This window comes from Streptomyces daghestanicus, assembly GCF_020521275.1.
Classification (GTDB): domain Bacteria; phylum Actinomycetota; class Actinomycetes; order Streptomycetales; family Streptomycetaceae; genus Streptomyces; species Streptomyces griseoviridis.
This window is the reverse complement of record NZ_BNDX01000003.1, coordinates 1-94,828: the sequence shown is the minus strand read 5'-3', so window position 1 is coordinate 94,828 and position 94,828 is coordinate 1. Positions and strand designations below refer to the sequence as shown.

86 protein-coding genes, 3 tRNA genes and 2 pseudogenes are annotated in these 94,828 nt (G+C 73.4%); 48 read left to right on the top strand and 43 right to left on the bottom strand.

Going from position 1 to position 94,828, the window contains the following annotated elements; all coding sequences use genetic code 11:
• Positions 1–272 (top strand): annotated as a pseudogene (locus tag Sdagh_RS07035) (MFS transporter); the annotation flags it as partial.
• Here the strand turns inward: Sdagh_RS07035 and Sdagh_RS07030 are convergent.
• Positions 177–1,199 (bottom strand): GlxA family transcriptional regulator, encoded by a 1,023-nt coding sequence (locus Sdagh_RS07030; protein WP_190076626.1) that lies wholly within the window; start codon positions 1,197–1,199, stop codon positions 177–179. The pseudogene Sdagh_RS07035 and the gene Sdagh_RS07030 sit on opposite strands and share 96 nt — an antisense overlap.
• Positions 1,200–1,271: 72 nt before the next feature.
• Here Sdagh_RS07030 and Sdagh_RS07025 point away from each other — a divergent pair, with 72 nt between their 5' ends.
• Positions 1,272–2,564 carry an MFS transporter gene (locus Sdagh_RS07025; protein ID WP_190076625.1) on the top strand — a complete coding sequence of 431 codons (1,293 nt, stop codon included), beginning with the start codon at positions 1,272–1,274 and terminating at the stop codon, positions 2,562–2,564.
• Positions 2,565–2,587: 23 nt separating this feature from the next.
• The gene (locus Sdagh_RS07020) at positions 2,588–3,556 is read left to right on the top strand and encodes a hypothetical protein (RefSeq protein WP_226534774.1); all 969 of its coding nucleotides are present in this window, start codon (positions 2,588–2,590) and stop codon (positions 3,554–3,556) included.
• Here the strand turns inward: Sdagh_RS07020 and Sdagh_RS07015 are convergent.
• Positions 3,526–4,713 carry a flavin-containing monooxygenase gene (locus tag Sdagh_RS07015; RefSeq protein WP_189414525.1) on the bottom strand — a complete coding sequence of 396 codons (1,188 nt, stop codon included), beginning with the start codon at positions 4,711–4,713 and terminating at the stop codon, positions 3,526–3,528. The genes Sdagh_RS07020 and Sdagh_RS07015 overlap by 31 nt on opposite strands.
• Positions 4,714–4,752: 39 nt before the next feature.
• Entirely contained in the window at positions 4,753–6,396 is a 1,644-nt protein-coding gene (locus tag Sdagh_RS07010) for a subtype B tannase (protein ID WP_226534772.1), read from the bottom strand.
• A gap of 198 nt (positions 6,397–6,594) precedes the next feature.
• Here Sdagh_RS07010 and Sdagh_RS07005 point away from each other — a divergent pair, with 198 nt between their 5' ends.
• Entirely contained in the window at positions 6,595–7,251 is a 657-nt protein-coding gene (locus Sdagh_RS07005; protein WP_190008979.1) for a GNAT family N-acetyltransferase, read from the top strand.
• Between the two features lie 1,217 nt (positions 7,252–8,468).
• Here the strand turns inward: Sdagh_RS07005 and Sdagh_RS07000 are convergent.
• The 3 genes from Sdagh_RS07000 to Sdagh_RS06990 form a co-directional block, all read right to left on the bottom strand.
• Positions 8,469–9,140, bottom strand: coding sequence for a pyridoxine/pyridoxamine 5'-phosphate oxidase (locus Sdagh_RS07000; protein WP_189414528.1), 672 nt, complete (start codon positions 9,138–9,140; stop codon positions 8,469–8,471).
• A complete protein-coding gene (locus tag Sdagh_RS06995; RefSeq protein ID WP_189414529.1) occupies positions 9,141–9,566 on the bottom strand; it encodes a pyridoxamine 5'-phosphate oxidase family protein in 426 nt (141 codons plus the stop codon). It lies immediately after the preceding gene.
• Positions 9,567–9,751: 185 nt separating this feature from the next.
• On the bottom strand, positions 9,752–10,399 hold the full coding sequence (locus tag Sdagh_RS06990) for a TetR family transcriptional regulator (RefSeq protein WP_189414530.1): 648 nt from the start codon (positions 10,397–10,399) through the stop codon (positions 9,752–9,754).
• A 123-nt stretch (positions 10,400–10,522) separates the two neighbouring features.
• Here Sdagh_RS06990 and kbpA point away from each other — a divergent pair, with 123 nt between their 5' ends.
• Both kbpA and afsK read left to right on the top strand, forming a co-directional pair.
• A complete protein-coding gene (kbpA, locus tag Sdagh_RS06985; protein WP_189414531.1) occupies positions 10,523–11,272 on the top strand; it encodes an AfsK-binding protein KbpA in 750 nt (249 codons plus the stop codon).
• Between the two features lie 182 nt (positions 11,273–11,454).
• A complete protein-coding gene (gene afsK, locus Sdagh_RS06980; RefSeq protein WP_189414532.1) occupies positions 11,455–13,836 on the top strand; it encodes a protein serine/threonine kinase AfsK in 2,382 nt (793 codons plus the stop codon).
• A 202-nt stretch (positions 13,837–14,038) separates the two neighbouring features.
• Here the strand turns inward: afsK and Sdagh_RS06975 are convergent, their stop codons facing one another.
• Entirely contained in the window at positions 14,039–14,224 is a 186-nt protein-coding gene (locus tag Sdagh_RS06975) for a hypothetical protein (RefSeq protein WP_189414533.1), read from the bottom strand.
• 196 nt (positions 14,225–14,420) lie between these two features.
• Complete coding sequence (afsR, locus tag Sdagh_RS06970) at positions 14,421–17,438, bottom strand: SARP-family global regulator AfsR (RefSeq protein WP_190076624.1); 3,018 nt, start codon at positions 17,436–17,438, stop codon at positions 14,421–14,423.
• Positions 17,439–17,627: 189 nt separating this feature from the next.
• Here afsR and Sdagh_RS06965 point away from each other — a divergent pair, with 189 nt between their 5' ends.
• On the top strand, positions 17,628–18,737 hold the full coding sequence (locus tag Sdagh_RS06965; RefSeq protein WP_443732403.1) for an endonuclease/exonuclease/phosphatase family protein: 1,110 nt from the start codon (positions 17,628–17,630) through the stop codon (positions 18,735–18,737).
• Positions 18,738–18,804: 67 nt separating this feature from the next.
• A complete protein-coding gene (locus tag Sdagh_RS06960) occupies positions 18,805–19,719 on the top strand; it encodes a DUF4232 domain-containing protein (protein ID WP_189414536.1) in 915 nt (304 codons plus the stop codon).
• On the opposite strand, the gene Sdagh_RS06955 is transcribed toward Sdagh_RS06960, so the two are convergent.
• Positions 19,720–20,223 carry an MmyB family transcriptional regulator gene (locus Sdagh_RS06955; protein WP_226534770.1) on the bottom strand — a complete coding sequence of 168 codons (504 nt, stop codon included), beginning with the start codon at positions 20,221–20,223 and terminating at the stop codon, positions 19,720–19,722.
• Positions 20,224–20,278: 55 nt separating this feature from the next.
• Between Sdagh_RS06955 and Sdagh_RS06950 the strand changes: the two genes are divergently transcribed.
• Positions 20,279–20,542, top strand: coding sequence for a Rossmann-fold NAD(P)-binding domain-containing protein (locus Sdagh_RS06950; protein WP_226534769.1), 264 nt, complete (start codon positions 20,279–20,281; stop codon positions 20,540–20,542).
• A gap of 16 nt (positions 20,543–20,558) precedes the next feature.
• Here Sdagh_RS06950 and Sdagh_RS06945 read toward each other — a convergent pair whose 3' ends face one another.
• Entirely contained in the window at positions 20,559–22,061 is a 1,503-nt protein-coding gene (locus tag Sdagh_RS06945; RefSeq protein ID WP_189414537.1) for a CehA/McbA family metallohydrolase, read from the bottom strand.
• Positions 22,062–22,230: 169 nt separating this feature from the next.
• On the opposite strand from Sdagh_RS06945, the gene Sdagh_RS06940 reads away from it, so the two are divergent.
• A complete protein-coding gene (locus Sdagh_RS06940; protein WP_189414538.1) occupies positions 22,231–24,816 on the top strand; it encodes a bifunctional FO biosynthesis protein CofGH in 2,586 nt (861 codons plus the stop codon).
• 105 nt (positions 24,817–24,921) lie between these two features.
• Positions 24,922–25,491, top strand: a complete 570-nt coding sequence (locus tag Sdagh_RS06935) for a hypothetical protein (protein ID WP_189414539.1) — start codon at positions 24,922–24,924, stop codon at positions 25,489–25,491.
• On the opposite strand, the gene Sdagh_RS06930 is transcribed toward Sdagh_RS06935, so the two are convergent.
• Both Sdagh_RS06930 and Sdagh_RS36660 read right to left on the bottom strand, forming a co-directional pair.
• A complete protein-coding gene (locus tag Sdagh_RS06930) occupies positions 25,475–25,990 on the bottom strand; it encodes a DUF2165 domain-containing protein (RefSeq protein ID WP_189414540.1) in 516 nt (171 codons plus the stop codon). The genes Sdagh_RS06935 and Sdagh_RS06930 overlap by 17 nt on opposite strands.
• A gap of 127 nt (positions 25,991–26,117) precedes the next feature.
• Positions 26,118–26,363: a hypothetical protein gene (locus tag Sdagh_RS36660; RefSeq protein ID WP_308288736.1), complete on the bottom strand. Its 246-nt coding sequence runs from the start codon at positions 26,361–26,363 to the stop codon at positions 26,118–26,120.
• Between the two features lie 584 nt (positions 26,364–26,947).
• Here Sdagh_RS36660 and Sdagh_RS36655 point away from each other — a divergent pair.
• The 5 genes from Sdagh_RS36655 (at position 26,948) to Sdagh_RS06900 (ending at position 29,982) form a co-directional block, all read left to right on the top strand.
• The gene (locus Sdagh_RS36655; protein ID WP_306886348.1) at positions 26,948–27,178 is read left to right on the top strand and encodes an ATP-binding protein; all 231 of its coding nucleotides are present in this window, start codon (positions 26,948–26,950) and stop codon (positions 27,176–27,178) included.
• A 91-nt stretch (positions 27,179–27,269) separates the two neighbouring features.
• Positions 27,270–28,385: an ADP-ribosylglycohydrolase family protein gene (locus Sdagh_RS06915; protein WP_189414541.1), complete on the top strand. Its 1,116-nt coding sequence runs from the start codon at positions 27,270–27,272 to the stop codon at positions 28,383–28,385.
• A gap of 153 nt (positions 28,386–28,538) precedes the next feature.
• The gene (locus Sdagh_RS06910) at positions 28,539–29,060 is read left to right on the top strand and encodes a TM2 domain-containing protein (protein ID WP_189414542.1); all 522 of its coding nucleotides are present in this window, start codon (positions 28,539–28,541) and stop codon (positions 29,058–29,060) included.
• Positions 29,053–29,481 (top strand): DUF2752 domain-containing protein, encoded by a 429-nt coding sequence (locus tag Sdagh_RS06905; protein WP_190076622.1) that lies wholly within the window; start codon positions 29,053–29,055, stop codon positions 29,479–29,481. Before Sdagh_RS06910 ends, Sdagh_RS06905 begins: the two co-directional genes overlap by 8 nt.
• A gap of 237 nt (positions 29,482–29,718) precedes the next feature.
• Entirely contained in the window at positions 29,719–29,982 is a 264-nt protein-coding gene (locus Sdagh_RS06900; protein ID WP_189414544.1) for a TM2 domain-containing protein, read from the top strand.
• A 78-nt stretch (positions 29,983–30,060) separates the two neighbouring features.
• Here Sdagh_RS06900 and Sdagh_RS06895 read toward each other — a convergent pair whose 3' ends face one another.
• The 3 genes from Sdagh_RS06895 to Sdagh_RS06885 all read right to left on the bottom strand — a co-directional run bounded on the left by Sdagh_RS06895 (position 30,061) and on the right by Sdagh_RS06885 (position 36,418).
• On the bottom strand, positions 30,061–31,647 hold the full coding sequence (locus Sdagh_RS06895; RefSeq protein WP_189414545.1) for a sodium:solute symporter family protein: 1,587 nt from the start codon (positions 31,645–31,647) through the stop codon (positions 30,061–30,063).
• Between the two features lie 246 nt (positions 31,648–31,893).
• On the bottom strand, positions 31,894–33,726 hold the full coding sequence (locus Sdagh_RS06890) for a DUF8823 domain-containing protein (RefSeq protein WP_189414546.1): 1,833 nt from the start codon (positions 33,724–33,726) through the stop codon (positions 31,894–31,896).
• Between the two features lie 178 nt (positions 33,727–33,904).
• Entirely contained in the window at positions 33,905–36,418 is a 2,514-nt protein-coding gene (locus Sdagh_RS06885) for a D-alanyl-D-alanine carboxypeptidase (RefSeq protein ID WP_308288735.1), read from the bottom strand.
• Between the two features lie 303 nt (positions 36,419–36,721).
• Between Sdagh_RS06885 and Sdagh_RS06880 the strand changes: the two genes are divergently transcribed.
• From Sdagh_RS06880 to Sdagh_RS06870, 3 genes are all read left to right on the top strand, one after another.
• Positions 36,722–37,501: a GOLPH3/VPS74 family protein gene (locus Sdagh_RS06880; RefSeq protein WP_189414548.1), complete on the top strand. Its 780-nt coding sequence runs from the start codon at positions 36,722–36,724 to the stop codon at positions 37,499–37,501.
• 459 nt (positions 37,502–37,960) lie between these two features.
• Positions 37,961–38,818, top strand: a complete 858-nt coding sequence (locus Sdagh_RS06875; protein WP_189414549.1) for a helix-turn-helix domain-containing protein — start codon at positions 37,961–37,963, stop codon at positions 38,816–38,818.
• Positions 38,819–39,055: 237 nt separating this feature from the next.
• Positions 39,056–39,244 carry a DUF397 domain-containing protein gene (locus Sdagh_RS06870; protein WP_189414550.1) on the top strand — a complete coding sequence of 63 codons (189 nt, stop codon included), beginning with the start codon at positions 39,056–39,058 and terminating at the stop codon, positions 39,242–39,244.
• Positions 39,245–39,348: 104 nt separating this feature from the next.
• On the opposite strand, the gene Sdagh_RS06865 is transcribed toward Sdagh_RS06870, so the two are convergent.
• The 3 genes from Sdagh_RS06865 to xynA form a co-directional block, all read right to left on the bottom strand.
• Positions 39,349–39,861, bottom strand: coding sequence for a glutathione peroxidase (locus tag Sdagh_RS06865; protein ID WP_189414551.1), 513 nt, complete (start codon positions 39,859–39,861; stop codon positions 39,349–39,351).
• Between the two features lie 151 nt (positions 39,862–40,012).
• Positions 40,013–40,999 carry a polysaccharide deacetylase family protein gene (locus tag Sdagh_RS06860; RefSeq protein WP_226534765.1) on the bottom strand — a complete coding sequence of 329 codons (987 nt, stop codon included), beginning with the start codon at positions 40,997–40,999 and terminating at the stop codon, positions 40,013–40,015.
• A 17-nt stretch (positions 41,000–41,016) separates the two neighbouring features.
• Positions 41,017–42,030 (bottom strand): endo-1,4-beta-xylanase XynA, encoded by a 1,014-nt coding sequence (xynA, locus tag Sdagh_RS06855; RefSeq protein ID WP_190008996.1) that lies wholly within the window; start codon positions 42,028–42,030, stop codon positions 41,017–41,019.
• Positions 42,031–42,378: 348 nt separating this feature from the next.
• Here xynA and Sdagh_RS06850 point away from each other — a divergent pair, with 348 nt between their 5' ends.
• Positions 42,379–43,344 carry an SDR family NAD(P)-dependent oxidoreductase gene (locus Sdagh_RS06850; protein WP_189414553.1) on the top strand — a complete coding sequence of 322 codons (966 nt, stop codon included), beginning with the start codon at positions 42,379–42,381 and terminating at the stop codon, positions 43,342–43,344.
• On the opposite strand, the gene Sdagh_RS06845 is transcribed toward Sdagh_RS06850, so the two are convergent.
• On the bottom strand, positions 43,325–43,549 hold the full coding sequence (locus Sdagh_RS06845; RefSeq protein WP_189414554.1) for a cold-shock protein: 225 nt from the start codon (positions 43,547–43,549) through the stop codon (positions 43,325–43,327). The two genes, Sdagh_RS06850 and Sdagh_RS06845, sit on opposite strands and share 20 nt — an antisense overlap.
• Positions 43,550–43,657: 108 nt before the next feature.
• Between Sdagh_RS06845 and Sdagh_RS36425 the strand changes: the two genes are divergently transcribed.
• Complete coding sequence (locus Sdagh_RS36425) at positions 43,658–43,786, top strand: hypothetical protein (protein WP_264201180.1); 129 nt, start codon at positions 43,658–43,660, stop codon at positions 43,784–43,786.
• A 367-nt stretch (positions 43,787–44,153) separates the two neighbouring features.
• Positions 44,154–44,579 (top strand): hypothetical protein, encoded by a 426-nt coding sequence (locus Sdagh_RS06840; protein WP_226534763.1) that lies wholly within the window; start codon positions 44,154–44,156, stop codon positions 44,577–44,579.
• 62 nt (positions 44,580–44,641) lie between these two features.
• Here Sdagh_RS06840 and Sdagh_RS06835 read toward each other — a convergent pair whose 3' ends face one another.
• Positions 44,642–45,181 (bottom strand): flavoprotein, encoded by a 540-nt coding sequence (locus Sdagh_RS06835; protein ID WP_189414555.1) that lies wholly within the window; start codon positions 45,179–45,181, stop codon positions 44,642–44,644.
• Positions 45,178–46,392 (bottom strand): helix-turn-helix domain-containing protein, encoded by a 1,215-nt coding sequence (locus tag Sdagh_RS06830; protein ID WP_189414556.1) that lies wholly within the window; start codon positions 46,390–46,392, stop codon positions 45,178–45,180. The genes Sdagh_RS06835 and Sdagh_RS06830 overlap by 4 nt, the downstream gene beginning before the upstream one ends.
• Before the next feature lie 106 nt (positions 46,393–46,498).
• Between Sdagh_RS06830 and Sdagh_RS06825 the strand changes: the two genes are divergently transcribed.
• The 3 genes from Sdagh_RS06825 (at position 46,499) to Sdagh_RS06815 (ending at position 49,328) form a co-directional block, all read left to right on the top strand.
• The gene (locus Sdagh_RS06825) at positions 46,499–47,146 is read left to right on the top strand and encodes a hypothetical protein (RefSeq protein ID WP_189414557.1); all 648 of its coding nucleotides are present in this window, start codon (positions 46,499–46,501) and stop codon (positions 47,144–47,146) included.
• Between the two features lie 140 nt (positions 47,147–47,286).
• Positions 47,287–48,198 carry a radical SAM/SPASM domain-containing protein gene (locus tag Sdagh_RS06820; RefSeq protein WP_190076620.1) on the top strand — a complete coding sequence of 304 codons (912 nt, stop codon included), beginning with the start codon at positions 47,287–47,289 and terminating at the stop codon, positions 48,196–48,198.
• Positions 48,195–49,328, top strand: a complete 1,134-nt coding sequence (locus Sdagh_RS06815) for a methyltransferase domain-containing protein (RefSeq protein WP_190076619.1) — start codon at positions 48,195–48,197, stop codon at positions 49,326–49,328. Before Sdagh_RS06820 ends, Sdagh_RS06815 begins: the two co-directional genes overlap by 4 nt.
• Before the next feature lie 59 nt (positions 49,329–49,387).
• On the opposite strand, the gene Sdagh_RS06810 is transcribed toward Sdagh_RS06815, so the two are convergent.
• The 3 genes from Sdagh_RS06810 to Sdagh_RS06800 all read right to left on the bottom strand — a co-directional run bounded on the left by Sdagh_RS06810 (position 49,388) and on the right by Sdagh_RS06800 (position 51,748).
• Positions 49,388–49,645 (bottom strand): helix-turn-helix domain-containing protein, encoded by a 258-nt coding sequence (locus tag Sdagh_RS06810; RefSeq protein WP_189414560.1) that lies wholly within the window; start codon positions 49,643–49,645, stop codon positions 49,388–49,390.
• A 505-nt stretch (positions 49,646–50,150) separates the two neighbouring features.
• Positions 50,151–50,223 (bottom strand) — tRNA-Arg (locus Sdagh_RS06805).
• Positions 50,224–50,491: 268 nt separating this feature from the next.
• A complete protein-coding gene (locus tag Sdagh_RS06800) occupies positions 50,492–51,748 on the bottom strand; it encodes a hypothetical protein (RefSeq protein ID WP_190076618.1) in 1,257 nt (418 codons plus the stop codon).
• A 3-nt stretch (positions 51,749–51,751) separates the two neighbouring features.
• Here Sdagh_RS06800 and Sdagh_RS06795 point away from each other — a divergent pair, with 3 nt between their 5' ends.
• The gene (locus Sdagh_RS06795) at positions 51,752–52,357 is read left to right on the top strand and encodes a tyrosine-type recombinase/integrase (RefSeq protein WP_264201181.1); all 606 of its coding nucleotides are present in this window, start codon (positions 51,752–51,754) and stop codon (positions 52,355–52,357) included.
• Positions 52,358–52,825: 468 nt separating this feature from the next.
• Positions 52,826–53,005 (top strand): hypothetical protein, encoded by a 180-nt coding sequence (locus Sdagh_RS06790; protein WP_190076617.1) that lies wholly within the window; start codon positions 52,826–52,828, stop codon positions 53,003–53,005.
• 478 nt (positions 53,006–53,483) lie between these two features.
• On the opposite strand, the gene Sdagh_RS06785 is transcribed toward Sdagh_RS06790, so the two are convergent.
• Positions 53,484–53,556: transfer RNA gene (locus Sdagh_RS06785), tRNA-Arg, on the bottom strand.
• A gap of 132 nt (positions 53,557–53,688) precedes the next feature.
• Positions 53,689–54,972, bottom strand: a complete 1,284-nt coding sequence (locus Sdagh_RS06780) for a M6 family metalloprotease domain-containing protein (RefSeq protein WP_190076616.1) — start codon at positions 54,970–54,972, stop codon at positions 53,689–53,691.
• Positions 54,973–55,326: 354 nt separating this feature from the next.
• Between Sdagh_RS06780 and Sdagh_RS06775 the strand changes: the two genes are divergently transcribed.
• Both Sdagh_RS06775 and Sdagh_RS06770 read left to right on the top strand, forming a co-directional pair.
• Positions 55,327–55,986, top strand: a complete 660-nt coding sequence (locus Sdagh_RS06775) for a TetR/AcrR family transcriptional regulator (protein WP_190076615.1) — start codon at positions 55,327–55,329, stop codon at positions 55,984–55,986.
• A 325-nt stretch (positions 55,987–56,311) separates the two neighbouring features.
• The gene (locus tag Sdagh_RS06770; protein ID WP_189414634.1) at positions 56,312–57,850 is read left to right on the top strand and encodes an MFS transporter; all 1,539 of its coding nucleotides are present in this window, start codon (positions 56,312–56,314) and stop codon (positions 57,848–57,850) included.
• A 153-nt stretch (positions 57,851–58,003) separates the two neighbouring features.
• Here Sdagh_RS06770 and Sdagh_RS06765 read toward each other — a convergent pair whose 3' ends face one another.
• Complete coding sequence (locus Sdagh_RS06765) at positions 58,004–58,519, bottom strand: MarR family winged helix-turn-helix transcriptional regulator (RefSeq protein ID WP_189414635.1); 516 nt, start codon at positions 58,517–58,519, stop codon at positions 58,004–58,006.
• Between the two features lie 163 nt (positions 58,520–58,682).
• Here Sdagh_RS06765 and Sdagh_RS06760 point away from each other — a divergent pair, with 163 nt between their 5' ends.
• Complete coding sequence (locus Sdagh_RS06760; RefSeq protein ID WP_190009281.1) at positions 58,683–59,444, top strand: dioxygenase family protein; 762 nt, start codon at positions 58,683–58,685, stop codon at positions 59,442–59,444.
• 22 nt (positions 59,445–59,466) lie between these two features.
• Here the strand turns inward: Sdagh_RS06760 and Sdagh_RS06755 are convergent, their stop codons facing one another.
• The gene (locus Sdagh_RS06755; RefSeq protein WP_372478415.1) at positions 59,467–59,985 is read right to left on the bottom strand and encodes a GNAT family N-acetyltransferase; all 519 of its coding nucleotides are present in this window, start codon (positions 59,983–59,985) and stop codon (positions 59,467–59,469) included.
• 202 nt (positions 59,986–60,187) lie between these two features.
• Between Sdagh_RS06755 and Sdagh_RS06750 the strand changes: the two genes are divergently transcribed.
• Together Sdagh_RS06750 and Sdagh_RS06745 are read left to right on the top strand one after the other, a co-directional pair.
• Positions 60,188–61,186, top strand: coding sequence for a sigma-70 family RNA polymerase sigma factor (locus Sdagh_RS06750; RefSeq protein ID WP_190009075.1), 999 nt, complete (start codon positions 60,188–60,190; stop codon positions 61,184–61,186).
• A gap of 606 nt (positions 61,187–61,792) precedes the next feature.
• Entirely contained in the window at positions 61,793–62,446 is a 654-nt protein-coding gene (locus Sdagh_RS06745) for a TetR/AcrR family transcriptional regulator (RefSeq protein ID WP_370594965.1), read from the top strand.
• A gap of 19 nt (positions 62,447–62,465) precedes the next feature.
• On the opposite strand, the gene Sdagh_RS06740 is transcribed toward Sdagh_RS06745, so the two are convergent.
• Positions 62,466–63,434 carry a helix-turn-helix transcriptional regulator gene (locus Sdagh_RS06740; protein ID WP_189414638.1) on the bottom strand — a complete coding sequence of 323 codons (969 nt, stop codon included), beginning with the start codon at positions 63,432–63,434 and terminating at the stop codon, positions 62,466–62,468.
• Between the two features lie 159 nt (positions 63,435–63,593).
• Between Sdagh_RS06740 and Sdagh_RS06735 the strand changes: the two genes are divergently transcribed.
• From Sdagh_RS06735 to Sdagh_RS06725, 3 genes are read left to right on the top strand one after another with little or no spacing between them, the layout of a single operon-like run.
• Positions 63,594–64,355: a DeoR/GlpR family DNA-binding transcription regulator gene (locus Sdagh_RS06735; RefSeq protein WP_189414639.1), complete on the top strand. Its 762-nt coding sequence runs from the start codon at positions 63,594–63,596 to the stop codon at positions 64,353–64,355.
• Complete coding sequence (gene pfkB / locus Sdagh_RS06730; RefSeq protein WP_189414640.1) at positions 64,352–65,299, top strand: 1-phosphofructokinase; 948 nt, start codon at positions 64,352–64,354, stop codon at positions 65,297–65,299. The genes Sdagh_RS06735 and pfkB overlap by 4 nt, the downstream gene beginning before the upstream one ends.
• 20 nt (positions 65,300–65,319) lie before the next feature.
• Complete coding sequence (locus Sdagh_RS06725) at positions 65,320–67,401, top strand: PTS fructose transporter subunit IIABC (protein WP_189414814.1); 2,082 nt, start codon at positions 65,320–65,322, stop codon at positions 67,399–67,401.
• A gap of 58 nt (positions 67,402–67,459) precedes the next feature.
• Here Sdagh_RS06725 and Sdagh_RS06720 read toward each other — a convergent pair.
• From Sdagh_RS06720 to Sdagh_RS06710, 3 genes and pseudogenes are all read right to left on the bottom strand, one after another.
• Positions 67,460–68,207 (bottom strand): annotated as a pseudogene (locus Sdagh_RS06720) (DUF6227 family protein).
• Between the two features lie 177 nt (positions 68,208–68,384).
• Positions 68,385–69,590, bottom strand: coding sequence for a L,D-transpeptidase (locus Sdagh_RS06715; RefSeq protein WP_189414642.1), 1,206 nt, complete (start codon positions 69,588–69,590; stop codon positions 68,385–68,387).
• A 183-nt stretch (positions 69,591–69,773) separates the two neighbouring features.
• The gene (locus tag Sdagh_RS06710; RefSeq protein WP_189414643.1) at positions 69,774–70,802 is read right to left on the bottom strand and encodes a P1 family peptidase; all 1,029 of its coding nucleotides are present in this window, start codon (positions 70,800–70,802) and stop codon (positions 69,774–69,776) included.
• A gap of 39 nt (positions 70,803–70,841) precedes the next feature.
• On the opposite strand from Sdagh_RS06710, the gene Sdagh_RS06705 reads away from it, so the two are divergent.
• Positions 70,842–71,033 carry a hypothetical protein gene (locus Sdagh_RS06705; protein ID WP_189414644.1) on the top strand — a complete coding sequence of 64 codons (192 nt, stop codon included), beginning with the start codon at positions 70,842–70,844 and terminating at the stop codon, positions 71,031–71,033.
• Between the two features lie 16 nt (positions 71,034–71,049).
• Here Sdagh_RS06705 and mscL read toward each other — a convergent pair whose 3' ends face one another.
• The 6 genes from mscL to Sdagh_RS06675 all read right to left on the bottom strand — a co-directional run bounded on the left by mscL (position 71,050) and on the right by Sdagh_RS06675 (position 76,911).
• On the bottom strand, positions 71,050–71,523 hold the full coding sequence (gene mscL, locus Sdagh_RS06700; protein WP_189414645.1) for a large conductance mechanosensitive channel protein MscL: 474 nt from the start codon (positions 71,521–71,523) through the stop codon (positions 71,050–71,052).
• Between the two features lie 111 nt (positions 71,524–71,634).
• On the bottom strand, positions 71,635–72,213 hold the full coding sequence (locus tag Sdagh_RS06695; RefSeq protein ID WP_190076613.1) for a hypothetical protein: 579 nt from the start codon (positions 72,211–72,213) through the stop codon (positions 71,635–71,637).
• A gap of 163 nt (positions 72,214–72,376) precedes the next feature.
• Entirely contained in the window at positions 72,377–73,219 is an 843-nt protein-coding gene (locus tag Sdagh_RS06690; protein WP_189414647.1) for an S-methyl-5'-thioadenosine phosphorylase, read from the bottom strand.
• Positions 73,220–73,352: 133 nt separating this feature from the next.
• Entirely contained in the window at positions 73,353–73,664 is a 312-nt protein-coding gene (locus Sdagh_RS06685; protein ID WP_189414648.1) for an FmdB family zinc ribbon protein, read from the bottom strand.
• Positions 73,665–73,731: 67 nt separating this feature from the next.
• A complete protein-coding gene (locus tag Sdagh_RS06680; protein WP_226534761.1) occupies positions 73,732–75,048 on the bottom strand; it encodes an MFS transporter in 1,317 nt (438 codons plus the stop codon).
• Positions 75,049–75,390: 342 nt separating this feature from the next.
• On the bottom strand, positions 75,391–76,911 hold the full coding sequence (locus Sdagh_RS06675; protein WP_189414815.1) for a potassium/proton antiporter: 1,521 nt from the start codon (positions 76,909–76,911) through the stop codon (positions 75,391–75,393).
• Positions 76,912–77,226: 315 nt separating this feature from the next.
• Here Sdagh_RS06675 and Sdagh_RS06670 point away from each other — a divergent pair, with 315 nt between their 5' ends.
• A complete protein-coding gene (locus tag Sdagh_RS06670; RefSeq protein ID WP_190076612.1) occupies positions 77,227–80,046 on the top strand; it encodes a penicillin acylase family protein in 2,820 nt (939 codons plus the stop codon).
• A gap of 57 nt (positions 80,047–80,103) precedes the next feature.
• Here Sdagh_RS06670 and Sdagh_RS06665 read toward each other — a convergent pair whose 3' ends face one another.
• Complete coding sequence (locus Sdagh_RS06665) at positions 80,104–80,673, bottom strand: 5-formyltetrahydrofolate cyclo-ligase (RefSeq protein WP_229879731.1); 570 nt, start codon at positions 80,671–80,673, stop codon at positions 80,104–80,106.
• 167 nt (positions 80,674–80,840) lie between these two features.
• Between Sdagh_RS06665 and galU the strand changes: the two genes are divergently transcribed.
• The 7 genes from galU to Sdagh_RS06630 all read left to right on the top strand — a co-directional run bounded on the left by galU (position 80,841) and on the right by Sdagh_RS06630 (position 86,259).
• A complete protein-coding gene (gene galU / locus Sdagh_RS06660) occupies positions 80,841–81,743 on the top strand; it encodes a UTP--glucose-1-phosphate uridylyltransferase GalU (RefSeq protein ID WP_189414652.1) in 903 nt (300 codons plus the stop codon).
• 5 nt (positions 81,744–81,748) lie between these two features.
• Positions 81,749–83,083, top strand: coding sequence for a molybdotransferase-like divisome protein Glp (gene glp, locus Sdagh_RS06655; RefSeq protein ID WP_226534750.1), 1,335 nt, complete (start codon positions 81,749–81,751; stop codon positions 83,081–83,083).
• A gap of 110 nt (positions 83,084–83,193) precedes the next feature.
• The gene (moaC, locus tag Sdagh_RS06650) at positions 83,194–83,673 is read left to right on the top strand and encodes a cyclic pyranopterin monophosphate synthase MoaC (RefSeq protein WP_189414654.1); all 480 of its coding nucleotides are present in this window, start codon (positions 83,194–83,196) and stop codon (positions 83,671–83,673) included.
• Positions 83,670–84,170, top strand: a complete 501-nt coding sequence (locus Sdagh_RS06645; RefSeq protein ID WP_189414655.1) for a MogA/MoaB family molybdenum cofactor biosynthesis protein — start codon at positions 83,670–83,672, stop codon at positions 84,168–84,170. Before moaC ends, Sdagh_RS06645 begins: the two co-directional genes overlap by 4 nt.
• Positions 84,171–84,193: 23 nt before the next feature.
• Positions 84,194–84,799 carry a GNAT family N-acetyltransferase gene (locus Sdagh_RS06640; RefSeq protein WP_226534776.1) on the top strand — a complete coding sequence of 202 codons (606 nt, stop codon included), beginning with the start codon at positions 84,194–84,196 and terminating at the stop codon, positions 84,797–84,799.
• 135 nt (positions 84,800–84,934) lie between these two features.
• On the top strand, positions 84,935–86,110 hold the full coding sequence (sepX, locus tag Sdagh_RS06635) for a divisome protein SepX/GlpR (RefSeq protein ID WP_190009101.1): 1,176 nt from the start codon (positions 84,935–84,937) through the stop codon (positions 86,108–86,110).
• A 75-nt stretch (positions 86,111–86,185) separates the two neighbouring features.
• Positions 86,186–86,259, top strand: a tRNA-Ala gene (locus tag Sdagh_RS06630).
• A gap of 111 nt (positions 86,260–86,370) precedes the next feature.
• On the opposite strand, the gene Sdagh_RS06625 is transcribed toward Sdagh_RS06630, so the two are convergent.
• Together Sdagh_RS06625 and Sdagh_RS06620 are read right to left on the bottom strand one after the other, a co-directional pair.
• On the bottom strand, positions 86,371–88,800 hold the full coding sequence (locus tag Sdagh_RS06625) for an ABC transporter permease (protein ID WP_190076609.1): 2,430 nt from the start codon (positions 88,798–88,800) through the stop codon (positions 86,371–86,373).
• Positions 88,794–89,540: an ABC transporter ATP-binding protein gene (locus tag Sdagh_RS06620; protein WP_190076608.1), complete on the bottom strand. Its 747-nt coding sequence runs from the start codon at positions 89,538–89,540 to the stop codon at positions 88,794–88,796. The genes Sdagh_RS06625 and Sdagh_RS06620 overlap by 7 nt, the downstream gene beginning before the upstream one ends.
• Before the next feature lie 157 nt (positions 89,541–89,697).
• Between Sdagh_RS06620 and Sdagh_RS06615 the strand changes: the two genes are divergently transcribed.
• Both Sdagh_RS06615 and Sdagh_RS06610 read left to right on the top strand, forming a co-directional pair.
• The gene (locus tag Sdagh_RS06615) at positions 89,698–90,966 is read left to right on the top strand and encodes a sensor histidine kinase (RefSeq protein WP_190076607.1); all 1,269 of its coding nucleotides are present in this window, start codon (positions 89,698–89,700) and stop codon (positions 90,964–90,966) included.
• Positions 90,936–91,598: a response regulator transcription factor gene (locus Sdagh_RS06610; RefSeq protein ID WP_190076606.1), complete on the top strand. Its 663-nt coding sequence runs from the start codon at positions 90,936–90,938 to the stop codon at positions 91,596–91,598. The genes Sdagh_RS06615 and Sdagh_RS06610 overlap by 31 nt, the downstream gene beginning before the upstream one ends.
• 78 nt (positions 91,599–91,676) lie before the next feature.
• On the opposite strand, the gene Sdagh_RS06605 is transcribed toward Sdagh_RS06610, so the two are convergent.
• Positions 91,677–92,153 carry a GNAT family N-acetyltransferase gene (locus tag Sdagh_RS06605; RefSeq protein WP_189414817.1) on the bottom strand — a complete coding sequence of 159 codons (477 nt, stop codon included), beginning with the start codon at positions 92,151–92,153 and terminating at the stop codon, positions 91,677–91,679.
• A 191-nt stretch (positions 92,154–92,344) separates the two neighbouring features.
• Between Sdagh_RS06605 and Sdagh_RS06600 the strand changes: the two genes are divergently transcribed.
• Both Sdagh_RS06600 and Sdagh_RS06595 read left to right on the top strand, forming a co-directional pair.
• A complete protein-coding gene (locus tag Sdagh_RS06600) occupies positions 92,345–93,427 on the top strand; it encodes a serine hydrolase domain-containing protein (RefSeq protein ID WP_190076605.1) in 1,083 nt (360 codons plus the stop codon).
• Positions 93,428–93,476: 49 nt separating this feature from the next.
• Positions 93,477–94,280, top strand: a complete 804-nt coding sequence (locus Sdagh_RS06595) for an exodeoxyribonuclease III (RefSeq protein ID WP_189414660.1) — start codon at positions 93,477–93,479, stop codon at positions 94,278–94,280.
• A gap of 64 nt (positions 94,281–94,344) precedes the next feature.
• Here the strand turns inward: Sdagh_RS06595 and Sdagh_RS06590 are convergent.
• Positions 94,345–94,828, bottom strand: a 484-nt coding sequence (locus Sdagh_RS06590) for a MerR family transcriptional regulator (RefSeq protein WP_226534748.1), incomplete at its 5' end; no start/stop codon positions are given.

The following is a 94,828-nucleotide window of genomic DNA, read 5'->3' as shown; positions in this document are numbered from 1 at the left end:
GCGCCGGGTACTCGGTGATGTACGCCGCCGCGGGCGCGGGCTACGCGGTGACCGGCGGCCTCGCCGGGCTGCTGCTCGGCGTGGCCGCCCCCTCCACCGCCATCCTGGCCGGCGTCGCGCTGACCCTCGCCCTCGCCCTCGTCGGCTGGTGGGGCGAGGTCCGGCGGGCCGCCCGCTCAGCCGGTGGCGACGGCGCCGCGCGGCGCCCCGGCCGGCCCGCTGCGGAAGGCCCGCCGGTACGCGGTGGGGGCGACCCCGAGCGTCGCCTGTAGGTGCTGGCGCATCGACTGGGCCGTGCCGAACCCCGCCTGCCGGGCCACCTGGTCCACGGAGAGGTCGGTGGACTCCAGCAGGTGCCGGGCCCGTTCCACCCGCTGCAGGGTCAGCCACTGGCCGGGGCTGATCCCGACCTCCTCGCGGAACCGCCGGGTGAAGGTCCGTACCGACATGGCCTCCCGTTCCGCCAGGTCCCGCAATCGGAGGGGCTCGTGGAGGCGGTCGAGCGCCCAGGCGCGGGCGCCGGTGGTGGACGCCTGCTGCGGGTCGGGCACCGGCCGCTCGATGAACTGGGCCTGACCGCCGTCCCGGTACGGCGGCACCACCGTGCGCCGGGCCACGTCGCTCGCGACGGCCGCGCCGTGGTCCCGGCGGACCAGGTGCAGGCACAGGTCGATGCCGGCCGCGACCCCCGCCGAGGTCAGCACGTCGCCGTCGTCCACGAAGAGCACGTCCGCGTCGACCCGGACCCGGGGGAAGAGCCGCTGGAAGTGCTCGGCCGAGGCCCAGTGGGTGGTCGCCGGACGGCCGTCGAGCAGTCCGGCGGCGGCGAGCACGTAGCCGCCGGTGCAGATGGCGACCAGCCGGGTGCCGGGCCGGACCAGGGCCAGGGCCGCGGCGAGCTCCGGGGTCAGCACGCCCTCCTCGTGCACGGGACCCAGCTCGTAGGAGGCGGGCACGACGACCGTGTCGGCGGTGGCCAGCGCCTGTGGGCCGTGCTCCACCAGGACCGCGAAGTCGGCGTCGGTGGCGACCGGGCCGGGCGGCCGGACCGAGCAGGTGACGACCTCGTAGAGCGGACGGCGCCCGGCGTCCCGGGCCATGCCGAAGATGCGCTGCGGGATGCCCAGCTCGAACGGGATCAGACCGTCCAGGGCGAGGACGACGACGCGGTGCGGGCGGGGTTCCCGGTCGGACGGCATGGCCCGATCCTAGCGAACCATGTCCTCCGGGCCACTCGCTGCGGACCGGCCCGGTGACACAAGCTCCATGACGTGACCCAGACAAGCGAAACGGCGGCCGCCGCCCGGCCCGTCCGGCAGCCCCGGCGCCGGGTGCACCGCGCCTGGTTCGTCGCCGCCGTCACCTTCGTGACGATCATCGGCGCCGCCGCCTTCCGCGCCGTGCCCGGCATCCTCATCGACCCGCTGCACGCGGAGTTCGGCTGGTCGCGCGGCACGATCGGCGCCGCCGTCTCCGTCAACCTCGCGCTCTACGGCCTCACCGCGCCCTTCGCCGCCGCCCTGATGGACCGCTTCGGCATCCGGCGGGTGGTCGCCGCCGCCCTCACCCTGATCGCGCTCGGCTCCGGGCTGACCGTCTGGATGCAGTCGGCGTGGCAGCTGATGCTCTGCTGGGGCCTGCTGGTCGGCCTCGGCTCGGGCTCGATGGCCCTCGCCTTCGCGGCGACCGTCACCAACCGCTGGTTCGCCACCCGGCGCGGCCTGGTCAGCGGCATCCTCACCGCCGCCTCCGCCTCCGGCCAGCTGATCTTCCTGCCGCTGGTGTCCTGGATCGTGGAGAGGTACGACTGGCGCCCGGCCGCCGTCACCGTCGCGCTCGCCGCCCTCGCGGTCGTCCCCTTCGTCTGGCTGCTGCTCCACGACCACCCGGCCGACCTCGGACAGAAGCCGTACGGCGCCACGGAGTTCGTCCCCGGGCCCGCCCCCGTCACCGGCGCCGCGCGGCGCACCCTGGACGTCCTCGCCACCGCCGCGCGCACCGGTACCTTCTGGCTGCTGGCCGGCACCTTCGCGATCTGCGGCGCCTCCACCAACGGCCTGGTCCAGACGCACTTCGTGCCCGCCGCGCACGACCACGGCATGCCGGTCACCGCCGCCGCCTCGCTGCTCGCCGTCATCGGCGTCTTCGACGTGGTCGGCACGATCGCCTCCGGCTGGTTCACCGACCGCTTCGAGCCGCGCCGCCTGCTCGCCGTCTACTACGCCCTGCGCGGCGTCTCCCTCCTCTTCCTCCCCATGCTCCTCGCGCCGGCCGTGCGCCCGCCGATGGTCTTCTTCATCGTCTTCTACGGCCTCGACTGGGTCGCCACCGTCCCGCCCACCCTCGCCCTGTGCCGCGAGCGGTTCGGCGACGACAGCGCGATCGTCTTCGGCTGGGTCCTCGCCTCCCACCAGGTCGGCGCCGCGCTGGTCGCCTTCCTCGGCGGCGTCGCCCGCGACGTCTTCGGTTCCTACGACGTCGTCTGGTACGCCTCCGGGGCGCTGTGCGCGGCGGCGGCGCTGATGGCCCTGGTGATCAGGCGGCGCCCGGTGCCGGCGCTCTGACGGGCCGGCCGTACGCTTCCCCCGTGACGTGGGGGGACACGGTCCGGCGGATTCGCTCGGCCTGGACGTACGAGGAGACGCGGACGGCCGCCGCGTGCAGCGCGGCGCAGTGGCCGGCCGCGTGGCTGGCCTGGTGGGTGCTGACGCGGAGCGTCCAGGACGACTACGGCATCGGGTACGGCGGTGCGTTCGGCCTCATCTGCCTGCTGCTGTTCGCCCCGCTGTACCTGCCGGTCCTCGGCCTGCTGCACACGCTGCTGCACATCGCGCCGGCCGCCGTCCTCGCCCGTACGGCACCGGCCCGCCGGCTGCCCGGCCCCGCGTGGGCCCGGCACCTGGCCGCGGTGGCGCTGCTCGGCGCGGTGTGGGCGGTCCCGGTGGCCTGGGCGGCGGGGTCGGGCTTCTGGAGTACGGCCCTGTCGTGCGCGCTGCTCGGCGCGGCGCCGGCGCTGGCCGCGGGGTACGCCCGCCGGGGCCGCCGTACGGAGTCCGACCTGCCGGGCTGGGGATGCTGGGGGGTGTGGTTCCGGGCCGGGGCCGGCGGGTTCCTGCTGTTCGCCGGGGCCTTCGGCGGTCTCGCGCTGGCCGCCCGGTCCGGGCTGGTCCCGGAGTACGAGCCTCCGGTGCTCTCCGCCGCCCAGGTCACCGGGGTCTGGCGAAGCGGGGACGGCGCCGTGCTGCGGCTCGACGCGGACGGCGGGGCCGAGCCGGTCCGGCTGCCGATGAAGGTCACCGACCGCACCGACCGGTCGATCCCCGTCTGCGCCGGCGCCGGCACCTGGTCCCTGCGCCGGGACGGCCCCTACGGCGAGGAGCGGGCCGGCGTCCTGGTCCGCCCCGGCGCGTCCGGCTCCTGCGACCAGGACACGTACTGGACCATCGGCGGCACCGAGGACGCCCCCGAACTCTTCGTCCTCCTGGGCGACCCCGACGCCGGCGACCTGCTGGTCCTGACCCGGGATCAGGGCAGCCGGGCGGCCCGGCTGCCCTGACGGCGGTCGACCGCGCGCGCGATGCGCACCGCGTCGCGGGCGAGTTCCCGGAGCATCCCGCTGATGGGGTTGGTGAAGCCGGTGAAGTACAGGCCGGGGGCGTCCTTCGGGGTGCGGGCACCCCGGACGACCGGACGGCCGCGCGCGTCCAGCACGCCCAGGTGGCCGACGAGCCCGGTCAGGCCGCGCTCGTACCCGGTGGCGGCGATCACCGTGTCCGGGGCGACGCGGTCGCCGTCCGCGAGGACCACCTTGCCGCCCTCGAAGCCCTCCACGGCGGCGACCACCTCCACCCGGCCCCGGCGCACCGCGTCGATCAGACCGACGTCCTGCACCGGGACGGCCCCCTGCCGCACCCGGCTGTACAGGCCGGTGTCCGGGCGGGGCAGGCCCCGCGCCGACAGGTCGGGGACGCTCACCCGGGCCAGCGGCCGGGCCAGCCGGTCGACGAGCCGCACGGGCAGCCGGCGGACCAGGACCGCCGTGTACTGGGCGGCCCACCCGGCGGTCGAGCGGCGCACCAGGTGCGGCGGGGTGCGCACCGCCAGCCGGACCCGCGCGGCACCGCCCTCGACCAGGTCGACGGCTATCTCGGCACCGGTGTTGCCGACCCCAACGACGAGGACGTCCCGGCCCGCGTGGGGCGCGGCGGAGCGGTACTCGCAGGCGTGCAGGAACGTTCCGGTGTAGCTGTCCCGGCCGGGCCAGTCCGGGACCCGGGGGGTGTGGTTGTAGCCGGTGGCCACCACCACGGCGGCGCCGGTCAGTTCGCGGCCCCCGGAGGCGCGCAGCAGCCAGCCGTCGCCGTCGGGGGCGGGCTCGACGCGGTGCACCTCGACGCCCGTGACCACCTCCAGACGGTGGTGCTCGGCGTACTTCTCCAGGTAGCGCACGACGTCGTCCCGGGCCGGCCAGCGCCCGAACCGGCGCGGCATCGGCAGGCCCGGCAGGGACGACAGACGTCGGGTGGTGTGCAGTCGCAACCGGTCGTAGTGGCGGCGCCAGGACGCGCCGACCTGGTCGGACCGCTCCAGCACGACGGCGCGCACGCCCCGGGCGCGCAGGGCGTACGCGGCGGCGAGCCCGCCCGGTCCGCCGCCGATGACGTAGACCGGGCGCCGCGCTGGGGAATCGGTGAGGTCGGGGGAGTCGGCCATGCGGCGAGCGTAATCACCGCCCGCCGCCCGCGGGACCGGCTAGGCCGACTTGTGACCGGCCGTCTTCGCGACCCACTCGATGAAGTCGCCGGCGTCCTCGTTGGCCCCGTGCCCGGCGTCCCAGTAGTAGCGGTGGCTGACGTCGTCGCCCAACTGGTGGGCGGCGGCGGCCAGGTTGGCGGAGACGGTGAGCGAGGTGTCGGAGTCCGCGCTGCCGAGCCTGATCCACCAGTGCCTGCTGCGGCCGGGGTTGACCCGGTCGACCAAGTGGTACATCGGGTTCATCAGCCGCAGCTTCTCCGGGATGTCGCTCGCCAGGCGGGCGCTGCTCCCCTTGTCCTCGCGCAGGCTGTGGAGGGTGAAGTGGCGGTACTGCTCGGTGCCCGCGCCGAACTCGTTGTTGATGTCGCCGGACATCGTGTCGGAGGAGTCGGTGGGGAAGGCGAAGAGGTCGAAGGCGGGGGCGTCCTTCTTCCGGGCGCCGACGTGGGTGAGGAAGCCGGCCCAGGTGAAGGTGGCCTTCTCGCCGTCCCAGGTGATGAAGGTGTGCTTGGCCAGGTACGTCGCGCGGTCGGCGTCCGAGAGGGCGGCGAGGTACCTGGTGGCCGACGGCCACAGGTACGTCTTCAGCAGGTAGTCGTCGTAGTTGCGGGCGTTGAGCGTGCCGAAGCCGCCGAGGCCGCGCAGCTTCAGGCCCGCCTGGTACTCGGCGAACTGCGACTTCAGTTCCCTGGAGACGGTCTGGTCGGCCTGCGCGCCGGTGCTGAGCTTGTTGGTGCCCCAGTTCCACTCGTAGGCGCCGTCGGCGTGCTCCAGGTCGGTGATCGGGCACCAGGCGCCGGTCGCGAAGACCGCGTCGGAGGCGTCGGCGGCGCCGATCTCCTCCAGGTACGCGTCGTAGAGCGGGCTGTCGCCGGACGCGCCGAGCAGTGCGGAGAGGGCGCCGCCGGCGCTGGTACCGGTGGAGAAGATGCGGTCCGTGTCACCGGGGACGCGGCCCTTGTTGGCGCGCAGGTAGCGGACGGCGGCCTTCAGGTCGACGATCGCGGCGGGCGCGGTGCCGTAGTACTCGCCCGCGCTGTTCTTCAGGGTGCGGCCGCGCGCGCCCGGCTCCACGACGACGTACCCGGCGGCCAGGCCGAGCTGCGGCAGGCTGACCGTCCTGCCGCCGGCGAGCTGGGCGGAGCTGCCGGACTCGGTGCCGGAGGTGGCGGACGCGGAGGGGGCGGCCGAGGCGCTGGGGGCGCCGCCCGGCGCGGTCCCGCCGCCGCCCATGCCGCCGCCGCCCACGCCGGTGGCCTCGGCGACCGACGCGGGCAGGTAGCCGCCGACCGAGTTCGCGAACAGGATCGGGGCGCCGGTCGCGTCCACGGCCTTGCCGTCGATTGTCACGGGGAGGCTGATGTTCAGGCTCTGGTACTTCTCGTCGACCGGCTTGGCGACATAGGTGACCGCCTTCCAGAAGCGGTACGTCACCTCGTGCTCGTCGCCGGCGGCGTCCGTGACGGTCGTCGTCAGCGTGGTGGAGGCGTCCTTGTCGAAGACCAGGGCGCCGGACGCGGTGGCGCCGCCCTTCTCGTTCTCCGCCCGCGCGGTGAGCGCGATGCCGCCGGCCGCCGCGACGCCCGCGGTGGCGCCGATCCCGATGACGACGCTCCTGCGCCTGACTGCCCTGTGTTTCACGTTGACGCCCTCCTGGGTCCCTGACGGGCTTGCGTCTGTGAACGTAGAACATGTGCCGACAAGATTGCCAACAATCTGCCGGATTCACGGGAGACGCACAGCTTCACGGTTGCCGCACAGGGCACCACGGGCGTGACCGCGTGGCGCGTACAGACATCCCGGATGACCGCGTGGCGGGGCCGGGTGTGGAATGACGGCATGCCCCGAACGAACGAACAACCCGTCGCGGCCCCCCGCGGCCACGGCCTGCGCCTGCACTCCTGGAACCCGGATTCCGCGGCCGACGCCGAAGCCTGGCTCCGGGGTCATCGGGACCCTGGCTTCCGGCGCTGGAACACCCCGCTGAGACCGGTGACCGACCTCGACGGCGCCCGCGAGTCCCTGCGCGTCCGCGCACGGCAGCAGGCGGAGGGTGTCTCCCGGTCCTTCCGGATCACGGACGAGGAGACCGGGGCGACCCTGGGCCACATCGGCCTGGGTGAGATCAACCGGCCCCTGCGGCTGGCCCGCGTCGGCTACTGGGTGCTCCCCGAGGCCCGCGGCCGGGGCGTCGCCACCCGCGCCCTGCTGCTCGCCGCCGACCACGCCTTCGCGGAGCTGGGCCTGTACCGGCTGGAACTGGCGCACGCCCTCGGCCACGACGCCTCCTGCCGGGTCGCCGAACGCTGCGGCTTCCGTCTGGAGGGCACGCTGCGCGGCGCGATGTGGGAAGAGGACAGCCGCGACACCTTCCGTGACGCCCACCTGCACGCCCGCCTGGCGACGGACGGGATGTCCGCGCCGGCGGGGGCCCGCCGGGGAGGCCGTCACGGAAAGTGGGACGCCAGCCGCAGCACGGCCTGGCCGCAGGGGTGAGAGACGTTCGCGGGTGGCCCCTGGAAGAACCTCCTCAGGCTTCGCCGCGCAGCAGACTCATGCCGCAGGAGATCAGCCGGGCGACGGCGAGAGGCCGGCACAGGGTGCCCGCCGTTTCCGGCGGGAGGGACCCGTACGACTCCGAGCCGAGGCGAGGGCAGTCCACGGCGTCCCAGTCGCGGTACCCCGAGGCAGGTGCCTTTCCCGAGGCGGACGACCTCTCCGCAGCGCCGGTCCGCCACCGCGTCCCGCCATGTTCGCGGCACGCTCGCCGGTACGAGGGCGTAGGAGGGCCTGTCGTTCGGATCAGGACGCAGGACATCGGCGGGACTTGTCCATGCCGGTGAGCGGGGTCTGGTGCGTGCAGCTGCAAGGCGGAGGAGGGCGGCAACGCGGAGCGTTGACAACCGACGACAACGCCGCAGATGCGCGTGCCAGACCCCGCGTCTGCGGCGTGATCCGAACGACAGGCCCTAGCGGGGGCCACGGACGTCACAGACGACCGGGCCACCGCCGAACGCCTCGGTGAGGGCGGTGTCGACGCCGTGCGGATCGGTGCTCGCGGTGGCGGCCTGGACGAGACGTCCGGGAACGCGGGCGGCGGAGACCAGCCGCTCAGGGGCAGCACGGTTACGCCGTGCTCCCGCCGTTCCGCCCGTGCGAGGCCGGGTGACGGGTGCGCGGACAACAGCCACTGCTCGGGGCTCGGCCACTGGGGCCCTCGCCGTGGCAGACGCCCTCCACGTGGTGGACGGTGACGGTGAGCCGCCCGCGCCGGCCACCCTGCGGAACCGGCTCGTGTACTGCTGCACGGCGTTCCAGGCGTGCCACTCCGGCACATCGGCCCGGGAACTGCCCGTCCTCGTCGTGGGCGCGGAGCGGGCCGCGCACGCGGCGCCCGTCGGTGGCGGGCGGCCAACCGCCGCGACGGCCGGCCACGAGGCACTGGCCGGTCTGTCCCGCGCGTACCCGTCGTGGCGACGCCGTACCTCAACCGGGCGCAGGGCGCGCGGCCCGCGGTCGGCCGGTCGATCGCCGCCCTGCGGGATCAGGGTGTCCTGGTCCTCGACGGCGCGGACGGGACCCGGGCGCACCCTCCTCAGCAGGGGGACCCGAAGGCGTATCCCTGGGCGGAGGCACTGGCCGGCGTGCGGCGCCGGGCCGGCCTCGGAGGTCCGGCCGGGCGGAACCACGGTCCCCGGCAGGTCGACGGCCCCTCACGGCCACAGCAACCCCCGCTCCCACCCCCCGTCCTCCCCCGTCCGCCGGTAGGTGAGGCGGACGTGGCGGCGGCGGGGGTGGCCCTGGAAGAACTCGGCCTCGTGGGGGAGGAGGCGGTAGAGGGTCCAGGTGGGGGCCGGGGTGTCCGGGGCGCGCCGGGCCTGCGCCCAGGCTGTTGCGGAGGCGTCGGCGAGGGTCGTCAGGGAGGGCAGGGGCTCGCTCTGGCGGCCGGTGAGCGCGGCGGCCAGGGCGCCGGTGGAGCGGGCGTGCAGGTCGGCCTGGGCCTCGGCGGGCGGCGCCGTGGTGACCGGCCCGCGGACGCGGACCTGGCGGCCGAGGCGCGGCCAGTAGAAGACGAGGGCGGCGTACGGGCGGGCGGCGAGCTGGGTGCCCTTGCGGCTGCCGGAGTGCGTGGCGAAGGACCAGCCGTCGGCGTCCGCGCCGTGCAGCATCACGATCCGTGCGTCGGGGGCGCCCGCCGGGTCCGCCGTCGCGAGGGACATGGTGTGCGGCTCGGGCTCGCCGGCCGCGACCGCCTCCGCGAACCACCGGGTGAAGAGGGGGAGCGGCTCGGCCGGGGCGGTGGCCGGGTCGAAGGGCGGCAGGTCGGTGACGGCGGGGTCCCAGACCCGCAGCGACCTGAGCAGCGCGTCCAGGTCCGGCTCCATTCACACCGTCCCGAGGTCGGAGGAGACCCAGCGTTCGGGGCGCATCCGGACGATGAGCTGTTCACCGTGGTTCTCCCAGGCGAACGCGACATAGCCGGCGACCTTCTCCGCGGGCAGGTAGCGCGCCGCCAGCTCGGTCAGCCGCTCCCGGGTGGCGGGGAGCGTTCCGGTGACCGGGCCCTCCACCGAGACGTACCGGATCGTCGGCTCCACCCGGTCGACGAGCAGGGAGAAGCGGCCGGCCGCCTCGATCAGCGCGTACTTGCGGGAGGCCGCGCCGGTCATGATCCACACCTCTTCGCCGGGCGCGTACTGGTACCAGATGGGCACGGCCAGCGGGGCGCGTCCGGCACCCGCGTCGACGGCCAGGGCGGCGATGTGCGGCTCGGCCAGGAACTGTTCGCGCTCCGCGTGGGTCAGGGCCATGACGTGTCTCCGGTTCTCCGGTCGGCGACGGGGAGGGGGAAGCGACGGGGCGGCGGCCCACCGTAGTGGACCGCCGCCCGCCTGACAGGAACAACAGAACAACAGGAACGACAGGGACGACAGGAACGACAGAACGACAGGGACGACAGGGACGACAGGGCGACAGGACGAGCGACGCGTGCGGCCTACTTCGTCGGCTTCTTGCCGGTGATGCCCAGGTGGACCAGGAGCGCCAGGTTCGGCTTGAGGTCGGCCTGCTTCACGCCCCAGGCGGTGGTGCCCTTCTGGTGCGAGGCGACCGCCGAGAGCATCGCGACCAGGGACGCGGCGATCGCGGCCGGGTGCACGTCCTTGTCGACCCTGCCCTTGGACTGCAACTCGGCGACGGAGTCCGCCAGGGAACCGGTCACCGAGTTGAGGATCTTGGAGCGGATCTTGTTGAACCGCTTGTCGCCCTCGGCGGCACCGAGGTCCACGACGCGCAGGATGGCGTCGTTCTTCCGCCAGAACTCCAGGAAACCGTCGACGAGTTCCTGCGCCGCCTGCCAGCCGGCCCGGCCCGCCCACGAGCGGTTCTGGACCAGGGCGGTCAACGCGGCGCCCTCGGCGGCCGTTTGCTCGGCGATCTCCAGGACGGCGCCCTCGACGTCCGGGAAGTACTGGTAGAAGGTCGCGGGCGAGGTGCCCGCCCGGCGGGCGACATCGATGACCTTGACGTCGCGGTACGGGGAGGAGCTGAGCATCTCGCTGAGGCAGTCGAGCAGCTTCTGCCGGGTCGCCTGCCCTCGCCGGCCGGCCACCCGCCCGTCGACGGTACGCACTTGTCCTGTCATGCCCGTCAGCTTACCGAGGGGTGATCAGGGCGCGATTCGGCCGACTGCAAATGGGGTGCGGGGACGCCCGGAGGCTGGTGTCCCTGGTCTGCGCGGTGCGCGCGACGCGGTTACGTTGGCGGCATGGCCGAAAACAGGGCATCCGCGTCCGGCGGGGAGCACGCCGGGGAGTACACCGAGGGCACCCCTTGCTGGGTCGACGCCCAGCTGCCCGACGTGGCGGCCGGCAAGCGTTTCTACGGCGGGCTGTTCGGGTGGGAGTTCGAGGACGGGCGGGATGGCCGCCCCGTCCGGGCCCGGCTGGGCGGCGCGCCCGTCGCCGGGCTGGCCCGCAAGACGGACGGCCGGATGCCCACCGTGTGGACGGTGTACTTCGCCACCGCCGACGCCACCGCCCTGGCCCGGCGGATCGAGGCGGACGGCGGCCGGCTCATCACCCCGCCCCACCCGGACGGCGCCCTCGGCACCACCGCCCTGGCCGCCGACCCGCAGGGCGCCGTCTTCGCGCTCTGGCAGCGCGGCAGCCACGCCGGCTTCGGCAGGCGGCACGAGCCGGGCACCTTCACCTGGGCCGAGCTGTACACCCGGGACACCGAGGCCGCCGACCTCTTCTACGGCGGTCTCTTCCACGACGCCCTCTTCGGACCCGGCGCCGAACCCGACTTCGGCCGGGCCCCGCTGACCGGCGTCTTCCCCGCCGAGATGCCGCCGCACTTCCTCGTCCACTTCCTCGTCGGCGACTGCGAGGCGGCCCTGGGGCAGGTGGTCCGGCTCGGCGGCCGGGTCCAGGTTCCGCCCTTCGAGACGTCCTACGGCGGGGTCGCGGTGGTCACCGACGACCAGGGAGCCTCGTTCGCGCTGCTGCAACGCTGAACCGGCCGTGTCATTTGCCCGGGAATGCCGTGAGACTCCCCGATTGGCCGCGGGTTCGCCACCGAGGCTTCGGACAGGAACAATCGGGGTGCGTGCCGCCGCGGCGGTGTGGTGGTGAGACGCTGCACACCGGTCGCGTACATATGTGGGTGGCGCGGCTCGTACGGGGAGGTGGCAGGCAAGTGGTGGATCAGCTGACGCAGCACGATCCGCGGCGGATCGGGCCGTTCGAGGTGCTGGGGCGGCTCGGCGCCGGCGGCATGGGGCTGGTCTATCTGGCGCGCTCGGCGTCGGGGCGGCGCGTGGCGATCAAGACCGTGCGGACGGAACTGGCCGAGGACCAGCTCTTCCGGGTCCGCTTCACCCGTGAGGTCGAGGCGGCCCGCGCGGTCTCCGGCTTCTACACGGCGGCCGTGGTCGACGCCGACCCGCGCGCGGCCGTGCCGTGGCTGGCCACCGCGTACGTCCCCGCGCCCTCGCTGGAAGAGATAGTGAACGAGTGCGGGCCGCTGCCGGCCCAGGCGGTGCGCTGGCTGGCGGCGGGCGTCGCCGAGGCGCTCCAGTCCATCCACGGCGCCGGACTGGTCCACCGCGACCTCAAGCCGTCCAACGTCCTCGTCGTCGAGGACGGCCCCCGGGTGATCGACTTCGGCATCGCCTCCGGCGTCTCCAACACCCGGCTGACCATGACCAACGTCGCCGTCGGCACCCCCGCCTACATGTCCCCGGAGCAGGCCAAGGACTCGCGCAGCGTCACCGGCGCCAGCGATGTCTTCTCCCTCGGCTCCACCCTGGTCTTCGCCGCCACCGGCCACGCCCCCTTCCACGGCGCCAACCCGGTCGAGACGGTCTTCATGCTGCTGCGCGAGGGTCCCGACCTGGACGGGCTGCCCGAGGAACTGCGCCCGCTCATCGAGTCCTGCATGCAGATGGAGGCGCACGGCCGGCCCAGCCCCGCCGACCTCCAGGCCCAGCTCGCCCCACACCTGTTCGGCTCCGGCTCCGACGACAGCGGTACGGCGTCGGCGTGGCTGCCCGAGCGGGCGGTGAGCCTGATCGAGTCCCGCCGGGGCGGCCGTCCCGCGCCCCGGCCCGCGGCCACCGCCGCCCGCCCCGCCCCCGCCGCCCGCGTCCCGGCCCCGGCCGTGCCGCCCCCGCCCGCGCACGACCCCGTCTTCCCCGCGCCGCCCGCCACCGCCCCGCCGGTGCCCGCAGGCGTCCCCGACCCCGGCCCGGTCCGGCTGGCCGGCGCGCCGGTGCCCATCGGCCCCGGCCCCCGGGTCGCCGACACCCGCGCCGCCGTGGTGAAGGCACCGCCCGCCGAGGCCGCCCTGTCCGGCTCCTGGACCCGGCCCCGCCCCGGCGCGGGCGGCGCCGAACCGGTCGCCCCCGCCGCGCCCCCGGCCCCGGCCGCGCCGCCCGACCCGGCGGCCTCCGGCTGGCGGCCCTGGCGGTTCCGGATGTCCAACGACGTCTGGGGCACCCCCGCCGTCGCCGGCGACCTGGTCTACGTCACCTCCTTCGAGGTGCACGCCTTGGACGTCGGCACCGGCCGCCGCCGCTTCAAGACCCGGGACGTCGCCTGGTCGATGGCGGTCGCGGACGGCCGGGTGCACGCCTCCGACGGGCCCACCCTGTACGCCCTCGACGCCCGGGAGGGCGCCGACCTCTGGCGGCTCCAGACGGACGCCTGGGTGTACTCGCTCAGGGCCGAGCGGGGCACCGTCGTCACCGGCACCCGCGGCGGCGGCGTCCAGGCGTGGGAGGCGGCCACCGGACGGAAGCTGTGGGAGACCACCGGCTGCCAGACCGACTTCGAGTCGCCCGAGGCGGGCCCCGCCCTCCACGACGGCACGGTCTACGTCTGGCAGGACGCCCGGCTGCGCGCCCTGGACGCCCGCGGCGGCGACGAGCGCTGGTCGTACCCGGTCGGCGACGCCGCCTCCTGCGGCGGGGTGCCGGTGCGGGTGGCGCCCGCGCCGGACGGCTGCGTGTACGTCTGCGCCGGGACCCGCGTCCTCGCGCTGGACGTGGCGACCGGCCACGTCCGCTGGCACTTCGAGGCGCCGGCGGTCTTCCTCTCCCCGCCGGTCTTCGTGCCCGGCCCCGCCGTCACCGGCGGCGGTGTCTACCTGGCCGACTACCTCGGCACGGTCTACGCCCTGGACGCCGCCGACGGCCGCGACCGCTGGCGGATCGCCACCGAGGCCCGCGCCTCCGTGGAACCCGTCCTGGTCGCCGCGGGCCACGTCCACGTCGGCAGCGGCAAGGGGCTCTACACGCTGGACGCCGTCACCGGCACGCCCAAGTGGCGGTTCCAGGCGGGCGGCGACATCGTCGGGGCGCCCGCGGTGGCCGAGGGCCGCATCCACTTCGGCTCCACCGACCACCTGCTGTACACCCTCAAGGCCGACGACGGCCGGCTGCGCTGGAAGCTGGCGACCGGCGGCGAGATCACCGGCACCCCGGTGGTCCGGGACGGCATCGTCTACGCGTGCAGCAAGGACCGGTGCGTGTACGCGCTGGACGCGGAGAAGGGGACGGGCACGGCCCGGACCAGCTGACCGGGCGGCCCGGCGGGTCCGGACCGTGTACCCGGGTCCTGCCGGGACGTACGACGGCCGCGGCGGCTCCCCCTCGGTGCCGCCGCGGCCGGTTCCCCGCGCGGTGCCGCAGCCGTGCGCGGTGCGGTGCCGCTGTCGTGCGGTGCGGTGCTGTACTGCCGTACTGCGGTGTTGCCGCTGTACCGCGGTGTGGTGCGGGTCGTCAGACCTGCTCGCCGGTCACGTGGTTGTCGAGCGGCTTCGCCGTCCCGTCGGCCGCCTTGGCGGCCGGCGCGGCGGTCAGCCCGTCCGTGACGTGGTTGTCGAGCGTGGTGACGGCCGTGTCGTCGACATCCGTGACGTGGTTGTCGAGCGGCTTGACCACCGGGTCCTGCTGGGCGTCCGCCATGACCTGAACTCCTGTGTGTCGATGGTGAAAGCCCGTCCGGCGGCTCCCCCGAGAGGCCGCCGGACGGGCGTGTCAGGGTCGTACACCCTAGCGGCGGTGATCACCGCTGATCCGTCTGCCCCCCGACGCGACGGACCGACAGACCGAGGGTGACGCGTGGCGATAAACGAACGATGAACGAACGCCGCCCCACCGCTCAGGCGGCGACGGACGGATCGAGCAGCCGCCGTACGTCGGCGGCCTCCGGCGAGCCGAGCCGCTCGAACGCGGTGAGCGCCTCCTGCCAGCAGGCGCGGGCCCGTCCGTTCTGGCCGAGCGCCTCCAGCGCGCGCCCCAGCACAGTCAGCACGTTGGCGCGCCGCCACTCGCCGCCGATCTCGCGCAGCGCGGCGAGCGCCTGCTCCGCCAGCGCGGCGGCCCCGCCCGCGTCCCCGCCCGCCAGCCGCGCCTCCGCGAGCCGGAAGAGGGTCATGCCCTCCCAGAGCCGCTGCCGGCTGTCGCGGAAGACCTCCAGCGCCTCGGTCAGCCGCTCGACGGCCGCGTCCAGCCGGCCCTGCCCGGTCAGCGCCAGTCCCAGCGCGTACCGCCCGTTGGCGCCGCGCAGGGTGTGGCCCAGCCGGTCGTAGAGGGCGGTGCCCTGCCGGGCCAGCTCCACCGCGCTGGTGGTGCGGCCCATCGCCAGGTGACTGCGGGAGAGGTTGCACAGCGCGCTGGCCTCGCCGGCGAGGTTCTCGTCCTGCCGGAAGTTCTCGATGGCCTGCCGCAGATACACCTCGGCCTCGGCGTTGCGCCCCTGGTATATCGCGCTGATGCCCCGGTCGTTGGCGGCCCAGCACAGGGGCGCCGGGTCGGCGGCGGACGCCGCCAGCTCCAGGGCCAGCCGGGCCTGCTCGTCCGCCTCCTGGAACCGGCCGGCCACCAGGTGGACGTTGGTCAGCGTGGTCAGCGCCCGGCTGAGCACCCCCGGGTCGCCCGCCCGCTCGGCCGCGTCCCGCAGGGCCCGTGCGGCGACCTCGTACTGCCGGGCGTTGGCGCCGGACTCGGCCAGGTCCTTCGCCGCCCACAGCAGGTCCACGGCACGGGCCAGCGTGGCGCCCCGCGCGCTCTGCTGCACACAGGCGAGCAGGACGTGCGCCTCGGCGTACAGCCAGTCCTGGGCGGCGTGCCGGTCGGCGAAGACCAGGCCCGGGTACGCGGTCGGCGCGAGGTGGTCCACCAGCCGGTCGCCGGGGCGCTCGACGGCGTAGACGCCGGCCGCCGTCGCCAGGCAGAAGTCCAGCAGCCGGGAGAGGGCCGACTCCCGTTCACCCGGCGGCTGTTCGTCGCGTTCGGCGCATGCACGCGCGTAGAGCCGGACCAGGTCGTGGTACCGGTAGCGGCCCGGCGCGGCCGACTCCAGGAGCGAGGTGTCGACGAGGGACTCCAGCAGGTCCTCGGTCTCCGGCACGGGCAGGTCGAGGACCGCCGCCGCTGCCGCCAGCGAGATGTCCGGCCCGTCCGGCAGGCCCAGCAGCCGGAACGCCCGCGCCTGGGCCGGTTCGAGCTGCCCGTAGCCCAGCTCGAAGGTGGCCTTCACGGCGAGGTCGCCGGCCCGCAGTTCGTCCAGCCGCCGCCGCTCGTCCGCGAGCTTGGCCGCCAGCACCGACACGGTCCAGGTGCGGCGGGCCGCGAGCCGGGACGCGGCGATGCGGATCGCCAGCGGCAGGAAGCCGCACGCCGCGGCCACGTCGAGCGCGGCCTCCCGTTCCGCGGCCACCCGCTCCTCGCCGACGATCCGGGTGAACAGCGCCAGCGCCTCGTCCGGCGCCATCACGTCGAGGTCGACCAGGTGCGCCCCGGCCAGGTCCACCATCCGCGTCCGGGAGGTCACCAGCGTCGCGCAGCCCGCCGTGCCCGGCAGCAGCGGCCGCACCTGGGCCGCGTCCCGCGCGTTGTCCAGCAGCACCAGCACCCGGCGGCCGTCCAGCAGCGACCGGTACAGCGCCGCCCGGTCCTGGAGCGAGTCGGGGATCGCCGAGTCGGCCATCCCCAGCGCCCGCAGCAGCGAGCCCAGCACCGTCTCCGGGTCGGCGGGCCGGGACCCGGCGCCCTGGAGGTCGACGTGGAGCTGGCCGTCGGGGAACGCGGCGCGGGCCCGGTGCGCGACGTGCACCGCGAGGGTGGTCTTGCCGACGCCGCCGATCCCGGCGACGGCGGACAGCGCCATCACCGGCCCGCCCTCCCCGGACGCCGCCGCCAGTACGTCGCTCAGCTCCCGCACCAGGGCGGCACGGCCGGTGAAGTCGGGCACGGTCGGCGGCAGTTGGGCGGGCCGGACCGGCGCCGGCGCGGTCCGCTCGACGGGTCCGGACGGCTCGGCCAGCTCCGGGTCGGCGCGCAGCACCCGCCGTTGCAGCTCCTGGAGTGCGGGGCGCGGGTCGACGCCCAGCTCCTCGCCGAGCAGCCGGCGGGTGTCGGCGTACACCGCGAGCGCCTCGGCCTGCCGTCCGCCGCGGTACAGCGCCAGCATCAGCAGCTCGCGCAGCCGTTCGCGCAACGGGTGCGCGGCGGTGAGCGCGGTCAGCTCGGAGACCGCCTCGGCGTGGCAGCCCTGTTCCAGATCCAGGTCGAGCCGGGTCTCCAGCAGGTGCAGCCGCCACTCCTCCAGCCGGGTCCGCTGCCCCTGCGCGTACGGGCCGGGTACGCCGGCCAGCGCCTCGCCGTCCCACCGGGCCAGTGCCTCGCGGAGCAACTCCCGCGCCCGGCCCAGGTCTCCGGCGCCGCGCGCCTTCTCCGCCGCGCCGGCCAGGTCCTGGGCGACGGAGAGGTCCAGCGCCCCGTCGGGCAGCCCGCGTACGGCGTACCCGCCGGACTCGGTGACCAGCACGCCGGGGCCGAGGGCCTTGCGCAGCCGGGAGGCGTACGTCCGCAGCGCCGCCAGCGCCCGGGGCGGCGGCTCCTCGCCCCACAGGGCGTCGATCAGCTCGGCGGCGGTGGCGGTGCGGCCCTCGCGCAGCAACAGGGCGGCCAGCACGGCGCGTTGCTGCGGGGAGCCGGTGGGCAGCGGTTCCGCGCCGCGCCAGGCGCGCACGGGTCCGAGCACGCCGAACCGCGGCGCGAGCGGGGCGGCGGGGCCCGCCGGGGACTCCGTCGCGTAGCCCGTCGCGATGTCCGGCGGAGAGTCCGGCGGGGAGTCAGACCGCCGCTGCCCCGGCGGTCGCGGCACACCGTCCATCCAGTCCCCCTCAGCATCCCGAGCAACCCCGTCAGTCTGCCCTGTCCGCACCGGCCCCGTCAGCCTTGGGAGACGCCGATCACAGGCCCGTCGCGGCACGGCACAGGGCTCTCACACGACCTCCCCAAGCGGTTGCCCGGCCTCGGGGACCCGGGGGGCCGCCGGTCCCCGGGGCGTTGCCCGGTGGTCATGTTCACCGGAAAGCCTTGCGGGGAAGACGGGGACGGGCGAGAGACGGGTGATGCGGGCGTGCGGGTCGTGACCTGGAATCTGTGGTGGCGGTTCGGCCCCTGGGCGGAACGGCAGAAGGCGGTCCTCGCCGTCCTGCGGGAGCTGCGGCCCGACGTGGTGGGCCTCCAGGAGGTCTGGGCGGCCGACGGCGGCGGCAACCTCGCCGAGTGGCTCGCCGGCGAACTGGGCCTGCACTGGGCATGGGCGGCCTACGGCGCCCCGGAGCGGTGGCAGCGGCGGCTGCCGGGGGGCGCGGCCGGGACGGGCGTCCGGGCGGGAGCGGGCGGCGCGGGCGTCCGGGCGGGTACGGGCGTCTCCGGGCACACCGGCGTCCCCGCGGAGAGAGGCGCCTCCGCCCGTCCCGGCGCCCAGGCGGGTGCGGGTGTCCCCGTGCGTCCCGGCGCCCAGGCGGACACCGGCGTCCCCGCCCGTTCCGGCGCCCAGGCGGACACCGGCGTCCCCGCCCGTTCCGGCGCCCCCACGCACACGGCCCCCCGGCCGGCCGCCGCCGTCATCGGCAACGCCGTCCTCAGCCGCTGGCCCGTCCTGGAGCAGGCGGTGCTGCGCCTGCCCGCCCCCGAGGAGCTGGATGACGGCCGGGTCGCCCTGCACGCCCGCCTGGACGCCCCCGGCCACCCGGTCCCGTTCTGCACCGCGCACCTGACCTCCGCGCCGCACGCCACGGAGGTGCGCCGTGCCCAGGTCGCCGCCGTCACCGCCTTCGTCGCCCGGCACGGCCGCGCCGCGTTCCCGCCCGTGCTCACCGGCGACTTCAACGCCGGACCCGGCACGGACGAGATCCGCCTCCTCGCCGAGCGCGGCTACCGGGACGCCTGGGACGCCGCCGACCCGGCCGCGCCGTCCGCCACCTGGGACCCCGCCAACCCGTACGTGACCGGCGACGCCCCCGCCCGGCGGATCGACTTCATCCGCACCGGCCCGCCCGGACCCGGGGGACTCGGCCGGGTCCGCTCGGCCCACCGCGCGGGCGACGGCCCCGTGGACGGGGTGTGGCCCTCGGACCACTACGCGGTCGTCGCGGACCTGGAGGGCCCCCGGGGGCTGTGACACCCCTGTGACCGGAGGTGTGGCTTCCGTCACATCCGAGGTCCCCGGCCCCTGATGGGATGGCCCGATGCGCGCCCCCGCCCCGTTCCTGACGGCCCTCGCCGCGACCGCCCTGCTGCTCACGGCCTGCGGAGCGGAGCACCCGTCCCCGTCCGCGCCGCCGTCCCCGTCCGCCTCCCCGGTGGACGACCCGGGCAAGGAGGGTGTCCGCGTCACCTCGCTGACCGTGCCGGCGCCCTCGCCCACCCCGTCCCCCCGCCCCGGCCACCGGGTCCACGCCGACCCCCTGGTCCTCCCCACGGACTCGGGGATCAGCGCCGCCTACGAGGTCGTCAACGACGGCCCCGAGACCCTGACCTACACCGCTGTCATCGCGTTCGTCGACGCCGGCGGCGGCGCGGTCACCGACCGGACCGTCACCGTCCGGGACGTCGGCCCCGGCAGCACCGTGCGCGGCACGGTCCGCGCCGGTGAACTCCCGCCCACCGCGCCCCGCGTCACGGACGCCGAGGTGCTCCGGGTGACGGAGGTCCCCGCCGCCGAGGCCCCGGCCACCGCCGGCCCCTGCCCCGCCTCCGGCGTCCGGATCAGCTCCGACGAGGGCGACGCGGCCATGGGGCTGCGCGTGGTGGGCCTGCACCTCGACAACTGCGGCCCGCGCGCCTACGCCGTCGACGGCTACCCCCTGCTGGAACTCCTGGACGCCGGCCACGACCCCGTCGAGGGCGTCACCGTCCTCCACGGCACCGACGAGATCACCACCGGCCTCGGCGGACCGCCCCGCCCCGTCACCCTCGCCCCCGGCGAGTCGGCGACCGCCACCCTGGCCTGGCGGAACACCACCGGCTCGGGCACGGCGGTGAACGCCCCCTACGTCCGGGTCCGCGCGAAGGAGGGCGCCACCCCGGTGACGGTGACCCCGCACCTCGACCTCGGCACCACCGGCAGGCTCGGCGTCACCCCGTGGGAGAAGGCGGACTGATCATCCGAGGCCGGCCGCGAGGCGCCGCAGCGCCGCGTCGTCCTCGCCGCCGGGCCGCGGGAAGTACACGTACAGCACCTGCCCCTCGGGTCCGGCGAGGGCGAAGGTCTCGTAGTCGAGCCGGAGTACGCCGACGCCCTCGACCGCGATCCGTTTCCCGCCCGCCACCCGGTCGGCCACGTCGTGGGAGTCCCACAGGGCGCGGAACGTCCCGCTGCGCTCGCGCAGGCGTGCCACGAACGCGTCGAGTCCGGCGGCGGGCCGCGCCGCCGCGGTGGCGCGCAGGCCCGACACGGCCTGCCGGGCGATGTCCTCCCAGTCGGGGTAGACCTGCCGGGCGCGCGGGTCGAGGAACGTGAACCCGACCAGGTTGTGCCCCGGGCTCCACGCCGGGTTGACCCGGGCCGCGAGGGGCGTGCCGGCCAGCACGTCCCGGTCGGGACCGACGACGAAGGCCGGCAGGTCGGCCCACCGCTCCAGCAGCGCCAGCACCCCCGGCCGCACGGCACGCGCCGGGGCGCCGGCGGTCCGGTCGCCCGCCGAGTGGGCCGGGACCTCGATGCGGCAGTCCCCGGCGCGGATCGCGGACTACGAGCCGACCGCCGGCCGCCGCCGGGCCGCCACGCTGGCCGCCTCGGGCCGCCAGCCCGGCGATCCGGTCCGCGCCGCCGCCGCGGTCGCCGCCGTCGTCGACGCGGACGAACCGCCGCTGCGGTTCCTGCTCGGCTCGGACGCCCTCGCCGGCGCCCGCGCCCGCCTGGAGCGGACACGGGCCGAGACCGACGCCAACGAGGCGCTGACCAGGAGCGTGGATGTGCCCTGACCCCTGCGGGCCCGCCCTACTCCCGCCCCAGGAACACCGGATTGGTGAACGCCGCGAGCGCCCCCGGCAGCGGTGCCCCCGCCGCCGCCCCGTGCCGCACCTCGGCCCGTACGTACGCCGCGCGGGCGGCCGTCGTCCGCCACTCCACGGTGCCCTCGCCGGACTCCGGAAGCGGACCGCTCGTGTGCACCACCCCCTGGTCGGTGACGAACCGGACGGCGCGGCCCGGGGCCCCCGTCACCGCCAGCCGCACCGTGACCGGCGTCTGCGGGTCCACCCGCAGCCGCTCCCCGATCCCGGCGTGCTCCCCGCGCCCGCCCGAGGCGCCGAAGCCCAGCGCGATCCGCGACGACTCGGCGACGTAGGACCGCCCGGCCCGCAGGCCCTCCTGGACCGCGGTCCGGCTCAGGTCGTCCGCGAGCACCACGGTCTGCGGCAGCCCGACCACGTCCGGGTCGCGGTGCGCGTCGCTGCCGCCCATCGCCGGGAGCCAGCCCCGCCCCTCCCGCGCGGACGCGGCGAGCATGCCGTCCCAGTCGGCGAGCGCCACCTCGTCGTCGGGCGTCCAGGGCCCGTTCCACACCTCGACGGCGTCCGCCTCGCCGAACCCGAACTTCCAGGCGCAGCCGAGGCAGGTGGCGTGCGGATGGGCCGGGACGACCAGCCCGCCGGCCCGCCGGATCTGCCGGGCGAACCGCCCGAACCGGTTCTCCCGGGCCCGGTACCGCCAGTCCACGAAGGTCCCGGGATCGGTCCCGACGGCGACGACGTGCCCGTTGCGGGTCGTCACCTCCTCCCCGACCATCACCAGCAGGTCGTCCCCGGCCGCCTCCGCCCAGTGGGCGTGCGCGGCATGGGTGTTGTGCTCGGAGGAGTTGATGAAGTCCAGGCCCGCCGCCCGCGCCAGCGCCGCGATCTCCCCGGGGGTGCGGCGGCCGTCGGAGAACCACGAGTGCAGATGGCAGTCGCCCCGGTACCAGGCCCGCCCCCGCCCCTTCGCCCGCTCCGGCGGGTACACCGGCCGCACGGCCTCGCCGGGCTCCCCGAACGCCAGCGTCACGGTGATCTCGTACGGCAGTCCCCGCGGCGCCACCGTGTAGGGGCCCAGCGCGATGTGCCAGGTGCCGGCCCGCACCGGCCCCGGCACGTACCCCGGGGTGGCGTCGTCGGCGCGGACGAAGAACTCCGTGCGCGCCCCGCCCGACCAGCCCCGGAAGCCCCGGCCGCCCAGCGCGGTGCCGCGCTCGTCGAAGAGGCCGATGTCGAGCGCGTTGCCTGCGGTGCCGGCCGGGACGGCGGGCCGGTCGTAGGAGTAGGCGACCCGCACCTCGCGCACGCCGGACGGGATCTCGACCGGCACGTACACGAAGTCCGGCGCCCCGGCGGGCAGCGTGCCCCGGACCGTCTCCGCGCGCACCCCGCCGGCCGCCGCCGCGAACCGCACGGCCCCCAGCGTCACGGCGCCGGCCACCCCGCCCGCGAACACGGCCCGCCTGCCGACCCCTCGGCCCTCGCCCATGCCGCCGCCCCCCAGATGTCGTCTGGGACCTTTGTACTGAGCGACGGCCCCGCCCGTAAGGGGAGGGAGGCGCCGGGCGGATGAACGGCCGGTGGGCCGGGCGACGCACCCGCGCCCGGCGGGGCGACACCCGCCGGGCCACCGATCACCCCACTCGTATGCTCGAAGGATGACGACTTCCGCGACCCCCGGAACCGGCCCCACCGACAACTCCATGCGTCGCGCCCTCAAACGTGCCCGCGACGGCGTCAGCCTCGACGTCTCCGAGGCCGCCGTGCTGCTCCAGGCCCGCGGCGAGCACCTGGCCGACCTGACGGCGACCGCCGCCCGGGTCCGGGACGCGGGGCTGGCCACGGCCGGCCGCCCCGGCGTCATCACGTACTCCAAGAGCGTCTTCATCCCCCTCACCCGCCTGTGCCGGGACAAGTGCCACTACTGCACCTTCGTCACCGTCCCCGGCAAGCTGCGCCGCGACGGCCACGGCATGTTCATGTCCCCGGACGAGGTGCTGGACATCGCCCGCAAGGGCGCCGCCCTCGGCTGCAAGGAAGCCCTCATCACCCTCGGCGACAAGCCCGAGGACCGCTGGCCCGAGGCCCGCGAGTGGCTCGACGCGCACGGGTACGACGACACGATCGCCTACGTCCGCGCCATCTCGATCCGCATCCTGGAGGAGACGGGTCTCCTCCCGCACCTCAACCCGGGCGTGCTCACCTGGACGGACTTCCAGCGCCTCAAGCCCGTCGCGCCCAGCATGGGCATGATGCTGGAGACCACCGCCACCCGCCTGTGGTCCGAGCCCGGCGGCCCCCACCACGGCTCCCCGGACAAGGAGCCCGCCGTCCGGCTGCGCGTCCTGGAGGACGCCGGCCGCTCCTCCGTCCCCTTCACCTCGGGCATCCTGCTCGGCATCGGCGAGACGTACGAGGAGCGCGCCGAGTCCCTCTTCGCCCTGCGCAAGGTGGCCCGCGCCTACCACGGCGTCCAGGAACTGATCATCCAGAACTTCCGCGCCAAGCCGGACACCGCGATGCGCGGCATGCCCGACGCCGCACTCGACGACCTGGTCGCCGCGGTCGCCGTCGCCCGGATCGTCATGGGCCCGGCCGCCAACATCCAGGCCCCGCCCAACCTGGTGGACGACGAGTACGAGCGGCTGATCGCCGCCGGCATCGACGACTGGGGCGGCGTCTCCCCGCTCACCATCGACCACGTCAACCCCGAGCGCCCCTGGCCGCAGATCGAGGAGCTGGCCGAGCGGTCCCGGGCGGCCGGGTTCGAGCTGCGGGAACGTCTCTGCGTGTACCCGGAGTTCGTCCGGCGCGGCGAGCCCTGGCTCGATCCCCGGCTGCGTCCGCACGTCGCCGCCCTCGCCGACCCGGCCACCGGCCTCGCCCGCCCGGACGCGGCCGTCGAGGGGCACCCCTGGCAGGAGCCGGACGAGGTCTTCACCGCCACCGGCCGCACCGATCTGCACCACACCATCGACACCGAGGGCCGCACCGCCGACCGCCGCGACGACTTCGACGAGGTCTACGGCGACTGGGCCGCCCTGCGCGAGGCCGCCGCCCCCGGCATGCTCCCCGAGCGCATCGACACCGACGTGCGCGCCGCCCTCGCCACGGCCGCCGACGACCCGACGAGGCTCACCGACGCCGAGGCACTCGCCCTGCTCCACGCGGACGGCCCCGCCCTGGACGCCCTGTGCCGGATCGCCGACGACGTCCGCAGGAGCGCGGTCGGCGACGACGTGACGTACATCGTCACCCGCAACATCAACTTCACCAACGTCTGCTACACCGGCTGCCGCTTCTGCGCCTTCGCCCAGCGCCGCACCGACGCCGACGCCTACACCCTCTCCCTGGAGCAGGTCGCCGACCGCGCCCAGCAGGCGTGGGAGGTCGGCGCGGTCGAGGTCTGCATGCAGGGCGGCATCCACCCGGACCTGCCCGGCACGGCGTACTTCGACATCGCGCGGGCGGTCAAGGAACGCGTCCCCGGGATGCACGTCCACGCCTTCTCGCCCATGGAGGTCGTCAACGGCGCGACCCGCACCGGCCTGTCGATCCGCGAGTGGCTGACCGCGGCGAAGGAGGCGGGCCTGGACTCCGTCCCCGGCACCGCCGCCGAGATCCTCGACGACGAGGTCCGCTGGATCCTCACCAAGGGCAAGCTGCCGACGGCCACCTGGATCGAGGTCATCGAGACCGCCCACGAGCTGGGCATCCGCTCCTCGTCCACGATGATGTACGGCCATGTCGACCAGCCCCGCCACTGGCTCGGCCACCTGCGCACGCTGGCCGGCATCCAGCAGCGCACCGGCGGCTTCACCGAGTTCGTGACCCTGCCCTTCATCCACACCAACGCCCCCGTCTACCTGGCCGGCATCGCCCGCCCCGGCCCCTCCCTGCGCGACAACCGCGCGGTCACGGCCATGGCCCGGCTCCTCCTCCACCCCCACATCCCCAACATCCAGACGAGCTGGGTCAAGCTGGGCACCGAGGGCGCGGCCGAGATGCTCCGCTCCGGCGCGAACGACCTCGGCGGCACGCTGATGGAGGAGACGATCTCCCGGATGGCGGGCTCGTCCTACGGCTCGTACAAGTCGGTCAAGGACCTGATCGCGGTCGCCGACGCGGCCGGCCGCCCGGCCCGCCCCCGCACCACGCTCTACGGCGAGGTCCCGGAGGAACGGCGGCGGGCGGCGGCGGCCTCCGACGGACACCTGCCGGAGCTGCTGCCCGTACTGGACTGAGGGGGCCGGTGCCGGGTCCGCCGGACAGGCGGCTCACAGTACGATGATCCGACCCCCGAGAGCGCGACCCTGACGGACGGGGGAGTCCTGTAGCTGAGGAGATGCGTGCCCGTGCCTGCCCGACTGCCCTCGTGGGCCTGGGTCACCGGTCTGACCGCGGGCGCGGTCGTGGTGGTGACCGGCCTGGCCGTCCAGGCGGAGGGCGGGCCGCACCCGACCGCCGCGGCGGCGGCCGAGCCCACCGCCTCGGCCTCGGCGGACGCCAAGCCCTCTCCCAGGGCGACGACCCCGCCCGCCGTGCCGGACGGCTCCGGCACCGGGCGGCGCATCGTCTACTCCCTCGCCCAGAAGCGGGTGTGGCTGGTCGACGCCAGCGACGCCACCCGGCGCACCTTCACCGTCTGGCCGGGGACGGTCAGCCCCGACCCCGGCAGCTACACGATCGGCAGCCGCACCGAGGCGACGACCGGCTCGGACGGGGTCGAGGTGGAGCACATCGTCTACTTCGCCCTCGCGGACGGCATCTCGGTCGGCTTCTCCAACGCCGTCGACGGCTCCTCGCCCCCGCCGCCCGCCGCCGGCACCAAGACCGGCGGCGTGCGGCTGCACAAGGCGGACGGCACCGCGCTGTGGGACTTCGGCACCAAGGGCACCACGGTCACCGTGGTGAAGTGACCCCGCCGGCCTCGCTTCCCGCGAAGTGGTCGACGAGCAGCACGACGCCGCTGATCAGGAAGATCCGGGTCGCCGCGTCCAGCCCGTTCCAGTCCCCGGACTGCCACATGGCGAACCATTCGCCGCCGATGCCGATGAACCCCGCCCCGAAGAGCAGCATCACCATCAGCAGCCCGTACACGGAGAATCTCCGCGCCCGTGCGTGATCGCGCCGCGCCCACAGCCAGGTGCCGTACCCGAGCACGAGCGCGGCGGCCGTCTCCCAGACGATGATCAGCACGTACGCGGTGTCCTGTATCCACCGGGTGGTGATCGCCCGCCACATCAGGTCCTCGTCCTTGAACGTGGTGTCCATGGCGAGCACATGCCGGACGAACTGCTGGTTGGTGCCGAAGTCGGTGATGTTGCCGAAGGCGACGAGCGCCAGGTAGAGGGCGACGGTCCCGGTGAGGACGGTCGCGGCGAGCGGCAGCGCGCGTGACGAAGTGGTGGTGGTCATGCCCCCACCCTTTCCCCACCCGCCCCACCCTGTACAGCCGTTGCCCGACCACCGGTCGGAACTCCGGCCGCCGCACGCCCCGGTGCCGAACCGGGCAGCCCGTTTCTCGCGGCCCCGCACCTCCGGCTCATGAACCGCACCGGTCGTTCCGGCGTCGTGACGAGGCGTCCGGTGAAGCCGTCCCGGCCCAGGGACTCGCAGCCGCCCGCACGTCCTCCGGCACGTCCCGCTCGACGGCGAACCCGAGCTTCGGGTACTCGATGACCCGCTGGAGACCCCCGACGAGCATGTCCAGGAACCCGGCACCGGGCCACAGCTTCCGGGCGGTCGCGTACGCACGCCGTTCCGTGTACGGCTTGCGGACCAGGAGCACCGACGCCGGGTGCGCGGAGGCGGCGGCGAAAACCTCGCGGGCCAGGGTGATGTCCTGCCCAGTGTCGGCGGCGTCGGGCTCCGGCAGGACCGCCTCGGCCGGTCGTGGCCGCCCGGTCCGACCGCCACGTCGACGGGGACGCGGCGCGCGCCCCGTCCGGTGGTGGTCCCAGATCAACTAGGCCCGACGCCACTGGTCCTCGGTGATGCCCTGCTGCTCGTCGCTCACGCGCTTCTCCCCGCTCACCGTCGACGGGGCTGTCCCGCCCCCTCGCCGCCGGCAACCGATGCCCTCGACGCTGTTCAGCCGGCGCACCGGTCCGCACCGCGTGGCTGTCCTGGTGGCCCCCGAAAGGACTTACGCCGGGCGGGACTTCGCGCTGCCGTTGTCCTCGGCCCGGCGGGGCGCGCGGCGCGCGCGGATGCTCACCGGGCGGCAGCTCGACGACTGGGACGTGCCCGCACGGGCGGCGGCGCGGATCGTGGCGGAGCCGGCGTCCCACGCCGTCCGGCACGGACACGTACCGGGCCGCGGCTTCCGGCTTGCCCCCGCGCCCGCGTGCCGGCCGCACCCTTCGGGTCGAGGTGACCGACGCCCCGGGCGACCGCGTCCCGAGCAGCCGGGACCCGGCGCTGGAGGAGGGCGGCCGGGCACGGCTCATCGTGGCGGCGTACGCGGACCGCTGGGGCGTGGACCCGACGCCCCCGACGAAGACGGTCCGGGCGGAACCGGAGGCGCGCCGGGTGCCCGGGTCCGCCCGGCGACCGTCCCGGCCGCTGCGGACCGGCGCCGGAACGCCCGGTGCCCCCTCGTGACCACCTCTGCACGATTCCCCCTGAACCCACCGTCCCCGTTCGATTACAGTGCTGGGCGGCGTACGGACAGACGATGACCGGGGAGGCCTGAGTGGGCGCGACGACCGGTGCCGTCTGGGGCCGTGCCGAGCAGCAGGACTTCCGCAGCCGGGTACGCGGCGCCCTGCTCGGGGGCGCCCTCGGTGACGCGCTGGGCGCCCCCGTCGACGGGATGGCACTGGACCGCATCCGGGAGGCGCACGGCCCCGACGGCCTCGGCGACCTCGCCCCCGCCTACGGCCGGCGCGGTGCCGTCACCCACCTCACCCAGCTCACCCTGTTCTCCGTGGACGGGCTGATCCGCGCGCAGGTCCGGCGCGACACCGGCGCCTGGCACCCGCCCACCGACCTGCACCGCGCGTACCGCCGCTGGCTCGCCACCCAGCACGACTGGGGGCCCGACGAACGCCGCAAGGACGACGGCTGGCTGGCCCGCGAGGAATGGCTGTACGCCCGCCGCGACCCGCCCCGCTCCCTGCTGCTCGGCTTCGGCGACACGACCATGGGCACACCGGACGCGCCCAAGAACCCGGGGGAGCGCGGCCCGGAGGCCGCCGCCCGGTCCGCGCCGTTCGGACTCCTCGTCGGCTGGGAGCCCCAACTCGTCGTCCAGCTCGCCGTGGAGTGCGCCGCGCAGACCCAAGGCCACCCCGCCGGCGTCCTCGCGGCCGGCGCGTACGCCGTGGTCGTCCACGGACTGACCCGGGGCGAGAGCCTGGACGGCGCCGTGCAGCGGGCGCTCGCGCTGCTCGCCGTCCGGCCCGGCCACCAGCCCGTGTCGGAGGCGTTGCGGCGTGCGCTGGGCGCGGTGCGCCAGGGCCTGCCGACCCCGGCCCGGGTCGCCGGACTCAGCGGTGACGGCGCGGCGGAGGACCTGGTGGCCGCCGCCGTGTACTGCGCGCTCGTCGGCGAGGACGTACGGCAGGGGCTGCGGCTCGCCGTCAACCAGGACGGCGCGTCGGCGGCGACGGGCGCCCTGACCGGCGGGCTGCTCGGCGCGCTGCACGGGGAGACGGCCCTGCCGCCGGCGTGGGTGACCGAGCTGGAGGGACGGCCCACGATCCTCGAACTCGCCGACGACTTCGCCATGGAGATGACCCAGGGTCCGGCCCTGCACGGCCCCGCCGGGTCGGCCCCGGGATGGCTGGCGCGCTATCCGCGCGCCTGACCGGCTTTCCAGCAGGCCGTCCCCTCCTGCAAGATGACCTGCGGTCATCACACCGATCGCATCATCATCAGTCCGTCGTTCGTCTTCAGTCTTTCGTTCGTCTTCAGTCTTTCGTCGTCTTCGTCACTCACGGATCGTCCGGGGGAGAGCACCATGTCCGAACAGCCCCAGCAGCCGCCCCAGCCGCCTCAGCAGCCGCCCCAGCCCGGGTACGGCTACCCGGGACCGGGCGCCTACCCGGGCGGCGACCAGCCCGGCCAGCAGCAGCCGGGCCAGCCGGGCGGCCCGCAGGGCGGTCCCTACCAGGGCGGTTACCAGCAGCCCGGGTACCAGCAGGGCTACCAGCAGCCGGGTTACGGCTACCCGCAGGGCGGCCCCTACCCGGGCGCCGTCCCGCCCCCCGGCATGGGCTACCCTGGCGACCCCGGCGCCCCGTACGGGTACGACCCGTACGGCCGCCCGTACTCCGAGAAGTCGAAGATCGTCGCCGGTGTGCTCCAGCTCCTGCTCGGCACCCTCGGCGTCGGCCGGTTCTACATCGGCAACGTCGGCATCGGCCTCGCCCAGCTCTTCACCTGCGGCGGCCTGGGCATCTGGTCGCTGATCGACGGCATCATCATGCTGACCAGCAACAACATCACCGACTCGGACGGCCGGGTGCTGCGCGGTGGCTGACGCGGCGGGCCGCACCGGCCCCCGCGCGGTGCACCGGCCCCGGTCGTGGCACCCGGCCGCGGCCCCCCTCGCCGTCCTCGCGGCGGGGGCGGCCGGTGCCGCCTACCTCTACACCACCGACCCGCACCAGCCGGGCCACGTCCTGCCGCGGTGCCCGTTCCGGCTCGTCACCGGCCTGCTCTGCCCGGCCTGCGGCGGCACCCGCATGGTCTACGACCTGATGCACGGTCAGTTCGCCGCCGCCTGGGCCGACAACCGGCTCCTGCTGCTCGTCTCGCCTGTCGCCCTGGCCCTGTTGACCCGCTGGACCTGGGAGGGGCTGCGCGGCCGGCGCTGGCGGCCGAACCCCGGCCGGGTGACGCAGGCGCTGATCCTCGCAACGGCCGTCGTCTGGGCCGTCGTACGCAATCTCGTCCAGTAAACGTGCTTTTTTGGTCACGGATGGGGAACGATCATTCGATGCCACTCCCGTCCGTATCGGCCGTCTCTCTAAGCTCACGGCTCACAGGGGGGACGACCGGCGCCGCTGGCAAGCGCGCTCGGACGTGATGCGTGACACACGGCTGCGGATGCGACGACATGTTCGTCCACCGGCGTGCCTCCTGGGCGCCGGAACACCCCGTTCCGGTGTCTCGTGGAAACTTCAGGAGCAGTACTCATGACCGTCCCCACCCCCGAGGCTCCCTACGGCGTCGACCCCAAGGGCCGCCCCTACTCGGACAAGTCCAAGATCGTGGCAGGCATCCTGCAGATCTTCCTCGGCAGCCTCGGCATCGGGCGCTTCTACGTCGGTTCCGTCGGCGTCGGCATCGCCCAGCTCCTCACCTGCGGCGGCGTCGGCATCTGGGCGCTGATCGACGGGATCCTCTTCCTGACGAGCAACGACCGCACCGACAAGCAGGGCCGCGTGCTGCGCGGCTGAGCACGGCACACGTACGGCGAGGGCCCCGCGTCCATGGGTGGGAAGCGGGGCCCGCGCCGCGTGCGGTGAACGGCCGGTTCAGTCCTTGACCGGAGTGCGGCCGACCGTCCCCTCCGTGCCGTCCGCCGGCGCCGGAACGGCCGCCGCCGCTCCGGCGGTTCCGGGTCCGTCGCCGTCCGTGTTGACCCGCTCGATGATCGCGAGCCGCTCCGGGGTGTCCTCCGGCTTGAGGAAGCCGATGGCGATGTAGAGGACGAGGGAGACGGCGAGCGGGATCGAGACCTGGTACTGGAGCGGGACGCCGCCGTCGACGCTCCAGTTGATCGGGTAGTTGACCAGCCAGAAGGCCAGCAGACCGGTCGCCCAGCTGGTGAGCGCCGCCGTCGGCCCCGAGCGGCGGAACGGCCGCAGCAGACCGAGCATCATCGGGATGGCGATCGGGCCCATCAGCCCCGCCACCCACTTGATCACGACGGTGATGATGTCCTTGAACGTCGGCGAGTTGACCTGGGTGGCCACCGCCATCGACAGCGCGAGGAAGACCACGGTCGTCACCCGCGCCGCCACCAGTCCCGACCGCTGCCCCCAGGCCCGCGCCCGCTTCGACAGCACCGGCGCCACGTCCCGGGTGAAGACGGCGGCGATCGCGTTGGCGTCGGAGGAGCACATGGCCATGGTGTGCGAGAAGAAGCCGACGATGACCAGGCCGAGCAGACCGTGCGGCAGGAGCTGCTCGGTCATCAGGCCGTAGGAGTCGGAGCCGTCCGGCTTCTGCGCGTCCACCAGCAGCGGCGACATCCACATCGGGAAGAACAGCACCACCGGCCAGACCAGCCAGAGGATCGCCGACAGCCGCGCCGACCGCTCGGCCTCCCGCGCGCTGGAGGTGGCCATGTAACGCTGGGCCTGGTTGAGCATGCCGCCGTTGTACTCGAACAGCTTGATGAAGAGGAACGCCAGCAGGAAGACCGTCCCGTAGGGGCCGACGAGGGGTTTGCCGTGGCCCTGGAGCGCGGGTTCGTCCCAGACGCCGAAGAAGCCGCCGTGGTCGCCGAGTTTCAGCACGACCGCCACGAACATCGCGACGCCCGCCAGCAACTGGATGATGAACTGCCCGAGTTCGGTCAGCGCGTCGGCCCAGAGCCCGCCGATGGTGCAGTAGATGCCGGTGATCACACCGGTGATCAGGATGCCCTGGTTGAGGCTGATCCCGGTGAAGACCGACAGCAGGGTGGCGATCGCCGCCCACTTGGCGCCGACGTCCACGATCTTCAGCAGCATGCCCGACCAGGCCAGGGCCTGCTGGGTGGGCAGGTTGTACCGGTTCTTCAGGTACTCCAGCGGGGAGGCCACGTGGAGTCGTGAGCGCAGTCGGTTGATCCGGGGCGCGAACAGCTTCGACCCGATGGCGATGCCGAGTGCGATGGGGAAGGACCAGGTCACGAAGGACGTGACCCCGTAGGTGTAGGCGATGCCGGCGTAACCGGTGAACATCACCGCGCTGTAACCCGACATGTGATGGGAGATGCCGGAGAGCCACCAGGGCATCTTGCCGCCGGCCGTGAAGAAGTCGCTGACGTTGTCCACGCGCTTGTGCGACCAGACGCCGATGGCGACCATCACGGCGAAGTAGCCGATGAGCACGGCCCAGTCGAGACTGTTCATGTGCCCCCTTTCCAGGGTCCGCCTTGTGAACGGCCCGCTCATCGTGAGTGCGGTGACTAGGACACGACAAGCAACTGGAAAGTCAAGAGGGGGTAAAAAAGTTCGGTGTGTTGGTCGGCGTTCAGAAACGTGAACGGGAGCCGAGGCTCCGAGGGCAGCTCCGAAGGCGGCCCGGAAGGCAGCACCCAGGACGGCGCTGAGGGGGCTCCGAGGGCGGCGCAGAGGGGGCTGCGAGGGGCGGTTCCGCTACTCCTCGCGCCACTCCTCCGGGCACTGCGTCCCCCGCGGGAACTGGTACGGAGCAGCCAGCCGGTAGGTCCCCGCCTCCGGCGCGAGCAGCACCGTCCACTTGTCGCCGTCGGCGTCCTCCGCCGTCTCCATCAGACAGCCGTTGACGTTGTCGTACGTCTTCTCCGCGCCGTCCGGACGGCTCTTCGACGCCGCCGTCTCCTGCGGCGCCTTCAGGCTCTTGCCCTCCGCGTCGACGATGCTCAGCCACGGCGAGTACGGGATGCGGACCAGGACCCGGCCCGCCTTCCTCACCCGGATCGTCCACTCGCCCTGCTCGGCGCGGAGCACCTCGGCGTCCGGCTCGGCCAGCGGCGCCGGGTCCGCCACCTCGAACAGCTGCCAGTTCGCGTCGCCCCAGATCTGCTTCAGATACGGCAGCCCGCGCTGCACCAGCTCCCGCTCCCGCTCGCCGCCGTCCCCGTCCGGCTGGTCCTTGGGCAGCACCACGAAGTGCACCGCCCACCGCTTCAGCCACTCGTGGTAGTTGGCCGAGTTCAGGGTGTCGTCGTAGAAGAGCGGGTTGCGCTCCATGTCGGCCTGCCGGTTCCAGCCGCGCGCCAGGTTCACGTAGGGGGCCAGCGCGGACGCCTCCCGGTGCGAGGCGGCCGGCACGACCTCCACCCGGCCCCGGTAGGCGCCGACCTCCTGCAACTCGTTGACCAGCGGGGCCAGCTCCCGCGCCCAGGAGGCGCGCGGGGTGGTGTGCACGACGTCGTCGACCGACTTCCAGCCGATCCACACGGTGAACCCGAGGAACGCGACCAGGACGGCGTACCACTTGAGGGTGCGCGGCACGGTGAACGGCAGCGCCGCCGCCAGCGCCACCCCCGCGAACAGCATCGGCAGCCGCGTGATGTTCGACCCGATCTGCGAGCTGATCAGCCACACCAGCAGCACCGACAGCCCGTACACCGCCGACGTGATCCGCACCGTCGTCCAGTTCCGCGGCACCAGCAGGCAGACGAGCGCCGCGTAGACCATCGGCAGCACCGCCGACCCGAACGACATCGGCTGCGTCCCCGAGAACGGGAACAGCCACGCCGACAGCGCCACCACCGCGCTCGGCGCGAGCCCCAGCGCCCAGGCGCCCGGCCGGCGCCTCTGGAGGAACAGCGCGACCGCGACCAGGCCCACGAACAGGCCCGCCACCGGCGAGGCCATCGTCGCCAGCGCGGCCAGCGGGGCCGCGCACAGCGCCTTCGCCCACCGCTTGTACCGCCACCGGTACGGCCAGCAGAAGACGACCGCGACCGCGCCGAGCCCGAACATCGTGCCCAGCCCGAACGTCACCCGCCCCGACGCCGCGTTGCACAGCAGTGCGTACACCCCGGCCAGCGCCGCCCACAGCGGGTTGCGCACCACCCGGCCGCGCAGCAGCACCATCGTCAGCAGCCCGGCGGAGACGGTCCCCGCGATCATCATCGTGGTCCGCACCCCGAGCACGGACATCAGATACGGCGACACCACGCTGTACGACACCGGGTGCATACCGCCGTACCAGGCGAGGTTGTACGCCGAGTCCGGGTGCCGGCCGACGAACTCCGCCCACGCGTCCTGCGCCGCGAGATCGCCGCCGCTGTTCGCGAACGTGAAGAACCAGACGACGTGCAGGACCGCGGAGAGGGCGGTGACGGAGAGGACGGGATGCCGCAGCAGCCGCTCACGCAGCGCCGCTACGGCGGACGCCCAGGTCCTCCCGGGTCCGCCCGGCGCGGGTGCCGGTATTCGAGGACCGCTTCCCGGGCCCGGTCCGGCGTCGTCGGCGCGTGTCGGCTCCGCAGTGGCCACCTGAAGGCACTCCCCGTGTCCCGTCTTCTGATCTGGGCCGCGTCCCGTTCCTGTGCGGTTCACGCCCGCGCCGTACCGACCGGCCACCTTGCCCGTTTCGCGACGCTAGCACGCACCCCGCCCGGGGGCTGCCGGGCGGGGTGCGTGAAGGGCGGGTGACGGACCGGGGCGGGCCGGGTCAGGCGATCCGGGTCAGCTTGCTCGTGAGGGGCGGTTCCGCCAGGTCCTCCTTGAGGGCGACCGGGACCTCGACCGTCTCGGCGCTGGTGCCGTCGCCGACGGTGAGCGTGCCCACCTTCGTGCCGGCCGCCGCGGTGTGCGGCACGGACCCGTCGGCCAGGTCGTCCAGCTCCAGCCGGACGGTCAGGCCGGACCAGCCGACCGCGGAGACGTCCTTGGTGGCGACCACCGGGGTGGTGCCGCCCAGACCGTCGTCGACCTCTCCGACGACCGCGCCCTTCTTCACGATCGTCTTCGCGGTGAGCGCGTCCTGCCCGGCCTCGATCAGCTTCCGTACGACGCCGGTGACCTCGTCGATGTTGGCGGTGCCGTTCTGCCCGTACTGGCCGAGGGCCGCGCCGATGATCGTCTGCGTCTTGCCGCCGACCTCCTTCTCCGCGGCGAAGAGGATGTTGCCGCCGGCCGCGGTGGTGGTGCCGGTCTTGATGCCGATGGCCACGGTCGGGACGAGCCCGAAGAAGTTGTTCTGCTGGTCGCCGTTGAGGTCGACGTAGCTGGGCTGCCGGGAGATCTCCTTGAACACCGGGTTCTCCATCGCGGCGCGGCCCAGCTTCACCAGGTCCGCGGCGGTGGAGACGGTCGTCTTGTCCAGACCGCTGGGGTCCGTGTACGTGGTGTTCTCCATCCCCAGCTCCTTGGCGGTCTTGTTCATCTTCTCGACGAACGCGTCCTCGGAGGCGCTGCCGGTGTCCCAGCGGGCCAGCAGCTTGGCGATGTTGTTGGCGGACGGCAGCATGACCGCCTGGAGCGCCTCGTACTCGGTGATCTTCTGGCCCTCGGTGACCTTGACGACCGACTCGTTCTCGGCCTTGCCGGTCTCGTAGTGCTTCTGCGCGGCCGCGTCGACCGGGATCTGCGGCCCCTTCTCACCCGTCTTCAGCGGGTGGTCGCGCAGGACCAGGTAGACCGTCATCACCTTGGCGATGCTGGCGATCGGGACGGGCTTCTGGTCGCCGGACGTGCCGAAACTGCCGATGCCGTTCACGTCCATGGCCGCCTGGCCCTGGGTGGGCCAGGGGACGGAGGGCTTGCCGCCCTCGAAGGAGACGGTCTCCTGCGCGGTGAGCTTCAGCGTGGGCGTCGGCAGCGGACGCACGGCCTGTACGACCGCGACCACGATCACCAGCAGCAGGACCAGCGGCGTCCAGATCTTCACCCGCCGCCACGCCGTGCGCAGCGGTGTCTCCGGCGGCGGCGGGGTGTTGGTCAGCTCCGCCAGCAGATCAAGCGGCGGCTTCGGCGGCAGGGGCTGCTGCCGGGTGCGCTCGAAGCCCTCGGCGGCGGGGGCGGGGGTTCCTTCGGCGGCGGGGGCGGGAACTCCGGCCGCGGGCTGGACCGGCTTGCGGACCGCGGGGTCGTCCAGCGGCTTGAGCGCGACGAACTTGCTGGTGCGCTCGGCGGGAGCCTCGGCGTCCTTCGGGCCCCCCGTACCCTTGTCGCCCTTGTCGCCCTTCTCGTCCTTCTCGCCCTTCTCGCTCTTTTCCGCGCCGCCCAGCTTGAGCATGGTCGTGGGCTGGTCTACGGCGGACGCGGCGGCGGGCGCCTTGAAGACGGCGGTGGGCTGGTCGACGGGCGGCTCCGCGGGAGCGTCCGCCTCGTCGGTGTCCGGCGCTTCGGGGGCGGCGGGCTGGGTGCCGTCGGCGGGGTTGTCGTCGTCCGGGTCCGGGTCCGCGTCGGGGGTGCCGGCGCGGGGGGCGTCCTTGGCGGCGGGGGGCTCGGGCGCCCCGGTTGCTTCGGGCGCCTCGGAGGTCTCGGAGTTCTTGGGGGCCGTGGGGGCTTCGGGGGAGGCCGGGGCGCTTGCCGCCTCGGAGGCACCGGGAAGCTCAGCGGTCTCTTCGGGAACCTCAGCGGTCCCAGCTGCCTCGGGAACCGCGCGGGTCTCGCGCGCCTCAGAAGCTCCGGTGCCTTCAGAAGCCGCGGTGCCTTCAGAAGCGTCCGGGGCGTCCGGGGCACCGGACGCGGCCGAGGCGGCGGCGGGGGCGGGCTCGGCGGACACGTCGGAGGCGGCGGGGCGCGCGACGGGCTTCTGCGCGCCCTCAGCGCCGCCGGAGCCCGCCTCACCGCCCTGAGCGCCGTCAGAGCCCTTCAGGGCCTCCTGGGCGCCCCCGGCGGCCTTCTGGGGGCTCTCGGCGGGCTTGTCGGCGTCCTCGGCGTCCTCGGTGGCGTCGGCGCCCGCGCCGGAGCCGGCATGGGTGTCGACGCCCGCGCCGGAGCCGGCATCCTCGTCGTCGGCGGTCCGCACCCACGCCGCGACCGCCTCCCGCAGCGGGCCGTCACCCCCGGCACCGGCGTCCGCCTCCGGACCACCGGCCCGGTCCGCCCGCACCCGCGTGGCCGTGTCGGCGCCGCCGCCCCCGGTGGACCCCCGCTCCGCGGAACGGGACACCGCCAGCCGGGGATCACGCGTCTCGTCGGACCCGGCCTCCGACCGCGCCCCGGGAACCGGACCCACGCTCCCCGACGTCCGTTCTGCCGACGACTCGCGCTGCTTCGACCTGTCGGGGGACTCGCCCGCCACCGATGCCTCCTCCATGCGCCGCACGTCTCGCGTGCGCGTACCGAACCGTGAACCGCCACCCGGGACACCGCCGACCGGCGCTGTCCGAACCATGTACCAGTGTCCTGTGCGGGGGCTGAACCACCGCGGTAGACGAGAACGACATACCTGCCGGTTCCCTCCCGAAGCGGTCACGCACCCTCGACAGACCAATGTGAGAGGGGTCACCCTGTCTGTCATCCACGCGGGGAGGCATGGATGGGCAGGAGCCGCAGAACACTTCCGGAGGAGCTTCTGCTGCTGGCACTGGACCCGACCACGGGTACCACTGCGCAGCCGCAGTCGCTCGACCTCGGCCTGGCCGGAGCGCAGCTCGTCGAGCTGGCGCTGGCCGGACGGATAGCCCCAGACGGGGATCGTATCGCCGTGGTGGCACCACGGCCGACTGGAGATCCGACCCTGGACTGCGCGTTGGAGCTGCTGCGAAGGCGCGGCGCTCCCGTACGGGCGGTCCACTGGATCGGCGGACCCCGGCTGGGGCTCCGCCAGACCTACCTCTCGCATCTGGAGCGGTGCGGCATGGTGCATGCCGTGGCCGGCCAGATGTGCGGGGTGCTGCCGACGACTCGCTACCAGGCGACGGACAACGAGATCAGCCGGGAGATCAGGGCCCGGCTGGACTCCGCGATCCGCACCGGCGTACCGCCGGACCCGCGGACCGCGGCGCTCGCCGCGCTGGCGCACGCGGTCGGCCTCGGAAAGCACCTCTATCCCGGGAACGAGGGGCGGTCCTCCCGCTCCCGCCTCCGGGATCTGATCCGGCACGACCCGATGGGCGGCCTCGTGGCACACGCCGTGATGGACGTCCAGAACGGCGTGGCGGCCCAGCCGCGCCGCAGCGCCGCCCCGGCCGGCCGCCAGGCCGCCGCCGGTCCCGGTCCGGGCCCAGGCCCCGGCGCCAGGTCCGCGCCGGAACCCGCCAGGGGGGTCCCGGCACAGCCACGCCGCGGCCCCATGGCACGCGCCGCGGCCCACTGAGCCGGAGCCCCGGCACCACACGCAGCACCCGAGCACCACGCCCGCACCACCCAGCACGCTGCACCCACGCACCACCCAGCACCTGCACCACGCACTACCCAGCACGCTGCACCACGCACCACGCTGCACCCGCACCACCCAGCACGCTGCACCACCCACGCACCACCGCACACCCCGAGCCGCCGCACGAAGTCCCCGAGACCGGTCCGGGAGCCGCTGGCCGCGCGGGGCGACAGGACCGACGTCCGGACGACGACCCGGTCCCGCCGCCCCGCGCGGCCGCATGCGCGCCCCGCACCCCGCGCGAGGGTGGTGTCCCGAACTGGCGTGTACGCGGCGCATATCGACCGGTTCCCAGCGCTGGCCTGCCCCATGGTGGCAGTCTGCTCAACAGCAGATACGCATAGTGGCAGATGGCAAGTGGCAAGCAAGAGGCACGCAGCCGGAGGTGCACGTCCCGTGGCGTCCAATGTGAATCCCACCGTCCGACGGCGCCGGCTGGGGCAGGAACTGCGCCGGCTCCGCGAGGTGAAAGGCATGACTGCCGAGGAAGTCGCCGAGCGGCTGCTGGTGTCCCAGTCGAAGATCAGCCGCCTGGAGAACGGCCGGCGCAGCATCAGCCAGCGGGACGTCCGCGATCTCTGCGGGGTCTACGAGGTGGAGGACCAGCGCGTCGTCGATTCGCTGATGCAGATGGCCAAGGACTCCCGCCAGCAGGGCTGGTGGCACGCCTTCGGCGACATCCCGTACAGCGTCTACATCGGCCTGGAGACCGACGCCGAGTCGCTGCGCGTCTACGAACCCCAGATCATCACCGGCCTGCTCCAGACCCGTACGTACGCCGAGGCCCTGATCCAGGGCGCGCTGCCGGAGACCCCCATCGCCGACGTCGAGAAACGGGTGAACGTCCGGATAAGGCGTCAGGAGCGCATCCACGCCGAGCACGGCCCGCTGCGGCTGTGGGTCGTCCTGGACGAGGCGTGCCTGCACCGCGTCGTCGGCAACCGGCAGGTGATGCGGGAGCAGTTGGAGCACGTCGCGGAGATGTCCCAGCAGCCGCACATCACCGTGCAGGTGCTGCCGTTCGACGTCGGCGCGCACCCCGGCGTCAACGGCCAGTACTCCATCCTGGAGTTCGCCGACACCGTCGACTCCAGTGTGGTCTACATCGAGGGCGTGACCAGCGACCTGTACCTGGAGAAGGCGCAGGATGTGCAGAGGTACACGGTGATGTACGAGCACCTGAGGGCCCAGGCGCTCAACGTGGAGCAGTCCCGGCAGCGCATCGAGGACGTGGCGAAGGAATACGCCCGCTGAACCCGCGGAAGCGATATCCCTGGAGCGGGCGGGAATGCTACACCCCAGGGCCACTGAACTGGAAGACTCACCTGGAATATGCCATCCGGTCGGGTGAACGGCCCCGCCGGAGAGGGAATCCGGCGAGTAGCGTCGATCACGCCAACGTCCCATGACATTGGCGCGGCCCGCACCGCGGCCCTTTCGGGACCCGTGGTGCGGTGACGGCATTTCGGCACTCGCTTACCGGAGCACACCATGGCAATTCTTCAGGGCGCCACGGACACGTGGACGAAGTCCTCCTATTCCGGGGGGAACGGCGCCTGCGTCGAGGTCAAGTCCCCCGTCGTGACCGCGCTGATGGTCCGCGACTCGAAGGTCCCCGCCGGGCCGGCCCTGGCCTTCCCCACCACCGCGTGGTCGGCCTTCGTGGCCTCGGTCAAGTAGCGGCACGCACCCCCTACGGGCCGTACGCCCGGACACGCACCACCGCGGAGCCCTCTCGACCAGTTCGCCGACCTTGCCGAGAGGGCTCGGCTCGTACTCCTGCGTCAGGCCAGCTGCTCCTCCACCGCGGCCACCACCTCCGGCGCCTCCGGCTCGGTCTGCGGCGCGAACCGGGCGACGACCTCCCCGTCCCGCCCGATCAGGAACTTCTCGAAGTTCCACCGCACGTCCCCGCGGTGCCCCTCGGCGTCCGCGAACCCGACCAGCCGCTCGTACAGCGGATGCCGGCCCTCCCCGTTCACCTCGACCTTCTCGGTCATCGGGAAGGTCACCCCGTACGTCGCCGAGCAGAATTCCGCGATCTCCTGAGCGCTGCCCGGCTCCTGCCCCATGAACTGGTTGCACGGCACCCCGAGCACGGTGAAGCCCCGCTCCGCGTACCGCTCGTGCAGCCGCTCCAGCCCTTCGTACTGCGGTGTCAGCCCACACTTGGAGGCGACGTTCACGACGAGCACGACCTGCCCGGCGTACTGCCCGAGGTCCGCCGGACCGCCGTCGAGGGCGCCGATCCCGACGCTCAGGGGGGACATGGGGGCATTGCTGATGTCAGAGGTCATGCCCGGATGCTAGAGGGTGCCGCCCGCTCCGGGGTCTGGAGGCAGAGCCCGGCCGACGCTTCCTCGCCACCGGCCGCGGTCTTCACCGACCGCGCCGGCGGCCCGATGGGCCCGCATCAGGGTGACGGCGAGCTGACGCGGGCCCACCGGATCAGCCGGCCGTGCAGGAGACGGTCGGCCAGGTCCAGTTGCCGTTGTGCTGGATGGTGACGCCGAAGGTGTTGCCGCTGCCGTTCGGCTTGGCCGTCAGCGTCTGGGCGCTGGGATAGCTGGCGCTGGTGTTCCAGGTGGAGAGCACCCTGGCGGGTGAGGGCACGTTCATCGTCACGGTCCAGTTGCTGCTGCCGGAGACGGTGACGTTGAGGTTGTACCGGTCGCTCCACTGCTGCCCGGCGGAGAGCGTGGCACTGCACCCGGTGCCGCCGCCTCCGCCCCCTCCGCCCCCGCCGGTCGGCGCGACGGCACGCCCGGTCTGCGGGGAGATCATCCCGGCGCACAGTCCGCGCGCGGCGAGCCCCTGGGCGATCCGGGGGATGGCCGCGAGCGTGTTGGCGGGCCAGTCGTGCATGAGGATGACCTGCCCGTCCGTGAGCCGGCCGGCGGCCTGGACGATGGCGTCGGTGCTCGCGCCGTTCCAGTCCTGCGAGTCGACGTCCCAGATCACCTGGGTGAGCCCGTACGAGGCCGCCACCGACCGCACGGTCGCGTTGGTCTCCCCGTACGGCGGCCGGAACAGGACCGGCGTACCGCCGCCCCCGTTCGCGATCGCCTGCTGGGTCCGTCCGATCTCGGAATCGATCTGCGCCTGGCCGAGCTGGGTCAGGTGCGGATGGGTGTAGCTGTGGTTGCCCACCCACATGCCGGCGTCCACCTGGGCCTTGACCAGCGCCGGGTTGGCGGCGGCGTACTGCCCCTGGTTGAACATGGTGGCCCGCAGCCCGTTCTGCTTGAGCGCGTTCAGCAGGGCGGACGTACTGCCGGACGGCCCGTCGTCGAAGGTCAGCCCGACGTACCCGGTGCAGGCGGAGGCGGCGGCGCGGGCCGGCGCGGCGCCGGGCACCGTGAGGGCGAGCAGGCCCGCGGCGGCCAGGGCGCCGGCGACCAGGCCACCGACCGCGGAACGCAGACGACTGCGCATGGAGACCCCCCGGGCCATCAGCCGGCGCTGCACGAGACGGAGGGCCAGGTCCAATTGCCGTTGGGCTGGATGGTGACGCCGAAGGTGTTGCCGCTGCCGTTCGGCTTGGCCGTCAGGACTTGGGCGCTGGGATAGCTGGCGCTGGTGTTCCAGGTGGAGAGCACCTTGGCGGGCGAGGGCACGTTCATCGTCACGGTCCAGTTGCTGCTGCCGGAGACGGCGACGTTGAGGTTGTACCGGTCGCTCCACTGCTGCCCGGCGGAGAGCGTGGCGCTGCACCCGGTGCCGCCGCCACCGCCCCCTCCGCCGCCACCGGAGTCGGTGCCGCCCACGGTGATGCTGGAGCTGCCGCTGCTCTGGTACCCCTCGGTCGCCATGATCATGTAGTAGTTGAAGCTGCCGAGGGGCATGCCGGCCCGCGCCCAGGCGTCGAAGTGGTTGCCGGTGGTGATGGTCCCGCCCGTCCGCTTGGACTGCCGGACACTCCAGTACTGGTCGAAGGTGCGCGTCCCCTCGACGGACGGCGCGTTGTACCGCGTCGTCCTGTAGATGTCGTACGTCCCGCCGTCACTGCTGACGGTCCCCATGAACGTGCCGGTGGGCCGGAACGTCCCCCAGTTGTCGACGATGTAGTACTCGACCAGCGGGTTCGACGTCCAGCCGTAGAGCGCGAGGTAGGCGTTGCCGGACGGGTTGAAGGTGCCGGAGTAGGTCACGCTCCGCCGCCCGCCGTTGCTCCACCCCTTCCCGGCGACGAAGTTCCCGGTGTTCCTCCAGTTGGTGCTGTACGAGCCGCCGGATCCCAGGTTCATGGAGACGGTGCCCTGGGAGTCGGTCCAGAACGAGTAGTAGTACCCGTTGTCGGTCCCGGTCTGGTTGGTCGTCACGACCGTGTCGGCGTAGGCGGTCCCGGGCCCGGTCATGGCGACCACGACCGCCAGCACGGCGGCACAGACCCCACTGAACAGCAACCGGAGCCGACCCCGTCTGCGACGGTCGCCGGGACGTGCGGATGCGGGTGCGATGTCCATCGTGTGCGTCCTCCTCTTGTACGGGTCGTACAGGTCGTACGGGGAAGCCGATGGCGAGTCAGTGTTGAGATGCTCGCGTCAACTGTCAATAGTTTCGGCATGCACTTCGAAACATTCGGAGCCCGGACTGCGTTGTGTGGGTCAATTCCAGCCGGTCAGCGCGGTCTTGGAGTCGACTCCCCGTCTCATGGGAGATGGCGCCCATACGACTGCCCCACGGCAGTGGGCACACATCCCGAATCATTTCGACGCTGAACCCGATCTTCCGTTCACTCACGACTGCCGAGATCGGAGATCCGTCGGTGATCGGTCGGCGGAGTGTCGGCGGGGCGAGGAACCCTGAACGGCATGTCCACCCTCACCCCTCATTGGGACGTCCACCGCCTGCCCCCGGCCCACGGCAAGACCTTCCTGGTCACCGGAGGCAACGCCGGCATCGGCTACTTCGTCGCGGAGCAGCTCGCCACGACCGGAGCCGTCGTCGTACTGGGCAGCCGGACCGCCGCGAAGGCCGACGCCGCGATGACGTCGATCCGCTCCCGCGTCCCCGGCGCACGGCTCCGGCACATGCCCCTGGACCTGGCCGACCTGTCCACCCTGAGCACCGCGGTCGACACACTCCACCTCGACCACCTCGACGCGGTCGTCCACAACGCGGGCGTGGCCCTGGACGATCCGCCGCGCCGCGAGACGGCCGCCGGCCACGAGCTGATGTTCGCCACCAACCACCTCGGCCACTTCGCGCTCACCCGCTGGCTGGCCCCGCTGCTCTCGGCGGCGCCGGCCGCCCGCGTCGTGACGGTCGGCAGCTTCGCGGCCCGCTCCGAGCGGCTGGACCTGGACGACCTCCAGTCCACCCGGGACTACCGCCCCAAGCGGACCTACGGCCGCTCGAAACTGGCCCAGATGAGCTTCGCCCTGGAACTCGACCGCCGCCTGCGCGCCGCCCACAGCACGGTGAGCAGCCTGGTGGCCCACCCCGGCGGCGCGCTCGACGCCCTGACCCCGCCCCGCCCGCCGCTCCACGAGGTCACGCCGGCCCGCCGCCTGCGCGCCCTGCCCGCCGCGCTCCTGGTCCAGGGCAAGGAGGCCGGCGCCCGGCCCATCGTCCGAGCCGTCCTCGACCCGGCGGCGGAGGGCGGCCAGCTCTGGGGCCCCCGCACCTTCGGCCTACGCGGCACCCCACGCCCCGAACCCGTCCCGGCCCACATCTCGGACCCGACCACGGCGAACGCCCTGTGGACGAGGAGCACGACCTTGACGGGCGCGGACCCGGCTCTGGCCCTGGCCGATGTCAGGAGGACCGGGGCGTGATGCTCACGGCACGGTAGTCGTATCCGTCCTGTTTGAAACCGGGCGCCTCCCACGAGAGGTCCACCTGCTGTCCGGGCGACAGGGTACGGAAGCCGGGCTGCTGGATATCGGAGTAATGGCCGAAGCAGCCACCGGGTGTCTCGGGCGAATCGAGCACACCCCACCCTTCCTCGTCGTCCCACTCACGAACGGTCGCGATCACCATGACCGGGACCCTACAGGCGCACCACGACCCGCCGCTCCTGTACCGGACCCGCGAGACCTCGCCGAGCGCACCCTCGCCACCGCCGTCGTCGCGGCGGGCCCGGCCGACATGTTCCACGCCTCCTTCTGGGAGACGATGGCGGCGGCCGGGACAGCGGTGGCCGGCACCCTGCTGGAGGGCATGGCGGCGTGGGCGTTCGGCGCGCAGAACTCGGCGTCGCTGGCCAAGGGCGTCTGATGCGCGCGGCGGTCCGGCGGCTGCGTCGCGTGCTGGGCCGCCGCGGCATTGCTCCTCTGCTGCTCGGCACCGGAAAGATCCTTCACGGGCTGGGGTCCATCCTCACCTCGGAGCCCAATCCGCCCGGGTCGGAGGCGCTCACGCGGTGGGCGGACAGCCGGTGTTGGGCGTCGGTGTGGGTAGCGTGCGGAGCGATCACGTTCGGCTGCGCGTGGCTGCGTATCGGCCGTGACCGGTGGGGGTTCATCGCCGCGCTGGGGCCGCCGTTTCACTGGGGCAGCGCGTACCTGTGGGGGGCTGGGGTTGTGACGGGGAGTCTCTCCGGGGGCTGGCGACGTTCGGCTGGTACGCGACCAGCCACACGGGGATGATCTTGTGGGCGTCCGCTGTACGTGAGTACCTGCACGTAGGGAGAGACCGTGACCGGAGGCTGGGGGGCGCCGCAGGGATCATCGGGTCGCTGCTCGGCGCGGTGGCGCTGCTGGGCAGCGGGGTGTTCGCCGCCCGGGCCACGTGCACGGCGGCGCGCACGACAGCTGAGGCGCAGCGGGCGGCGGCCGAAGCCGCGGCCGAGCCGAATCAGCGGGCGGAGGACCGGGTCGCGTTCGAGGCGATCAAGACGGAGCTGCGCCAGGAGCTGACGGCCGCGCGGGACGAGGTGCGGTCGCTGCGGTCCCTGGTCCGGTCCCTCGCCCTGTACGTGGACGATCTGACGGGGGTGATGCGGCGGCACCGGAACGATCCGCCGCCTCCGCCGCCGCGGGTGGAGGAGTGCAACCGAACTGGAGTGTGAGCGCGGCCCTCGCCGTCTGCCCTCGCGGGCGGGCGGCGGGGGCCGTTTCGTCGTATCCGGACTCAGGCGCCGACCAGGCGCCGCACGCCCGCGAGCGCGCTCGTCCACGGGTACGCCTTCGGTTCGCCCTGCTTCGGCGGATGCATCTGATACCCGTCCGGGCCATCAAGGACGAGCACACCCTGCCCCCGCAACGCCGCAATCGAACGGGCGACCGCAGGCTGTGCGCCCTGCGCGCGGTTGAAGTACGGCATCGCCACCACCGGCACGCCCATGTGCACGCCCTCCGACGGCAACCCGATCGCCAGCGTGTCGGAGATCCCAGCCCCCCACTTGTTCAACGTCGTGCACGACATCGGCGCCACCAGCATCGCGTCCGCCTTCGGCAGTGCGTCCTTCTCCCACGGCAGCTTGTACCTGGACCGCACCGGATGCCCAGTCAGATCGACCAGCTCCTGCATCCGCGGCTCCCACCAAGAGGCAGCGGACGGGGTGAGGATGAGGCACACGTCCCAGCCGTCGGCCTGGGCAGCGCGCACTCCGTCGTCGACGTACTGGGTGGGGCCGGCGGCGCAGGCGATGAGGTAGAGCACTCGGGTCATGTGCGCAGTCCACAGTGCTGAGCCAGCGCACGCAAGCCCGGCCCGGGGTCGGCCGTCACACCGACCACGTCCTTGACCAGGTTCACGGCGTCCGGCCGACTGCGGACTTCCTCGGGCGCCAGTTCGTCGGCTTCCAGGAGCGCCTTGGCGGCATCCTCCTTGTGCCGTGTCAAGAGCGAAGCGCGTGCCATCGCAACCCGGTGTCCGGCCTGCCGCTCGCGGGTCATCCCGGCCAGCGCCTCCGGCTCCGCCTTCTTCGCCGCGTCGAGCGCGGACCAGCCCTCCTCGAACCGCAGCAGCATGTCGACCCGGTGCAGGACCACGTTGGTCGGTCCGAACTGCGTGTAGTCCTCGTCAAGGTCCGCGCCCTGACGCGCTGCCACGTCGCCTGCCTCGTCAACGTGCCCACCGGCCGCGCGGACACGGGCGGCCGTCTTCTCCTGCGAGGACTCGGCGAGTGCGGCGGACAGGTACAGCATGCCGAGGGTGGACAGGCCGAGCGACCCGCGCTGGGTGAGGTCGCTGGACAGGCGCCGTGCTGCTGCCGTTGCGAACTCGACGGCGGCCTGGGGGCGCTGCTGGTAGACGAGGCTCTTGGCGACGCGGCGAGCGGCGGCCCCGATCTGCACCGGGTCTCCGGACCGCTCGGCGGCGGCCAGCGCGCGGTCCGCGGCGAGCGCGGCCGGGATCGCGGTCGCTGTGCCGTACTTGTGCAGGTAGGAGGTGACGAGCTGGTAGACCCGGGACAGTGCGGCCTGGGCGTCGCTGCGGCCGTCGACGGGAGCAGCATGCGCGGCGAGCTCGGCATCGGCCATGAGCGCAGGCAGATCGCGGGCGAGCGCGGTGTAGTGGCACGCCTGGAACGCACGGCAGCAGTAGTCCAGCCTGCGCTGGATCACGTCGCGCGAGGGCGGGTCGCCGTCGCCGGTGCGAGCGTAGAGGGCGTCGATGACGCTGAGGGCACCGGCGGGCGGGGTGGCGCCCGGAGGTGGGGTGGGTGTGCTGTCGGTCAAGAGCTGCTCCAGGGGGACGCGCAGGACTTCGGCCGCGCGCACCAGGACCGAGAGTCGCGGGTCCTGCTGGCGCTTCCCGCCTTCGATGTCCTGCACCCATCGCTTCGCCTGCCCCATGAGCTGGCCGAAGTCGGTCTGGGTGAAGCCCCGCAGGTCTCGCCAGTAGGCGATGCGTCGGCCGATGCCGGAAGTGTCCATTGCGTTCCTCCGGAGCGAGGCACGCACTTTGCGTGCCTCTCTTGTTGTACCGCGTTTTACGGTCCGTGTGTGAGACGGAGCACACCGACCGTGGAGGCCCTGGCCAATGGCGAAGAATCCCGAACAACGGCTGCCTGCCCTGCGGTCAGTTGAGGCAGGCCCCGGCGTCCTGGTTCACCCCACCGTCGACCAGCAGGTGTCCGCCGAGGAGTGGCTGATCTCCGCGCACCCAGTGCCGAGGCAGGCCCGGGCCGAGCTGCGTGAGCACGGCGTGGTCCTGCTGCCTCTCGGCGGTCTGTTCTCAGCGGTGCGTATCCCGGGCCGCATCGTCCAAGCGCTCGCGGCCAGCACCGACCCGGCCGACATCGACACCGTACTGACCGAGGTTCTCGCCGACGGCCCCGTCATCTGCGCTGTGGGCGGCCCCCGCTACTACGCGCTCGTACCCCCGAGCATGCCGCAGACCTGGCGGGACGCCGCCGAGGACTGGCGCGGTGACGACGTCGCCTGTCTCGGCCGCGAGTCGTACCTGGGGATGCCGGCACTGGCGGCCGTGGACTACCCGCAGACGGGCGCCACCGTGTACTGGTCGGTCCCGCCGCGCCCGGGCATCCTCTGCGAACCGCTGGCCGTGGCCCGTCTGGTCGCCGCCGGCGTGCACCTGCTGGGCGACGAATGCGACCCCTGGCCGGCGAACGCCCCGCTCACCCCACACCGAGGCGTCCTGCCCAGGATGACCCTCAGAGGGATCTGACCTGCGCCTGCCCCAGCGCCACGGGGTCCCGCGGCGACTGCCGGGTCAGAGTCGCACCCCGCACCTCCCGCCCCGGTCGCCCCCTGCCCTGCGCGCCCGGGACGTCCCTTCCTGTTCCAGCCCTCGATCTGGAGGACCCCATGAGCACAGCCACCATCCCGCAAGCGGCCACGTCCCCGGTGGCCGGTATCCGCTCGGTAGAGCTGGAGATCACCGGCCGCTGCCAGCTGTCGTGCAGCCACTGCTGCACCAGCTCGGGGCCCAAGGCGTCCACCGGCAGCATGTCCCCGCAGGCATGGTTGGACGTCATCACGGACGTCGCCGCCCTCGGCATCCCCGCGGTGCAGTTCATCGGCGGGGAGCCGACTCTCGCGCCCTACCTCCCCCTGTTCGTCGGCCACGCCCTGGGCGCCGGCCTGAACGTCGAGGTCTACTCCAACCTCGCCAACATCCGCCCCCGCCTCTGGAAGTGCTTCGAGCGGCCCGGCGTCTCGCTGGCCACCAGCTACTACAGCGACCAGGCCGAGCAGCACGAGCAGATCACCCACGGCCCGGGCAGCTACCGCCGCACCCGCGCCAACATCACCGAGGCCCTCCGCCGGGGCATCCCCCTGCGGGCCGGCATCGTCGAGGTCCTCGACGGGCAGCGCGTCGCCCAGGCGCAGGAGGAACTGCGCCGCCTGGGCGTCACCCGTATCCAGGTCGACCGCGTCCGCCGGGTCGGCCGGGCCGCCGACCCGGCCGTCTCCGTCCCGTCGACGGGCGAGCTGTGCGGGCACTGCTTCCGCCACCGCGTCTCGGTCGACCCGGACGGGCAGGTCAGCGGCTGCATCCTCTCTCGGTTCCTCGTCGCCGGAAATGTCCGCGAGCAGCGCCTGGCGGACATCCTGCGCAGCGACCGGTGGCAGCAGCTCACCGACTCCGTGCCGGCCCCGCGCGCGGCCTGCCCGCCGGACGACTCCGGCGACTGCGACCCGTCCAACACCGAGGCGTGCGACCCTGCGTACGACGACGTCCTGACGCCCACCGCGGGCCTGGAGGTGACCGCGTGATCTGGGAGAAGCACGCCGCCGAACTGGCCGACCGGGTCGCCGGCCGCGGTTCGCGCTGGCACGAGCCCGTGGCCCGTACGCCCCGGCACGTCTTCGTACCGGCCTGGTGGGAGCCCGAGGACGGACAGTGGGCACTGCGCCGGCCCACCAGCGACCTCGGCTGGTACACCGCCGCCTACGGCGACCGCTCGCTTATCACCCGCGTGGGCCCGCTGCACGCCGACGCCGCCGATCACCATGACCGCCCCATGGGGCGGCCGACGTCCTCCGCGACGCTGCCCAGCCTCACTGTCCAGATGCTCCGGCATGCCCGCATCAACGACGGTGACACGCTGCTGGACGTGGGCACGGGCAGCGGGTACGGGACCGCCCTTGCCTGCCGCCGCCTCGGCGACACGGCAGTCACCAGCGTCGACGTGGACCTCTACCTCGTCGACGCCGCCCGGCAGCGGCTGGCCTCGATCGGCCTGGCACCGCGCCTGGCCGCGGTCGACGCGACCGGGCCGCTGCCCGCCACCGAGGGCCAGTTCGACCGAATCATGGCGACCGTCTCCGTCCGCAGCGTCCCCAGCGCCTGGCTGACCGCCCTGCGCGTCGGGGGCCGGCTCGTCACCACGATCGCCGGCACGTCACTGATCCTCACCGCCGAGAGGCAGGAGGACGGCGGAGCCGTGGGCCGGATCGCATGGGACCGGGCCGGGTTCATGCAGGCCCGCACCGGCGACGACTACCCGCCGGAGGTCATCGAGGTCCTGGCGGCCGCCCACTACGCCGAGGGCGACGAGGTCACCACCTCGCCGTACCCGGTGCTCGACGTAGGGCAGGCATGGGACGTCGACTCCATGCTGGGCGTCCTCGCCCCCGGCGTCGAGCACTCCTACGAGGAGACGGGCGACCGGCGGACCGCAGTGCTGGCGCACGCGGACGGCTCCTGGGCCCGGGCCACGGGCACCGGCACCGAGCCGCCCATCGTGCACCAGGCCGGCCCCCGCCGCCTCTGGAGCATCCTCGACGAGATCCGCTCCCACTGGCTCCAGCACGGCGAACTGCCGGTGCGCGGCGCCCGCGTCCGCATCCTCCCCGACGGACGGACCCGGCTCTCCCGAGGCGGCTGGCACAAGCAGCTCTGACGGCCGGCCCCGGACCTGGTCGGCGCCGCCGCCCAGGGAGGTCGCCCCTGTCACCCCCGTCAGGGGCGGCCTCCAGCGGCTGGGCGCACGAGCTCGGCGACGTCGACGCCGATCGCGTCGGCGATGCGGATGAGGGTGTCCAGCAGGGGTGAGGAGTGGCCCTGCTCGATGCGGCTGTAGGTGGCCACGTCGATTCCGGACCGACCGCAGACGTCCCGCTGGCTGAGGTTGTGGTGCTCACGCACGCGTCTGATCTGTTCCCCGACCTGGCGGCGGCGGGCGATGACCCGGTCGTCGGGCGGGGTGGGGCGCGGCACAGGTCCACGTTCCCGACCGCGTGATCAAAAAGGATTACGGTCAACCCTAATCTGTGTGATCTTGAACGGAGTGGGAATCGATCCAGCGCGACGACCGGCGACTCTGCGGCGGATCAATAAATGTCCGTAGGACTTAGATGGATGCGCACTACAATCGAACGTACGTTCACACGAATGGGTGACTGACACCGTGGATGGGTGCCTGTTAGCTACAAGCAAGCCAGCACGGCAATAGCGTGTCGGGTCGTTCGGCGTGGTGCCCCCCTCTCGGGCGACCCGGCACTCTTGGCTCCCGCACTCCCTGCGAGGGAGAGTGGGGGCCGCTCTCTCCGTTTTGGGCCCGTGACCTGCGCGAACAGCATGATCATTTAGGAGAGATTTAGGAGGGGCGCCTTCGTGGCGAGGTGTAGCGAGGGTGTCAGAAAACGTAGTCAGGCCGGGCAGACGTAAGGCCCAGGTCCGGGAAATTGCTCCCTGACCTGGGCCTTAGCCGTTCCTCACCTTGTGCCCCCGGCAGGATTCGAACCTGCGACACCCGCTTTAGGAGAGCGGGTGGAGGATCACGCTGCTGACCTGGCGCTTCACTACCTGGTCAGGCAGTCGGAGACCCGACCGCACGGCACCTTCGTTGACCGTGGCTGACCCCTGAATCTGGCACGGTTGTGGCACGACCCAAGTCGGCGACAGTCCGCCACAATGCTGGGTGCGTCGCCCGATCAGGCGCGTGTGCGGTGAGCAGGCTGCGGTCGGCTTGCTGTGTCAGTCGTCCGCGTGTGGTTGCATCATGTCGCCAGGGCCGCCGGCGTCGCTCGCCCAGCGCGATCCAAGCTGAAACCGTAGAGGTTTTCATCCTAGGGGATTCGCTCGCGATCCTCCGTTCGCGAAAAAATCATCTGCGACAGATACATCAACCCCTTCTGACTTCCAGACGTTCTTTTCGTAGGTGCGAATTGTGGACATTTGAGTGACCTCATACTGCACCGTAATGTTGCCCATGGTGAAAGTTTGTGTGGCGCTCTGATAGCTCGCCTGAAAGGCATCTCGGGCTTCATTGAGTATTTTAAGGATGTAGACCACGTCACCGTCGCTGTTTTGCACGATCTGAGTAAGGGTGCGGTAGTCGACAACGCTCGTTGCAGAGCTTTCGGTATCGAAAAACATGCCCGCGTTCTCTGACGTTGCGATCAGGGTACGCAGTGGCATCATGCCCTCGGGGAAGGGTTCGGGATCCATCGAAATGACTTGCTTGAGCATAAAATCCGTGCCGACCTCGCTCTTCAGGGCATCCAAAATCCTTCTGACCTGTTTGAAGGCTTTGGGCATGCTGTCTGAATGCGTGACCCGAAGGTGGTCTTTTGCCCAGGATGAGGGGATGGGGGATTTTGCTTCGATCAGAAAAACAAAATATCCGAGCGTACGCTCTCGGGAGACAATCAAAAGGTCGATATCTGGCGCACCCTTGGATACATTCTCCAGTTGCACATTCTTCTTGACGAAAAAGCCCTGGCTTTCGAACAGGTTGGCCAGCTTGTCTACGAACCTTGTTCCAAGGTGATTGCTCACCCTGGAAAGGAAGTGCTTGGGATTTTTTGTGGCGTGTATGCGGAGCAGTCGAGATGGGGCATCACTGGTGATCAGAGTCTGTGGGATCATTATAAGATCCCTGCTACCCGCTTGAGAAACGATCGGGTAGTACATGGGTTGCATCTTGGTTTGCTCGTTGTAGATCAGATCGGAAAGAACGGATTGGACTACCTCGGTTTCGATCTCTGTGCCTCGGTGCACCTCATGTACCAGAGCATCTTGGGGGTACTGGAACGTGGGCCAAGTTTCGTTGGCTTCTGCCCAGTATTGGTGGTACAGACACTTGGCCAACAGGTACTCGTAGACATCACGGAAGGCCCGGTATGGGTAACCCACGAGGGCGATGTGATCTGTTTCTGAGTCCAGGATGTCAAAATTAAGCTCCATGCGCCGCTTCGCTTCACTTCTAATCAGATGAAAAGCTTCCTGGATGTGGTCACCTTCGCCAAATTCTTCTTGGTTACGCAATAGGCGCCTAATTCGTCCGCCTGTTTCTTTGAAATTATTTTGCAGTTGCAAGAAATCGACGAATCGCGCATTCCAGCTCTGTGCGAACTGGCGAGGGATAGACGGGTCCGGCTGCTCGTGCTCCTGGCGGCCTTCACCACCCTGCGGTTCGGGGAGCTGGCGGCCCTGCGGCGCCGGGACATCGACCTGGAGGGGCTGACCGTCACCGTGCGCCGGGCTCAGGCCGAGCTGCAGGACGGCCGGCTCTTCGACAAGGCGCCGAAATCCGCGGCCGGGGTGCGCTCCGTGTCCTTCCCGGCCGAACTGCTCGACGCGGTCGCGTACCACTTGGAGCACTTCGCCGCTCCCGGCCGCGACGGGCACGTCTTCGTCGGGCCGCAGGGCGGGCAGCTGCGGCGGAGCAACTTCCGGGACGACTGGGTCAAGGCCCGGAGGGATGCGGGCGTCACGGCCGAGCTGCACTTCCACGATCTTCGGCACACGGGCAACACGCTGGCCTCGACGGCCGGCGCCAGCACGCGGGAGCTGATGACGAGGATGGGGCACAGCAGCTCCCGGGCCGCGTTGATCTACCAGCACATGACCAGCGACCGTGACCGGGCCATCGCCGACCGGCTCGGGGCCATGATCCGGGGCGGTGGGGGAGCGGCCTCCGGCTAGGGGACGTGGACTCCGCGTGGACTGGGACGCGTGCGGCACGACCGCTGAAACGACGAAGGGCCAACCTGGGAGGAAACGCCTCCCGAGCTGGCCCTTCTGCCTGTGCCCCCGGCAGGATTCGAACTTGCGACCTGGCCGCAGTCGCCCACTGGTCCATGACGTTACGCATAGGCGAGATCAAGCCAACTTTGAACCGGAAGATGATCATCCGTGGCCATCTGCGCAGATGGCTAAGAAAAAGGCGCAGGTCAGGCGTCTGTAGCCTCACCTACAGAAAACTTGGAGAGCGGCAAAAGCCCTGCTAGCGAACACAGTTGAGTCCGTGGCTGACGGCTGCCGTTGACCACATCAACCCCACCTCGTGGCACATACCGTCTACGGAAACGCGGACGGGGACCGCCCCGGCATGGGCGATCCCCGCAGTGTCCGCGTGCAATGCCCCAGCGAGAGCAAAACAAGGACAGGCCCATGGAAGCACAGATGTGGAAACCTCTGCGGATCGAGTACCGCCGCCCCCAACTTCAGGACTGGATTAACGTGGCCACCCTCGGCACCGCAGTCCACCTGCAACCGCAGGTCCCGACCGGATTCGCCTTCGCGGCCGCGGTGGCCCTCCTCCGGTGCCTGCGCTACCGCCGTACTGTCTGAATCCACACCACAAGACCGAAGTCCCTTGTTGCACACAGCGGCAGGGGGCTTCGCCTGTTCCGCCACCCCCAGGTCGGACGGACGTCCACACCACGGGGCCCGTCGGCATCTCTCGCCTCGCGCCAGCACAGTGCCGCTGACGTCTGCCGTCGTTGACGTCGGCACTGCTGTCACTGCCAACAGCGGCAGAGCTTTCCGCTGTACACGTCCCTCTGTGTAGCTTGAGGATCAGGGGCGTAGTGCCAGACCGAGGATCCGTCCGGCACAGTATCTCGTAGCACGGCAGCGCGCACACGGCGACTGTGATCGGGGCATCGCTGACCGCCTCGGCGTCACGATCCGCGATGGTGGGGAAGACGCCTCCGGCCGGAATGGTGACGGGTCCACCCAAACGTAGTGGCACGCGAGTGGCACGGCACAGGAAACGACGAAGGGCCAGTCCCGGAGGAAATCCCTCCTGAGCTGGCCCTTCTGCCTGTGCCCCCGGCAGGATTCGAACCTGCGACACCCGCTTTAGGAGAGCGGTGCTCTATCCCCTGAGCTACGAAGGCCGGAGGTCGTGGAGACCTCGCCGCGGTCAGTGTAGCGGGTGGGATTCGGTGGCGGGGGTGTAGGCCAGGGGGCCGGCGCAGGGAGTGGAGGGGGCGTGGGGCGGCGGGCTGCCGAGGGGGTGGTGGAGGGCGTCAGTGGCGGGTCACTCGTATCGCGTGGTCGCCCTTCAGGTCCGCGCTCGCGACCGTGATTGTCACTCCGTTGCGGGGGTCCTCGAAGGTCTCGCCGGGGGTGAACGCCGCGTCGGAGAGTTCGGCGTGGACGTTGGGGCTGCGGGTGCAGCCGCCGCTGTCCCGGCGGGAGTCATAGACCTTCACCGGGCCCATGCCGGTGTCGACGTCCGCGTCGACCTTGTAGATCAGGACGCCGGGCCGGCACACCGCCTCGTCGTTGCCCTCGCGGGTGCGCAGCTCCACGGCGTAGCCGGAGCGGGCGTCCAGGGGGAGGAAGACCAGCTTGGGGCCGCCGGGGCGGGCCAGGGGGGTGAGGTCGTACTCCTTGGTGCCGGGGGTCGACGCGCAGTGCACCTGGTTCGCGTCGAGCCAGCCCAGTTTCCACTTGTGCCAGCCGACCAGGTCGTTGTTGGCGCCCCAGTCCTCGCTCATGATGTCCCAGTGCCCGGCCGCGCCGCCGCCCTCCTGCGTGTACAGGTCGGGCAGGCCGAAGACGTGGCCGTTCTCGTGGGGGAGGACCCGGTAGCCGGTCCTGCCGTAGGAGCCGGAGCCGTCGTCCTGGCGGGAGTAGACGAACGAGGCGTTGGCGACGGGGACGCCGTCTGCGACCGGGGCCTCGTGGTTGCCGGCGAAGGTGACGGAGAGGACCGTGTCCAGGGCGGAGGGGCCCGCGTTCGGGGTGACCAGGATGTTGAGGAGGTCGTAGTCGCTGAAGTCGACCTCGGGGTCGGCCGTCGTCACGATGTCCTCGACCAGCTCGCGGTAGGCGGGGTCGAAGGGGGCGCCGCGTTCTATGCCGTACTCGGCGAAGGGCTTGGGCATGCGCAGCCAGTCGCGGACCGGGGCCTCCGGGCGGTAGTCGAGGCGGCCGTAGGAGCTGGTGCGGAACCAGTTCCGGGTCTGCGGGAAGAACTCGGCGTAGCGGTCGAGGGCCGTGCCCTCGCCGGGGGCGTCGGAGAAGTCGACCATCAGATTGAGGGCACGGACGGTGCCGGTGGAGCGGGAGTAGCCGTGCGAGGTCGGGACGCCCTCCGACATCTGCACCTCGGCCCCGCCGGTGATCATGCAGGGACCGTGCGCGGAGGAGCGGGAGAGGGAGGCCGGTGCGGCGCCGGCCGCGGTGGCGCCGGGCGGGAGCCGGCCGGTGCCGGCCGAGGTGCTGACGGCCAGGGTCAGGGCGGAGACGGAGACGAGGGCGGCCACGCGGCGGGGGCGTATCCGACGGCGCGCTGGTGGCTGCATCCAGTCCTCCCGGGGCCCGGCAGCCGCCGGTCCATCGGCTGCACCCTGCAATCACCCTGTGTCGGGGCGGGCGGGGGCGCGCGCTGGGGGAGACCGATCGAGGGTTTTCCGGACCGGCGCGCATACCCGGCCGGAGGCCGGCGCGCGTACACAGCTCGGAGGCCTACGCGCGTACATCCCCCGGGACCCGCGCGCATGCGCGGTCGCGTGTGACGCAGGTCACGGGAGTTCGTCGGCGGGTGGGGAAATAACCGGGGATCGGTTCCCCGTTTAGACCTGTGTCCGAGCGAAACGGGGACTTCTTCCCCGGTTCGTAAACACTCGGTCAAGTCCAGCGAAGCGAAGGAGTACGCCGTGCAGACCGCGACCCCCGTGCAGCGCAAGGTGCCCCGGCCCCGCGCCGACGCCCTGCGCAACCGGGAGCGGATCCTCACCGCCGCCCAGGAGATGTTCGTCGAGCACGGCCCCGAGGTGCCGCTCGACGAGGTCGCCCGCCGGGCCGGTGTCGGCAACGCCACGGTGTACCGGAACTTCCCCGACCGGGACGCCCTCGTCCGCGAGGTCGTCTGCTCGGTGATGGACCGCATGGCGGGGGCGGCCGAGGTCGCCCTCGCGCGCGGCGGCGACCCGTTCGCCGCGCTGGAGCGCTTCGTGCACGTCGCCGCCGACCAGCGGATCAGCGCGCTGTGCCCGATGGTCTCCACCACGTTCGACCAGCACCACCCCGACCTGGAAGCGGCCCGTGAGCGGGTCGAGGGACTCGTCGGCGAGATCATGGAGCGGGCCAGGACGGCCGGGCAGTTGCGGAGCGATGTGGACGTCGGTGACCTGCTGGTCGCCGTGGCCCAGCTCAGCCGCCCGCCGGCCGGTACGCGGTGCCTGGGCGGCGACCGTTTCACCCACCGTCATCTTCAGCTGTTCCTGGACGGACTGCGGGCACCGGCCCGCTCCGTCCTTCCGGGCGCGGCCATCACCGTGGAGGACCTGCGCCGGCCCTGCGACCAGCTCAGCTAGCCCAGCCAACAGTCCGTACACCCTCCGAGACCTCACGCCCCCCACGGCGTTCCACCGGCCCGGCGTCCTGACCCGGACGCCACCGCCGGTTCCGCAGCACCCAGCGAAACCTCAGTACGCAGCAGGACTCCAGGCGGCCGTCGGCGTGGACGGGCCGTATCCGGTCCTGCCCGCCCGCGGTGCCTCCGGCGCCCCGTTCTTCCATCACCTCGTCTTTCCGTCACTTCGTCTTTCCGTCACTTCCTCTCTCCGTCACTTCCTCTCTCCGTCACCTCGTCTTTCCGTCACCTGTTTTCCGTCACAACGTCCCGAAGTGGGTACTCCCATGTCCGAAGCAGCCCTCAAGGCCGCGCCCGGCGTCCCCGACGCCAACCGCTGGAAAGCGCTCGTCTTCATCGCGCTCGCCCAGCTGATGGTCGTCCTCGACTCGACCATCGTGAACATCGCCCTGCCCTCCGCCCAGCAGGACCTCGGCATCTCCGACGGCAACCGGCAGTGGGTCGTCACGGCCTACGCGCTCGCCTTCGGCGGTCTGCTGCTGTTCGGCGGCCGGATAGCCGACCTGTGGGGCCGCAAGCGCACCTTCGTCGTCGGACTGATCGGCTTCGCGCTGGCCTCCGCGCTGGGCGGCGCCGCCACCAACGAGGCGATGATGTTCGGCGCCCGCGCGCTCCAGGGCGCCTTCGGCGCGCTGCTCGCGCCCGCCGCGCTCTCCCTGCTCGCCGTGACCTTCACCGACGCCAAGGAGCGCGCCAAGGCGTTCGGCATCTACGGCGCCATCGCCGGTGGCGGTGCCGCGGTCGGTCTGATCCTCGGCGGCTTCCTCACCGAGTACCTGGACTGGCGCTGGACGTTCTTCGTCAACATCCCGTTCGCCGTGGTCGCCGCGGCCGGTGCCTGGTTCGTCATCAACGAGCCGGCCGGCAGCCGCAACCGCTCGACGCTCGACATCCCCGGCGTCATCCTGTCCACCCTGGGCCTGGTCGCCCTGGTCTACGGCTTCACCCGTGCCGAGTCCGAGGGCTGGAGCGAGGCCACCACGGTCGGCATGTTCGTCGCCGCCGCGGTGCTGCTGGTCACCTTCGTGTTCGTCGAGTCCCGCGTGAAGGCCCCGCTGCTGCCGCTGCGCGTGGTCGCCGACCGCACCCGCGGCGGCATCTACCTCTCGCTGGGTCTCGCCATCATCGGCATGTTCGGCCTGTTCCTCTTCCTCACCTACTACCTGCAGATCGTGAAGGGCTACTCGCCGGTCAAGACCGGCTTCGCCTTCATGCCGATGGTCGCGGGCATGATCACGGGCTCCACCCAGATCGGCACCCGTCTGATGACCCGGGTCCGGCCGCGGTTCCTGATGGGCCCCGGCTTCCTGGTCGCCGCGGTCGGCATGCTGCTGCTGACCCAGCTGGAGATCGACACGTCCTACGCCGCGGTGCTGCTGCCCGGCATGCTGCTGCTGGGTCTCGGCATGGGTACGGCGTTCATGCCGGCCATGTCCATGGCCACGCAGGGCGTGCGGCCGCAGGACGCCGGTGTCGCCTCCGCGATGGTCAACACCTCCCAGCAGGTGGGCGGCGCGATCGGCACGGCCCTGCTGAACACGATCGCCGCCTCCGCCACCGCGTCCTACATCACCGACCACATCGGCGGTGCCACCAGCCGGACCCAGCAGCAGCTGGTCCAGCTCCAGGGGCAGGTGCAGGGCTACACCAGCGCGATCTGGTTCGCCGTCGGCATCCTGGTCGCGGCCGGCGTCATCGCCCTGACCCTCGTCAACGCCGGCCGTCCGGGCGCCACCGCGCCCGCCGCCTCCGGTGACGGCGAGGGCGCCGAGGAGGAGCTGCCGATCCCGGTCATCGCCCACTGAGGCCGTAGCGCCGGCACCACCCGCGGTACCTGCCTTCGGGCAGCACCCGTATCACCCCTTCGGGCACCACCCGGCACGACCCGCACCACCCGTGCGTACGAGGAGGGGACGCCCCGTACGCACGGCCCCGGCGGACCCGCCCCGGCGGCGCGCTCAGCGCAGCCAGGGCAGGTCCGCGCCCGCTCCGGCGGGCTGGAGTCCCTCGGCGACGATCCGCATGATCTCGCCGAGGGACTCCTGCTGTTCGGGGGTGAGCCGCTCGAACACGGCCTGCCGGACGGCGGCCACATGGCCCGGCGCGGTCCGCTCCAGCACCGCGACCCCCTCGTCCGTGAGGACCGCGAACTGGCCCCGCTTGTCGGACGGGCAGTCCTCGCGGCGCACCCAGCCGTTCTTCTCCAGGCGCGCGACCGCGTGCGAGAGGCGGGACCGGGTGATCTTCGCCGACCGCGCCAGCTCCGTCATCCGTAGCCGCCGCCGGGGCGACTCGCCGAGCTTGACCAGCAGGCCGTAGTACATGTGCGGCATGCCCGCGTCGCGCTGGAGCTGGCGGTCGAGGTGGTCCTCCAGGAGGGTCGCCGCCTCCAGGTACGAACGCCAGACGAGCTGTTCCCCGGCGGTGAGCCAGCGCGGCTCGCGCTCGGACGGGGAGGTGGAGGGCGTAGTCATGCGTCCACTGTACGAGGTTGCTTCTTGAAGCTTCAACAAATGCGGCGTAGCCTCGTCGTCCGAGCACGCTTGATACTTCAAGTACCCGCATCGCGTGATGCCGTAGGGAGCCGCCGTCATGTCCGCCGCCACCGAGGAGCTGCCCGCCGCCGGCCGGGAGCGCATGCCCGCCCTCTACCTGAGCCACGGCGCCCCGCCCCTGGCCGACGACCCGGTCTGGCCGGGCGAGCTGGCCGCCTGGGCCGCCGCGCTGCCGCGCCCGAAGGCGATCCTCGTCGTCTCCGCCCACTGGGAGGAGGCCCCGCTCGCCCTCGGCGCGGTCGAGACCGTCCCGCTCGTCCACGACTTCTGGGGCTTCCCCGAGCACTACTACCGCGTCCGGTACGACGCTCCCGGCGCCCCCGCGCTCGCCGACTCCGTCCGCAAGCTGCTGCGCGCCCCCGGCACACCCGTGCAGGACGTCCCGGACCGGGGCCTCGACCACGGCGCCTATGTCCCGCTCGTCGAGATGTACCCGGACGCCGACCTGCCCGTCCTCCAGATCTCCCTGCCCACCCTCGACCCGGTGCGGCTGATGGAGGTCGGGCGGCGGCTGGCGCCGCTGCGCGACGAGGGCGTCCTGATCGTCGGCTCCGGCTTCTTCACCCACAACCTGGCCGCGCTGCGGCAGGCCGGCACCCCCGCCTGGTCCGCCGAGTTCGACGACTGGGGGCGGCGCGCGCTGGACGCCGGGGACCTCGACGCGCTGCTCGACTTCGGGCGCAAGTCGCCGGCGGGCCGGCTCGCCCACCCGCGCACCGAGCACTTCGCGCCGCTGTTCGTGACACTGGGCGCGGCGGACGCGGCCGGTGAGCTGGGCAGCCAGCGGTCGGTGATCGACGGGTTCTGGATGGGGCTGGCCAAGCGGTCGGTGCAGTTCGGCTGACCGGGGCCGGCGGTATCCGGGACTACAGCTCCTTCTCGTACCAGGCCACGTCCCAGTACCGCCCGAACTTGCGGCCGACCTCCCGGTGGGTGCCGACGTGCCGGAAGCCGAAGCGCTCGTGCAGCCGGACCGACGCCTCGTTGGGCTGCGCGATGCCGGCGTAGGCCCGGTGCAGGTCCTCGCCGGCCAGCGCCTCGAAGAGGGCCCCGTAGAGCAGGGTGCCGATGCCCCGGCGGCCGGCCCGCGGCGCCACGTACACCGTGACCTCCACGGAGGTGGCGTACGCGGGTTTCGGGCGGAAGGGGCCGGAGGTGGCGTACCCCAGAATCTCCTGTGACCGGCTGTCCGCGGCAACCATCAGGCGGTGCGGTCCGTCTTCAGGGTGGGAGAGCAGCCAGGGGCGGCGCTCCTCGGGGGTGAACGGCTCGGTGTCGAAGGTGACGGCCGTCTCACTCACGTAGTGGTTGTAGAGCGCGGTGAGGGCCCTGAGGTCACCGTCGACCCCCGGCCTGACCTGGACATCGGCACCCTCCGACAGCATCACGCCTCCTCATGCGGCGGCACAGGGTACTGCATGATCAGAAAATTCGGAGGACGGGGTGGGAATTCTGTCCGGATTCCAGTCGTTGTTTCCATCGGATGCAGGGCACCCGAGGAGAGTCCGAGGCAAGCAGGGGCGAACCGGGAGGGCGTCTGGGCATCTGCGAACGACCCGCTGACCCCACCATCGCAAGGGAGCACGCATGGCAACCCGTGCCGTCGCCCGTCGTAAGTCCGCCACCGGCGAGACGAGCGACGCGGCAACCAGCGTCCGCGCCAACGGCGGCGAGCTCGCCGACCGCGATCTGGTCGGCATGTACCTCGACGAGATCGCGCGTACACCGCTGCTCGACGCCGCCAAGGAGGTCGAGCTGTCCCAGACCATCGAGGCGGGTGTGTTCGCACGACAGGTCCTTGAAGGTTACGAGGACACCGAGGCGGACGCCAGTCGTGAGGAGCTCCAGGCCCTGGTCGAGGAGGGCGAGCGGGCGAAGGACGTCTTCATCCGCTCCAACCTCCGGCTGGTCGTCGCCGTCGCCCGTCGCTACCCCCGCAGCGGCCTGCCGCTCCTCGACCTGATCCAGGAGGGCAACGCCGGCCTGGTCCGCGCGGTCGAGAAGTTCGACTACCGCAAGGGCTTCAAGTTCTCCACGTACGCGACCTGGTGGATCCGGCAGGCCATCACCCGGTCGATCGCCGACCAGTCCCGCACCATCCGGCTCCCCGTCCACCTGGTGGAGGAGCTGGGCCGCATCCGCCGCGTGCAGCGCGAGTTCAACCGTGAGCACGGCCGCGAGCCGGAGCACGCCGAGATCGCCAAGGAGCTGGGCTCCACGCCCGAGCGCGTCACCGACGTGCTCGACTGGGCCCGCGACCCGGTCTCGCTGAACATGCCGGTGGACGACGAGGGCGAGACCCAGTTCGGCGACCTGCTGGAGGACTCCTCCGCCGTCTCGCCCGAGCAGTCCGTGATGACGCTGCTGCGCAGCGAGGAGCTGGACGACCTGATCGGCCGCCTCGACCCGCGCACGGCCTCCATCATCAAGATGCGGTACGGCATCGAGGACGGCCGGGAGCGTACGCTGACCGAGGTCGGCAAGGAACACGGCCTGACCCGCGAGCGGATCCGGCAGATCGAGAAGCACGCGCTGCTGGAACTGAAGAAGCTGGCCCGCGACACCGGTTTCGAGGCCGCGGCCTGACCGGCGCCGGCGCCCCCGGCGCACGCCGGTGGTGCGGGGCCGCGCGCCGCCGACGAAGATGACTGTGTAACGCTGCTTCAAACCCTGGGGTCCTGGGAACAAGCATTCAGGGTCACCAGTTCGGGCCCGGCCAGGGCCCGTCCGACCGGGCCTTCGGCCCCCGAGACCACGTCCCGTCGCACTCCCCCCGGCGCCGGGACGTCCCCAGCCGGGCTCGGCGCTCTCCCCCCCCCGGGCGCCCGAGCCCGGCTCCTCTCTGTCCGCGTACGCCAGGAGTCCGGAGCCGTGCGGGCGCGGGGGCGGTGGAACGGCGGGGCACCCCGAACCTGAACCCCGGGGTGGCCCGCCAGATGGCAGATTGTGCCACAGGGGCATACATTGCCGATGGTGAGCAGCACCACTCCAGCACCCGGCCGCCGCCCCGGCCCGCCTTCCGGCGCCCCTCCCTCCCCCGGCGCCCCTCCCTCCCCCGGCGCCCCTCCCTCCCCCGGCGCCCCTTCCTCTCCCGGCGCCCCTTCCTCTCCCGGCGCCTCTTCCTCCTCCGGCTCCTCCTCCCCTCCGGGCTCGGCTTCCCCGTCCAGGGGTGCCCGGGCCGGCGCCCTGTCGCTGAGCGAGCGGCGCAAGGCCGAGACGCGGGGGGAGATCGCGCGGGCCGCCGCCCGGCTCTTCGTACGGCAGGGACTGCGGGCCACCCGGGCCGAGGACATCGCCCTGGCCGCCGGCGTCGCCCCGCGCACCTTCTACCGCTACTTCGCCACCAAGGAGGAGGCCGTCGCGCCCCTCTACGCGGCGGGCGCCGACCTCTGGGCGGAGGCGGTGCGCGCCGCGCCGGCCGAACTGCCCCCGCACCAGGCCCTGGAGCACGCGGTCCGGCACACGCTGACCCCCGGCGCCGGGGTGTCGGCGGCCTCCTGGGAGTGGACCCGGCCGCTGATCCGCCTGACCGAGTCCAGCCCCGCCCTGCGGAAGGTCTGGGCGGAGGTCTGCCACGCCGCCGACCGGTCCCTCGCCCAGGTGCTGGCCGCCCGTGCCGCACGGGGCGACGACGACGTCGCCGTGCGGCTGGCGGCCTCGCCCGGAGCGAGGTTCGCCGCGGCGGCGGCCGCCGCCGCGGTCCGGGTGGCCGTGGAGCAGTGGGCCTTCGACGACTCTCCGGGGAACGCCGGGCGCGGCCCGCTCGACCTGGCCCTGCGCAACCTGGAGGCGCTGCGGCACCTGCCGTGGGAGTCGCTGCTGGGGATGCCCGGCCGGCCCGGCTGAGCGGACGGGAAGGGGGCTGTCACTCCCCGGCGGCCCGCGTCAGCCGCGCCCCCAGCTCCCGTACGCCCGCCACCAGTTCCGCCGGTTCCCGGACCGTGAAGTCGACGCCGGTCAGGGCCAGGCGTACCGCCAGCCATTCCACCGGGTCCGTCGCGGTCGTCCGCAGGGCGCAGGCGGTGCCGTCGTCCGTGGGCTCCGGCGTCCCGAGCCACCCCGGCAGCCGGGCGGCGACGACGTCCGCCGGGGCGGCGAACGTCACGTGCACCTCGTACGAGTCGCCCTGGCGGTACATGGACCGGCGCAGGTACTCCGCCGCGCTGCCGGTCGGCAGCTCCCGCGGGGTGAACCGGGCGCCGGTCGCGAACGGCTCGCTCACCCGGTCGACGCGGAAGGTCCGCCAGTCGGCGCGGTCGAGGTCGTAGGCGACGAGGTACCAGCGGCGGCCGGTCGAGACGAGCCGGTACGGCTCGGTCAGGCGCCGGGTGGGGGTGCCGTCGGCGGCGCGGTAGGCGAACCGCAGCCGTTCCCGGCCGGCCACCGCCGAGGCCATGACGGTCAGCGTCTCGGGGGCGATGGTGGAGCCGTCGCCGCCGGTCAGCGGGGTGGTCGCGGCCTGGAGGGTGGTGACGCGGTGGCGCAGCCGGGACGGCAGGACCTGCTCCAGTTTGGCCAGCGCGCGCACCGACGCCTCGTCCAGGCCCGCCACCGCGTGGCCGGCGCCGGCCCGCAGGCCGACCGCGATCGCCACCGTCTCCTCGTCGTCGAGGAGCAGCGGGGGCATCGCCTTGCCCGCGACCAGGCGGTAGCCGCCTTCGGAGCCCAGGGTGGCCCGGACCGGGTAGCCGAGGTCGCGCAGCCGCTCGACGTCCCGCCGGACGGTGCGCCGCGAGACCCCCAGCCGGTCGGCCAGTTCGGCGCCGGGCCACTCGCGGGGCGTCTGGAGGAGGGAGAGGAGGGTGAGGAGCCGGGCCGGGGTGTCGGTCGTCATGCCGGGAGGATGCCGTGGATCGAGGACAGAGGCTGACCTCATGAGAAGAGGGCGTGCCCGTTCGTGTCCGGGCAAGCCCGGATGTGTTTACTTCTCGGTTTCACGGACGTAATGTCCCTCCGAAACAACACGTTCGGGCACGGTCGGAGGAAGACGGACATGTACGCACCGGAGCGGCAGCAGGAGATCCTCCGGCTCGCCCGGGACGGCGGACGGGTGGACGTGGTGTCGCTGGCCGAGGAGTTCCAGGTGACGGCGGAGACCATCCGCCGGGACCTGAGGGCGCTGGACCGCGCCGGCCTGCTCCGCCGGGTGCACGGCGGCGCGATCCCCGCCGGACGCCTCGACTTCGAACCCGACCTCGCCGAGCGCGAGACCACCGCCGCCGACGAGAAGGACCGCATCGCGCGGGCCGCCCTCGCGGAGCTGCCGGCCGACGGCACGGTGATCCTGGACGCCGGTTCCACGGTGGCCCGGCTGGCCGCCGCCGTACCGCGGGGGGCGGCGCTCACCGTCGTCACGCACAGCCTGCCCACCGCCGCGCGGCTCGCCGACCACCCCGGCATCCAGCTCCACCTGGTCGGCGGGCGGGTCCGGCACCGCACCCGGGCCGCCGTCGACGCCTGGGCGCTGCGCGCGTACGGCGAGATCCGCGCCGACGTCGTCTTCCTGGCGGCCAACGGCTTCTCCGCCGAACACGGCCTGACCACCCCCGACCTCGCCGAGGCCGCCGTGAAACGGGCCGCCGTCGCCGCCGCCCGCCGCGTGGTGCTGCTCGCCGACTCCGCGAAGCACGGGCAGGAGCACTTCGCCCGGTTCGGCGGCCTGGCCGACGTGGACCTGCTGATCACCGACAGCGGGCTGAGCCCGGACGACGCCGCGGCGATCGGGCGCGGCGGCACGGAAGTGGTACGCGCGTGATCCTCACCGTCACCCCCAACCCGTCCCTGGACCGCACCTACGAGGTGCCCGCCCTGGACCGCGGCGAGGTCGTCCGCGCCACCGGCGAACGCGTCGACCCCGGCGGCAAGGGCGTCAACGTCTCCCGCGCGGTCACCGCCGCCGGCCGCCGCACGGTCGCGGTCCTGCCGCTCGGCGGCGCCCCCGGCGCGCTCGTCGCCGCGCTGCTCGACGCGCAGGGCATCGAGGTCGCCGCGGTGCCGGTGGCCGGCGCCACCCGCTCCAACATCGCCCTCGCCGAGGCGGACGGCGTCCTGACGAAGATCAACGCGCCCGGCCCCGAGCTGTCGGCCGCCGAACGGGAGGCGCTCCTGGAGACCGTACGGTCCCGCTCGCGCGACGCCGACTGGATCGCCTGCTGCGGCAGCCTGCCGCGCGGCCTCGCCCCCTCCTGGTACGCCGAGCTGGTCGCCCGCGCCCACGCGGCCGGCGTCCGGATCGCCCTGGACACCTCCGGACCGGCGCTGCTGCGGGCGCTGCCCGAGCGGCCCGACGTGGTGAAGCCCAACGCCGCCGAGCTGGCGGAGGCGGTCGGCCGGCCGCTGGCGACCGTGGGTGACGCGGCGCGGGCGGCCGGAGAGCTGCGGGAGCGGGGCGCGCGGGCGGTGCTGGCGAGCCTCGGCGCCGACGGCCAGCTCCTGGTGTCGGAGGCGGGCACCTGGTTCGGCGCCGCCCCGGTGGCCGCCGTCCGCAGCAACGTCGGCGCCGGCGACGCCTCGCTCGCCGGGTTCCTGGCCGCGGGCGGCACCGGACCGGAGGCGCTGGCCTCGGCGGTCGCGCACGGCGCGGCGGCCGTCGGCCTGCCGGGCAGCGTGATGCCGGCCCCGGCCGACCTGGACCCGGCCGCCGTCACGGTCACCGCCGAGGTGCCGGTGGACCGACCCCTGAAGGAACCGGTGTCATGAACCCCGCGAAGGAGTCCGCGATGAGCGACCTGATCACCGCCGACCTGGTCGACCTCGACCTCGACCGGTCCGCCGACGGCAAGGAGGGGGCGGCCCGCGCGCTCGCCGGGCGGATGGCGGCCGCGGGCCGGGTGACCGACCTCGACGGTTTCCTCGCCGACGTGGCCGCCCGCGAGGCGCAGATGCCGACCGGCCTGGACGGCGGCATCGGCATCCCGCACTGCCGCAGCGCGCACGTCACCGAGCCGACGCTCGCCTTCGGGCGCAGTACGCGGGGCATCGACTTCGGGGCGGCGGACGGACCCGCCGACCTGGTCTTCCTGATCGCCGCGCCGGCCGGTGCGGACGACGCCCATCTGACGATCCTGTCTGCACTCGCCCGGCAGCTGATGAACACCGCGTTCACGGACGCGCTGCGGGCGGCGCGGGACGCGGGGACGGCGGCGGCGCTGATCCGGGGAGAGGCGCCGGCGGAGGCGCCGGCCAGGGAGGAAGGGCCGGTGGAGGCGCCGGCCAGGCAGGAAGGGCCGGTGGAGGCGCCGGCCGGCTCTGCGGGCGCCGGTAGCGAGGAGGACGCCGGAAGCCAGGAGGACGCCGGTGCCCCGGTGTTCCGTGTCGTCGCCGTCACCTCCTGCCCCACCGGCATCGCGCACACCTACATGGCGGCCGAGGCGCTTCGGAACGCGGCCCGCGACGCCGGTGTCGACCTCGTCGTCGAGACCCAGGGCTCGGCCGGCTTCACCCGCCTCGACCCCGCGCTGATCGAGGCCGCGGACGGCGTGATCCTCGCCCATGACGTGGCCGTGCGCGACAAGGCCCGGTTCGCGGGCAAGCCCACCGTCGACACCGGGGTCAAGGCGGCCGTCAACCGGCCCGCCGAACTGATAGCGGAGGTCCGCGCGAAGGCCGCCCGCGGCGAGGTCACGGCCGGTACGACACCCGTCGAACGGACCGGCGACCCGGCCGAGGGCTACGGCGGCAGACTCCGCACGTGGCTGATGTCCGGCGTCAGTTACATGGTCCCCTTCGTCGCCGCCGGCGGTCTCCTCATCGCCCTCGGCTTCGCGATCGGCGGCTACGAGATCAACAAGGCGCCCTCGGTCATGGACCACTTCCTGTGGACCCAGGCCGACAGCTGGGCGGCGCTGCTCTTCCAGATCGGCAACGTCGCCTTCGCCTTCCTCGTCCCCGTGCTCGCCGGGTACATCGCCTACGGCATGGCCGACCGCCCCGGTCTGGTCCCCGGCTTCGTCGGCGGCTCCGTCGCGCTGACCATCGAGGCCGGCTTCCTCGGCGGTCTGGCGGCCGGGCTGCTCTCCGGGGCCGTGGTGCTGGCGATCCAGCGGGTGCGCATCCCGGCGGCGCTGCGCGGCATCATGCCGGTGGTGGTGATCCCGCTGATCTCCGCGGCGGTCGTCGGGTTCCTGATGTTCGTGGTGATCGGCAAGCCCATCGCCTCCGCGCAGAAGGCCATGACCGACTGGCTGGGCGGGCTGTCCGGCACCAACGCCGTCCTGCTCGGCGCGCTGCTCGGCCTGATGATGTGCTTCGACCTCGGCGGCCCGGTCAACAAGGTCGCCTACACCTTCGCCACCGCCGGCATCGCGGTCGCCGACCCCAGCGACTCCGCGATGAAGATCATGGCGGCGGTGATGGCGGCCGGCATGGTCCCGCCGCTCGCGATGGCCCTCGCCACGACGGTCCGCGGCCGTCTCTTCAACGCCGCCGAACGCGAGAACGGCAAGGCCGCCTGGGTGCTCGGCGCCTCCTTCATCTCCGAGGGCGCGATCCCGTTCGCCGCGGCCGACCCGCTGCGGGTCATCCCGGCCTCGATGGCGGGCGGCGCGCTCACCGGGGCGCTGTCGATGGCCTTCGACGCCACCCTGCGCGCCCCGCACGGCGGTGCCTTCGTGGTGCCGCTGATCGGCAACCCGCTGCTCTACCTGGTCGCCGTCGCGGCGGGCGTCTGCGTCACCACCGCCCTGGTCGTCCTGCTCAAGGGCCTGCGCACCCCGGCACCGGGCACCCCGGAGGCCGAGCGTCCCGGCGGCACCCGGGCGGCGGCCGGGACGCCGGGGGAGAAGCAGACGGCGACGGCGTGACCCCGACGCGAGCGGCGTCGGCCGGCGCGGACGGGCGGCGGGTGGTCGACGCGAGCGGTCAGCGCTGGTGGGTCGCGCGCCGCTCCATCGCCTGCCGGGCGGCGTCCTCGCTGACGTACACCTCGCACATGTGCCGTCCGTCGGGCGTCGCCGTGTGCTCGACCTCCCAGAGGGAGACCTCCTCGCCCGTCCGGAGCAGGAAGGCGTGCTCGTAGAGCGAGAACGGCGGTCCGGTGCGGCCCACCCGGCCGGGGCGGCCGAACGCCTGCGTGATCTGGTGCGCCGCCGCCGTGGCCAGCCGCGCCGCGGTGTCGGCGCCGGGCCGGTCGGGGTTCTCCGCCCGGCGCAGCAGCCGGCGTGCGTGGTCCGCCGAGCCCTCCGGCAGATAGGTGAGGCGCGGAGCGGGTAACGAGGACGGCTGGACCAGCACCGGCAGCTCGAAGTCCGGGGTCTCCTTGCGGCAGGGGGAGCCGGGCGGTGGCGGCGCCCAGCTCCTCGTCGTCGACATACACCTCGTGCTGCGGCTCGCCGCCCGGGGTGGTGTTGTGCACCAGCTCCCAGAGGGTGAGCGCGGAGCCGTCGGCGAGGAGCCAGGTGTGCCGGTACGTCTCCCGGTGCAGCCCCGCGCTGTGGTGCGCGGAGTGCAGGGAACTGTCGTGTGCCAGCGCGCAGTCCAGCCGCCGCATCGTCTCGTCGGGCAGCTCGAACGAGTTCAGGGCACGGCCGAGCAGTCGCGCGAGATGCTCCTCCGGAGACTCGGGCGACTCGGATGGTTCGTACGCTGCGGTCTCGTACGGAACGCTCAAGGTCTCTCCCGGCGTTGCTGCATGTCACCTTGTGGGTGCATACCGTAGCCCCTCGGTCGGACATCGTGTCCGGGAACCGAGAAAACGTCCGCATGAAAAACACGCGGCCCGCGCGAAAAGTTCCCGCACGGAGCCGCGTTCCCACAAAATCCGCTGTTCAAGCCGTACTTCCCGGGCTCAGACCGCACTTCCTGCGGTCCATTCGCTCCACGCCATGTTCCAGCCGTTGAGCCCGTTGCCGGGCGCGACCGTCCGGTCCGCCGAGTTCTTGACCACGACCACGTCACCGATCAGCGAGGTGTCGTAGAACCACTTGGCCTCGGTGTCGCCCCCCGCGCCCCGCACGTCGGCCATCCCCACGCAGCCGTGGCTGGTGCCCTGGCTGCCGAAGGGCGGATCGCCCTGGTCGTACCAGTAGTTGCCGTGCACGAAGGTGCCGGAGGTCGTCAGCCGCATCGCGTGCGGCACGTCCGGTATGTCGTACTCCCCGCCCAGCCCGACCGTCCGGCTGTTCATCCGGGTCTGCTCGGACTTCTCCGAGATCACCATCTGCCCGTTGTACGTGGTGTGTTCCGGGCTGCCCGCCGAGATCGGGACCGTCCGGACGGTGGCGCCGTCGCGCACGACCGTCATCGTCTGCGTCGCCGCGTCGACCGTGGAGACCTGGGAGCGGCCCACGGTGAAGGTGACCGTCTTCCGCTGTACCCCGACGATCCCCTCGGCGCCCTCGACACCGTCCAGGTCGATCTTCGCCGTCACCTTCGAGCCGGACTTCCAGTACTCCTCGGGCCGGAAGTCCAGCCGCTGCGCGTCGAACCAGTGCCCGACCACCTTCTGTCCGCTGCTGGAGGTGACCTCGATGTGCGACTGCACGGCCTTCTTGTCGGTGATCGCCTTGTCGAAGGTGAACGACACCGGCATCCCCACCCCGACCGTGGTGCCGCCGTCGGGCGTGTACGTCCCGATGAAGCTGTCCTCCTCGGAGACGGTGGTGAACGTCGAGCCGGCGGTGAGCTTCTCGCCGTTCGCCGCCTTCGCCGCCGCCGTGATCCGGTACGTCGTCCCCCGCTCCAACTGCTCCTTCGGCTTCCAGCTCGTCCCGTCCCCGGCGATGCCGCCCGGTACGGCCGCGCCCGTGTCGGCCGCCGTCATGCGCACCTCGGTCAGCGTGCCGTCGCTGACCTCGACACCGGTGGTGTTGATCGACGCGCCGGCCGAGCCGTCCTTCGCCGAGATGGTGATCTTCGCGCCCGCCCCCTTCGCGTCGGTGGTGGTGTCGGCGGTGGCGTCGCCGCCGCAGGCGGTGAGGGCGAGAGCGCCGGCCATCAGGAGGGCACCGGCCCCCAGCGCGCGCCGCAGCGTTGCTCTGTCCGGCGTTGTCACGGGCTGCTCCAGGTTCGTCGGAAGTACGCGATCCGTTCCACTACGGGGAAGGAGAGCGGTCACCGGGGCGCCCGGGTTCCCGCCGTTCCCCACGGGGGCCGGCGCGTGACAGAACCGCGACAGTGCGGCGGAACGGACGCGGCGGCGCCCGGGGTGCCGGGCGCGGGATCGCCGCGCGGCGCGTCACCCCTCGTACAACTCCCGGTACGACGGCCAGAACCCGCCCGGCCCGTCCACCGGCTCGGCCGCGCGCACCGCCCGGACGATCGCGCGCGTCACCATGTCCGCGCCGGCCGCCAGCAGTTCGTTCAGGGCGAGCGGCTGCGCGGCGTCGAGGGGGCGCTCGCCGGTCGCCATGGCGAAGACCGTGTCCCCGTCGTTGAGCAGGTGCACGGGGCGTACTGCGCGGGCGATGCCGTCGTGCGCGGTGCCGGCCAGCTTCTGCGCCTGTGCCTTGGACAGCTCGGCGTCGGTGGCGACGACGGCGAGCGTGGTGTTCAGCGGCGGCAGCGTGTTCCGCTCCGCCGCCTCCGCCAGGCGCCGCCGCGCCGCCCGGCACACCTCCTCCGCCGGCGCGGTCACCCGTCGGCCCGACATCAACTTCCCGTACAGCACCCCCGTTTCCGGGTCCGACGCCGATCCCGCCGCGTTGGCCACCACCAGGGCCGCCACCGTGAACCCCGACTCCACGACCGTGCTCGCGGTTCCGATCCCGCCCTTCAGCAGGCCGACCGCAGCCCCGGTGCCGGCGCCCACGCACCCCTCGGGCACCACCGCGCCCGGCGTGCTCGCCGCGGCGGCGGCCACCGCGGCGAGGCCGGTGGCCGCGTCCGGTCTCGCCCGGAAATCGCCCCCGCGCCCCAGGTCGAAGACGCAGGCGGCGGGCACCACCGGCACGACATGCCCGGGGTCGGGTCCGACGCGCACCCCGCGCCCCCGCTCCTCCAGCCAGGCCATCACGCCCGAGGCCGCGTCCAGGCCGTAGGCGCTGCCGCCGGTCAGGACCACCGCCTCCACCCGCTGCACCACGTTGCGCGGATCGAGGGCGTCCGTCTCCTTGGTGCCGGGTCCGCCGCCCCGCACGTCCACCGCGGTGACCGCGCCGCCCTCCGGGGCGAGCACGACCGTCGTCCCCGTCAGCCATCCGTCGCCGGTCCGCGTCGCGTGCCCGACCCGCAGGCCGGGGACGTCCGTCAATGCGTCGACTGTCATGACGCCAGTGTCGTGCAGCGGGCGCCGTACCCTGGGGGTATGAGCACCGTCCCCGATCCCGCGCCCCGGCCCGCGCCGCGCACGCCGAAGCCGAAGCTGGTCTTCGACGACCCGCTGGACCAGCAGTCCTCGGACGACACGGACCGCGGGTGGGGCGAGCGGCAGGGCGACGGGGACGCCGCCGCCGATCTCAAGCGCTTCCTCGACGAGAAGCCGCCGCACCACATCTGAGCGCGGACCGGCCGTGCTACCGGGGGTCGGTCCCGGAGCCGCGCTGGGCCAGCAGCGCGTCCCTGATCTCCTTCAGCACCTCCAGCTCGGTCACCTCGATGATCTCCTGCGTGCCCTCCTTGGCCTTGCGGCGGGCCTCCATCCGGGCCAGGTACTTCGACATCGGCAGGACCATCAGGAAGTAGACGACGGCCGCGGTGATCACGAAGCTGAGCGTCGCGCCGAGGACGGACCCCCACATGATCGGGATGCCGCTGGTGACCGTGCCGTCCTCCGCCACCTCGCACGGTGCCTTGAGACAGGAGCTGTAGTGCTCCAGGCTCTTGGTGCCGAAGGCTCCGACCAGGGGGTTGATGACGCCCTTCACCACCGAGTTCACGATGTTGGTGAAGGCGGCGCCGATGACGACCGCCACGGCCAGGTCGATGACGTTCCCGCGCATCAGAAAGGCCTTGAAGCCCTGCCAGACACTCGGCTTCTTCTCGCTCACCTCGGGCGCACTCCTCGCATGAACAGCTTGTGGAACAAAACGCTCCGCAACCTACGTCAGCGCCGGGCCGTGCTGTCCAATCGGTCCCTTCGGGCGGGTGACTCGGCGAACTCACCACAGGATCACCGCCAGCCGCGCCAGGGTCCCGGCTCCGACCAGCCGGGTCGCCGTGGCACGCGGCACCGAGAGCACGACCAGGGAGCCGCCCTCGCCGGCCGCCGCCGCGGTGCCCGGCACCTCGGCCACCCGAGCGCCCCGGGCGACGACGGAAGTCGCACCGCCCGCGCGGGCGTCCGTGCCGCCGGCCCCGGTCCCGGCCGCCACGACGTCGACGCGGTCGCCCGGCCGGAGCAGCCGTACCGTCTCCGCGTCGGCGATCCGCACCGGCGCCGAGACCAGCCGCGGGGCGGGGTGCCGCGCGGCCTGCGCGGTCACCGGGTGTCCCCGGACGCGCCGGTCGCCGTGGGCGGCGCCGCCCGGCTGCGGGCCCGCCGCCACCAGGGCCGCCGCCGTGACGGCCAGGCCGGCGGCCACGGCGCGCCGCCGGTGCCGTAGGAGCCGGTGCGTCCGGTGCCGCAGGCCGCGCACCCGCACCGGGGCGAAGTGCGGGACCTCACGGGTGGGCGGCGCGTCCGTGCCCGGCGGGCGGGGAGGCGCGGGGGAGCGGAGGGCGGAGGGGGCGTAGGACATGGCGGGCACCACCTGCGGCGAGGGAACGGCTTGCGGGCACCACGGTCCCGCCTCGCGCCGCCGCCCGCCGGAGCCTGTGGGTTACCGGCCGGTTGTGGACAACTTGCTCACCCGAAGGAGGCGTTCCGCGGCAGCCGGCCCGGAATCCGCTGCCTCGCCCCGTCTACGGCAGCGCGAACCCCGGCTCCATCCCGCCCAGCGCCCGTCCGCACGCGCAGTCCCGTTCGCCGTCCGCCGGCAGGGCGGCCACCGTGTCGAACAGGACGCCCCGCAGCCGGTCCACGTTGGCGGCGAAGACCCGCAGCACCTCGTCGTGCGAGACGCCCTCGCCGGACTCGGCGCCCGCGTCGAGGTCGGTGACGAGGGTCATGGAGGTGTAGCACAGCTCCAGTTCGCGGGCGAGGGCCGCCTCCGGGTGGCCGGTCATGCCCACCACCGACCAGCCCTGCGCCCGGTGCCAGAGCGATTCGGCGCGGGTTCCGAAGCGCGGCCCCTCGACGACGACGAGGGTGCCGCCGTCCACCGGCTCCCAGTCCCGTCCGCGCGCCGCCGTCAGCGCGGCGGCCCGCCCGGTGGGGCAGTACGGGTCGGCCAGTGACACATGGACGACGTTCGGCACGGTGCCGTCCGGGAGCGGCAGGCCGTCGAAGTACGTGGAGGGGCGTGACGTCGTCCGGTCGACGAACTGGTCGGGGACGAGCAGCGTGCCGGGCCCGTACTCGGGCCGCAGGCCGCCCACCGCGCACGGGCCGAGGACCTGGCGCACACCGGCCGAGCGGAGCGCCCAGAGGTTGGCCCGGTAGTTGATCCGGTGCGGCGGCAGGTGGTGCGAGCGTCCGTGCCGGGGGAGGAAGGCGACCCGCCGGCCGGCGACCTCACCGATGAAGAGGGAGTCGCTGGGCGGCCCGTACGGGGTCTCCACCTGGACCTCGGTCACGTCGTCGAGGAACGAGTAGAAACCGGACCCGCCGATCACGCCGATCTCGGCGTGCGCCTTGTTCACCATGCCCGCACCCTAGCCGCCGGTCCCGAGCCGGAGAACGGCCCCGGGGCCCGGGATACCGGCTCCCTGGCCCGGAAACGGCCGGAACCCCGCCGTCGGGTGCGACGGCGGGGCCAGGCGGCGACTGCGCGGAGCCTCAGGCGGCGGAGCTGCTGGACGAGGTGCTCGTGCCCGAGCTCTTCGAGTCCGAGGACGACTTCGTGCCCGAGGAGGACGAGGAGTCCGAGGACGACGACTTCGAGGACGACGCCGGAGAGCTGCTCGACGACGCGCCCCGGCTGTCATTGCGATAGAAGCCGGAGCCCTTGAAGACGATGCCGACGGCCGAGAAGACCTTCTTCAGGCGCCCGCCGCAGGCGGGGCACTCGGTGAGGGCGTCGTCGGTGAACTTCTGCACCGCCTCGAGGCCCTCGCCGCACTCGGTGCACTGGTACTGGTACGTCGGCACTGTCTTCCTCCTGGCACTCTCACTCGATGAGTGCTAACGACGCTCCATAGTGGCCTATTCCCGTGAATCAGTCCACTGCGGCGTGCTCGCGGTGACCCACGCCACGTGCCACGGTCCGTCCGTCCGGCCGTGCCGACAGCCGGGAACGCAGTGCCAGCAGGGTCACCAGGGCGAGCACCGTGCCGCCCATCGGCACCAGGAACCCGGCGCCCTCCCAGGCCCGGTCCTCCAGCTGTCCGGCGACCGTGACGGCCGCCGCCTGGCCGAGCGCGACGGCGCCGGTCAGCCAGGTGAACGCCTCGGTGCGGGCGCCGGCCGGGACCAGGGACTCGACCAGGGTGTAGCCGGTGATCAGCGCGGGCGCGATGCACATGCCGACGAGCAGCCCGAGCCCGGCCAGCAGCGGCACCGACTGCGCGGCCCACAGGCCGGAGGCGGTCACCGCGAGGGCGGTGTAGCCGGCCAGCAGGCGTCGCTGCGGGGCCGCCTTCCAGGCGACGGCGCCGCAGACCACGCCGGAGAGCATGTTGCCCGCGGCGAAGGTGCCGTACAGGACGCCGTTGAGGCCGGGTTCGCCGATCGCCTCGGTGAACGCGGCCAGCGCGACCTGCATGCCGCCGAAGACCGCGCCGATGCCGAGGAAGGCCACGGCCAGGACGCGCACGCCCGGGATGCGCAGCGCCGGCACGTGCTCCACGCGCGCGTGCCCGTCGGCGCGCGGGCCGACCTGCCCGGTGAGGTCCGCGCCGACCGGCGGCTGGGTGCGCTTCTGCGCGGCGAACAGCAGGCCGCCCAGCAGGGTGAGCGTCGCCTCCGTGACCAGGCCCGCCGCCGGGTGCAGGGCGGTGCACAGGGCGGTGGCGAGCAGCGGGCCGACGACGAAGGTCAGCTCGTCGGTGACGGACTCGAAGGCCGCCGCGGTGGACATCAGGGGCGAGTCCTTGAGCCGGACGCCCCAGCGGGCGCGGACCATGGGCCCGATCTGCGGCACCGAGGCGCCGGTGGGCACCGCCGCCGCGAACAGCGCCCACAGCGGCGCGTCCGCGAGCGCCAGGACCGTCAGGAGCAGGCCCGACGCCACGTGCGCCAGGACGCCGGGGACCAGGACCGCGCGCTGCCCGTAGCGGTCGGCGAGCCGGCCGCTGTAGGGGGCGAACAGGGCCATGGACACGCCGGTGACGGCCGCGGCGGCGCCCGCGGCGCCGTAGGAGCCGGTGGTGTGCTGGACGAGCAGGACGATGGAGATCGTCAGCATCGCGAAGGGCTGGCGGGCGGCGAACCCGGGGACCAGGAACGTCCAGGCGCCGCGGGTGCGCAGCAACTGCCCGTACCCCGGGCGCCGCGCCTTCTGCGTCGTCTTCGACTCGGTGACCGTGGGTGCCACGGCCCGTGCCTTTCCGCCGCCTGGTGGCGCGGCGGGCCCCCACCGGGGGCACGGGCGCCGAGAGCTGTCCTCTTGCGCGGACTGCGGTAGATACCGGAGCCGTCGTGAAAGGTGCAGCCCGGCCGCCATACGGTCGCGCCAGCTCTGCGTCAGGCAGAGTTGGTTCGATCAGGTGACCCGCCCATTGTATAGGGATTTCGTATACAGGACGGGCACCCCGAAACATCACGGAAACCGGCGCACATCACGGGCGTCGACGCACCCGGCCTCTCGCCCCGGGCACCCCTCACCGGACGACGTCCACCGGGCGACCTTCACCGGGCGACGTCCACCGGGCGACCGTCACCGGACGCCCTCACCGGCGTCCCCCTCCGCCCCGCCCGTCCCCAGCCAGTCCGCCAGCTTGCCGCCGCGCCCGACGGCGCGCAGGCGGCGTTCGGCGGCGTCCCGGACCGGGTCGGTGGCGACGACGAGGAGTTCGTCGCCGAGCCGCAGGACCGTCGAGGGCAGTGGCACGAAGGACGTGCCGTCGCGCACCACCAGGGTGACGGCGGCCCCGGCCGGCAGCCGCAGCTCGGCCACCTCCACGCCGCTCATCCTCGACCCCTCCGGGATGGCCACGGAGAGCAGGTGCCCGCGCAGCCGTTCCAGGGGCGCCGACTCGATGCCGAGGTCGGCCGCCCCGGAACCGCCGCCCAGCCGCAGCACGCGGGCCAGCCACGGCAGCGTCGGCCCCTGCACCAGGGTGTAGACGACGACCAGCACGAAGACGATGTTGAAGATCCGCCGGCTGCCCTCGACGCCCTCGACCATGGGAATGGTGGCCAGGATGATGGGCACCGCGCCGCGCAGCCCCGCCCAGGACATCAGCGTCTGCTCCTGCCAGGGCACCCGGAACGGCAGCAGGCACAGCACCACGCTCAGCGGCCGGGCCACCATGGTGAGCACCAGGCCGATGACGAGGGCGGGCAGGATGTCGTCGCCCAGTTCGTGCGGGGTGACCAGCAGACCGAGCAGGACGAACATGCCGATCTGGGCGATCCAGCCGAGCCCGTCGGCGAAGCCCCGGGTGGCCGGCCAGTGCGGCAGCCTGGCGTTTCCCATGACCATGGCGGCCAGGTAGACGGCGAGGAAGCCGCTGCCGTGCGCCATGGCGCCGGTGGCGTAGGCGGTGACGGCGATCGCCATGACGGCGATCGGGTAGAGGCCGGAGGCGGGCAGGGCGACGTGCCGGAGCCCCCAGGAGCCCAGCCAGCCCACCGCGAGCCCGATGGCCGCGCCGATGGCCAGCTCCAGGGCGATCTCGCCGATGAGGACGTACCAGTGCTCGACGGGGCCGGCCGTGGAGAAGGCGACCACCAGGATGACCACCGGGGCGTCGTTGAAGCCGGACTCGGCCTCCAGGGTGCCCGTTATGCGGGCGGGCAGGGGGATGCGGCGCAGGACCGAGAAGACCGCCGCCGCGTCCGTGGAGGACACCACCGCGCCGATGATCAGCGCCTGCCGCCACTCCAGCCCGGTCAGGTAGTGGGCGCCCGCCGCCGTGACGCCGACGCTCACCGCGACGCCGACGAGGGCCAGCGCGGAGGCGGCCGGCAGGGCGGGTTTCACCTCCTTCCACTTCGTGCCGAGGCCGCCTTCGGCCAGGATCACGACCAGGGCCGCGTAGCCGATGACCTGGGTCAGCGCGGCGCTGTCGAAATGGATGTCCCCGATGCCGTCCTGCCCCATGGCGACGCCGATGGCCAGGTAGACGAGGAGGCTGGGGAGCCCGCTGCGCGACGAGATGCGGACCGCCGCCACGGCGACGAGCAGGACGAGCGAGCAGACGAGCAGCAGCTGGTTGAGGTGGTGGACAGTCAGGGGCCGTTCCTTCCGGCAGGTGAAACGCGGTACACGAGGAGAGAGGAGGACAGAGGAGAACGGAGGACGAGGAGAACAGGGGGAATCGCCGCGCACGGGGCGAGCCGGGCAACTACTTCGTTACCTTACCTAACTCTTGACGTTTTCTTGACGCCGATCCTGGCATGATCGAACGTCCGTCCACGCCGGTTCCCGACTCCGCGTCAAGGCCGGGCGAGCCCTGCGCCTATGGTTGCTCCAGCGTTCACTCAGTAAGGAGCGCAGCAAGAAGCACAGCCCGCCCCTGCCGCTCGTGTTAGGACAGCAAGGACAGCGATGCCCCCCACCAACACCGCCTCTTCGGGTCACCGGCCCGCCAAGTCCGCGAGGAAGAAGGGGCGCAGAGCCAAACTGATGGTCCTCGTGCTGGTGCTGGCCCTCATCGGTGGCCTCGCCTACGGGGCGTACTGGACCGTCAGCACCGTTCGCGCGTCGTTCCCGCAGACCAAGGGATCGATCACGCTGGACGGCCTGTCGGGACCGGTCGACGTCAAGCGAGACTCCTACGGCATCCCGCAGATCTACGCGTCCTCCGACGAGGACCTGTTCATGGCGCAGGGCTACGTCCAGGCGCAGGACCGGTTCTACGAGATGGACGTGCGCCGTCACATGACCTCGGGACGCCTGTCGGAGATGTTCGGCAAGGGCCAGGTCGACAACGACGAGTTCCTGCGCACCCTCGGCTGGGACCGGGTGGCCGAGAAGGAGTACGAGGAGAAGCTCTCCGACTCGACGAAGAAGTACCTCCAGGCGTACTCCAAGGGCGTCAACGCCTACCTGAAGGGCAAGGACGGCGCGGACATCTCCCTGGAGTACGCCGCGCTGGGCTTCACCAACGACTACCGGCCGCAGCGGTGGACGCCGGTCGACTCGATCGCCTGGCTCAAGGCGATGGCCTGGGACCTGCGCGGCAACATGCAGGACGAGATCGACCGCGCCCTGATGACCAGCCGCCTGGGCCCGGAGCAGATCGCCGACCTGTACCCGGACTACCCGTACGACCGCAACAAGGCGATCGTCCAGGAAGGCCAGTACGACGAACTGACCGGCACCTTCCAGGGTGGCGACAGCGGTACGGGCGACAGCACCGGCACCGGCACCGGCACCGGTACAGGCACCGGCACCGGCACCGGTACAGGCACCGGCACCGGTACGGGTACGGGCACCTCCGGCGCGAGCGGCGGCGGCACCGTGCTGCAGAGCCAGCTCTCCGGCCTCCAGGACGTCCTGGACGACCTGCCCACCGCCGTCGGGGTGAACGGCGACGGCATCGGCTCCAACTCCTGGGTCGTCTCCGGCGCCCACACCATCACCGGCAAGCCGCTGCTGGCCAACGACCCGCACCTGTCGCCGTCGCTGCCCTCGGTCTGGTACCAGATGGGCCTGCACTGCCGGAGTGTCTCCGCCAAGTGCCAGTACGACGTCACCGGCTACACCTTCGCGGGCATGCCCGGCGTGATAATCGGCCACAACCAGGAGATCGCCTGGGGCCTGACCAACTCCGGCGTCGACGTCAGCGACCTCTACCTGGAGAAGATCACCGGCGACGGCTACCAGTACGACGGCAAGGTGGTCCCCTTCGAGACCCGCGAGGAGACCATCAAGGTCGCCGGCGGCTCCTCGAAGAAGATCGTCGTCCGCGAGACGAACAACGGGCCGCTGCTCTCCGACCGCGACAACGAACTGGTCAAGGTCGGCAAGAAGGCGAGCGTCGACGCCGCCGCGCCCGACCGCGGCGACGGCTACGGCGTCGCCCTGCGCTGGACCGCGCTGGAGGCCGGCACCACCATGGACGCCGTCTTCGAGATCGACCGCGCGAAGGACTGGAGCGACTTCCGGGCGGCGGCGTCGAAGTTCGACGTGCCCTCGCAGAACCTGGTCTACGCCGACACCGACGGCCACATCGGCTACACCCTGCCCGGACAGATCCCGGTCCGCGCCGACGGCCACGACGGCTCCCTGCCGGCACCCGGCTGGGACCCCGACTACCGCTGGACCGGCACGTACATCGAGGACGACGAGCTGCCCTACGAGTACGACCCCGACCGCGGCTACATCGTCACCGCCAACCAGGCCGTGGTCGACGCGGACGCGTACCCGTACACCCTGACCACGGACTGGGGCTACGGCACCCGCAGCCAGCGCATCACCTCCCTGATCGAGCAGAAGATCAAGGACGGCGGCAAGATCTCCACCGACGACATGCGCCAGATGCAGCTCGACAACAGCAGCGAGATCGCCAAGCTGCTGGTGCCCGCGCTGCTGAAGATCGACGTCAAGGACAAGGACGTCCGCGAGGCGCAGAAGCTGCTGGAGGGCTGGGACTACACCCAGGACGCCGACTCCGCCGCCGCCGCGTACTTCAACGCCACCTGGCGCAACATCGTCAAGCTGGCCTTCGGCAACAAGCTGCCCAAGGAACTGCGGGTCAAGGGCCAGTGCCTGTGGGTCGACCCGGTGAACACCACCGGGCCCGCCGACGAGACGCAGAAGGTCCGCGAGTGCGGCCAGCGCGAGGCGGACCAGGCCCAGCCGGACGGCGGCGACCGCTGGTTCGAGGTGGTCCGCACGCTGATGGACGACACCGACAGCGACTGGTGGACCACGCCCGCCTCGAACACCCGCGACGGCGCCGACCACAACCGCGACGACCTGTTCAAGCGCGCCATGGTCGAGGCCCGCTGGGAGCTGACCGCGAAGCTCGGCAAGGACATCGACACCTGGAGCTGGGGCCGGCTGCACCGCCTGTTCCTGAAGAACCAGACCCTGGGCACCGAGGGACCGGGCTTCGTGAAGTACGCCCTCAACCGGGGCCCCTGGGAGCTGAGCGGCGGCGAGGCCGCGGTCAACGCCACCGGGTGGAACGCGGCCGGCGGCTACGGGGTGCTCTGGGTGCCGTCCATGCGGATGGTGGTCAACCTCGGCGACCTCGACAAGTCCCGCTGGATCAACCTCAGCGGTGCCTCCGGCCACGCCTACAGCGCCCACTACACCGACCAGACCGAGAAGTGGGCCAAGGGCGAGCTGCTGCCCTGGTCCTTCACCGACAAGGCGGTCGACGAGAGCACGAGCGACACGCTGGTGCTCAAGCCCTGACACGGCACCGCCCGGCACGGAACGGCCTCCACGCGCGCGTGGAGGCCGTTCTCGCTTCTACGGGGTGCGGAACCGCCGCACCCCTTCCGGCGTCACCACCGCGTCCACCGGCCGGTCGTGCGGCTCCGCCGGGACCCGGTCGACGACCTCGCCGGCGTACAGCAGCACCACCAGCGCCGGACGCGCCCCGGCCCGCTCCAGACGGGCCAGGACCCGGTCGTAGGAACCGCCGCCGCGCCCCAGCCGCAGGCCGCGCCCGTCGACCGCCAGCCCCGGCAGCAGCACCACGTCGGCCTCCGTCACCGCCTCCCGGCCCAGCCGCTCCCCGGCGGGCTCCAGCAGCTCCATGCGCCCCCCGTGGCGCACCCGCGCCAGCGAGCCCTCCCCGCCGGCCGCCCCGGTGTACGCGCCCCAGTCGAGATCGCCGTCCGGCAGCAGCGCGGGCAGCAGCACCCGGACCCCCCGCGCGCACAGCGCGTCGAGCAGCGCGCCGGTGCCCGGCTCGGCGCCCACCGAGACGTACGCCGCCACGGTGCGCGCCCGCGCCAGCTCCGGCAGCCCGAGCGCCTGCGCGGCCAACGCCGCCGCCGCCTCCCGCAGATCATCCGGCGTCAATCTGCTTCTCATCTCCAGGACTTCACGCCGCAACGTGCGCTTGTCAGACTGGTCGGCGCGTCCGTCAGCGCGTCCGCTCTGGCTCAAAGTCGCCTCCGTACCGTGTCAATGTGCTCATATGAGCATTACCTTCGCGCAGATGCTGATTCCGTGCGAAGGCAGCGGATAGGGTGGCGCCCATGACTCAGTCGCACCCCAGGATCAGCAAGGCTGTCATCCCCGCAGCGGGGCTGGGCACGAGGTTCCTGCCGGCCACCAAGGCCACTCCCAAGGAGATGCTGCCGGTCGTGGACAAGCCGGCGATCCAGTACGTGGTCGAGGAGGCCGTCGCCGCGGGACTCGACGACGTCCTCATGGTGACGGGCCGCAACAAGCGCCCACTGGAGGACCACTTCGACCGCAACTACGAGCTGGAGTCCGCCCTGCAGAAGAAGGGCGACGCCGAGCGGCTGGGCAAGGTCCGGGAATCCAGTGACCTGGCGATGATCCACTACGTCCGGCAGGGCGACCCCAAGGGCCTCGGCCACGCCGTCCTCTGCGCCGCCCCGCACGTCGGCGACGAACCCTTCGCCGTCCTCCTCGGCGACGACCTGATCGACCCCCGCGACCCCCTGCTCCAGCGCATGATCGAGGTGCAGGAGCAGCACGGCGGCAGCGTCATCGCCCTCATGGAGGTCGCCCCCGAGCAGATCCACCTCTACGGCTGCGCCGCCGTGGACACCACCGAGGACAGCGACGTCGTCAAGGTCAGCGGCCTCGTCGAGAAGCCCGACCCGGCCGACGCGCCCTCCCACTACGCGGTCATCGGCCGCTACGTCCTGGCGCCGCAGGTCTTCGACGTGCTGCGCCGCACCGAGCCCGGCCGCGGCGGCGAGATCCAGCTCACCGACGCCCTCCAGCAGCTCGCCTCCGACGAGAAGGTCGGCGGCCCGGTGCACGGCGTCGTCTTCAAGGGCCGCCGCTATGACACCGGCGACCGCGGCGACTATCTGCGTGCCATTGTCAGACTCGCATGCGAACGTGAGGACCTGGGCCCGGACTTCCGGACCTGGCTCCGCAGTTACGTAGCCGAGGAGATGTAGCGACGTTGAGCAGCCCCGCACCCCGTGCCGCCGGCCAGGACCCGGCAGAGGACCGCCTGTGGTCGGTGGAGGACCACCTGGAGGACATCCTCGCCACGGTCCGTCCTCTGGAACCCATCGAGCTGAACCTCCTCGACGCCCAGGGCTGCGTCCTGGTCGAGGACGTCACGGTGCCGGTCTCCCTGCCACCGTTCGACAACAGCTCCATGGACGGGTACGCGGTGCGGGTCGCGGACGTCGCGGGCGCCGGCGAGGAGTTCCCGGCCTGCCTGGAGGTGATCGGGGACGTCGCCGCGGGCGCCGCCGGGCAGCTCCGGGTCGGCCCCGGCCAGGCCGCCCGCATCATGACCGGCGCCCCGCTGCCGCCCGGCGCCGAGACCGTCGTCCCCGTGGAGTGGACCGACGGCGGGCTCGGCGCGGGCCCGGTGACCGGGATGCGCGCCCGCAGTGCGGCCCCCGAGGGCGCCGAGGGCCAGGTCTACGTCTACCGGCCGGCCGAGGCCCGGGCACACGTCCGCGCGGCGGGCAGCGACGTGCGGGCCGGCGACCGCGCCCTGACGGCCGGCACCGTGCTCGGCCCGCCGCAGATCGGCCTGCTCGCCGCGATCGGCCGGGGCCGGGTCCGGGTCCGCCCCCGCCCGCGCGTGGTCGTCCTCTCCACGGGCAGCGAACTGGTCCAGCCCGACGAGCAGCTGACCCACGGCCGGATCTACGACTCCAACAGCTTCGCCCTCACCGCCGCCGCGCGGGACGCCGGGGCCATCGCCTACCGCGTCGGCGCCGTCGCCGACGACGCCGAGACGCTGCGCTCCACCATCGAGGACCAGCTCGTCCGCGCCGACCTCATGGTCACCACCGGCGGGGTCAGCGTCGACGCCTACGACGTCGTCAAGGAGGCCCTGGCGCACGTCGCCGACGAGGACGAGCCGGGCAGCGGCGTGGAGTTCCGCAAGGTCGCCATGCAGCCCGGCAAGCCCCAGGGCTTCGGCTCGGTCGGCCCCGACCACACCCCGCTGCTGGCCCTGCCGGGCAACCCGGTGTCGTCGTACGTCTCCTTCGAGCTGTTCGTCCGGCCCGCCATCCGCACCCTCATGGGCCTCCCGGACGTCCACCGCCCCCGCACCACCGCCACCCTCGCCGCCGACCGGGCGCTGACCTCGCCGAAGGGCCGCCGCCAGTTCCTGCGCGGCAGCCACGCCGACGGCACGGTCACCCCGGTCGGCGGGGCCGGTTCGCACCTGGTGGCGGCACTGGCCCGCGCCGACGCGCTGATCGTCGTACCCGAGGACACCGAGACCGTCGAGCCCGGTGCCGAGGTCGAGGTCGTCCTGCTCGGCTGAGCGTCCGGTCGGCGGTCCTGCCCCGGTGCGCTGCCCGGCGGGGGAGTACCGTGTCGCGCACAACTGGCCCGCGTGCCGCGCCGGGCCCGGACCGGGAGCGCCACAGCGACATGAGCACGCAGGACCGACTGACCCACCTCGACGAGGCGGGTGCCGCCCGCATGGTCGACGTCTCGGAGAAGGCCGTGACCGCCCGCACCGCCCGCGCCAGCGGACGCGTCCTCGTCGCCCCCCGGGTCGTGGAGCTGCTGCGCGGCGCCGGGGTGCCCAAGGGCGACGCCCTGGCCACCGCGCGGATCGCGGGCATCATGGGCGCCAAGCGCACCCCCGACCTGATTCCGCTCTGCCACCCGTTGCCGGTGTCGGGTGTGACACTGGACCTGACGGTCGCGGACGACGCCGTGGAGATCGTGGCCACCGTGCGGACCACGGACCGCACGGGTGTCGAGATGGAGGCCCTCACCGCGGTCTCCGTCGCCGCGCTGACCGTGATCGACATGGTGAAGGCGGTCGACAAGGGAGCGGTCATCACGGACGTACGGGTGGAGGAGAAGACGGGCGGCAAGTCGGGCGACTGGAGCCGGTCATGACGTACCGCGCGCTGGTCGTCACCGCGTCCAACCGGGCCGCCGCCGGGATCTACGAGGACAGGGGCGGCCCGCTGATCGCCGAGGGCCTCGCCCGCCTCGGCTTCACCGTGGACGGCCCCCGGGTCGTGCCCGACGGCGACCCGGTCGAGGCCGCCCTGCGCGCCGGGGTGGACGCCGGGTACGACGTGATCGTCACCACCGGCGGCACCGGCCTGTCGCCCACCGACCGGACCCCCGAGGCGACCCGCGCCGTGCTCGACCGCGAGGTGCCGGGCATCGCGGAGGCGGTCCGGGCGTACGGCCGGGACAAGGTGCCCACCGCGGCCCTCTCGCGCGGGCTGGCCGGAGTGGCGGGCGGCACGCTCGTCGTCAACCTGCCGGGGTCCACCGGCGGGGTGAAGGACGGACTGGCCGTACTGGAACCCCTCCTGCGGCACGCCGTCGACCAGATCCGCGGCGGCGACCACCCCAGACCGAGCAGCGGGGGTGCGAGCTGAACAGCCCATCCTGGCCCGTGGAGCTGGCGGACGGCGAGGTCGTGCTGCGGCCGATAAAGCTGCGCGACCAGCGGGCCTGGCGCGAGGTCAACCGGCGCAACCGCGACTGGCTGCGCCCCTGGGAGGCCACCATCCCGCCGCCCGGCCCCGGCGGGCCGCTCGCCCACCGGCCGACCTACCGCCAGATGGTCCGCCACCTGCGCTCCGAGGCGAACGCGGGCCGGATGCTGCCGTTCGTCATCGAGTACCAGGGCCGGCTGGTCGGCCAGCTCACGGTCGCCGGGATCACCTGGGGGTCGATGTGCTCCGGGCACGTCGGGTACTGGGTGGACGAGGCGGTGGCCGGCCGCGGGGTCATGCCGACGGCCGTGGCCCTCGCCGTCGACCACTGTTTCCGCACGGTGGGGCTGCACCGCATCGAGGTCTGCATTCGCCCCGAGAACGGCCCCAGCCGCCGCGTCGTGGAGAAACTCGGATTCCGCGAGGAGGGCCTCAGGCCCCGCTATCTCCACATCGACGGCGCCTGGCGCGATCACCTCGTCTTCGCGCTGACCGCCGAGGAGGTGCCCGAGAGCCTCGTACGCCGCTGGCATCGGCGCCGGGCCCAGAACACCTCCGGAATTGAATAAACGTTCGAATTCAAGGGGTTCCGGAGACGGGAATTGTCGCCGGTCTGAAAAAAATTTTGAAATATCAGCCAGATCGTGCGACACACCGGCTCAATTGGCGGATGGCCTCGGGCCGATCCCTCTACCGTGTGAGGCGTGAGCAGCAGCGGCCTCATCTACGCAGTCATCGTCGGGGCCTGGGCCGCCTACTTGGTGCCGATGTGGCTCCGTAGGCAGGACGAGCTGAACGAGGCCCGTCCGACGGAACGCTTCAGCACGGCCATCCGGCTTCTGTCCGGACGAGCGGGCATGGAGCGCCGGTACGCCAAGGACCTGCGGGCGCGCTCCGCCGACGAGGGGGAGCCCGGCTCCGGCGACCCGGACGTCGTCACCGACTCGGTGGACGTCCGGGCCTTCGCCGTGTCCCGGACCCGTGCCGACGTCCGTGCCGACGCCCGGGAGGAGTCCCGGCAGGCGGCCCCGGAACCGGCCCGCGAACGGGAACGCGGACCCGCCGCCCGGCGGGACGCGGCCGGCCGGGCGGCGGCCCAGGCCGCGGCGGCCCGCGCCCGGCGCGTCAAGGTGCTCGCCCGGCGCCGCCGGACCACCGTGGTGCTCTTCCTCGCCTTCACGCTCGGCGCGATCGTCGCCGCGGTCGGCGGGCTGGCGTTCCTGTGGGCGCCCGCCGTGCCGGCCGTGCTGCTCAGCGCGTACATCGCCTATCTGCGGTCCCAGGAGCGGCGCCGGTTCGCCTTCCAGATGGACCGCCGGCGGGCCGAGATCGCCGCCCAGCGGCTGCGCGAGCGCGGCCGTCAGTCCCGCCGCCGCGGCGCCACGGCCGAGGCCGGCGCGGAGCCCGTCGCCGAGGAACCCGAGGACGCCCCCGCCCGGGAGGAGGACCCGGAGCTGTCGGCGCTCGCCGCGGACCGCCGGGCCCTGGTCGAGCAGACCGACCACGCCGAGTGGGTCGACCAGCAGCGCGAACGGCAGCGGCGCCCGGGGCAGGGCGAGAGCTGGGACCCGGTGCCGGTGCCGCTGCCGACGTACGTGACCGCGCCGGTCGCCCCCCGCGCCACGGCCGGCGTGGACCTCTCGGCGCCCGACGCGTGGAGCTCCGCGCGCTCCAGCGCCGCGGCCCCGGAACAGCGGGAGACGCCCGCCGCCCCCGCCCCGGCGTCCGACGCCGGCCGCCCGGAGGAGGAGCGGCCGGAGCCGCCCGCCCGCAGCGGCGCCCGCCGCGCCGCGTCCGCCCGCCGGGCCCGCGAGCGGGGCCGCACCCCCCTGTTCGACCAGTACGAGGACGGCGACCGGCCCAAGGCCGCCAACGAGTGACGCGGGCCTCCCGCCCGGCCCCGGAACGGATTTTTGAGCAGGCCGGGAGGGGTGCTAGAGTTTCACTCGTTGCAAGGGCCTGTGGCGCAGTCCGGTAGCGCACCTCGTTCGCATCGAGGGGGCCAGGGGTTCAAATCCCCTCAGGTCCACCGCAATGAGAAGATCCCGTCCGATCTGTTGATCGGGCGGGATCTTCCGTTTTCCGACGGCGGCCGGCTGACGGCGTGCCAGGGACCGGCCCGTTTCCGTCCCGGAAACGGTCAGCGGGACTGACGCGCCCTCACCCGGCCGGCCGGGAGCACCGCGAAGGTCACGGTGATCAGGGTGCAGGCGCCGGTCGTCAGGGCCAGGGCCGGCCAGGGGAGCACCGGGGCGGTGGGAGTGGACAGCAGGGCGAGGGCGCCGGTCATGGTGAGCAGGTTCAGGGTGGCCACCAGGACGCCGAGCAGGGTGCCGACGGCGGCCACGGTCAGGGCCTCCGCCGCGAGCAGCCGCCGTACCTGGGAGGCGGTGGCGCCGGCCAGGCGCAGCGCGGTCAGTTCCCGGCGCCGGGCAGTCGTCGCCATCACCTGGGTGCAGGCCAGGGCGATGCCCGCGTAGGCCAGGGCGATGCCCAGCACCAGCAGGGAACCCAGCCGGGTCGTCGCCGTCGGGTGCGGGGAGGTCGCCGCGAGCCAGGCCGACGCGGTCCGGACCAGACCGCCCGAGGAGCGCGCCGCCTCGCGCAGCCCTGCCGCCACGGCGTCCCGGTCGGCGCCGTTCGCCACCGTCACCTCGACGCGGTCCACCGCGGCGCCCGGCGCGTTGGCCGGGGTGACGTACGCCCCGTTGTCGCCCGTGCCGACGGGCAGGACGGCGGCGACGCGCAGGGTCCGGCGGGTGCCGTCGCCGAGCCGGACCGGCACCCGCTGCCCGACGGTGTGCCGTTCCCACTCCTCGGTGACGACGATCGAGTCGTCGTCGAGGTCGGCGAGCCGGCCCGCCGTCAGCGGCAGCCGGGTGGTCGCCGCGAGCGCCGCAGGGTCCGCCGCCCGCGCAGGCGACCGGATCAGCGCCACGCCCTCCTCCACGACGTACACCGCGCTCGTCGCGGTCGCCGAGACCGCCGCCGTGCCCGGCACCGCCGCCAGCCGCCGCAGCGCCGCCCGGTCCAGTCCGCTCCCGTCCGCCGTCACCACCAGGTCGGCCGCCGTACGGGACCGCGCCTCGGCCGCCCCGGCCGCGTCCAGCGTGGCCGTCGCCCCGAGCAGCGAACCCGTCAGCGCCACCGTCACCAGCACCGGCGCCGCGACCGCCGCACCGCGCCGGACGCCCGCGGCGGCGTTCTCCCGCAGCAGCAGGCCGCCCGCGCCCGGCAGCCGGGTCAGCGGCCGGGTGAGCAGCCGGGTCAACGGGCGGACCAGCAGCGGGGAGAGCAGCGCGGTCGCCGTGATGAGGAGCATGGGGCGGCTGACCCAGGTCTTGCGGTGCAGCAGGCCGGCGGGGTCGGTGAGCAGCGCCCACACCGCCGTGCCGGCCGCCAGCGCCAGCAGCGCCGTACCGGCGAGCAGCCGGCCCCGGGTGAGGGCGCCGTCCTCCGTCGCCGCCTCGCGCAGCGCCTCGGCCGGCCGGGTCCGGCCCGCCCGCCAGGACGCCGCCGCCACCCCGCACAGCGCCACCGTCAGACCGGTCCAGAACGCCAGATGGTACGGCCACACCTGATCGCCGACCGTGAACCAGCCGGGGGCCAGGCCACCCGCCACCACCCGGGCCGCCAGGCGCGGGGCGGCCCACCCGCCGAGCGCGCAGCCCGCCGCCCCGGCCACCGCGCCGATCAGCAGCGCCTCCGCGTACACCGTCCGGCGGACCTGGCCGGGCGTGGCCCCCGCGAGACGCAGCAGGCCGAACTCCCGGCGCCGCAGGCCGACCGTGAACGCGAACGCCGACGCCACGACGAAGACCGACACGAACGCGCCCACCCCGCCCGCCGTGCCGAACAGGGAGGTGAGGGCCGTCACCGCCGCCCGGTCCCGGCCGGGGTCCGCGTCCGCGAGGCGGCGCGCCACCCCGGTCAGCACCCGGGCCCGGCCGCCCACGACCCGCCGTACGTCGGCGGCGGGGGCGTCCACCACCAGTTGCCGGCTGACCGGGGCCAGCCGCGCGGCCTGCGCTTCGGTGGTGAAGACGGCCTCCTCGAAGCCGCGGCCGGCCACCGTGCCGACCACGCGCAGCGTGCCCCGGTCCGTGCGCAGCAGGTCGCCGGTCCGCGCCCAGCCGCCGGTGACGACCGCCTCGTCGGCCGCGCGCGGTGCCCGGCCGGTGTCCAGGCGGTACGGGGCGTACGCCGCCGTCGGCCACGGGTGGCCCACCAGGCCGGCCGGGCCGCCGGGGACCCGCAGCGGGAACGTCCGGTCCTCGGTGACCGGGCCCAGCGCGCGCAGGGCGGCGACCGTGCCGGGCGGCACCGGGCGCGGGTGGGCCAGCTCGGCCGTCCGCACGCCGGCCGGGGTCGGTATCCGCAGCGTGTCCTCGGCCCGGACGACCACCGGCGCCGCCGCGAACCGTTCCGGCGCCCGGTCGGGGGCGTCCTGCGCGGCGGCCAGGGCGAGGCCCATCACGGTGAGCAGGGCGACGCCCAGCGCGAGCGCGGTGAAACTGCCGAGGGAGGCGGTCCAGCGGGTCCGCAGCCCGCGTACGGCGATGCTCAGCACGGCACGGTCCCCGCCGTCTCCAGGGCCGTCGTCCGGGCGGCGATCTCCCCGGCCGAGGCGCCGGCCAGCTCACCGTGCACCCGGCCGTCGACCAGGAACACCACCCGGTCCGCGTACGCGGCGGCCACCGGGTCGTGCGTCACCATGACCAGCGTCCGGCCGTCGGCGTCCGTCATGTCCCGCATCAGGGACAGGACGTGACGGGCGGTCACCGAGTCGAGCGCGCCGGTCGGCTCGTCACCGAACAGCACCTCCGGGCGGGTGATCAGGGCACGGGCCAGCGCGACCCGCTGCTGCTGGCCGCCGGAGAGTTCCGCCGGCCGGTGCCGCGCCCGGTCCCCGAGCCCGACCCGGCTGAGGGCCTCCCGTACCTCCGCCCTCCGGGGGCGCCGCCCGGCCAGGCGCAGCGGCAGGGCGACGTTCTGCTCGGCGGTCAGCGACGGCAGCAGGTCGAACGCCTGGAACACGAACCCGATCCGCTCCCGGCGCAGCCGCGTCAGCCGCCGTTCGCCCAGCCCCGTCAGCTCCGTACCGCCGAGCCGGACCGAGCCGGAGGTCGGCCGGTCCAGGCCCGCCGCGCACTGCAGCAGGGTCGACTTGCCGGAGCCCGACGGACCCATGACGGCGGTGAACGTGCCGGCCGGGAAGGCGAGCGAGACGCCGTCCAGCGCCCGCACCCCGTCCTCCCCCCTTCCGTACCTCCTGCTCACCGCGCGCAGTTCCACCGCGTGTCGTCGCATCCCCCGCCCCTTCCGATTGGCTGTGCCCCACCCAACCCCGGGAGGGCGGGCCGGGTCAGTGCGGCAGGGGCGAGAACCGGGGTGGGGCCAGGCATACCCCCGGGGCTCCGGTCAGGGCGATGGCGGCGGCGGGCCGGCCGCTCGTACGGTGATCCGCATGACGGTGTGGGGGGCGCTCGGCGGGCGGGGCTATCTGGGGTCGGTGTGGCCCTGGCGGGCCGCCGCGTACCTGGCGAGCGGGGCGTTGACCGGGGCGGTCGTGCTGGTGGTGCTGGTCGCCGGGGCGGTGGTCGGGGGCGCCCTGGCCGCCGTACTGCTCGGACTGCCGGTGCTCGCGCTGACCGCGCTGGCCGGGCTGCCCGTGGCCGCCGTGGAGCGCCGCCGGCTGCGGCTGGCCGGGGTGCGGCCGGTGCCCGGCGGGCAGCACCGGGTGCCGGACCGGGCGGGACTGCCGGCCTGGCTGCGCACCCGCGTCCGGGAGGCGGCGACCTGGCGGGAACTGGCGTACACGCTGCTGCTCGGCACGGTGCTGTGGCCGCTGGACGCGGCGGCCGTGCTGGTCTGCGCGGGGCTGCCGCTGTCGATGGTGGCCGCGCCCGTCCTGGTCGGCCTGGGCGGCGAGGCGAAGGTGCTCAAGGTGTGGCTCGTGGACACCTGGCCCGCGGCCTGCGCGGCGGCCGGCCTCGGGCTCGCGCTGCTGGCCGCCGGGGCCTACGCCCTCGGGGTCCTCGCCGGGGCGCGGGCGGAGCTGGCGCGGGCACTGCTGACCGCGCGGGACGGCGACCGGGTCACCGCGCTCGTGCGCTCCCGGGCCCGGCTGGTGGACGCCTTCGAGGCGGAACGGCGGCGCATCGAACGGGACCTGCACGACGGGGCCCAGCAGCGGCTGGTCGCCCTCGGCATGACGCTGGGCCTGGCCCGGCTCGACGCCCCGCCCGGACCGCTGGCCGACCAGCTCTCCCGCGCCCACCGGGAGGCCGGGCTGGCCTTGGCCGACCTGCGCGAACTCATCCAGGGCATCCACCCCAAGGTGCTGGCCGACTACGGGCTCCAGGCGGCCGTGGCCGACGCCGCCGACCGCAGCCCGGTCCCGGTCGACCTGGCGCTGGACCTGCCCGGACGGCTGCCCGGGGCGGTCGAGTCCGCCGCCTACTTCGTGGTCTGCGAGGCCCTCGCCAACATCGCCCGGCACAGCGGGGCGGAGCGGGCCGAGGTGCGCGGCGGGCACGCCGGCGGGCGGCTGGTCCTGGAGATCCGGGACGACGGGCACGGCGGCGCGGACGCGGAGCGCGGCAGCGGACTGACCGGGCTCGCGGACCGGGTGTCGGTCCTCGATGGCAGACTCGCCCTGTCCAGCCCGCCGGGCGGACCGACCCTGCTGCGAGTGGAGATCCCGTGCCGGCCGACGCCCGACCCCTGCGGATAGTCCTCGCCGAGGACAGCGTGCTGCTGCGCGAGGGGCTGACCGGCCTGCTCACCCGCTTCGGGCACGAGGTCGCCGCCGCGGTCGGCGACGCGGACGCCCTGGTCGCGGCGGTCGCCGAGCAGGCGCCCGACGTGGTGGTGACGGACGTACGGATGCCGCCGGGCCTGCACGACGAGGGGCTGCGGGCCGCCGTCCGGCTGCGCGAGGGGCGGCCGGGGCTGCCGGTCCTGGTGCTCAGTCAGTACGTGCAGCGGGTCTACGCCGCCGAACTGCTGGACTCCGGCGACGGCAGCGGCGTCGGGTACCTGCTCAAGGACCGGATCGGCCAGGTCGAGGAGTTCGTGGACGCCCTGTCCCGGGTCGCGGCCGGCGGCACGGTCGTCGACCCGGAGGTGGTACGGCACCTGCTGCGCCGCCGCCGCGACCCGCTGGCCCGCCTCACCCCGCGCGAGCGGGAGGTGCTGGCGCTGGTCGCGGAGGGCAGGTCCAACGGGGCGGTCGCGCGGGCGCTGGTGGTGTCCGAGGCGGCCGTCGGCAAGCACATCGGGTCCATCCTGGCCAAGCTGGACCTGCCCCCGGCCGACGACACCCACCGGCGGGTGCTGGCGGTGCTGGCGTTCCTCAGGAGCTGAGCGGAACCCCGGGGGAACTGAGCGGAGCCTCAGAGGCCGGGCAGAACCCCAGAGGCTGAACAGGGCTTCAGGGGCTGGTCAGAGCTTCTTCGCGTAGCAGAGGCTGCTCTCGTGGAAGCGGTAGAAGCCGAACTTCTCGCACGGCTCGTAGCCGCTGGACTCGTACAGGGCCACCGCCTCCGGCTGCTTGGTGCCGGTCTCCAGGACCATCCGGGTCCGGCCCGCCGCGCGGGCGTCCTCCTCCAGGGCGGCCAGGATGCGGCGGGCCAGGCCCCGGCCGCGCACCGGCTCGATCACGAACATCCGCTTCAGCTCGGCGTCGCCGTCCCGGTAGTTCTCCTCGTTGGCTTCCTGCGCGCGCCAGCCGCCCGACGCGACCGGGACCCCGGCCTCGTCATAGGCGAGCAGGTACAGGCCGCGGGGCGGCGCGAAGTGGGCGGGCTCCAGATAGGTCTCGTCGCCGTCGTCGCCGTACCGGACGGCGTACTCGGCCTGGACCTCGTCGTTGAGCTTGACCGCGTCGGGGTGGTCGAAGGGGACCGGGCGCAGCTCGATGACCGGGCGTATCTCCATTTTTCCTGCCGTATGAGTATGCGAAGCCGAGGGGGAACGTCGTCCAGTGTGCCCCACGGCGTGGAGGTGCGGCGTGGGGGTGGAGGGGGTGCCGCAGGGGGTCTGTGAACGGGTGTCCGGTGTGGCCGATGATGACGGCCGAGGCCGTTCCGTCCGAAGGTGAGGGAGTCATCGTGGACCGACGCAGACTGCTGGGCACGGCGGCGGGGGCCGTGGCGGGTGTGACGGCGATGTCCGGCAGGGCCGTGGCGGCCGGGGGCGGTCTGACGGCACGGCTGCGGCCCTACCTGGAGCGGGCGCTGGCGGCCGGCGCCCCGAGCGCGGTCATGGGGGCCGTCCACGGGGGCCGGCGCGAGGTGGCCGGGGCCGCCCAGGAGGGTCCCGTGCCCGACGGCCGGACGGTGTTCCAGCTCGGCTCGATCGGCAAGACGCTGACCGCCACCGCCTTCGCGCGCGCGGTGGTCGCGGGCACGGTGCGGCTGGACACGCCGCTCGCCCTGCCGCCGGGGTTCACCGTCCCGCGCGGGACGACCCGGCCCATCACCCTGCGCGACCTGGCGACCCACTCCTCCGGCCTGCCCCGGCTCCCCGCCAACCTCCTGGCCGGGGCGGACCCGTACGACCCGTACGCGCACTACACGCTGGAGGACCTGGCCGCCGGCCTGCCCCTGACGGCCCTGGACCGTGAGCCGGGCACCGCGTACGCCTACTCCAACCTCGGCTTCGGCCTGCTCGGGCAGGCGCTCGCCTTCGACGGCGTCGACGCGCTGCTGCGGCGCCGGGTGGCCGCGCCGCTGGGCCTGCGGGACACGACCACGGTGCTCCGGCCGGACATGGCCGCCCGCAAGGCCGTCGGGCACCTGGCCGGGGAGCCCGTCCCCGACTGGCGCGACCGCGTCCTCAGCGGCGCGGGCACCTCGGTGTACAGCACCGCCGACGACATGCTCCGCTACCTCGCCGCCCACCTGCGCCCGGAGCGCTCACCGCTGCGGGACGCGATCGAGCTGACCCAGCGGACCCACTTCACGGACCCCGGCACCGGCCTGCGGCTGGGGCTCGGCTGGCACGTCGGCACGCTCTCCGGCGGCCGGACGGTGACCTGGCACAACGGCGGCACCTACGGCTTCGCCACCTGCGCGGCGTTCGTCCGGGGGAGCGGGACCGGGGTGGTGCTGATGGTGAACACCTACGGCGGCGAGGAGGGCGCCTTCGACGCCCTGGCCTTCGCCCTGCTCGACGAGCTGACCGGGTCCTGAGCCACCGCACGCCCCGGGCGGCCTCCCGGGCGGGCGGTACCCTTCCCGGATGCTCACCGTCACCACCGCCAACGTCAACGGCCTGCGGGCCGCCGCGAAGAAGGGCTTCGTGGAGTGGCTCGCCGCCACCTCCGCCGATGTGCTGTGCCTCCAGGAGGTGCGGGCCGAACCGCGGCAACTGCCGGAGGAGGTACGGGAGCCCGAGGGGTGGTACGTGACACACGCGCCCGCCGCCGCCAAGGGGCGGGCCGGGGTCTCCCTCTACACGCGCCGCGAGCCGGACCGGGTGCGGGTCGGCTTCGGCTCGGCGGAGTTCGACGGCGCCGGACGGTACGTCGAGGCCGACCTGCCCGGTGTGACGGTCGCCTCCCTCTATCTGCCGTCCGGCGAGGCCGGCACCGAGCGGCAGGACGAGAAGGTCCGGTTCATGGGCGAGTTCCTCGCCTACCTGAAGGAGCTGCGCGAGCGCGCCGCCGCCGACGGGCGCGAGGTCGTCGTCTGCGGTGACTGGAACATCGCCCACCGCGAGGCCGACCTGAAGAACTGGCGGGCGAACCGGAAGAACTCCGGCTTCCTGCCGGAGGAACGCGAGTGGCTCGGCCGCGTCCTCGACCCGGCCGAGGGCGGCTACGTGGACGTCGTACGGGCGCTGCACCCGGACGCCGAGGGGCCGTACTCGTGGTGGTCCTACCGGGGGCGGGCGTTCGACAACGACTCGGGGTGGCGCATCGACTACCACGTGGCGACCTCGGGGCTGGCGGCCACCGCCGTCAAGGGATACGTCGAGCGGGCCGCGAGCCACGAGGAGCGCTGGTCGGACCACGCGCCGGTGACGGTCGTCTACGACCGGTAGGCCGTGTCCGCGACGTCCCTCCGTCCGCCCGGAGGGCGGGTCAGGAGGGACACGCGGACACGGTTCAGGCCCCGTCGAGGTCGTCGAGGTGCTTGCGCAGCCGCCGGTCCAGGGCCAGTGACAGTTCCGCCTCCACCACGCTGCGGGCCAGCGGGCGCAGGCGGGGGAGCCGTTCCTCGGCCGCGTGGCGCAGGACCAGGTCGGCGAAGAGGTCGGCCAGCGCGTCGGCGTGGGCGCGGACGCGGCTGCCGGCGTGCAGGACCTCGGCGAGCGGGACGCCCTCGCGGACCAGGGCGGTGGACGCGTCCAGCAGCCGGCGGCTTATGTGGACGACCGCGTCGCCGTCGACGCCCAGGTAGCCCAGCTCCATCGCGGCGGCGAGGTTCTCGGGGGTGTCCTGGCCCTCGAAGCGGGCGGCGAGTTCCTCGGGGGTGAGCCGGACCGGGGTCTCCTCGGTGGGCTCGCCGTAGCCGAGGAGGTCGCCGACGTCGCGGCCGTGGTCGAAGGCGTCGGCCAGTTCCGCGATGCCGCTGAGGGTGTGGCCGCGC

Bases quoted from the DNA above. Each gene is read 5' to 3' on its own strand.
- Sdagh_RS07030 (WP_190076626.1), bottom strand. From the start codon at position 1,199: ATGCCGTCCGACCGGGAACCCCGCCCGCACCGCGTCGTCGTCCTCGCC.
- Sdagh_RS07015 (WP_189414525.1), bottom strand. From the start codon at position 4,713: ATGGCCGACTCCCCCGACCTCACCGATTCCCCAGCGCGGCGCCCGGTC.
- Sdagh_RS07005 (WP_190008979.1), top strand. From the start codon at position 6,595: ATGCCCCGAACGAACGAACAACCCGTCGCGGCCCCCCGCGGCCACGGC.
- Sdagh_RS07000 (WP_189414528.1), bottom strand. From the start codon at position 9,140: ATGGAGCCGGACCTGGACGCGCTGCTCAGGTCGCTGCGGGTCTGGGAC.
- Sdagh_RS06995 (WP_189414529.1), bottom strand. From the start codon at position 9,566: ATGGCCCTGACCCACGCGGAGCGCGAACAGTTCCTGGCCGAGCCGCAC.
- Sdagh_RS06990 (WP_189414530.1), bottom strand. From the start codon at position 10,399: ATGACAGGACAAGTGCGTACCGTCGACGGGCGGGTGGCCGGCCGGCGA.
- kbpA (WP_189414531.1), top strand. From the start codon at position 10,523: ATGGCCGAAAACAGGGCATCCGCGTCCGGCGGGGAGCACGCCGGGGAG.
- Sdagh_RS06975 (WP_189414533.1), bottom strand. From the start codon at position 14,224: ATGGCGGACGCCCAGCAGGACCCGGTGGTCAAGCCGCTCGACAACCAC.
- afsR (WP_190076624.1), bottom strand. From the start codon at position 17,438: ATGGACGGTGTGCCGCGACCGCCGGGGCAGCGGCGGTCTGACTCCCCG.
- Sdagh_RS06965 (WP_443732403.1), top strand. From the start codon at position 17,628: ATGTTCACCGGAAAGCCTTGCGGGGAAGACGGGGACGGGCGAGAGACG.
- Sdagh_RS06960 (WP_189414536.1), top strand. From the start codon at position 18,805: ATGCGCGCCCCCGCCCCGTTCCTGACGGCCCTCGCCGCGACCGCCCTG.
- Sdagh_RS06950 (WP_226534769.1), top strand. From the start codon at position 20,279: ATGCGGCAGTCCCCGGCGCGGATCGCGGACTACGAGCCGACCGCCGGC.
- Sdagh_RS06945 (WP_189414537.1), bottom strand. From the start codon at position 22,061: ATGGGCGAGGGCCGAGGGGTCGGCAGGCGGGCCGTGTTCGCGGGCGGG.
- Sdagh_RS06940 (WP_189414538.1), top strand. From the start codon at position 22,231: ATGACGACTTCCGCGACCCCCGGAACCGGCCCCACCGACAACTCCATG.
- Sdagh_RS06930 (WP_189414540.1), bottom strand. From the start codon at position 25,990: ATGACCACCACCACTTCGTCACGCGCGCTGCCGCTCGCCGCGACCGTC.
- Sdagh_RS06910 (WP_189414542.1), top strand. From the start codon at position 28,539: ATGTCCGAACAGCCCCAGCAGCCGCCCCAGCCGCCTCAGCAGCCGCCC.
- Sdagh_RS06900 (WP_189414544.1), top strand. From the start codon at position 29,719: ATGACCGTCCCCACCCCCGAGGCTCCCTACGGCGTCGACCCCAAGGGC.
- Sdagh_RS06895 (WP_189414545.1), bottom strand. From the start codon at position 31,647: ATGAACAGTCTCGACTGGGCCGTGCTCATCGGCTACTTCGCCGTGATG.
- Sdagh_RS06880 (WP_189414548.1), top strand. From the start codon at position 36,722: ATGGGCAGGAGCCGCAGAACACTTCCGGAGGAGCTTCTGCTGCTGGCA.
- Sdagh_RS06870 (WP_189414550.1), top strand. From the start codon at position 39,056: ATGGCAATTCTTCAGGGCGCCACGGACACGTGGACGAAGTCCTCCTAT.
- Sdagh_RS06865 (WP_189414551.1), bottom strand. From the start codon at position 39,861: ATGACCTCTGACATCAGCAATGCCCCCATGTCCCCCCTGAGCGTCGGG.
- Sdagh_RS06860 (WP_226534765.1), bottom strand. From the start codon at position 40,999: ATGCGCAGTCGTCTGCGTTCCGCGGTCGGTGGCCTGGTCGCCGGCGCC.
- xynA (WP_190008996.1), bottom strand. From the start codon at position 42,030: ATGGACATCGCACCCGCATCCGCACGTCCCGGCGACCGTCGCAGACGG.
- Sdagh_RS06850 (WP_189414553.1), top strand. From the start codon at position 42,379: ATGTCCACCCTCACCCCTCATTGGGACGTCCACCGCCTGCCCCCGGCC.
- Sdagh_RS06845 (WP_189414554.1), bottom strand. From the start codon at position 43,549: ATGGTGATCGCGACCGTTCGTGAGTGGGACGACGAGGAAGGGTGGGGT.
- Sdagh_RS36425 (WP_264201180.1), top strand. From the start codon at position 43,658: ATGTTCCACGCCTCCTTCTGGGAGACGATGGCGGCGGCCGGGACAGCG.
- Sdagh_RS06840 (WP_226534763.1), top strand. From the start codon at position 44,154: ATGATCTTGTGGGCGTCCGCTGTACGTGAGTACCTGCACGTAGGGAGA.
- Sdagh_RS06835 (WP_189414555.1), bottom strand. From the start codon at position 45,181: ATGACCCGAGTGCTCTACCTCATCGCCTGCGCCGCCGGCCCCACCCAG.
- Sdagh_RS06830 (WP_189414556.1), bottom strand. From the start codon at position 46,392: ATGGACACTTCCGGCATCGGCCGACGCATCGCCTACTGGCGAGACCTG.
- Sdagh_RS06825 (WP_189414557.1), top strand. From the start codon at position 46,499: ATGGCGAAGAATCCCGAACAACGGCTGCCTGCCCTGCGGTCAGTTGAG.
- Sdagh_RS06820 (WP_190076620.1), top strand. From the start codon at position 47,287: ATGAGCACAGCCACCATCCCGCAAGCGGCCACGTCCCCGGTGGCCGGT.
- Sdagh_RS06790 (WP_190076617.1), top strand. From the start codon at position 52,826: ATGGAAGCACAGATGTGGAAACCTCTGCGGATCGAGTACCGCCGCCCC.
- Sdagh_RS06780 (WP_190076616.1), bottom strand. From the start codon at position 54,972: ATGCAGCCACCAGCGCGCCGTCGGATACGCCCCCGCCGCGTGGCCGCC.
- Sdagh_RS06770 (WP_189414634.1), top strand. From the start codon at position 56,312: ATGTCCGAAGCAGCCCTCAAGGCCGCGCCCGGCGTCCCCGACGCCAAC.
- Sdagh_RS06765 (WP_189414635.1), bottom strand. From the start codon at position 58,519: ATGACTACGCCCTCCACCTCCCCGTCCGAGCGCGAGCCGCGCTGGCTC.
- Sdagh_RS06760 (WP_190009281.1), top strand. From the start codon at position 58,683: ATGCCCGCCCTCTACCTGAGCCACGGCGCCCCGCCCCTGGCCGACGAC.
- Sdagh_RS06755 (WP_372478415.1), bottom strand. From the start codon at position 59,985: ATGCTGTCGGAGGGTGCCGATGTCCAGGTCAGGCCGGGGGTCGACGGT.
- Sdagh_RS06750 (WP_190009075.1), top strand. From the start codon at position 60,188: ATGGCAACCCGTGCCGTCGCCCGTCGTAAGTCCGCCACCGGCGAGACG.
- Sdagh_RS06740 (WP_189414638.1), bottom strand. From the start codon at position 63,434: ATGACGACCGACACCCCGGCCCGGCTCCTCACCCTCCTCTCCCTCCTC.
- Sdagh_RS06735 (WP_189414639.1), top strand. From the start codon at position 63,594: ATGTACGCACCGGAGCGGCAGCAGGAGATCCTCCGGCTCGCCCGGGAC.
- Sdagh_RS06725 (WP_189414814.1), top strand. From the start codon at position 65,320: ATGAGCGACCTGATCACCGCCGACCTGGTCGACCTCGACCTCGACCGG.
- Sdagh_RS06710 (WP_189414643.1), bottom strand. From the start codon at position 70,802: ATGACAGTCGACGCATTGACGGACGTCCCCGGCCTGCGGGTCGGGCAC.
- Sdagh_RS06705 (WP_189414644.1), top strand. From the start codon at position 70,842: ATGAGCACCGTCCCCGATCCCGCGCCCCGGCCCGCGCCGCGCACGCCG.
- Sdagh_RS06695 (WP_190076613.1), bottom strand. From the start codon at position 72,213: ATGTCCTACGCCCCCTCCGCCCTCCGCTCCCCCGCGCCTCCCCGCCCG.
- Sdagh_RS06690 (WP_189414647.1), bottom strand. From the start codon at position 73,219: ATGGTGAACAAGGCGCACGCCGAGATCGGCGTGATCGGCGGGTCCGGT.
- Sdagh_RS06670 (WP_190076612.1), top strand. From the start codon at position 77,227: ATGCCCCCCACCAACACCGCCTCTTCGGGTCACCGGCCCGCCAAGTCC.
- Sdagh_RS06665 (WP_229879731.1), bottom strand. From the start codon at position 80,673: ATGAGAAGCAGATTGACGCCGGATGATCTGCGGGAGGCGGCGGCGGCG.
- galU (WP_189414652.1), top strand. From the start codon at position 80,841: ATGACTCAGTCGCACCCCAGGATCAGCAAGGCTGTCATCCCCGCAGCG.
- moaC (WP_189414654.1), top strand. From the start codon at position 83,194: ATGAGCACGCAGGACCGACTGACCCACCTCGACGAGGCGGGTGCCGCC.
- Sdagh_RS06645 (WP_189414655.1), top strand. From the start codon at position 83,670: ATGACGTACCGCGCGCTGGTCGTCACCGCGTCCAACCGGGCCGCCGCC.
- Sdagh_RS06620 (WP_190076608.1), bottom strand. From the start codon at position 89,540: ATGCGACGACACGCGGTGGAACTGCGCGCGGTGAGCAGGAGGTACGGA.
- Sdagh_RS06615 (WP_190076607.1), top strand. From the start codon at position 89,698: ATGACGGTGTGGGGGGCGCTCGGCGGGCGGGGCTATCTGGGGTCGGTG.
- Sdagh_RS06595 (WP_189414660.1), top strand. From the start codon at position 93,477: ATGCTCACCGTCACCACCGCCAACGTCAACGGCCTGCGGGCCGCCGCG.